The organism is Bradyrhizobium sp. (assembly GCF_035309285.1).
Classification (GTDB): Bacteria; Pseudomonadota; Alphaproteobacteria; order Rhizobiales; family Xanthobacteraceae; genus Bradyrhizobium.
In genome coordinates this window covers 1-114,063 of sequence record NZ_DATGFH010000132.1, presented here as the reverse complement: position 1 = coordinate 114,063, position 114,063 = coordinate 1, and the positions used below count along the sequence as shown (strand labels likewise).

Below are 114,063 nucleotides of genomic sequence, written 5' to 3'. Positions count from 1 at the left end.
TTTGCAAATCAGGACAAGGCCGCGAAGTTCACCACCGAGCAGGCGCCGGTGCAGAAATTCTGGTGGAAGGATTTGTACGCCAAGCGCGGCGGCACCTATCAATACCGCATCGTGCCGATGGGAGGTCAAGCGGGCTCGACCCTGACTCCGCTTGCCGGCGTCGCGCCGCTTCTGAGCAACAAGGTCACGCTGACGCCAAGCCGTCCGCCGTTTTCCGCCTATTTCAACCGCGGCATCACTGCAACGCAGGCGCTGAGCGAGGCGCTCGGCGGCCACCCCAATGTCGATGAGCTCGGCAAGCACATCACCGATCCCAACGACCCCATCCGCATCCGTCTGATGGGTCAGTTGCAGGAGGGCGTGACCTCGCTGCTTGCCCGCGCCGACAAGGACGGCGGAATCATCCACGCGGCGCTCTATGAGCTCAACGATCCGAACGGGCTCGAGAAGCAGCTTCAGGCCAATCCGCATAGCCGCAACGTGATCCTTGGCAACGAGCAGTCCAACACCACCGACGATTCGGACAAGGACAACCGCGACAATCTCAAGGCAGCCGGCGTCAACGTCATCGACCGCATCCTCGGCAAGGGCGATATCCCGCACAACAAGTTCATGGTGCTGACAGAGAACAATACGCCGACGGCGGTCTTGTCCGGCTCGACCAACTGGACCTCGACCGGGCTCTGCACCCAGACCAACAATGCGCTGATCATTGAATCGAAAGATGTCGCGCAGCGCTACATCGATTACTGGAACGCGCTGAAGGCCGACGTCGACGCCGCCCATGGCAACAAGAACGCGCTGCAGTCGAAGACGCTGCGCGACTACGACCACAGCAACAACGCAGGATCGATTTCCAGCCCCATCGATCTCGGCAATGGCGTGTCCATCGAGACCATGTTCTCGCCGAACACGCCGCACAAGCTGTCGAAGAATCCGGACACGCCCAACGACATGGGGCGCGTGTTCGCGCTGATGGCCGGCGCGAAACAGGCGATCCTGTTCCTGGCGTTCGATCCCGGCAACAATTCGATCCTCGATGAGGCGGGTAAGATGCTCGCGAAAAACCCCGACCTCTTCGTGCGCGGCGCGCTGACCAGCCCCCAGCGCGCCGTCAAATTCTCGGAAGCCCTGCATGCCGGCAGCGGATCCGATACTGCCGATGATGGCGCGCCCCACAAAGGGCCGCATGTCACCGTTGTCGGCGAGCCCGGCAAGCCGAAGAAGGCAGGTGAGCCGACGGCATCGATCGATTATCGCGCGGTGCCCGCGGGCGCCGTGACGGCGAAGGATGCTCCGGGCGCCTGGGAAGGCGAGCTCGCCAAATACGGCTTTGCCATCATCCACAACAAGATCGTGGTGATCGATCCGTTCAGCGACGACTGTGTTGTCGTCACCGGCTCGCACAATCTCGGCTTCCGCGCCTCCCACAACAACGACGAGAACATGGTGATCGTCCGCGGCCACCGCGGATTGGCGGAAGCCTATGCCTGCCATGTACTCGATCTCTACGACCACTACGCCTGGCGCTTCCTGCTGAGCAAGCATCCCGACGTGTTCGGCCAGCCGCTGGAAGCCGACGACAAGTGGCAGGAGCGCTACATCCAGGGGCCGGACGTGAAGTCGCCCGAGCTGCGCTTCTGGCTGGCCGCAGCCGGCGGCCGCGTGACGCCTGCGGCGAGACCGTCGGCGCAGGCACCGGCGAAGCCGAAGCCTTCTGCCTCAACGCCAGCCGCAGCGCCGGCCGATCCCGCGCCAGCGAAGCCGGCTGCGAGGAAGGCCAGGAAGGCCAGGAAGGCGAAGCCCGCCAAGAAAGCTCCGAAGAAGGCGGCCAAGGCCAGGAAAGCCGCGAAGAAGACGAAGAAGAGGAAAGCGGCGAAGAAGCCCAAGGCGAAAAAGGCCAAGGCGAAGAAGGCGTCCAAGAAGGCTGCCAAGAAGCGCAGGCGCTAGTTAGATCAAGCGGCCCACCCCGTGAACTCGCTTGACCTCTCCCGCTTGCGGGGGAGGTCGCATCGCATCGAAAGATGCGATGCGGGTGGGGGAAACTCTTTCCACACGACCAGTGTGACTCGTGGAGACACCCCACCCCAACCCTCCCCCGCAAGCGGGAGAGGGGGCGCAGCGTCGCCGCGGTCGCAATTCGATCCAGCCTCGTCCGGCGCCGATCTCTCCCCCAAAAAACAAAAACCCCGCCATTTGCGGCGGGGTCCAGTTTCGGGAGGAGCGAGCCTCAGCTCGCGGGTAGAACCCCAAATCCAAAGCCAAGTCTAAGCGGGGATACGCTCGTCCATGTCATGCGGCTCGCGCAGCACATAGCCGCGGCCCCAGACAGTCTCGATGAAATTGCGGCCTTCGGAGGCGTTGGCGAGCTTCTTGCGCAGCTTGCAGATGAAGACGTCGATGATCTTCAATTCCGGCTCGTCCATGCCGCCATAGAGGTGGTTCAGGAACATTTCCTTGGTCAGCGTGGTGCCCTTGCGCAAGCTGAGCAGTTCCAGCATCTGGTATTCCTTGCCGGTCAGATGCACGCGCTGGCCGCCGACTTCCACCGTCTTGGTGTCGAGGTTGACCACGAGGTCGCCGGTCTGGATCACCGACTGGGCGTGGCCCTTCGAACGGCGCACGATCGCATGGATGCGGGCCACCAGTTCGTCCTTGTGGAAGGGTTTGGTCATGTAGTCGTCGGCGCCGACGCCGAGACCCTTGACCTTGTCCTCGATGCCGGCAAGGCCGGAGAGGATCAGGATGGGAGTCTTGATCTTGGAAACCCGGAGCTGCTTGAGCACGTCGTAGCCGGACATGTCGGGCAGGTTCAGGTCGAGAAGGATAATGTCGTAGTCGTAGAGTTTGCCGAGATCTACGCCTTCCTCGCCGAGGTCGGTCGTATAGACGTTGAAACTCTCGGACTTGAGCATCAATTCGATCGACTGCGCGACGGCGCTGTCATCTTCAATCAGCAAAACGCGCATGCCAGTTCCCCATGGATCGCCGCTCCGGGCGTCAGGTCGGCCGCGAACTTGCGGCACTCAAAACGCCTTTGAACAACTGATTCGGATCCTGACGAGACATGGTTAACAAATTCTGATTCTGTTCCGCAAGGTCTCACGGTGCAATTTTTGACGAATCGCCCTAAGATACTGCGCCAAACCAGCTTTTTGTACCACTAACCCTTCAAGTTCCACATTAAGAGGCGGAGCTAACCGACTCTCACGACTCGCTGTTCGTTCTGAGCAGACGAGCGTCCTCAGTCACAAAGACAGTGACGCAATGATTAATGATGCGGGTAAATACGAAGTTAAACCGGGAACGGAAATGCGTCGAAACTTAAGGTTTTCGCAATGAAGGGCTCGGCGTGAGGGGCTTTCCGTCATGAAGGCGCTGGCCGACCAGATCGGCGATATCGACGGCGTCAATATCTATGGCCGCGTGGTCGGCGTTCGCGGTCTGATGGTCGAGATCGCCGGCCCCATTCATGCGATGAGTGTCGGCGCCCGCATCGTGATCGACACCGGCGAGAACCGTTTCATCCCCTGCGAGGTGATCGGCTTCTCCGGCAACAATGCGGTGGTGATGCCGTTCGCGGGCCTCGAAGGCGTGCGACGCGGCTGCCGCGCCGTGATTGCGAATGCCGCAAGCCAGGTCAGGCCGTCGCAATCCTGGCTCGGGCGCGTGCTCAATGCCATGGGGGAGCCGATCGACGGCAAGGGACCGCTCGCGCAGGGCGGCTCGCCGATGCCATTCCGCAACACCCCGCCGCCGGCGCATTCGCGCAGGCGCGTCGGCTCTCCGCTCGATCTCGGCGTCCGCGCGCTCAACACCTTTCTGACCTGTTGCCGCGGTCAGCGCCTGGGCATCTTCGCCGGTTCCGGCGTCGGCAAATCCGTGCTGCTGTCGATGCTGGCGCGCGATGTGGATGCCGCCGTCACCGTGATCGGACTTGTCGGCGAACGCGGCCGCGAGGTGCAGGAATTCCTGCAGGACGATCTCGGCGAGGAGGGCCTGGCGCGCTCCGTCGTGGTGGTCGCAACCTCCGACGAGCCCGCGCTGATGCGCCGGCAGGCGGCCTATCTCACGCTCGCCATCGCTGAATATTTCCGGGACGAGGACCAGGACGTGCTCTGCCTGATGGATTCGGTGACGCGCTTTGCTATGGCCCAGCGCGAGATCGGGCTATCGGCCGGCGAGCCGCCGACGGCCAAGGGCTATACGCCAACCGTGTTCACGGAACTGCCGAAACTGTTGGAGCGCGCCGGTCCCGGCATTGGACAGGGCACCATCACCGGTGTCTTCACGGTGCTGGTCGACGGCGACGATCATAACGAGCCGATCGCGGACGCAGTGCGCGGCATCCTCGACGGCCACATCGTGATGGAACGCGGAATTGCCGAACGCGGGCGCTATCCCGCCATCAACGTCCTGAAATCGGTCTCGCGCACCATGCCGAAATCGGCCGATCCGGCGTTCTGGCCCGTCATCCAGCGGGCGAAACGGGTGATGGCGACCTATGCCGACATGGAGGAACTGATCCGGCTCGGCGCCTATCGCACCGGTTCCAGTGCGGAGGTCGATGAGGCGATCAAGCTGCATGAGCCGCTGGAAGCCTTCCTGCGCCAGGCCAAGGACGAGGTGTCGAATTTGGCCGAGGGATATCGGCAGCTTGAGCAAATCGTGGGGCGCTTGGAAACGGAACGCTAACTTTGTCACGCCATGATCCCAAAACCATTGAGAGACGCCGGCGGGGCCCCGACGGGGAGCCGGCCTTGTCCCGCGTTTAGTACGGGACTTCTGGGGAGTATGAGTCGATGAAGTCACGCGAAACGCTAATCCGCCTGAAGAAGTTTCAGGTCGACGAGAAGCGCCGAAGGGTTACCCAGATCGAGGGCATGATTGCCGACTTCCAGCGCATGTCGATCGACCTCGAACGCGAAATTCAGGCCGAGCAGGAGCGCGCCGGCATCAACGACCCCTCGCACTTCGCCTATCCGACCTATGCCAAGGCGGCGATCCAGCGCCGGGAGAACCTGACCCGCTCCGCCGACGAGCTGCGCATTCAGCTCGAGGATGCCAAGGCACTGTTGTCGGAAGCCTTCGAGGAACTGAAGAAGGTCGAGCTCCTGGACGAGCGCGACCAGGCCCGCGAGCGCGCCGAGGAGAACGCCCGCGAGCAGGCCGATCTCGACAGCATCGGGTTGATGCGCGCCCGGCTCGGCGTCATCGCCTGAAGCCGATCACCGAATCTCAGCACCGCGACGAGCCCGGGCCGAAAGGCCCGGGCTTTTGCTTTGGGAGCCTCACCTCTCGCGCCGGGAAGAGGTGAACAAATCGGCTACCGGTCAGCCGCGGCGCACGCGACGATCGTCTCCCCAAAACTCCGCAAATGGTACAAGGCGGCAAGGCGGAACTTGGTGGACCTCTGGTGCGCAAGATATGCTACTGACGTGTCTGACTGCTCCCGGTGCGAGCAAGCGATAAGGGGATCGCGGTTTTTGGGGAGGCCGAATGCTGACGCCGGCTGAGCTGGTCTGGCTGATTGCTGCGGTGGCGAAGGGCGATGAGGCCGCGTTCGAGCGCCTCTACGGCGCCACGCGCGCGAAACTCTACGGCGTGGTCCTGCGTATCTTGCGCAGACAGGATCTCGCGGAGGAGGTCATTCAGGATACCTACGTCAGGATCTGGAACAGCGCCGGGCAGTTCAATCCGGCGCTCGCCTCGCCGATCACGTGGATGGCGTCGATCGCGCGCAACCGCGCCATCGACCTCGTGCGCAAGCGCACCGAGCTCTCGCTCGAGGACGAGCCGGCGGCGATGGAAGTCGCAGCCGATAGCCCGGATCCGCTGGCTCGCCGGGAAATGTCGGAAGAATTGAAGCGGTTGCTGGAATGCGTCGGCCGGCTGGAGCCGGACCGCCAGAAGCTCGTGCTGCTGGCCTACTACAACGGCTGGAGCAGGGAGCAGCTCGCGGCGAAGTTCGCGGCGCCGGTGAATACGGTGAAGACGTGGCTCCGCCGCAGCATGATGGACATTCGTGAATGCCTCGGGCTTTAGAGGTCTGGACTTTGGAATAGATGGAATACAGCGAGGACCATATAGCGCTTGCGGCCGAATACGCGCTCGGAACGCTCGATGCCGACGAGCGCGCGCAGGTCGAGACCATGATGAGTGTCGACCAGGATTTCACGGCGATCGTGCGGTCCTGGGAGTTCAGGCTTGGCGTGCTGAACCAGATGGTCGGCTCGGTCGAGCCGCCAGGCGAGCTGTGGGACAAGATCCGGACGGCCGTCGGGCTGACCGGGCAACAGCAGGCGCCGCTCGAGTTGGGCGAGCCGCCGCCGATCACGCCGGAGGCGCAGATCGGCGAGGCGGTCGCGTCCCTGCAACCGCCGCCAGCGCCACCTTCGCCCGTGGCGGCGCAAGAGTTTCCCCTCGACAATGCCAACGTGGTGCGGCTCTCAAGCCGCGCCAGGGCCTATCGCAACCTTGCGGTCGCCATGACGGCGATCGCAGCGGCTTTGCTTGCGATCATCGGCGTGCAGGTCTATTCGCCGGGACTGTTGCCGGGGCTTGGCGGAAAGCCTGTCACGCAGGTCGCCGAAGTGAAGCCCACCCCGACCGTGACTCCGGCGCCGGCGTCCACGATTCAGCCGTCGGCCCAATATGTCGCGCTGCTGCAGGGCGCGGCCGGCGGCCCGGCCTTCATCCTCACCGTCGACGGCGCGACCAAGAATTTTACCGTACGCAAGGTCGGCGCCCCGCCGATCGACGCGAGCAAGAGCTACGAGCTCTGGCTGATCTCGGACAAGCTGCAGAACCGGCCGCGGTCGCTGGGCGTGATCGGCGACACCGATTTCACCGCGCGAACCATGCTTGCGGGCTATGACACCGACGTCATCAACACCGCAACCTATGCGGTGACGGTGGAGCAGAGCGGCGGCTCGCCCGACGGTGCGCCGCATTCGCCTCCGGCGTTCATCGGCAAGCTGATCGAGACGGTGCCGGCGACACCGGCATCGCCTTCGCCCACACCGTCGCAGAGCAAGTAGACATCGCAGATCGTACTCACACCGCACAAAAAGAAAACGCCCGTGGGGAGCGGGCGTTTTCCTAGTAGTCGACTTGGGGGTAGTTGGGGTCTTCTACATATCCACATGGCGACTTTGGGGGGCTGGTAAAGAGCCACGTGAATTCCGGTAATTCCTCTTAGCGCACCTCCATGGTGCCTGCGTTCGTGATCGTCATCGGCGTGCCGGCTTTGATCACGCGCGCTGTCTGTGTGTAATTGTGCGAAGTGGTTCTGGCGGAGATGCCGAAGCCCGCCACAGCGATGCCAGCGACGAGCGCCACGACCACGATCTTCAGATGGGTCGTGCGATCCGCGCTGTAGATCGAGTGGTTCATGGAAGCCTCCTGCCGCCTTCCTGCACTTCCAATTAGTCAGTTCCGTCCGCCGGCGGGTTCAACCGCCGCATGCCTAACAACCTAGAGATTCGGCTTCTGGTTTCGAAGGGGCGATCACAAGTCGGTGAAAAGACTTGAAAGTCCGCGATCAATGGAACTCGCTTTTACTGAAATAGTCAACTAATTACAATAAGTTAACGGGTAAAATCCTGCTGCGGCGCGGAAAGTCGCTCAGATGAATGAAAATTAAGAAATTAGTTGCCTGTGGCGGAAAAGCACAAGCGAAACAAGGCGGCCGCAGGGCGTCGATTTGGTTGGCGCAGGGCGTTTTTCGGAAAACCGGTGCCCAGTTTCCACGCGGTGCTGCGGGTCTGGCGCCGCGGCTACACGCTCCCAACCGTCTTCAACCGCGCCCGCGGATGAATTTCAGCCTGCGACAGAACCGTCGTCTGCTGCCGGAACCGCTCCACCAGCGAGCGAACGAAGGGACGGATTGCCGCCGACGTCACCAGCACCGGCGCCTCGCCTTCGCGCGCGGCGCGCTCGAAGGCGTCGCGCACGGCGCTCATGAACTCCGACAGCTTTGACGGCTGCATCGCAAGGCTTCGGTCCTCGCCCGTTCCCACGATCGATTCGGCGAAGGCCTGCTCCCATTTCGCCGACAATGCGATCAGCGGCAGGTAGCCGTTGTGTGTGGTGTTTTGCGCGCAGATCTGTCGGGCCAGCCGGGCGCGGACGTGCTCGACCATGGTCGCCGGATTGCGCGAGAACGCGAGCGCATCCGCGATGCCTTCCAGGATGGTCGAGAGGTCGCGGATCGAGATGCGCTCGGCGAGCAGAAGCTGCAGCACGCGCTGGATGCCGGAGATGGTGACCTGCGACGGCACGATGTCCTTGACGAGCTCGCTCTGCTCCTTCGGCAGCTCCTTGAGGAGCTTCTGGACCTCGCCATAGGAGAGCAGGTCGCTCATGTTGCTCTTCAGGAGCTCGGTGAGGTGGGTCGACAGCACGGTGGCGGCATCGACCACGGTGTAGCCCTTCAACGACGCTTCTTCCTTGAGCGACGCATCGACCCAGGTTGCCGGCAGGCCGAAGGTCGGCTCGGTGGTGTGGATGCCGGGCACGGAAACCTGGCCGCCGCCGGGATCCATCACCATGAACTGGTTCGGCCAGATCTTGCCCTGGCCGGCGTCGACCTCCTTGATCTTGATGATGTAGGTGTTGGCCTCGAGCTGGACGTTGTCGAGGATGCGGACCGCCGGCATTACAAAGCCCATCTCGATCGCGAGCGACTTGCGCAGCGCCTTGATCTGCTCGGTCAGCCGGTCCTGGCCGTCGGGGCCGTTGACCAGCGGCAACAGCGCATAGCCCAGCTCGATCTTGAGATCGTCGATCTTGAGCGCGGCGGCGATCGGCTCCTCGGCGGCCTGCGCGCCTGGCGCGGTAGCCGGCGCGGCTGCCGCTTTCGCGTCCTCCATCGCCTTGGCATGCTTGTATTTGCGTGCCTGCCAGGCCATCGCGGCGGCGCCACCGCCGAGCGCGAGGAACGGGATCATCGGAATCCCAGGCAGCAGCGACAGCACGCACATCACGGCCGAAGCCATGCCGAGCGCCTGCGGATAGCCGGAGAATTGCCTGATCAGCGCCTTGTCGGCCGCACCCGAGACGCCGGCCTTGGAGACCAGCAGACCCGCGGCGGTCGAGACGATCAGCGCCGGGATCTGCGTCACCAGACCGTCGCCGACGGTGAGGATGGTGTAGGTCTGCGCGGCCTCGCTGAAGGACAGACTCTGCTGGGCGACGCCGATGATGATGCCGCCGATCACGTTGATGAAGACGACGAGCAGGCCGGCGATCGCATCGCCCCGCACGAATTTCGAGGCGCCGTCCATGGCGCCGAAGAAGCCGCTCTCGTCCTCCAGCGCCTTGCGCCGTTCGCGCGCGACCTTCTCGTCGATCAACCCGGCATTGAGGTCGGCGTCGATCGCCATCTGCTTGCCGGGCATGGCGTCCAGATGGAAGCGCGCCGCGACTTCGGCGATGCGGCCCGAACCCTTGGTGATGACGACGAAGTTCACCGTGACCAGGATCGCGAACACGATGATGCCGATCACGAAATTGCCGCCCATCACGAAATTGCCGAACGCCTGGATGACGTGGCCGGCGGCGTCCGTACCCTCGTGGCCATGCGAGAGGATCAACCGCGTCGAGGCGAGGTTGAGCGACAGGCGCAGCATGGTCGAGATCAGAAGCGTGGTCGGAAACGACGAGAATTCCAGTGGCGTCTGGATGAACAGGGCGGTCATCAGGATCAGGATCGACATCGTGATCGAGATCGCCAGGAACAGGTCGAGCACGAATGACGGCAGCGGGAGGATCAGCACCACCAGGATGATGAGAATGCCGAAGGCGAGCGCGAGGTCGCCGCGCTTGATGATGGCCCCGATTTCGCTGAGCTTTGGAAATCCGCCGCTGGAAGCGGCCGCACCCTGACCCGCCGTCACGTCGACCATATCGCCCGCATCCCCCCGCGCATGCCGTTCGCGGGCCCCAAGCAACTTCGCGGCGGCCGAAGGACCACCGGTTCTAAAGTGAGGCACCGCGCTGGCGTCCACGGAGATCTCCCCCGTCTTACGCGTCGACGACACTCAACTTCACCCGGCAATTTTTGCCCGGTGTATGGTTAGCAAAGGGTTAATCGGTGCTGATTTTAACCGGCGGGCCGCTGCCAGCCGGCGTTCAACGCTGGCGCTTGACGCGGTCGCAGGTTAGGAGACAGGGCCATGACACAAGCATCCCGAGCCAATGTCTTGACAGGGTTGCCGGAAGCCGTGCGCCACTGCAAACGTCAGCCGGCACGCGCCGTTGCACTTGAGAGGGAATGGCCGGCTTGGGTCGGGCGTTGAGAGCAATGACGGACCTCACTCAAGTCATCGGCTTCGTGGCAGGATTTGGGACAACCTTCGCCGCACTGCCCGATCTCATTGCAATGCTGAAACGGCGCTCAAGCGTCGGCATGAACCCCGGAATGGCAGCCATCACGGGCAATTTTCAGATTCTCTGGGTGATCTATGGTGCATTGATCGGATCGATGAACGTTGTCATGTGGAATGTGATTGCGGTCGTGACCAATTGTCTTACCGTCGGGGCATACATGTACTTTCGTCGCCAGGAAGCGCGAATGTGATCACGCGCAACGACGGCATTTCGCGCTGTCGGACGCCGGGATGATTGAACGCAAGACGTCCCGGCGCGACCAAGAACGAGTGGGTCGCCCCGATCAATCGAAAAGAGGCTCCATGCCCAAGAGACGGATCGCTAGACGTGTCGCTGCTGCCGCTTGCCCGATCATCCGCAACGCGCTTGTCGCGGCATGGATGTTTGTCCCGGCGGTTGCCGCGACCGCGAAGCCTCCGGGCGAGGAGGCCTGGATGATCCGAATGATGGCCTGTGAAGGCGACGGGGTCGCGATGGAGATCTACCTTCCGCAATCGGTCGTGTTTGCAAATCGCGCAGACCAGGAAGCCTCAGGAATGCGTCCGGGCCAGACTGTCGTCGGCTATTATGCGCTTGACCTGACCGATGCGAACAAGGGCAAGCCGCTGGAGCCGGTGCGCGTCATGCTGAGCGCGGACAAGAAGAGCATCACTGTCGACCAGTACACGCGAGGCTTGCCGCCGACGCGCATTCCCGTCAAAGGCGGCACGGTCGACTTCGACCAACGTTTCGGTACGGGGGCCAAGTGCGGCCCGTTCCAGGCCCAGGACCCGGACTACGGAAGCAAGCAATGACGCTCGGCCGCGCGCGGCTTCGTTGGGTCGGGCGCTTTTGCCATAGCGTCCGCTGCATGCCTAATCTCGCGGCAACGCGGGTTGACCTTTAGGCAGCGGGCGGCGAGGTTGGATTTGTGCACGCCCCTGCCGGACCATCCCGCGACACCGCCGCTTTCACCGCCGACTCCGGTCAGGCCTGGGCGCGGCTTGCGCTGGCCGTCCTGATCGCCTCGATCGGCGCGGTCGGCATGTGGTCGGTCGTGGTCGTGATGCCGACCGTGCAGGCGGAGTTTTCGGCAACGCGGGGCGCGGTGGCGCTGGCCTCCACCATGATCTACATGGGCTTTGGCTCCGGCAGCATCGTCACCGGCAGGATCACCGATCGTTTCGGCATCGTGCCGGCGATGGCGCTGAGCATCGTCTTTCTTGGCATCGCCTTCGTACTTGCCGGTCTTGCCGCCACGCTGTGGCAGTTCAACGCCGCGTATTTCCTGATCGGACTCGGCACCTCGGCGACCTTTGCGCCCTTGATGGCGGAGGTTTCGCACTGGTTCGAGCGCTATCGCGGGCTCGCGGTGACCACCGTCGCGAGCGGCAACTATATCGCGGGCACGATCTGGCCGCCGCTCGTCAATTGGGGCGTGCAATCGATCGGCTGGCGCCACACCCATATTGCGATCGGCATATTCTGCGCAGTGAGCATGAGCATGCTGCTCCTCGTGCTGCGCGCGATCATCGGGAGCGGCGGGGCGCGCGACCATGCCAACGCGCCGCCGCCGCAGGTCGATCTCAACCTCTCCACCAACACGCTGACCGTGTTGCTCTCGATCGCCAGCATCTCCTGCTGTGTCGCGATGGCGATGCCGCAGGTGCATATCGTCGCCTATTGCGGCGACCTTGGCTATGGCGTGGCGCACGGCGCAGAGATGCTGTCGATCATGATGGGCTTTGGCATCATCAGCCGCATCGTTTCGGGCTTCCTGGCGGACCGGATCGGCGGCTTGCGCACGCTCCTGATCGGCTCGGTCGCGCAGGGCTTTGCGCTTCTGTTCTATCTGTTCTTCGACAGCCTGACTTCGCTCTATCTGATCTCCGCCATGTTCGGCCTGTTCCAGGGCGGCATCGTGCCGAGCTACGCCATCATCGTGCGCGAGGCGATGCCGGCGCGCGAGGCCGCGACCCGCGTCGGCACCGTGATCTTCGCCTCCGTCATCGGCATGTCTTTTGGCGGCTGGGTGTCCGGCGTGATCTTCGACGCCACCGGCTCCTATGCCGCCGCCTTCGCCAACGGGCTCGCCTGGAACGTGCTCAACATGACGATCGTCGTTGGCCTTTTGGTCCGCGCCCGTGGACGCGGCCGGCTGGCGATGGCGTAAGGCCGAGCTTCTCCAGGAACGGTGGACCCATACGCCCGCGACGCCCGTTCCGGAGCGAAGCAGCCATAGGCCTGTCACCGTTTACTCGACCAAGTCCCGGACCGGACGCTGACCACCTGGCACCGCGATGCTGCGCGGAGCGGGCTTCGCCTTGCCCGGTCGCCGGCACGAATGCAGCCGCAGTCGTTCCGCTAACGGAACATCTCTGGTCCAGGCGCGTTGGAACGCGGTCGTGCTTCGGGGGCAAGGCGGCTGTTGCTGCAAGGCGAGTCACGCCTTGAGCGCTGGTCTATCGAACAGGCTTGAACAATGAGAGTTTGGGGAGCGGTTCGGGTCGGTTTGGCCGCTGCATTCGTCGCTGCGGTCTGGCTCGATGCGCAGGTCGGAGGATCCGTCGCGCAAACGCGACGATCCGCTCCTCCAAGTGAATCCGTCGGCGTGCCTCTGCGGAAGGAAACGGCCCCCGAGAAGGATGCCGGATTATCCGAGAACCGCTACACCGTCGGGCTCGTGACCGGCGCACCGCACAGCACCGAGTTCGCCATCGCTCAAGACCTTGCGACCGCGGTGGCGAGCGGCCAGGAGACCGGCCCTCACGGCGAGGTCGCATTGCGCGTGATGCCGATGGTGGGAAATGGCGGCATCCGCAACATCACGGATGTGCTCACTTTGGCAGGCGCCGACATGGCGATCGCGCCTGTGGTTCTGGTCGACCGGCTCCGGGACGCAAGGACGCTCGGCGACATCCGTGACAAGCTTGTCTACATCGCGCCGCTTTATATCGAAGAGTTCCATCTCCTAGCGCGTCCCGAGATCAGGAGCCTGACGGACCTTGCGGGACAAAGCGTCAATCTCGGCGAAGAAGGCAGCGCCGGCGCCGTCCTTGGCCGTGAGGTGCTCAACAGCCTGGGCGTGAAGATCAGCGAAGTGAATCTCGGGTTGGACGCTGCGCTCGATGGCATGCGAAAGGGGCAAATCGCCGCGACTCTCATGGTTTCGGGAAAGCCGGTCAGCTTCCTGGTGCGCGGCCTGCAAGCTGACGGCATGCACCTCTTGCCCATTCCCTATTCCCAGGCGCTGCAGCACGACTACCTCCCGTCGACCCTGCACCATGAGGATTACCCAAACATCATCCGATCAGGCGAAAGCATCGATACGATCGCGATAAAATCCGCTCTGTTCGCCTACAACTGGCCGGTTCGCAGCCAGCGGTTTCGGCTCATGGACTTTTTTGTCCAGACACTGTTCTCGCGCATCGCTGAATTTCGCGGCGAGACCCATCACCCAAAATGGCGAGAGGTGAACCTCGCAGGGCAGCTTCCAGGCTGGCAGCGATTTGGACCGGCAGAGCGCTACCTCCAGCGGCACCCGGGCGACGAGGCGGCACTTCGGGAAGCGTTCGACCGGTTCCTCGAAAGCAAGTCAATCGGCAATGTGCCGAACCGCGACCAACTGTTCCAGGAATTTCTGCGATGGCGACAACGCCAGCAGGGCAAGTGAGCAAAATGGGGAGATCATGATGCGCAGTGCACTCCTGCCCGCGGCACTCGTTGCGTTGCTTGGGTTGATCGTCGATGCGAGGCCGCTTTCCGCTCAGTTTGCGCAACCCCAATGGGCTGCCCCGCAACCTCCATGGGCTGCCCCCATGCCACCCGCACAAGCAGCACCCGCGCAAACGACGGTACCATCAGTCGAAAGGGCCAGGACAGCCAGGACAGCCGCGAGGACCGCAGAGAGGACAGCCATTCGCCGTGCTCGCCCGGCGCACAAGAAGCGGCAGGCGGTTCGTTTGCCGCCAAATCTGCGGAAGCTTGCCGAAAGGGACGGATACAAGCGGCTCAGCGACCTCGTGAACTTCCCCAAGTTCTTTCCCGGCCTGGGTATCCTCTTTGTCAAACCCGACACTTTGCCGTTGGGGCCTTTCCTGTGCTTCGATCGCAATGATCGCCTGATCGCGACTCTCTATATGGTCTCGATCAAGGACATTGAAGACCACAAGTCGTTCGAAGCGCCGGCGCCGGCGTTCGCCGCAAAGGTTGACCACATCACCCACTACTTCAACGCCGGGCACCCCGGCATGGACATGCCTCACTACCATGTTGTGCTCTGGCACGTGTCAAAGCAGGAGGAATCGCGCGTCGCGCAATGACGCGTCGAACAGCATCGCGCGGTCAGGCCGCCTCATACTTCCGCTCGACATGGAATGATTTCGCGGTGATGCGCCAGGCGCCGTCGATCCGATGCCAGGAAAGATAGTCCAGATATTGCTGGGTATCGATGCGGACCCGGACCTTGACGATGGCCTGCGTCGGCGAGGCGAAGTCAACCAGCAACACCTCCTGCAGCCGCGGCGCATGCTTCGATTGCGGCGAAGGCCGCGAGGCGAGGCTGTTGCGGTAATCCGCAGCGCCGATGAGACGCAACTTGCCATCGCGAAGCCCGTGTAGTTGCGCGCTCGGCGCAAACACCTGGTCGAAGCGCGAGACGTCGTTGTCATACATCAGCGCGAAATAGCGCTCGACGGCTTCAAGAAGAGGCTCGGCGTTTGGATTTTCGTTCATGAATTTCACTCCTTTTGCGTCGTGACCATCCCACAAAGGGGTGAGGCAGGTCCTTGCGAAATGCGCTAATCTGGCTGCTTCGGACGCAATAATGTGCCTTGCCGAACCCAACGGAATTCCTCTTATGCCAAAAATGCGAGCTGGACGCGATCGACCGGCGCATCGTCACCGAGTTGCAGACCAATGCCCGGCTCAGCAATATCGAGCTTGCCGAGAAGATCGGGCTGTCGCCGTCGCCTTGCCTGCGCCGCGTGAGAAGGCTGGAGCGCGAGGGCTATATCGACGGTTATCGCGCTTCGCTCCAGCGCAGCCGCATCGGTCTCGGCTTCTCGGTGTTCGTCGGCGTCAAGATCAACGGCCATGCCAACGCGGAGGCGTTGCGGTTCGAGAGCGCTGTGATCGCGATGCCGGAAGTGGTCGCCTGTCACATGGTCTCGGGCGAGGCCGACTATTTCCTCGAAGTCGTCGTGCCCGAGCTTGAGGATTATCAGCGCTTCCTGGTCGACAAGCTGCTCAATCTCCCGATCGTGCGCGAGGTCAAGAGCAACATCGCGATCCAGACGCTGAAGGCCGGCGCGCCGCTGCCGTTGTCGCATCTCGGATGATCGGCCCGACGCTCGCGCAAAAGGATACGGCCATGAACAGGACAGCGCTTGACCATCGCGACGGGGCCGTGGACCTCAGGGGCATTCTGGTCAGCGACGATATGCGTAGCGGCCGGCGGCCAGGCCTCGTTCTGTTCCCCGATGCTCGGGGCATCAATAGTCACGCGCTGGAATGCGCAGACCGGCTGGCCGCGCTCGGTTTTGCCGTTCTGGTTGCCGATCTCTATGGCGGCGGGATCACCGCGCGCGATATCGTCCACGCGCGCGAGTTGATGGGCGCGCTGCGTTCGGATGTCACGCGCTGGCGAGCGCGCGCGGAGGCGGCGCGCCAGGCGCTGGTTCAGCAAGGCATTGTCGATCCCGCGCGGGTCGCTGCGATCGGCTATTGTTTCGGCGGCACGACGGCGCTGGAGCTTGGCCGCAGCGGCGCGCCGCTCGCGGCGCTGGTCACGTTTCACGGCGGCCTCGCAAGCCCCCGGCCCGAAGATGCGCGCAACATCAGAGCCAGGGTGCTGGTCTGTCACGGCGCGGCCGATGTGCTGGTGCCGATGACAGTGCTCGCGAGCTTCCAGGAGGAGATGAGCAAGACCAACGTTGACTGGCAGGTCCACGTCTATGGCAGCGCGGCGCACGGCTTCACCAACGCGGAGCTCGATCGCGACCCGCTGCCCGGCCACGCCTATCATCGTGGCGCCGAGCAGCGCTCTTGGGCCGCGATGCTTCGCCTGTTCGATGAGACCTTCGGCGCGATCGGGTAAGGCATGGTGAGATGGAGTTGAACTGGAGCGCATCGGAGTCTCACCTCTCCCATCGGGAGAGGTCGATTTGCGCAAGCAAATCGGGTGAGGGGTTACGGTCTATCGATGGCGCCGCGGCCCCTCACCCGGATTGCACTGGACGATGCTTCGCATCGCCAGGAGCAATCCGACCTCTCCCCGCCGGGGAGAGGTGAACTGAATTCGCGGCGACGATCTCAATCAAAGCCTCATCACACTCTAGACGGCCTCACCCGCCTTCAGCAGCGTGCAGCCGGTGATCTTGAAGCTGCCGTCGTCCTGCCGCTCCAGCGTGTAGAGCGCGTCCCAGGCTTCGCCATTGGCGTCGATGATGTGGACGCGCTGCGCGACGAAGCCTCCCTCGTTGCGCGCTTCGCCGAACTCAAAGCTCCGGTGACGATAGACCGGCGCGTAGGCGCTTTGCACCATGGCCATGAAGACGTCGGGGCGCGGAAACCGTTCGCGGATCGCCGGTGCCGCATAGGAATAGGCGGCTGCGGCATCGTCGCGCGCAAATGCCTGTTCCTGCGAGCGGATCACGCTTTGTGCGGCCGCGACGTCGTCTGCGGCAATCGCGGGTGCCGTGAAGGCTGAAATGGCAAGCAGCAGAAGCGCAATGACACGCATGGGCGGCGCCGGTCGTAAGGGCGGATCGCTGAAGCTACGAAGGTTATCCCTCCGCGGTTTCAGCGACAATCTTGGACGTGGCCGACTGCTCGAACCGTTGCCGCGCGGTTACTGTCACGCCTTCTCCGTCACAGCGTCGCCCCAGGGCTGGAAGGTCTCGGTCGCGCCGGAATTGGTGTCGCCATGGCGCAGCACCACGCTCGGGATTGCGAACTTGCCGGGCACGGTTTGCACGCGGGCCTCCTCATAGTCGAAGCGCGTGTGCAGCGCCTCGCGCACATCGGCCGGCAGGCGCACGTCGCCGATCACGATGTCGCCTTCGCTCGCATCGATGCGCGGCTGATGAATCGCGACATCGAGGTCCATGCCGAAATCCATCACAAAGGAGAGGATCTGCATTACCGAAGGCATGATGCGCCGGCCGCCGGAGGCGCCGAGCGCGAGCCACCTGCCGTCGCCGGTTTCCGCCACGACCGGCGTATAGTTGCACAGGCAGCGCTTGCCGGGCGCAAGCGAATTGGTCGTGCCTTGCATCGGATCGAACCACATGATGCCGTTGTTCATGGTGATGCCGGTCTGTGGCGTCACGAATTTCGAGCCGAAGCCCGACAGCAGCGTCTGCGTCACCGCCGCCATGTTGCCGTGGCGGTCGACCACCGAATAATGCGTGGTGCAGGCGGGTGCGAGATATTCGGCGCCAAGCGCGCGCCGTCCTTCGGCATCGCCCATGCCCTTCAGCCGCTCGCGATAGGCCGCCCGGACAGCCTCGGCATAGGCGGTGTACGCCGCGGCGTCGGGCGCTCGGCCACCCCTGAAGTTTTGCTGCAACAGCCGCAGCGCATGGGCGAGCGTCGGCCCCGCCGTCAGCTCCGGCGTCGCAAACACCGCGCCGCCGCGATAGGGAATTTTCAACGGCTCGCGGAGTTGCGCGCGGAACGCCGCGAGGTCGCTGACGGAGAGTGCGCCGCCGGCGCCCTCCACCTCGGCCGCGATGCTCCTCGCCAGATCGCCTTCGTAGAAATCGCGCGCGCCGCTCGCGGCGAGCTGCTCGATGGTCGCTTTCAGCGGGTCCTGCGGCAGCCGCACGTCGGAGCGGGTGCCCCATTGCGGGTTGGGCGGCAGACCATTGACGAGATAGGCCGCGGCGCTTGCGTCATAGCGCCTGAGATCGGCGGCGGCGGCTGAGATCATCAGCGTCGTCCACCAGTCAACCAGCAGGCCTTCGCCCGCAAGCTTCGCGGCCGGCGCCAGCAGGTCACGCCATTCGAGCTTCGCGTAGCGGCGATGCGCTTCGTCGAGGCCTGCGACCACGCCCGGCACGGCGATCGAGCCCGGGCCGTGCAAATTGCGGTCGTCTTTCACCCGCGCCCAGGGAAAAATGTCGGACGCAACGCCTTCGACGATCGGATAGTCTTCCACGCGCAGGCTCTGCGGCGCACGCATGCCGTAGTCGATCACCTCGACCGTGTTCTGGTGAGCGCGGTAGAGCACCATCGCGCCGCCGCCGCCCATGCCGTTCATCCACGGCTCCAAAACGCCGAGCGCAAAGCCGGTCGCAACCACTGCATCGATGCAATCGCCGCCGTCGGCCAGCACCGCCGCGCCGATTTCGGCCGCGCGTCGCGATTGCGCCGCCACGATGCCGCCTTTCGAGCTGACGGCGGGTTTTCGGAAGGTTTGGAAATTCGAGAAGCGATCGGAGATCATTTTCTTATGGTTACCTCGGGCGTTTCGCGGGCTTACACTCAAGCGAGCTTCGCCGAAAACATCAAGGGCTCGTGGTCGCTTGCCGGATCGCCTACGCCTTCGCCGTGCCCCACCACGGGTATTGGCTTGGCATGTCCTCAGAAACCTTTCCGGGAAAGGCCGGCGGGCGCTTTTCGAGGAAGGCCTGAACGCCCTCGCGGACGTCGGCATGCGCGCCGCGCTCGATCGATATCGGCTTGTCGATCGCGAGCAAGCCGAACGGATCGGGCGCGCCCGCAAATCGCCACAGCATCTGCCGCGTCAGTGCGACTGCAACGGCCGAGGTTTCCGCCGTCATTTCGCGCGCGATTTCCCTTGCACGGTCGAGCAGGTGTTCGGGCTCGACGACTTCGCTCACGAGGCCGCCGCGCCCGGCTTCATCGGCATCGAACACGCGCCCCGACAGGCACCAGCGCAGCGACTGCGGCAGTCCGACGAGCTTCGGCAGGAACCATGCGCTGCCCGCTTCCGGCACCAGCCCGCGGCGGGCAAAGATGAAGCCGATTTTTGCACCCTTTGCCGCGATGCGGATATCCATCGGCAGCGTCATGGTGATGCCGACGCCGACCGCCGCGCCATTGATGGCCGCGATCGACGGCTTCCGGCAGTTGAAGATCGCCTCGACAAAACGGCTGCCGCCGGCGTTTCCGCCCGCGAACACGCCGGCGCCGTGCTTGCCCGACCTATCGAAGCTGGTAGCGCCGCCGGAGACGTCGGCGCCGGCGCAGAAGGCGCGGCCGGCGCCGGTGACGATGACGGCGCGTATCGCATCGTTCTTGTCGGCGCGCTCGAAGGCCTGCGTGATCTCCGCCCCCATCTGCCCGGTGTAGGCGTTGAGCTTGTCGGGACGGTTGAGCGTGACGATGAGAAGGTCGCCGTCGACCTCGCAGGTGATCTGCTGGCTCACGGCGGCGCTCATGTCACGTTCACCTCGACGGCGCCCACGCCTGCGAGCTCGAACCGGTAGCCCGCCGGCTCGATCGGAAACACCGTCTTCATGACGCTGCCGGTCATGACGATCTGGCCCTTGCGCAAGCCGCCGCCGCGGGAGGCGAGGTGCGCGTTGAGCCAGGCGACCGAATTGAAGGGATGGCCGAGGACGTCGCGCCCAAAACCTTCGCCGATCGGCGTGCCGTCCTTGGTGGCCTTGCCGGACACGGCCTCGAGGTCCGGCCAGTTCGCTGCAAATTTCGAGAGCACGACGCCGGCATTCCAGGAATTGTCGGCGACCAGCGAGCGCACGTCGAGCGCGGAATAATCAGCGGCGCGGTCGTCGACGACTTCGACCGCCGCACACACGCCATCGATATGCGGGGCGACCGCCGCCGATGTCGCAACCGACGCCGGCATATCCGACTTGATGCGGACCGCGATCTCGAATTCGAGGCCGAGCCGGCCGTAGTCGCCACGGCGCACGCCCGCGCCCGACGCGTGCTCGCGCCTTGCCAGCACCACGCCGCCGATCGGATGATCGATGCCGCAGAAGACCTGCATGGTCTTCGAGGTGAGGCCGACCTTGTAGCCGATCGTCTCGCCCTCGCTCGCGCGCAGCAACGCGACATAGCGATCCTGGATGTCGTAGGCATCCGCGATCGATACGAGGCCAGAGCCGGCGTCGAGAGTCTTGAACGGAACGCCCGTCTTGTGCTCGTTGAACAGCGCTTCCGCGGCGCGGCGGGCCTTGGCTTCCTCCATCTTCGATCTCCTTTTTTGGGAGATCATAGCGCGGCGTCGGCAAGGGTCAAATGACGCGCCCCCCGCGCGCGTGTCAGCCGAATGCGGTGGCGATGGCGCGCCCGATCGAGGCCGTGATTTCGTTCTGCTCCCCCATCTCCAGCTTGGATCCCGTCAGGTACACCGTGACGATCAAAGGCGGCCGGTCGGCCGGCCAGACGATGGCGACGTCGTTGTTCGTGCCGTTGCGCCCAGCGCCGGTCTTGTCGCCGACGCGCCAGCTTGGCGGCAGGCCTGCACGCAGCCTCGTGTCACCGGTCTTGTTGGCGATGAGCCAGCGCGTGAGCTGATCGCGCGCGGCGGGAGCGAGCGCGTTGCCGAGCAGGAGGGTCTTCATATTCGAGGCCATTGCGTTCGGCGACGTGGTGTCGCGATCATCTCCCGCGACGGCCTCGTTCAGATCGGGCTCAATCCGGTCGAGCCGCGTGACCTTGTCGCCGAGGCTTCGCGCAAAGGCGGTTAGTCCCTTCGGTCCGCCGATTTGCTTCAGCATCAGGTTTCCCGCCGTGTTGTCGCTCAACGTGATGGCGGCTTCACAGATCTCGGCGAGCGACATGCCGTCGCCGCCGACGTGTTTCTCGGTCTCGGGCGAATAGGGGACGAGGTTGGATTTCTCGAACCGCACGCGGCGCTTGAGCCCGGCGAGATCGTCGCCCGCGCTCCTGAGCACGGCTGCGGCCGCGAGCAGCTTGAACGTGCTGCACATTGGAAAGCGCTCCTCGCCCCGGTGCTGAATGAGCGAGCCGTCTTTGGTGTCGAGCACGGCGACGCCGAGGCGGCCGCCGCTCCTGGCTTCGAATTGAGCAAGGTCCTCGACAAACCGCGACGGCGAGGGGGACGCAAACGCGCGGCGGCCCGACAGCATGGCTCCCAGCGCGATGCAGACCGTTGAGTTGAACCGACGTCGCGTGAGCATGATGGACCTCGTCTTGAACGATGCGTCTTCGTGCGCAGCGCCCGGCTGCGATTGACGAACGATTGTTGCTGATGACTGCCATAAGCACGCTCGAAGCGCTTGTGCAACCGAGTGTGCGTAAGCCATTGCGCCTGTCCCAACGCAAGGAACAACCGCTCAAAAATGCTCGAGCCAGGAAACGTCCGGAGCTTGACGCGTTAGCCCCCAAAGCAACCGACCGAGGAGTTCCTATGCGAACATCTATTTTCGCGATCATCGCCGTTGCCGGAAGCGCGATCGCTTTCCCGGCAATGGCGGAACAGCAGCCCCGACCGCAGCAGCAGGCCGCACCGAGCGAGCAAACCCCCGCCCAGATGCATCAGGATCAAGATAAGGCGCTCAAGGGTGGCGGGCAAACCAGCCAAACCGGCGCGCAGATGCAACGTGAAGCAGACAGCGGGATCAAGACCCGCAACTCCGGTGAGTCCGGATACGTGGCCTATCAAGACAAGCCGGGCGCTTCTGCCCATCCTCCGGGCCGGCCGGAAAGTGGCCAGACCACGGGTTTGAGCAAGACTTACAATAAGTCCCGCTGACGATCGTCTGTTCTGCGAAGTGGCTGCGCATGGCAAACCCGCCCGCTGCAGCGCGGCTGAGCCAAACATCGACGATCTTGGTCTCGCCTGGCTCGGGTTCAACAATGCTGCGATTTTGATCGGCCATTCCCGTAGCTGCGTCGCCCCGCCTGCTGTAGAAAAAGACGGCAGGTCAGATCGGGGCCAATATGAACCGGCGCAGGTTTATCCAGGGATTGGCCGTCGCGACGGCGCTCACGGGCTTTGCAGCGGCCCGTGCCGCCTCGGGCGACGGCAAGCGCGTGGCGCTCGTTATCGGCAACAGTGCCTACAGGAACGTGCCGGCTTTGCCCAATCCAGCGAACGACGCAACCGACATCGCCGCGGCGCTGACTCGTCTCGGCTTCACGGTTGCTCTCGTCACCAACGCCTCCTTTGACGAGATGCGGCGAGGTCTGATCGCGCTTGGGCATGACGCGGCGGGCGCCGACATGGCGGTTGTGTACTTCGCCGGACACGGAATGGAAATCAGCGGCGAGAACTGGCTGATCCCGATCGATGCGGAGTTGAAGAGGGACACCGACGCGGAGAACGAGGCAGTCAGCCTTCGGAGTGTGATGTTGCAGGTATCGAACACAACGAGCCTCGGCCTCGTGATTCTCGATGCATGCCGCAACAATCCGTTCGCCGTGAGGATGCAGCGATCGCTGGCGTCGCGCGCGGTCGTGAGCGGCGGTCTCGGCCGTATCGAGCCGGTCGGCAATGTACTGGTCGCTTATGCTGCTCGCGACGGCACGACCGCCCTCGACGGCGATGGCAAAAACAGTCCGTTCGCGACGGCGCTGCTGCACAACATCGAAGTTCCGGGCGTAGAGGTCACCTTCATGTTCCGCAACGTCCGGGACGATGTGATGGAGGCAACCGGGAACGAGCAGCAGCCCTTTGTCTACGGTTCGTTGTCGCGCAGGGCCATCTATCTTGCGGGCCCGCCGTCGTCGGCCGACCAGGCGACGACGAAGCAGGCCAATGCGACGCCCGCGGCGCTATCACCGACGGTGCCGGCGCCTCCTCCCGCGGCGATCGATCCCGCGCTGGTTGGGACCTGGGAAATCATGGTGCCAAGCGGTCGGGGGCTGTCGCGCTGGATCTGGCGCATCACGAGCGATGGCACCTACAAATTTCACGCTGAGGGACCGCACGCAGCGCCGGCGCACGAAGGCACAATCACCGCGGTCAATGGCCACTGGTCAATCCACGCAATCAGGGGGCTCGCGGGTTACAGCGACGGCGGCTCCTACGAAGTCCGCGACGCCTCGGCGGTGATTACCGGAAAGCTCGGCACCGGCTACTGGAAGCGGAGCTTGCAGTGAAAGCCCGGCCTAGCCCGCAAGTGCGGCGAGCAACTCATCCGGCCGCTCGGCCATCATCATGTGGCCGGCGCCCGACAACACGACGGTGCGCACGTGCGGCATCGCCGCGGCCAGCGCCTTGCCGGCCTTCGCCGGCGTCATCATGTCCTTCTCGCCGAGGATCAGCGTGGTCGGCACGGTTATCTTGGCGGCAGAAGCGAGCGCATCCGCATAGGAATTGCACGCGGTGAGATCGGAGAACAGGACGCCGGGCGCGCAAGTCTGCAGCACGCGCTGGGCGCCGCCATGCATCCACAGTCCCGGCGCGAGGCTGCCGCCGATCTCGGCGTCGAAGCCCAGGCCCCAGATCGAGACCATGTCGATCGCGGCGTGGTCGTTTGCTTCGGCCGCCTTCAACAGGTCGGGGCCGACCGTCATGGTTGCCGCCGTGCCGATCAGGCCGAGCGCCGACACTTTTGCCGGATGCCGCGCCGCCGTCTCCAGCGCGATCAGCGAGCCCATGGAATGGCCGATCAGATGCGCCTTCGAAGCGCCCGCTGCATCGAGCAGCGCTGCAATCCAGTCAGCCATCTCGGCAATGGTTTTGAGCGCCGGCCCGCTCGAGCGGCCGTGGCCGGGCAGGTCGGGCGCCAGCACTGTAAAACCGTGATGGGCGAACCAGCGGCTGTGCAGCGCCCAGGTCGAATGATCGAAGCCAGCGCCATGGATCAGCGCGACGGCGGGGAGCGACTTGTCGAACTCGCGGCCGCCGGTCGCCGCAAACACGTCCTTGTCGTTGACGATGAGGTTCATGGCTTACACCCTCTGCGAGGCGCGTAGCGCCGAGCCGAGATCATCGGTGATGTCGGCCGCCGCCTCGATGCCGACCGAGAGCCGCACCAGCTCCTCGCCGATCCCTGCGGTTTTCAACTGCTCAGCGTCCATCTGCTGATGCGTGGTGCTGGCTGGATGGATCACCAGCGTCTTGGCGTCGCCGACATTGGCGAGATGGCTGATCATCTTCAGGGACTCGATGAACTTGCGCCCCGCCGTGCGGCCGCCCTTGATGCCGAACGAGATGATCGAGCCCGCGCCGCGCGGCAACAGCCGCTTGGCGAGCGCATAATCCGGATGGCTGTCGAGCGCGGGATGCAGCACCCATTCGACGGCCTTGTTGGCTTTCAGGAAATCCAGCACGAATAGCGTATTCTGCATGTGACGATCCATGCGCACCGGCAGCGTCTCGATGCCCTGCAGAAGCTGGAACGCATTGGTCGGCGACAGGCAGGCGCCGAAATCGCGCAAACCTTCGGTGCGCGCGCGCATGATGAAGGCGGCAGGCCCGAACTGCTCGTCAAAGACGATGCCGTGATAGCCGGCATAGGGCTCGGTCAGTTGCGGAAATTTTTGCGAACCGCGCCAGTCGAAATGGCCGGCATCGACGATGGCGCCGCCGATCGCGATGCCATGGCCGCCGAGCCATTTGGTGACGGAATGCATGACGATGTCGGCGCCATGATCGGCCGGGCGCGAGAGATACGGCGTTGCAAAGGTGTTGTCGATCAAGAGCGGGATTTTTGCGTCATGCGCGATCGCAGCCACCGCCGGGATATCGAGCACTTCGAGGCCGGGATTGCCGATAGTCTCGGCGATCACGAGCCGCGTGTTCGGCTTGATCGAGGCGCGGAACGCGGCGAGGTCGCGCGGCTTCACGAAGGTCGTGGTGATGCCAAAGCGCGGCAGCGTGTGCGCGAGCAGGTTGATGGTGCCGCCATAGAGCGAGGATGACGCCACGATATGATCGCCGGCGTTGAGCAGCGTCGCGATCGCCAGATGCATCGCCGCCATGCCGCTCGCGGTCGCGATCGCGCCGACGCCATTCTCCAGCGCCGCAAGCCGCTCCTCCAGCACCGCCGTGGTCGGGTTGGAGATGCGGGTATAGATGTGGCCGGCGCGCTCCAGGTTGAACAGCGCGGCTGCATGATCCGAATCCTGGAACACGTAGGACGTGGTCTGATAGATCGGCACCGCGCGGGCGCCGGTTACGGGATCCGGATGCTGGCCGGCATGCAGGCTCAGCGTTTCAAACGCAGGTGGCTTGGGCGCGGGCATGATTGACTCGGTGGATAGCAGGGGCGCGGGAGGACTGTTCTGCCACAAAGGGGCAGGCGCGTCAGCCTCCTCGCACATGGAAACGGCAGTCACCGCGCGACCTTGCCCAGTTTCTGACTTGACAGGCTTTTTTCTGCGCAAATTTTGGCCAATGCAGCGGGTTGTCGATTAATTGCTTCACTCGAGACCGCGTTAGGGCGACGCTCGACCCCACGATCCTGAACGCGGGGTTTCGATCATGCAGCCGATCAAGACAATTCGCCTGGGTTTGGCGGCAGTCAGCATTGCCATCCCGTTCATGACACTTGGGATCGAACGCGCCGCCGCCGAAGAATTACTCAAGGCTCGCTTGGCGCAAAATCTCTCGCCGATCTCGGGGTTGACGATCATCGCCCAGGCCAGGGGCATCTTCGCCAAACACGGTCTCGATATCGCGGTTTCGAACTTCACGACCGGCAAGCAGTGCCTGGACACCGTGCTTGGGGGCGGGGCTGACATCGCGACCACCGCGGAGTCTCCGGTGACCGCAGCCGCCATGGCGCACCAGCCGATCGCTTTTGTGGCGGGAATGGAATACTCGGATTTGAAAACGATGACTGCGGCCCGCGCTGGAATCAAATCGGCGGCGGACCTGAAGGGTAAGCGGCTTGCCTTCACCGCTGGCACCGGCAGCGAAGTCTATACGTCGGTTCTCCTGAAGTCGGCTGGTTTGACCATCAACGACGTCACGCTCGTCAATCTTCGCCCTCAGGAAATGCTTCCCGCTATGTCCGCCGGCAGCATCGACGCGTTCAACACCTGGGAGCCGCACATCGCCAACGCGAAGAAAGCCCTGGGCGAAGCCGCCGCTCAGCTCGACACGCGCGGGCTCTACTCCGAAACCTTCAACATCGTCGTGACAAAATCCTATCTCGACGCGAATGGGGTGCTCGTCGGGAAATTTCTCGCCTCCATCATCGAAGCCGAGTCGTGGTTGAAGGCTCATCCCGACAAGGCGATCGATACTGTCGCCTCGGCGGTTGGCATGAAGACCGACGAACTGGCGCCGATCTGGTCCGACTACGTCTTTCACGTGCGGATTGACGACAAGCTCTTGAGCATCCTGAAAACCCATGCGGCGTGGCGGCTCGAGACGGGAAATCACCCCCCTGGCGCTGAGATGCCTGATTTCGGTACGGTGCTCGCGGTCGAGCCGCTCAAAGCGCTGGATGCCAGCAGGGTCACGGTCACGCTGCACTGACACATGGCCAACGTGCGGTCATCTTCCGAGGAGGGATGATGCGCAAACGAGGAGTCAAGGCAAGATGACGTTGCATTCTGAAATCATCGCGCCTTAGCTGGGGTTGCCAATGCAAAGCGAGGACGCTGCAGCGAGCGCAATTCAGGTTAGTGAGACTGATGCCTGGTCGCGCAAGCAGCGGCGCGCCAGCGGCCTTGCGCGGTTGAACGTACTGTTGGGCGCGCTCTCGCTCCCCGTTTTCATCGGGCTGTGGGAACTGGTCGCGAGGTTCGCCGCAGTCAACACCGTGCTGTTTCCGCCGCCGTCGGTCGTGTCCGTTGCCATATTCGAATGGGTGCAAAGTGGCCAATTTTTCTGGGATCTGCTCGCAAGCCTCTATCGTGTGGGTACCGGCTTTGTGATCGGCGCCGTCGCCGGTATTGCGCTCGGCATTTTGACCGGGCAGTTTCGCCTGGTCTCGAGCTTTCTATCGCCGCTGTTTCACATCCTTCGGCCGATTCCGCCGATCGCCTTCGTGCCGATCGTGATTCTCTGGTTCGGCTTGTCGGAGGCGGGAAAGCTTTTCCTCGTCGTCTGGGGCGTCTTCTTCACGGTCTGGCTCGCGACCCATATCGGCGTGCAGAAGGTCGATCGCGGTCTTGTGCGCGCGGCCTTGATGCTCGGCACCTCGCGCCGCCAGATGCTGCAGGAAATCGTGCTGCTTGGAGCGCTCCCCTACATTGTCGTCGGGCTCCGTACGGCGGTCAGCATCTCCTTCTATACGCTGGTGGCAGCCGAGCTGGCGGGGGCCTTCTCCGGGCTGTTCTACCGGATCGAGATCGCGCAACAAAACATGCAGACTGGTCAGGTTATGGGGGGACTGGTGGCGCTGGGACTCTTGTCTTTCCTTGCCGACCGCTTGTTTGCCGCCATCGTCGAGCGCGCCGTGTGGTGGCGATAGTGCAGAACCCGCTTCGTTCCAGGCCACCGCTCCGACTGGCCAGCGCAGAGCCTTCATCGGCCGCTGAGGCTGAGGCGACGATTCGCGTTCATAACCTCAGCATCGTTTTCGATACGCCGCGAGGGCAGGTGATCGCGGTCGACCGGATCTCGTTCAACGTGTCGCAGGGCGAGTTCGTCTCGATCGTCGGGCCCTCCGGTTGCGGCAAGTCGACCGTCCTCAATACTCTGGCCGGTCTGGAGACGCCCTTTGAGGGAGAGGTGCTGGTCGACGGCAGGCCCCTGACATCACCGAGGCCGGAAATCGGAATGGTCTTCCAGCAACCACATCTGTTTCCGTGGAAGTCGGTGCGGAAGAACATCGCCCATGGGCCGCGCGCCCGAGGCAAATCGGCCGCCGAGGCGCGGCAAATAGCCGACGGTCTGATCGAAATGATCGGCCTCACAAAGTTCGCCGCCGCATACCCTCACACGCTTTCCGGCGGTATGCAGCAACGCGTCGCGATCGCGAGGGCGCTTGCCAATCAGCCACGGGTGCTGCTCATGGACGAGCCGTTCGGAGCTCTGGATGCGCAGACGCGGGCCGTCATGCAGGATAATCTTCTGGAACTCCGTGGCCGGATCAACGCAACGGTCGTGTTCGTGACGCATGACATTGATGAGGCCATCCTGCTGTCCGATCGCGTCGTGATCATGAGCGCGGGCCCCGGTCGGATCCTGCGCGATCTCAGGATCGACCTGCCGCGTCCGCGATCAAATGCCATCCTGACCGAGGCGGGCTATCTCGCGCTGAAGAAGGAGTGCCTGGACCTGATCCGTGCCGAAGGCCTCAGGGCCTTCAACCAGATGGGTGAGGCTGGATAGGAAGAGCTGCTGGTCTAAAGCGCGATGATTTGAGGATGAATCGTCATCGCGCTTTAGCTCTTTGTTTGCGCATGATCTTTTCGGAAAACCGCTGCACACTTTTCCGGATCATGCGTTGGGCTCGTCGGTTACGTCATGCTGGCACGACTTTTGAATGAACTGCCTTATCCCATCAGGGAGAAAGGCAGATGGCGGTCCCAAATCCGAACCCCGCGGCGGGTGTGATGCTGGCGGAATCCGACACCCTGGTTCGGCCGCTGCCGGGCTTGCTCGATCAGCTCAGCGAATCCGACCGCGCCCGCGTTGTCGCGATCGGGCGGGCGGAAACGCCGCAAGTCGGCGAGCATGTATGGCAGCAGGGCGACCCGCAGGCCGGCATCTACCTGATCGAATCGGGGCGCATCCGCAGCTACTACGCCGCGCCCTCGGGACGGGAAGTGACGCTCGCCTACTGGTTCGCTGGAAACTTTGTCGGGGGTCCGGACCTGTTCGGATCGGGTCCGCACATGTGGTCTTCGGTGGCTGTCGAGCGCAGTGCGCTGATTTTTTTGCCCGGACCGGCGCTCCGAAGCCTGGCCCTGGCCTCGCCGACCATAGCCGTCGCCCTGCTCGACGCGCTTGCGTTCAAGGCGCGCTGCTATTCGGCGATGGCTCAGATGCTGGGCACGCGTTCGGTCACGGAGCGATTGCAGCGCCTTCTCATCTTGCTGTCCAACATCTACGGTTCGAAAGAGGGGCGCGAAATCGTGATCGGCATACCTTTCACTCATGGCGACCTCGCCAATCTGATCGGCGCCACCCGCCAATGGGTTACCGTGCAGCTCTCGCGCATGCAGGAGAGAGGCATCATACGATACGACCGCGGCCTGATCTCGATCTCCAACTTGCGCGCGCTGGATCTGGAAATCGTATAGTCGGGACGATTTCAATGCGCGGCGCTCGCCTCGCGGGACGTTGTGGCGTAAGCCTTCAGGCCGAACATGGCGCCGCGCTGATCCGGTAACAGGCGCTCCGCGAAATCCAGAAGGGCCATGTCGTGCCAGGCCGCTGCCAGCAACGTGATGCCCATTGGCATGCCATTGGCGAGCGTTCCGTTCGGGATGGCCAGCCCACAGAGGTCGAGCAGGTTGGCGAAATAGGAGTAGTAGCCGAGCTGGTTGTTCAGGACGATCGGGTTCTCCGCCATCTCTGAAAAAGTGAACGGACGCGGAGCGGTCGGGACCGCCAGGATGTCCATTGTTGCGAACTGTGATTGCACCTGCCGGCGCAGACGCAGCAGTCGATGTTGGGCGGCGAACGCATCATTGGCAGTAAAGCGCTCGGCCGACACCAGCACGTCTCGGGTGACATCCAGCAAGCCGCCCTTGTCGATATCGATCAGCTTGCTGACGGCCGAGTATCGTTCGGCGATCCATGGTCCGGAAAACAGCATTTCGCCCGCTTCCGCGAACGGGGTGAAGTCGATTTCGCAGGCTTTCCCGCCGAGCCGGGCGAGCCGCTCGCAAGCCTTCTCGTACAGATCGTCGCATTCGCCCACCCCGAAGGATTTCAGCTCAGCTCGCGACAGGCGGCCGAAACAGAATCGCTTCGGCAGCGGTGCTGCCTCCGTCGGCTGTGGCCGGCTGTAAGGATCCGTCTCATCGTATCCTTCGATGATTGCGAGGATTTGCCTGCCGTCGGCAATCGAATTGCAAAAGATCGACACGCAGTCGAGCGTGGGGCAATTCGGCACCAGGCCGCGCGATGACACCCTGCCAAGGGTCGGCTTGATGCCGATGATGCCGTTGAAGCCGGCTGGGATACGTCCCGAGCCGCCCGTATCCGTTCCAAGCGAGAATGCAACGTGCCCGGCGGCGACCGTGACCGCGGAGCCCGAGCTTGAACCTCCCGAGATATAGCGCGCGTCCGCGACGCTCGCGCAAGCACCGTAAGGGGAGCGGACGCCGGAAAGGCCGGTGGCGAACTGGTCGAGATTCACCTTGCCGAGACAGACCGCTCCTGCCGCAACCAGGCGTTCGACGCATTGTGCGGATTGCTGCGGCACATAGCCGAATTCGGGACAGGCGGCCGTGGTCGGCATTCCCTGAACGTCGATATTGTCCTTGACGCTGAATGGCACGCCGAGCAGCGGAAGGGCGATGCCACTGGCTGCATCGCGGCAAAGCGACCGAAGCTGTATCAGGACCTCTTCCTTCGGCCGCACATGGATCCAGCACTGCCGTTCGCGCTCGCTATCGATGCGCTGGTAGGCAGATTCGAGCATCGCGGAGAGTTCTGCGAATGTTGAAACGGCCGGCGTCCTTGCTGCGGCAGAAGTCTGAGTCACCGATGCGCTCCGAGGTAAAACACGGTTGAAGCGAGCTTGCGCGAAGGCGGCCGGCCTTTGAAGCAATTAAGCGCTTCCCGACCACGGCAAGATGCCGGCAGTTGCGGTTGATTTCGCCCAGGAGGAGGCGATCGGCTCGGTCGTGACCAGATGACCCGCCCGCAAATGCCACGGGGTCGCAATATCGCCCGCGCGAAAAGTCGAATTTCCCGAGATCGTTCAATCTGATTTGGCCTGTCCAGTCCCTTACGCAAAAATATTTTGCTTCCGGTTTTCAGAAAAATATGATTGTCTGCGCACATCCTGATTCCATCAGGGGCGTATCGCGATCGTCACGGACGTGGGGTGCGGGATGCGATGGACGCCTTGGCCGCGCGAGACGAACGCGGCTGGAGCGGACGGCGAAAACGTGTGGTCCTGGCACCCCGACGCTGGTGTCAAGTTCGCGGGACGAATCCGCGGATGACGGGGGCTATCAAGCCCGGTACCCCGGGGAGAGCGCGTTATAAGCCGTAAACCATTGCGCAGGGAATGCCGGACTGTTTCGGCTGCCCTGTTGTTGCTTGCGTGCGTAAGTGCACTTTCTTTGCACGCAAGGCTCGCGGGTGCGGCCTGCACCCGGCATTCCCTGCGCCCTCTGAATTTTCGAGGGCCGACGTTGATGCACCACTCGGGTGTCGAGCCGCGAGAACGCGGAGGCGCGTATGCTCGTCATTGCGAGGAGGCGGAAAGGCCACCCATCGTGAGACGGCTGTAGTCCCGGCGTCCGTCGCGCCCTGGAAATTCGCCGAAAGAGTCATAAATAGTGCAGCGCAACATCGCTCCGATTTGCTATATTGATGAGCACCTAATCAGGCGGGATCGTCCCGCCAGCCTTAATGAAAGTGTAACAGGCCCGTCGGACCGGCGGGCCGTTGCCGTTTTGGGACCACTTCGAGACCCTGACACGATGAGCCGCTCGAACCGAACCGATCATATCCGCCTCACCTCGCATCCTGAGCCTGGCGGCAAGCCTGCTTTCCCGATCCAGTGGGGCGCGCCGGACGCGCGCGCGCGCGGACCGATCATCGGCACGGTGTCGCGACCGGCCGATCGCAACGTGATCGGCAGTCATGGCGGCTCGTATGCGGTCTATCGCGCGCTTGCGGTCTCCGCAGGCGCGCTCGATCCGTTCCGCCGGCCCGATCTCACCAACACCTTTCCGGCCGCGACCATCGGCCCATTCCCGCAATGGAGCGAAGCGGGCCGCATTGTCGCCCTCGACCCCTGGGGCCATCTGGTCGCAGAGAATTTCGGCAAGGAGATTGCGGAGGGCGCCGACATCCGCCCGAGCATCGCGGTGACGCGCGCGCGGCTCGATCTGCCGGAGATCCGATCCGCCATTCTCGCCAAGCGGCTCAAGCCTGATGGCGATGTCGTGCACGAGAACGGCAGCCTCTCGGTGGTGAAGGTGGCGATCGATCCGGTCTGGTATTTGCCCGGCGTCGCCGCGCGTTTCGGCACGACCGAGACGAGCCTGCGCCGCACGCTGTTCGAGCAGACAGCGGGCATGTTCCCGGAGCTTGTGACGCGGCCGGACATGCAGGTGTTTCTGCCGCCGATCGGCGGCACCACCGTCTATCTCTTCGGCGACGTCACCAAGCTGCCGGATCATCGCACCAAGATTACCTGCCGCGTGCATGACGAGTGCAACGGCTCGGATGTGTTCGGCTCCGACATCTGCACCTGCCGACCGTATCTCATCCACGGCATCGAGGAATGCGCGGCCGGCGCGCAGGCCGGCGGGCTTGGCCTCATCGTCTACAACCGCAAGGAGGGCCGCGCGCTCGGCGAGGTGACAAAGTTCCTGGTCTACAATGCGCGCAAGCGCCAGGAGGAGGGCGACGCCGCGGCCGCCTATTTCGAGCGCACCGAATGTGTCGCCGGCGTGCAGGACGCGCGCTTCCAGCAATTGATGCCGGATGTGATCCACTGGCTCGGGCTGCGTCGCATCGACCGCTTCCTGTCGATGAGCGACATGAAGTATGACGCGCTGACGGGCCAAGGCATCGACATCGTCGAGCGCGTGCCGATCCCGGACGACCTGATCCCGGCCGACGCACATGTCGAGATCGCCGCAAAGAAGGCCGCCGGCTATTTCTCGATCGAGCCGCAGCCGACCGATGGCCTGACCGACACCGTCGGCCGTTCGCTGGAGAAGTATTGAGTTGAATCGATCTGCTACCGCGCTCTCGGCCCACCTCTCCCCTTGTGGGAGAGGTCGGATCGCATCGCAAGATGCGATCCGGGTGAGGGGTTGCGCTCTCTCGTGGGACCTGCGGCCCCTCACCCGGCGCTTCGCGCCGACCTCTCCCCAAAGGGGAGAGGTTAGTAACCGCATTTGGTTGTAGATGACGTGACGGCGATGGTGGCGGCGACGGAACGCGACGCGCTTGCGCTGCTCTCGGCGCAGGCGGTGCGCGAGCGCGCTCACATGATGCTCGACATCGGCCTGCGCGATGGGCTGACGCATTTTCGCGTCGATCTCAATCGCATGGATGCGGCCGCGGCCGCCGTGCTCGCGACCATTCACAAGAACTATCCGTCGCTGCAAATTCCCTTCCACGCACGATGGCGGCATTTTGCGATTGACGGCGAGGATCGCTGGGCTCGCATCGCCGATGGCGTGAAATGGCCCGATCCCGCCGCGCGGGCGCGCGCGGAATTCGATCTCGCCATCGTCAGCGTGCTGCTCGATGCCGGCGCAGGTGCGCCCTGGCGCTATCGTGATTCCGCGAGCGGCAAGGCGATCGGCCGCTCGGAAGGTCTCGCGATCGCGAGCCTCGATATGTTTGCGAGCGGCGCGTTCTCCGGCGACGCGCGCGATCCGTATCGGGTGGATGCGGAGAAGCTCGCCCAATTTTCGGTCGCCGCACTTGAGCGCGGCTTTCAGGCCAGCACCGAAAATCCGCTGGTCGGCCTCGAGGGCCGCGCCGATCTCTTGCGTCGGCTTGGCGCGCTCGTCGCTGGGCGCAGGCAGATTTTTGGAAGCAGCGATACGCCCCGTCCGGGCGGACTGTTCGATCATATCGCTGCGCGCGCACATAACGGCGCGATCGCTGCACCCGTCACATTGCACGAAGGGCTGCTGCAGCTCGGCGCGATCTGGCCTTCGCGGCTCACGCTCGCCGACATTCCACTCGGCGATTGCTGGAAGCATCCGGCGATCAAGACAGACGATGCAACCAGCGGCCTCGTCCCCCTGCACAAGCTGTCGCAATGGCTGAGCTATTCGCTGATCGAGCCGATGCAGCGCGGCGGCCTGACGGTGACCGACATCGACGGCCTCACCGGCCTTGCCGAGTATCGCAATGGCGGCCTGTTCGTCGATCTCGGTGTGCTCGCGCTTCGCGATGCTGCGGATGCCGAGCGCTTGCACGAAGTCGATTCCATCCTGGTGGTGGAGTGGCGCGCGCTGACAGTGGCGCTCCTGGATCGGCTCGCCGACATCATTCGCGCCCGGCTCAAGCGCGACGCGACGTCGCTGCCGCTTGCAAGCCTGCTCGAAGGCGGCACCTGGGCTGCGGGCCGCGCGGCCGCCTATGAACGCCGCGCCGACGGCTCGCCGCCGGTCAGAATTATTAGCGACGGCACTGTGTTTTAGAGCATGAGGAGGTTTACGCCATGGACGGCGTCACCATCGTCGATCATCCGCTGGTCCAGCACAAGCTGACGCTGATCCGCGACAAGTCGATCTCGACCAAATCCTTTCGCGAGCTGTTGAAGGAGATCGGGATGCTGCTGTGCTACGAGGTGACGCGCGATTTGCCGCTCGCCGAGGTCGTGATCGAGACGCCGATGGCCAAGATGCAGTCGGCCAAGATCGCCGGCAAGAAGCTCGTGTTCGTGCCGGTGCTGCGCGCCGGCGTCACCTTCGTCGACGGCATGATGGATCTGGTGCCGACTGCGCGTGTCGCGCATATCGGGCTTTACCGCGAGCCGCAGACGTTTTCGGCCGTCGAATATTTCTTCAAATCGCCGTCCGACCTCTCCGAGCGGCTCGCGATCGTGGTGGCGCCGGTGGTTGCGACCGCCAACACGGCGGTCGCCGCGATCGACCGGCTGAAGGAGCGCGGTGCAAAGGAGATTCGTCTCGTCTGCCTCATTGCCGCGCCCGAAGGGCTCGAGCGCGTGCGGGGCCTGCATGACGACGTGCCAGTCTGGACCGCGGCCGTCGATGACGGCCTCGATGCGCAAGGTTTCATCCTGCCGGGCCTCGGCGATGCCGGCGACCGCGCCTACGGCACGCGGTGATCAGAGATCGACGACGATATAGGCGTCCTCGACCTCGACCGGATATCGCTCGGCGACATAGGGCCCCATGACGAGATCGGAGCCGGCCTCGCGCTTGACCTCGACATTGCGCAGGCGGGTGCGGCGCGGATCGCACCAGGACTGGCCCGTCGCCATCTCGAATTCCCAGCCATGCCAGGGGCAGCGCAAGAATTCGCCGCGTCGCTCCAGCCGATAATCGCCGGGACCCGACGATTGGCTGAGCCCGACGATCAGGCCAGAGCAGATCGCCGCTCCCCCATGCGGGCAGCGGTTGTGAAACGCATGCAGGCGCCCATCGACGTTGAAGACGCCGATCTCTCGCCCGCCGATGGTGACGAGCTTGCGCGTTCCCGGCGGCAGCTCGGCCGCCGGACAAACCACGTGGCGGCTCATTGGAAGCGGTACAATGCCAGGGCATTGTCCCTGAAGATCTTGCGGCGCTGCTCCTCCGTCATCGGGAATTTGAACGAGAAGCTCGGATTGTCGTAATCCCAATGCGGATAATCGGAGGAATAGAGCAACCGGTCCCAGCCGATCCAATCGATGATCTCGACGATGTGCCGCGATTGCGGCGGCTCCTCGATCGGCTGCGTCGTCCACCAGATGTTCTGGCGCAGATAGTCCGAGGGCCGCCGCTTCAGGTGTGGAACCTCCTTGCGGAATTTCTCGAAATGCTGGTCCATGCGCCATGCAAGCGCGGGGGCCCAGGCAAAGCCGCCCTCAACCAGCACGACCTTCAAGTTCGGGAAGCGCTCGAACACGCCCTCGATGATCAAGCTGGCGGCAAGTGCCTCCATGCACGCCACGAACACATAGTGTTCCTGCAAATAGAAGGTCGGCCAGCCGGAGCCCGTGGAGGGATGGCCGCCATTGTAGCCGATCGGATGCAGGCCGATCGGCAGGCCCGCGCGCTCGGCGGCTTCAAAGATCGGCCAATAGCGCCGATTGCCGAGCGGATCGGTCGGCCGCGTCGACAGCATGATCTGCACATAGCGCCGGTCAGGCGCACAACGCTCGATCTCGGAGACGGCGGTTTCCGGAAATTCCTGCGGCACGACGATGCCGGCGCGCAGCCGCGGCTCCTGCCGCACCCAGTGGTCGATCTGCCAGTCATTGGTGGCGCGCGAGAGCGCCGCCGCAAAGTCGGGATTGCGCTCCTCCATTCCGCCCTTGCTCAGCGCCATCAGGAGGCCGAACTCGACATTGACCGGATCGAGGTGCTGCCTGCGCAAAAGCTCGAGATCGGATCCGGGAGGCCCGCCGCTGGAGGGACGGGAATCCGCCCGCATGCCGGCCGCCATCATGCGCGGATGCATCTGTGTGCTGGTCAGCCGCCTGCCGCACATGAACGCCGTGGGTTTGCAGATGCTCGCGCCAGCGCGGCTCGAGATAGGGCAACAATTCATCCGGCGTGCGATGGGCGGGATGGATATCGCAATCGACGACCGCAAGGGCCTGCGTGGCTTTCTGTTCGATGAAGGGAGCATTCATCGCACGGCCTCCTTTGCAGTCCGGGAAATCGCATCGGCTGGCGCCTGCGCGAGGCGAGGGTACGTCGCCAGCGCATTCTCGATAAGAATCTTCGTCAGTGCGGATTCAGGCAGCCCATCCGGCAGGACCTCGTCGCTCTCGAACTGCCAATGCGGATAGTCGGTCGAGAACAACAGCACTGCGTCCGTGCCGATGTGATCCAGCGTCTGCACCACGGCGGAGGCGTCCGGCGCGTCGAACGGGGCGATGGAAAATCTGAGGTGATCGCGGATGATGTCCGACGGCCAGCGATCGACCCAGGGCACTTCGGTCCGCGCGCCGCGCCACGTCTTGTCGGTGCGCCACATTGTCACCGGCAGCCAGCTCACGCCCGATTCCAGCATGACCATTTTCAGCGCGGGGAAGCGGCGGAACACGCCTTCGCTGACGAGGCTGATGGTCTGGTTCGCGAAAGCCTGCGCCTGTGCCACGTAGTCTTCGAACTGGTACGAGGGCCAGCCCACGATGGTCGGTGCGTAGCGATAGGTAGAGCCCGCATGCACGCCGATGACGAGCCCGTAATGCTCGGCGGCCTCGTAGACGGGAAACAATTCGCGCCGCCCGAGCAGCCGCTCACCCATCGCCGGCAGCATCACCTGCACGAAACGCCGGTCCTGCGCGAGCCGCTCGATCTCCTTGACGGCCTGCACCGGGTCCTGCGGCGTCACCAGAATCGAGCCGCGCAGCCGCGGTTCGCGATCGAGCCATTCGGTCTTGAGCCAGTCGTTGACGGCACGGCAGAGCGCCGCTGCCATATCGTCATTGAAGAGCGCAACAGAGCCGTGGAGCACGTTGGCGATGCCGAACCGAAGGCCGAAGGCATCGAGCAACTGCGCGCGCAAGCGATCGAGGTCATCCGGCCCGTCCTTCACGGGGCGCCAATCCTTGCGCGTCGAGATCGGCGCATTCGGCGGATAGCTCGTCATGGCGAACGACATGCGATCGATCGCGCGGTTGGTGATGTGGTCGCGCCAGTATTCGTCGAGGTAAGGCAGGAGCTGCGCGACCGTCGGGGCAGTTGGATGCAGGTCACAATCGATGGCGCCGGCGAACGGCATCTTCATGGGGGCACTCCGTTGCTCTCCTTGCGCCTGATCTCTTCGAGAAACCGCTGCACACTCTACCAGGATTCACGCGCTAAGCGGTTGCGGGTTGATCGAGTTCTTCGGGCAAGCGTGTCGCTCTGCGCCGCGACAGGCCCAGCACCAGGACCGAGCCCGCCACCACCAGCGGCGGCACCGCCGCCAGCAGGAACAGGCTCGAGACCGGCAGATGCCGCGCGAGTAGAACGCCTGCGATCAGCGGGCCGCTGATCGAGCCGATCTTGGCGACCGACAAGGCCCAGCCGACGGCCGTGGCGCGATTGGCGCTGGGATAGAACTGGCCGACGGCGCTGTTCAGGCCCTGATGGCCGCCGACGACAAAGAAGCCGACGCAGAGCATCGCCACCAGGAAGGTGCCACCATTGAAGCCGGCAAAGCCGAGCGAAGCGACGAGCGGAGAGGCAATCAGTGGCACAACCGCAATGGCGAGCACGCCAAGACGGTCCAGCACGCGGCCAGCCATCAGCACGCCGACCGCGCCTCCCAGGCTGAACACGGTCAGGCCCATGGCAGCCTGGGCGGGCGTTCGGCCCGAGGCCTCCGCGAGGAGGGGAGTCCAGCTACTGAGGAAGAACAACGTGATGGAGCTTGCGATATAGGCGAGCCAGAGAAACGGCGTGACGATGGCGAGCCGTGCTTCGAACAGGGCCGCGATCCTCGACAATACGCCCGTGTCGGCGCCGGCCGGCACCGGTTCATCCGACATGATGAAGCGCATGCTTGCGCGGGCATCGAGGCGAGGTTCGATCCGGTTCAGGATGCGCGCGACTTCCGCGGGCCGGCCGTTCCGGACCACCAGGAACTTGATCGATTCCGGAAGCAGGAAGTAGCACAGGACGATGGCAGCGAGCGGAAGCACGCCGCCGACCGCAAACACGATCGGCCAGCCGAACTTCGGGACCAACCCGGCAGCGATAAAGCCGCCGAAGCTCGAACCGGCGACATAGCCGACCATGATGATTGCCACCACCGTGCCACGAAAACGGCTCGGCACGTATTCGAGATTGAGCGAGTAGCAAAGCGGCGCCAGTCCCCCGATGCCGATTCCTGCGAGGAAGCGCAGCACGATCAGGGAGGTGGTATCTCGCGCCCAGATGGTCGCGAGGGTGAAACCGCCGAACAGGACCATCGACGCCATGATCGACAGGCGGCGGCCAATGCGATCCCCGAGCGATCCGAAGACAAGGCCGCCGACCATGATGCCGAAGATGCCCGCGCTGAAAACGATCCCCAACGCGGCCTTGTCGATGCCCCAGGCGCGCACGATCGAGGGGGCGGCGAAGGCCATCGCCTGCAGGTCGTAGCCGTCCAGGAACATGATCGCCGTCGACAGGATCACGACGGTCAGCACCAGGCCGTTGCGGCGCTGGTTCTCGATCACGGTGGTGACATCGATGACGTCAGACATGCGCGCTTCTCCCCTGACGCCGTCTTTGTTTTTTGGTGACGGCTTGTCGGCAAATGGCATCGTCGATGGTCTGCAGCGCACGCGAAGCGGGCAGGTCGGCGGCGTCTTTCGCGGAAAGGAAGCCTATTTCCTTCGAGAATGCGGGAGAATAGGCTATTTTGTGCGACGATCTTTTCCAGATTGGATTAAATGGCAGATAGCCTATTGAACATGAAGGCGTTTCTCGCCACGGCGCGGGCCGGCAGCTTCTCCGAGGCGAGCCGGCAGCTCGGGGTGGCGCCATCCGTCGTCACCAAGCGGGTCGGCCAGCTGGAATGGTCGCTGCGAGCCACGCTGCTGCGGCGAAGCACGCGCCGCCTGCACCTTACCGACATCGGCGAGCGCTATCTCGACGTCATCCGCCAGATCGTGCGCGAGTACGATGAGATGGCGACGGGAATCCTGCGATCGCCGAACGAGCTCGAAGGCCACTTGCGGATCAAGGCGCCGGCGTCGCCGATGGCGATCGACCTCGCGCAGGTGCTGTCGTCGTTTCAGATCCGATATCCGCGGGTGACGCTCGACGCCGTCCTCGTCGATCGCACCGTGAACCCGGTCGAGGAGGGATTTGACATCGTTCTCACCATGATGCCGTCGTCCTTTGACGGCGTGCTCGAAGAGCCCTTGCATGTCTACGAGCGCGTGCTGTGCGCTGCGCCATCCTATCTGGCGCGGCGTGGTCATCCCCGGCATGTACGCGAGCTCGGGCATCACGAATGCATCGTGTTTTCGCCGATCGGTCCGGCCTGGACCTTCGCGGGCCGGAATGGCGTGACGACGGTCGCAGTCCGACCTCATCTCGTCACGAACAACGGCGCGCTTGTGATCGACACGCTGTGCGCAGGCAACGGCATCGCGGTGGTCTCGCGCGCCGCGGCTGCCGGAAAACTCAAGTCCGGAGCACTCGTCGAGCTGCTTCCCGATTTCCATGTCCCGGATCTCTGGCTGAAAGCGCTGGTTCCGGCGACGCGGTCAAACCTCGCGCGCGTGCAAACTTTGCTCGCCAGCATCCGTGAGGCTTTTCAAGGGGCGGGTGGGTGACGATCGACCGCGCCTGCTGCGCGGTGAGCGCACCTCACACGAACGAAATCGCTTCGGCGCTCTGCAGGATCTGCCGCAGCTCGGATAGCGCCTTTTCCAGAAGCGCCTCGCTTGCCGGGTATCCGACGCAGAGCCGGATGCCGAGCGTGCCGCGATCGACCTGCTGCAGGGCTCCCGGCGGCGCGATGGTGATGCCCGCTTGGGCAGCCTGCGTCACCAGCGCGATCAGCGTGCGGCCGGGCGGTATCGGCAGCCAGCGATGGAAGGGAGGCGTTCCGGCTATCGGCGCGAGCCAACGCCCGAGCAGGCGGTCGGCGATTTCATTGCGCCGCGCCGCCGCCGCCCGCTTGGCATGCACCTGCCGCGACAGGTCGCCGCTGTGAATGAGGCGCGCCACCACTTCGGCCATGATGGGTGAGGCCATCCAGCCGGTGGCGCGCACCGCATTGATGCAGCGGTCACGGAATCGCTCGGGCACGATCATCGTCGCGATCCGTAAGCCAGGCGCGAGGCATTTGGCAAAGCTCGTCACATAGAAGCTGCGGCTCGCGATCAACGCCGAAATCGGCGTCGGAGGCGAAGCAAACAGGAAGGCGTAGACATCGTCTTCCAGGACATAGGCGTTGTGCTTCTCGACGACATCGGCGATCTGCCGCCGCCGCGCCGGCGTCATGGTGGTTCCGATCGGCGTCTGCAGGCTTGGGGTTGCGAACACGACGCGCGCACCGGTCTCGGTGAACGCGCGATCGAGCGCGTCGGGCAACAGGCCCTCGTCGTCGCCGTCAACGCCGTGCAGCCGGTATCCGTTTTGCGCCGACAGCGCGATCATGCCGGAATAGGTGAAGCGCTCGGTCAGCACCGTGTCGTTCGGCGCCGCCACCATGTTGAGCGCGATCGAAAGTGCGTGCTGGCCGCCATGGGTGATGAAGAGGTTGTCGACGTCGGCCCTGATGCCGAGTGCCGTGAGCCACGCCGCCATGATCTCGCGATGCGCGGCGAGCCCCTGATGCGGCAGATAGCCGAGCAGGGGTGTGAGTGCGCCGTCGGCGAGGATCTCCGACAACACCGAAGCGATCAACTCATCCTCGCCGGTCGACGGCGGCGCATTCAGCGCGAGATTGATGGTGTCCTGCGCGGCGCCCTTTGCGCTCGCCGGCAGCCGACGGCGCTGCACGAAGGTGCCGCGGCCGACTTCGCCCGAAATCAGCCCGCGCGCCTCCGCCTCCGCATAGGCGCGCGACACGGTACCAACACTTAAACCGAGCTGGTTCGCCATATCGCGCTGGGGCAGCAGGCGCGTGCCCGGCTTGAGGATCCCAGCTTGGACGTCGTTCTCAAGCGACTGGACGAGCGCGAGGTAACGCGGTCCGTCGGATTTGCCGAGGACGGGGATCCATTCGCTGGACATGGACGTTTGCGACATTGGAGGCAGGCCAAGCTGATGCGTGATCTTGAAATAGTACAATTTTTGAATTGATGCAATTGTGGAGAGGCACATCGAGCCAAAGCGGGCCAGAGCTCGACGTTTGAAGCCGCTCGATGATCAAATAGTGGCAAAAAATCGATGCATTCGGACGAAGGTGTCAAATTGACCTATTGTAAGTTTGACATTGGTTCGTCTTTGCCCTTTATGCTGCCAGCAGGGAGAAAACGGCGATCGAAGGTGTCTCGCGCGCAGTCGTCGCCGCGCCGAAAAGACAACAATGAAACCTGCGCCCTTCGATTATGTCAGGCCGGATTCGCTTGGCGAGGCTTGCGAGATTCTGGCGTCCGACGAGGACGCGCGCATCATCGCCGGCGGCCAGACGCTGATTCCGATGCTGGCGATGCGGCTGGCGCGCCCGGCAAAGCTCGTCGACATCCTGCGGCTGCAGGAGCTGCACGGCATCCGCGCGGACGAGGGTGCAATCGTCATCGGCGCGGTGACGCGGCAGGTCGAGGTCGAGCGCAGCGAGATCGTCCGCCGATCGCTGCCGCTGCTTGCGAAGGCGCTTCCCTGGGTCGGCCATCCCCCGACCCGCAACCGTGGCACGGTCGGTGGTTCGATTGCCAATGCCGATCCGTCCGCCGAGATACCGCTGGTGGCGGTCACACTCGGCGCCGAGATCGAGATCGCCAATCCGCCCGACCGCACGCGGATGCCGGCCGACGACTTCTTCATCGGCCCGATGCTGACTTCGGTGATGCCAGGCGATTGCGTCTGCGCGGTGCGCTTTCCGGTCTGGACGCATCCGCGGGTCGGCACCGGCTTCCACGAAGTCAGCGCTCGCCAGTCGGACTTCGCCTTTGTGGCCGCAGCGGCGCAGGTTGCGCTGGATGAATCGGGACGTTGTATCGCGGCGACACTCGGCTTGGGCGGCGTCGGCGATCGCGCGATCCGGATCGATGTCGCGCCGCTGATCGGCGACATACCGGCGCGAAAGAAGATCGCGGATGTCGTGCGTGCCGCGACCGGGAATCTCGAAGCGAACTCCGATCTGCATGCGAGCGCGGATTATCGCCGCCGCGTCGCCGCGACCCTCGGCATTCGTGCGCTGGAGGATGCGTTCACTGAGGCGGTGTCCGCAAATGGAGCCTCGCCATGAAGGTCAGGCTCACCATCAACGGACGAGAGCGCGAGGCCGATGTCGAGCCGCGCAAGACGCTGCTCGACACGCTGCGCGAAGACTTTCTCCTGGTCGGCAGCCATGCCGGATGCGAGCACGGCGTCTGTGGCGCCTGCACCGTGCTGATCGACGGGGAGCCTTCGCGATCCTGTCTGATGTTCGCGGTCCAGGCCGACGGCTATGACATCACCACCATCGAGGGGCTGGCGCCCGCTCCGGGTGAATTGAGCATCGTGCAGGATGCGTTCTGCGAGACCCATGGCCTGCAGTGCGGCTATTGCACGTCCGGAATGATCCTCGCCGCGCACGCGCTGCTCGAACGCAACGATGCGCCGACGCGCGCGGATATTTTGGAGGCGATCTCCGGGAATATCTGCCGCTGCACCGGTTACGGGCAGATCGTCGAAGCGATCGAGCACGCCGCCGATCGGCTGCGAAAGACGAACGTTCCGCGTGGAGGCCGTCCGTGAGCAACGTGCCTCCGCTGAAGTTTGTCTCATCCAATCGCAGGGTGCGCGAGGATCGCCGCTTCGTCGCCGGTCAGGGGCGTTACGTCGCCGACGTCGCGCTGGAAGGCTTGCTGCATGTCGCGCTGTTGCCCTCGCAGCATCCGGCGGCGCGCATCGTCTCGATCGATACGACTGAGGCGATGAAGATGCCCGGCGTGCACTACGTGCTGACCGGCGAGGAATTGGCCAAGGCGGTCGATCCGTTGATGAATGGCCTTGACACGCCGAGCGTGCGGCGCTTCCCGCTGGCGGTCTCCCGGGTGCGCTATGCCGGCGAATGGGTCGTGGCCGTGGTCGCCGAAAGCCGTGCGCAGGCCGAGGACGCCACCGAAAAAGTGAGGGTCGAATATGAGCCGCTTCCTTACGTGATCGATTCCGAAGCGGCGTTCGGTTCCTCGAGCCCGCCGGTGCACCCTGAGCATGGCTCTAACGTGCTGCTCGACAAGACCTTCGTCTGGGGCGAGGTCGAGAAGCACTTTGCCGAAAGCCCGCGGCATCTGTCGTTCCGCGTGGTCTGGGGCCGCAGCTCGACCGTGCCGATCGAAACTTTTGGCGTTGCCGCCAGATGGGACCCCTGGCGCGAGATCCTTGATGTTTGGGCCTCGATCCAGATGCCGAAATATTCCGACCGGACAGCGCGGTCGCTCCGCATCCCGCTCAACAATGTCCGGGTGCATCAGGATGTCGACGTCGGCGGCAGCTATGGCGTCAAGCGCGGCATCAAGCAGACCGTCATCGTGGGTCATCTGGCGCGCATTCTGGGGCGGCCGGTGCGGCTGATCGAGGATCGGCTCGACAATATGCGTGCAGGCGACGCGCATGGCCCCGACCGAATCTTCGATGTCGAGGTCGCCTTCAACGACGACGGCCTCGTCAAGTCGATGAAGATGCGCGCGCTGGACAATGTCGGCGCCTATGCCGGCCGCTCGCCGTTTCAGCTCGGCAAGCCGATCGGCGCCATCGTCGGTCCTTACAGAATCGAGAGCGTGCAGTATCGCGCGGTCGCGGTGACCTCGAACAAGGCGGCACAGGAAGCCGTGCGCGGTTTCGGACAGGCGCCGACCAACTATGCGATCGAGACGGCGATCGACAAGGTGGCCGCGACGTTGGGCCTGGACCGCATCGAGGTGCGCCGGCGCAATTTCATCCGTAGCGAAGAATTTCCCTATCTCATTCCGAGCGGCACGCGCTACGACAGCGGCGATTATCACACCGTTGTCGCCAAGGTGTTGGCACACGCCGACTACGAAGCCTTGAAGCACGAACGCGACGCGCTGCGCGCCTCCGGCTTCTGTGCCGGCATCGGCATTGCCGCTTGCCTCGAGCCCTCCGGCGGAAACTCGGCCTTTGAGCCGCTGCTTAACGAGAAGAACACCACCTCGACCTGGATGGAATCCTGCCGCATCAATGTCGACGGCCTCGGCTTCGTCACCGCGACCATTCACACGACCTCGTCGGGGCAGGGCCACGAGACGCTGGCGGCGACCGTGATCGGCGAGGTGCTCCAGATCGATCCCGACCTGATCCGCATCGTGCGCCCCGACACGCTGTCGAGCCTGCCGTCGAACTCGCCGGTCGGCAGCCGCATGGCGATCATGCTTGGCGGCGCGGCATTTCATGCGGCGCAAAAGCTGAAAGCCAAGATCATCCGCATCGCCGCGCATCAATTTGGCTGCGCCGAGAAGGACGTCACTTACGAAGGCGGCACAGTTTCGAACGCGGCGCTGAACAAGAAGCTATCATGGGCCGAGCACGTCACCATCGCTCACCGCAATTTTCATCTGCTGCCCGAGGGCATGGAGCCGGGCCTGGAAGTCACGCATGTGATGCAGGTGCCGACCGGCACCAAGCTTCCCGAAGGTGGCCGGGTGCAGATGTATCCGTGTCACTCCTTTGAGTTCCACCTCGTGCTGATCGCCTTCGACCCCGAAATCGGCAAGCCGGAGATCAGGCGCTATGTCATCGGGCACGACTGCGGCACCGTGATCAATCCGCGCATCGTCAAGGGCATGACGCTTGGGGGCATCGCTCACGGCATCGGCGCCTCGCTCATGGAAGAGTTCGTCTATGACGGCGAAGGTCAGCTCGTGACGCAGAGCTTCATGGATTATCTGTTGCCCTCGTCGCATGAAGTGCCGCATGTCGAGATCGTGCATCATTGCACGCCATCGCCGTTCACCGTGTTCGGCCAGAAGGGATCGGGAGAGAGCGGCTATCTCGGCTCGCCGGCTGCGATTTCCAGCGCCATCAATGATGCCGTCGCGCCGCTCGGCATCTCGTTCTCGAAACTTCCGATCCGAATATCGGCCATCAGCGACGCGATCGCGGCCGCAACGAACAAGGAAAACGCGCCTCGATGATTATCGATTGTCATGCCCATCTTGTGCCGCCCGCGCTGCTCGACGCGATCAGGGCGGAGCAGGCGAAGTTTCCCTCGATCAGGCTGATCGAGGAGGGCGGGAGCCTCGGCTTTGCCTTTGCCGGGAACAAGCCGACGCGGCCGGTCTCCAGGCCGCTGAGCGATATCGCAGGCCGGCTTGCCTGGCTCGACAGCAACAAGATTGATCGCCAGATCGTGGGCGGCTGGCTCGACATGTTTGGCTACGAGATCCCCGCTGAAGAAGGACTCCGCTGGTCGCGTCTCATCAACACCCATCTCGCCAAGATCGCCAAGGAGCAACCGCGGTTCATTCCGCTCGCGACCGTGCCGCTGCAGGACGGCGCGCGCGGCGCCGAGGTACTGAAGGAAGCCCACAGTCAGGGTTTCAAGGGCGCCATGATCGGCACGCAGCCCAAGGGCCGCGGTGGTGTGCTGGACGATCCGTCGCTCCTGCCGTTCTGGGAAGCAGCCAACAGCCTCGGATCGATCATCTTCATCCACCCGGTCTTTGAAAGCGGCGATGATCGGGTCCACGATTATGGCATGGCGAACGCCGTCGGACGCATCACCGATACGCTGATCGCGATGTCGCGCCTGATCTACGCCGGCCATATCGCGCGCTTTGGCAACGTCAGGATCGTTGCGGGCATCGGTGGCGCCGCGCTGCCTTACGTGATCGGACGTCTGCGCAGGAACTATTCGCTCGACAAGGACAAGCTCGGTGATCCCGATGCCGCGCTGGCGGCGATGTATTACGACACGATCGTGCAGGATTCCCGCGCGCTGCGCTACCTCGCCGATATCGTGGGTCCGGCCCGCATCATGATGGGGTCCGACATGCCGTTCCCGATCGGCGATCTGGCGCCGCTCAAGATCGTGCAGGAGACGCGCTTCACGGACGCCGAGCGCGCCGGCATCTATGGCGGCGCGGCGCAGACATTGTTCGCCTTGTGAGGTCTTGCCGTGAAGCTTGATATCGGAGGCAATGAAGCGATGCCCGCGTCCGTCGAGGCGCTGTGGGCCGCGCTGAACGACCCGAAGGTGCTGACGCGCTGTGTGCCCGGCTGCAAGAGCATGACCGGGATCGGACCGGATGCGTACAAGGTCGACATGCAGCTCAAGGTCGCGGCCGTTGGGGGCTCGTTCGAAGGCGAGATCGCGCTGTCGGACAAGGCGCCGCCGCGCAGTTGCAGCATCAAGGTGTCCGGGGCCGGCACGCTCGGCCATGGCAACGGCTCGGCGCGCTTCGAGATCGAGCCGGACGGCGAGAACGGCTCGCGGCTGATCTACAAGGGAACGGGCGAGATCGGAGGTCTTGTCGCCGGCGTCGGACAGCGCGTCCTCGGCAGCGTGTCGAAGCACCTGATCGGACGCTTTTTCGCGGCGCTGCGAAAGGAATTTGAGCAGCCGATCAGCGGCGCGGCCGGGTAACAGGGAAGGGAGCAGACGGTGAGGAAACATGTTGGAATCACACTGGGCCTGCTGATGGCAGCCGCGATGGCGTCGCCCGTTTCGGCAGAAGAGCTCTCGAAACTCTCAATCGTCATTTTCGGTCCGCCCTCGCTCGGCGCGTTCCTGCCGCCGATCATCAAGGCACAAAAGCTCGACGAGAAGAATGGACTGTCGATCTCGTTCGAAGAACGGCCGCCGGACGCATACACCGCACAATTCAACTCCGGTGAATTCGAGCTCGGCGGCAGTGCCTCGCTGCTCACCGTCGGCCTCGCCGACTTGCGCGGCGTCAAGGTCACCTATCTCTTCAACCTCTTTGATTTCTGGGGAACGGTCGTCACCTCGCGGCCCGAGATCCAGACGCTGAAGGACCTTGAAGGCAAGGACCTGGCGGCGGCCAAAGGCACCACCAATTACCGTGATGTTCGACTGGTTCGCGCGGCAGCTCGGCGCCGATCCCAAAAAATTCTCCGTCGTGAACACGGCGACACCCGGCCTTGTCGGTTATGCGCTGGCCGACCGTGCCACCGCCGTGCAGCTCTGGGAGCCGGCCTACACGACGCTGCGCGCCAAGAAGCCGGATATCAGGACCATCGATCTGAAGATTGCCGAAAGCTGGCAAAAGGCGACGGGCTCCAAAAACATCCCCTATCTCGGCGTTGCCGCCCACACCGATTGGGCCGAGAAAAACAAGGCCCTCATTCCGAAGCTTTATGCTGCCTACAAGGAAGCCGGTGCGTGGGCGACGGCGCATCCCGATGAGGCCGCCAGGCTGATCCTGCCGAAGGGAACGGACGATGACCGCAAGGCGATCGCCGATCTCATTCGCGCCAATGACCGGCTTGGCATGAACATCCGCGCTGCCGTGGAAATCAAAAAGGAAATCAAGTCGGTCTATGACGCCGGCAAGTCGATCGGTTTCCTGCCGTCCGATCCTTCCACTGCGACGATCTACGACGGGCCGATGCAATGACGATGCCGGAGGCCACGACGCCAACAGGCTGGAGCGCGGCGATCGGCCGTCGCGGACTCTCTTATGTTCTGCCCTTTGTCGTCGTGGCCGGGCTCTGGCAGATTGCCTCGACCTTCTTTCCGCCGTTTCTGTTTCCCTCGCTCATCGATGTCTTCAAGCGCTGTATCGACATTCTCACGAGCTGGAGCCAGTTCGCGGATGTGCTCGCCACCGTCGGCCGCATCCTGGCAGGGCTCGCCGGCGCCTTCCTGATCGGGGCCGCACTCGCGGTTCTGATGGTTCGCTCGCGCGCCATCAACGACTTCCTTGCGCCGATCCTGACGCTGTTCCAGGGGATTCCGGCCTTGTCCTGGGTGGTGTTCGCGATCATCTGGTTCCACGGCATCGAGCCGCGCATCTTCTTCATCATGGTGATGACGACGCTGCCCGCCTTCACCTTCCAGGTGTTGGGCGCGCTGCAGGCGATGTCGCGTGACCTCATGGAAATGGTCATGAGCTTTCGCCCCACGCGGGCCAAGCTGTTCCGCGTCATGATCATTCCCGCCATCCTTCCCGACATTCTCACCGCCTGGAAGGTCAATCTCGGCAACGCGTCGCGTGTGGTGGTCGTAGCCGAGCTGGTCGGGGCAACAGGCGGCGTGGGCTACGAATTGCTGCAGCAGCAACAGGTGTTCGATATGGCCGGCGCGCTCGCCTGGACGCTGCAGCTCGTGTTCTTCGTGCTGATCGCGCAGGCCGTGCTGACTTTCGTGGAGAGTATCGCGCTTCGATACCGCGCGGCGTCGGAGCGCACGCTGTGACCTCGACGCCTCCCATCATCAACCTCAAGAGCGTCTCGAAATCGTTCGGCAAGATCGGCGCAACATCCGCCTATGTCGCGGTCGATCGGCTCGATCTTCAGGTCGGGCAGGGGCAATTGCTGGCGCTGCTCGGCAAGACCGGCTGCGGCAAATCGACGATCTTCAACATGATCGCGGGCCTGACCGAGCCGACAGCCGGCGATGTAATGGTCTGTGGCCGCAATCCGTTCCGGGAGTTCGATTCCTTCCGTGGCAAGATGGCGATCGTGTTTCAGGGCGATCGGCTGCTGCCGTGGCGGACGGCCGTGCAGAACGTCGAGCTTGGTCTGGAGATGCTCGACGTGCCTATACTGAAGCGGCGGGAGACCGCACTGCGCTGGCTCGGCACGCTTGGCCTGCGCGGCCATGAGCATGATTATCCGCATGCGCTTTCCGGCGGCATGCGCCAGCGTGTCTCGATTGCGCGCGCTTTTGCAACCGACGCTGGCATTTTCCTGTGCGACGAACCATTCTCGGCGCTCGATGAGGTGACCGGGCGGACCCTGCGCGCCGAGTTCGTGAGGCTGGTCCGGGAAAGCGGCAAGACCGCCGTCTTCATCACCCATTCGATCAACGAGGCGCTGGAGATCGGCGACCGCATCGTCGTGTTGAAGCGTCCCGCCACGATCGCGATCGATCTGCCGCTTTCGGCCGCAACGCCGCTGGTCGAGAAGGAGGCGATCCGTCACCAAATTCAAAGCGTGCTGGCGGCCTAGCACCAATGGCCGCGAAGAGACTCAAACTTGTCGTCGCAGGGCACGGGGCCGCGGGGCTGGCAGCGGCGGTTGCGGCCGCCGAAGAGGCAAAGCGCCGCAACGCGGCGATCGACATCACCATCCTTGAGAAAGCGCGCGAAGAGGAGGCCGGCGGCAACACCCGTTTCAGCCCCTCCTATATGCGCATGGCGGCGCCCGACCGCATCGCGCCTGGTTTCGAGGCGGATATGCGCGAGGCGATCGGCGACCGGGGTGATGCGGATTATTTTCGTACCCTTGCAGAGCGTGCGGCATCAACGATGGCGTGGCTGCAAGGTCATGGCATCGCCTTCACCATTCCGACCTACTATCTGAGCGTCGGCCCGCCGCGCATCCAGCCGGTCGGCGGCGGACTTGCCATCGTCGAACGGCTCGGGCGGGCCGCGAAGATGGCCAACGTCGCGATCCACTTTGAGAGTGCCGCGACGCGGTTGATCGTGAGCGGGGGCCGGATCAGCGGAATTGAGGTTCAATCCGCGGGCTGCGCCGTTTCAACGTTTGAAGCCGACGCCGTCGTGCTCGCAACTGGTGGATTCCAGGGCGACGCTGCGATGACGGAAGCACAATTTGGACCGCGCGCCCGTACGTTCAAGCTGATTTCGCCTGGGACGCGCTTTGATACCGGCGACGGGATCCGCATGGCGAAGGAGCAGGGCGCGCGCACCTCCGGCGATTGGGACGGAATGCACATCGAGCCGGTTGATCCGCGCAGCCACCATCCCGCGCCCGTCGTGCTGGTCTACCCCTACGGCATCGTCGTCGATCAAACCGGACACCGTTTCTTCGATGAAGGCGGTGGCCTCGTGCACGAAACCTGGGAGGGTTTCGCGCGCGACATCCATTTTTCGCGCCCGAACAGCATCGCCTACGCCATCCTCGACAGTCGTCTGTGGGAGATCGTCGATTACCAGCGCGCCGTCCGCTCTGAGGTCGCGCCTTTCCAATCCGACACAGTGGAAGAGCTTGCCGCCCGGATTGACGTTCCACCCGATGCCTTGCGGCAGACGGTCGATGCCTTCAATGCTGCTGCTCGCGGCGACGTATCGCGCTTCGACGCGACGCGTCGCGATGGGCTCGCTGCGTCAGTGACACTGGTGCCACCGAAATCGAACTGGGCGAGGCCGCTCGACCAGCCGCCGTATCTCGCCTATCCCCTGATCGGCGCCATCGCGTATACGTTCGGTGGCCTCGCCACCAATGCGAAGGCCGAGGTGCTGGGCGACGGCGGGCCGATTCCGGGGCTTTACGCGGCGGGAGAAACCACCGGCCACTTCTACGGCACCGCGCCGAACGCCGTGTCGATGCTGCGCGCGCTCGTGCTCGGCAGGGTCGCGGGCCGGCAGGCAGCCGACTATCTTCTGGTGCAGAGGTTGCCTTAAGCTCACTCCGGAGGTGCTTCCATGAAAGATCGACCCGAACTGGCCGAGATGATTCTCGATCAAGTCGCAGATGCCGTCATCTTTGCGGATCGTTCGGGAACGATAACGCGTTGGAACCAGGCTTCAACCGAGCTGTTCGGCTACTCGCCGCAGGAAGCCATTGGCGCGAACCTTGATCTCATCATTCCCGAGCATCTGCGCGCTGCGCATTGGCGAGGATTCGATGCGGCGATGACCAGCGGTGCCTTGAAGCTCCAGGGCCGTCCGACGCTCACGCGTGCGCAACACAAAAGCGGACGCAAGCTCTACGTCGAGCTCACCTTTGCGCTCGTGAAAAGCGGCGCGGGAGGCGAAGTGATGGGCTCCGTTGCGATGGCGCGCGACGTCACGGAGCGCGTTGAGAAAGAGCGTGCCGCGCGCGCAAAATAGCAAACCAGGATGCTGCGAGTCGCGATCTCTGCGTTAACGGGTTAACACCCGGACTTTGCCGCCCTGCTCTATCCTTCCACCGGGCCTGAAAATGGGCTCGGCGCCACACATGAGGGAGGATGATGCATGAGCGGACATCGCATTCTGATGATCGTTGGTGATTTTGGCGAGGACTATGAGACGATGGTTCCGTTTCAGACGCTGCTCGCCGTCGGCTATACGGTTCATGCCGCCTGTCCCGGCAAGGCCGCAGGTGACACCATCGCAACATCGATCCACGATTTCGAGGGGCAACAGACCTACTCCGAAAAGCGCGGACACAATTTCGCGCTGAATGCGACGTTTGCGGAGATCGATCCTTCAAGTTACGACGCACTTGTTATCCCGGGCGGCCGCGCGCCCGAATATCTCCGCACCGATGCGCGGGTGATCGAGATCGTCAGGCATTTCTTCGCTGCTGAAAAGCCCGTAGCCGCCATCTGCCACGCCGCGCAGCTTCTTGCCGGGGCAGGCGTCTTGAAGGGACGCACCTGCTCGGCCTATCCGGCTTGTCGCGTCGAAGTCGAGCTGGCCGGCGGCATTTACGCCGACGTCCCGATCGACGGCGCCGTGACCGATCGCAATCTGGTCAGCGCGCCGGCCTGGCCGGCTCATCCGGCCTGGCTGGCGCAATTCCTTGCTGTGTTGGGGACGACGATCAGCCATTCCAGCCAGCGCCGCGCTGCATAGCGTTCCGCCCTGCGACGCGCTGCAAAGACGGTCCTTTGCGTGCAATCGCCGAGCGGAATGATAAGCTGACCGCCGGCCGAGTTGCCGAAGTCTCAGGAGGTCGTCCGATGTGCAGGCTTTTTGTCAACGCGGATCCGGAGCTCTGGGAGACTCATTTGAAATCCGTGCGCATGCGCGGCTTCTCCACCAGCGTTCGCCTGGAGAATTTGTACTGGCGAATTCTGAAGGAGATCGCAGCGCGCGATGGCATGACGCTGTCTCAGCTCCTGGACCGCCTGCACGACGAACTATTAGAGGATCAAGGAAGTGTGGAGAACTTTTCCTCGTTCCTGCGAGTGTGCTGCGGCCGGTATCTGATGCTGCAGCTCGCCGGAGATATTCCACGCGATCTTGCCACACCGATCAGGTCTCTTGACGCCGGCCATATTCTCGCCCGAGAGGCACGGCGCCTTGCTGCAGGTGATCAAGCCGCCAAGTCTCAATTGAAGGCCCTTTGATCCAAGGCGGCCATGATGCACAGCAACAATCCACTGCTTTGATGCGATCGACGAAGCTCGACAGCAGGATTTCGCAGACCAAGGTAGAATTTACCCTGCCGATCGGGTAACTAGATTTTTGCTTCGGAAGACCGTGTCATTAGGGATGTCCACTCCCGCAATGGCGAACGGTTGGTGCCGTTCGCTATCGAGAACTGGCTTTTCCCGCAGCCGGCATGGGCACGACGTGCGCGCAATGACGGCGTCGTCCCAACCAAACAAAAAACTGACTGGGGAATCACCTCCACGGCCGTGGACGGTGAGCGAAACGAATTCCAGACGGCGCCCGATCGATGCGGGCCCAGGAGGGTCAGAATGACAGCATTGGACATCACGGCCGGCCCATTGCCGGAAGCCGAACATCAGTCGCAACTGCGCCGCGCAATGATCGCGAGCACGGTGGGCACCTGCATCGAATGGTACGATTTCCTGCTCTACAGCACGGTCACCGGCCTTGTCTTCGGCAAGCTGTTCTTTCCCAAGTCCGATCCGCTGGTTGGGGTGCTGGAAGCGTTCGCCGTCTACACCGTGGGTTTCATCGCCCGGCCGATCGGCGCCGCGATCTTTGGCCACTACGGCGACCGCCTCGGCCGCAAGGGCGCGCTGATCGCCACATTGCTATTGACCGGGATTGCCACGGCGGCGGTCGGCCTTGTCCCCACCTATAGTCAGATCGGTATCTGGGGTGCTGTCATCCTGACCATCATCCGCTTCATCCAGGGCGTCGGCGTCGGCGGCGAGTGGGGCGGCTCGGTGCTGCTGTCGATGGAGTGGGCGCGGACCAACCAGCATCGCGGCTTCATCGCCTCCTGGCCGCAGTTCGGTGCTCCGGCCGGGCTGCTGTTGGCCAACATCGCGGTGCTCGTGTTCAGCCGCGTTTCCGGCGACCAGTTCCTGGTCTGGGGTTGGCGTATCCCGTTCCTGCTCTCGATCGTGATGATCGCCATCGGGCTCTACATCCGGCTCGGCATCATGGAGACGCCGACATTCCGGCGCATCGTGGCCGAAAACCGCGTCGCGCGGGTCCCGGTCATCGAGGTGATCAAGCAGCAGCCGCGGTCGATCATCCTGTCGGCGCTGGCGCGGATGGCCGAGCAGGCGCCGGCTTACATCTACCTGGCCTTCGTCTTCGCCTACGGCACCCAGGTCATCCATCAGGATCGCGACTTCCTGCTCATCTGTCTGATTTTGGCCGGCGTCCTGTCGCTCTTCACGGTTCCGTTCGCCGGATACTTGTCGGATCGGATCGGGCGCAAGCGCATGTACTTGATCGGTTCGGTCCTGACCGGACTGTTCGGCTTTGCCTATTTCGCCATGATGAACACGGCAATGCCCGTGCTGGTTTTCATCGCGATCATGCTCTCATTTGTCCCGCATGACTTGATGTATGGCCCGCAGGCGGCGTTGATTGCCGAATGCTTCACCCCGCGGCTGCGCTACAGCGGCTGCTCGATCGGCTACCAGCTCGCCTCGGTCATCGCGGGCGGCCCAGCGCCGCTGATCGCTACAGCGCTGCTCGCGGCGACCGGATCCGGCTACGCGATCGCGGGTTACATTGCATTCTGCGCCGTCGTCAGCATCATCTCGACCGCGATGATGCCCGACTACACCAACAAGGACATTTCCGAGGAGCACAACAGGCCTTGATGAAATGCCCGATGGCCGCCGGGTCGGGACGATTCGGCGGCCATTTCACCGCGGTTCGCCGGAAAATGCTTGCCGCAGTGCCGACAGCCGGTCGAGCGCCGCGTTCGGCAGCGGACCCTTTTCGACTGCGGCGAGCGCGTCATCGAATTGTTGCGGCGTCGCGATGCCGACCAGGATCGTGCCCATCGCCGGATGCGACAGCGCAAACCGCGTGGCGGCTTCGGTCAGGTTTGCGTCGAACCCCTCCTTCACCAGCGGCATGAGCCGGCGCGCGCGATCAAGATCGGCATCGTAGCTCATCGCTGAGCCGATTGGCTCGGGCGCCGGGCTCGCGATCGGGTGACGCTCGGCCGAGCCCGACAATGCGCCGCCGGCCAGCACGCGAATGCCGATCACGCCGACGCCGGCTCTCTGGGTAGAATCGAACAGCCGTCCATAATCCTGTGCCGGATAGTTTGGCGGCAAGGCCTCGGCAGCAGATGGATTGAGCATATTGTAGACGACCTGGGCGCTGTCGAAGGCACGAGAATCGATCACCTGCTGCAGCGCCGCCGTGTCGCCCACGGCTGTGATCCCGAGGAAACGGGTCTTGCCCTGCTGACGCAGCCGCTCGAAGACCGGCACGACCTCGCCCAGCACCTGTTTGACGCTCAGCGCCGATTCGCTTTCTGTCTCGGCGATCGCGTTGTGCAGGTGAAAGATGTCGACGTGGTCAAGACCGAGCCGCGAGAGACTGCCTTCGAGCGAGGTGGTGACCGCACCGGCAATGCGGCCGTAGTCGTTGGGCGGCAGCCTGACCTTGGTGCCGACGATCGCATTGGCCGGTTTCAGCTTTCGCAGAACGCGGCCCAGGTTCTTTTCCGATTCGCCGTTGCCGTATTGCACTGCGGTGTCGAAATAGTTCACGCCGGCGGCGAGCGCCTTTGCAACGGTGCGCTCCTGGTCGGCGGCGTCGCCGCGCACCATCAATCCGCCGACCGCGCCGCAGCCGAAACCCAGCACCGAGAGCTGCATTCCCGTGCGCCCAAAGACCCGCAACTCCATCGCCGTTCCTCCGAAGGTTCGCTCCCGCGTCGTTCGACTACGCCCCACTTCGGTCTGGGCGCAATGGGAGCCTTGTTATCGGAGCGTATCGTAACGGAGGATGCGATCAACGGCCACGGCCGAGGCGAAGCCATGCCGGGATGCCGTGGCTCGTCGACGCCTCAGCCGGATGGCGCCAACACCGAGGTCTAAGCAACCTGCGTGAGCTCGTCGACGACCGCAAGCGCCGATGAGAAATCTTCGTCGCGGAAATACTCACTGCGGGTAATGAGCACGGGAACACCGGCGGCAGCGGCGGACTTCAGGCCGTTGGCGGAATCCTCGATGGCGAGGCAGTCGCTCGGGGGGCGCCCGAGTCTTGCCAGCACCTCGAGATAGACATCGGGCGCCGGCTTCTTGCGCGCGACCTCGTCGCCGGCAACGACAGCCGCAAACAGGTTTCGCCACTGCTGGCCGAGGGTGCCCGACAAAAGCTTCTCCACGTTGCCGAACGTGGTGGTGGTCGCAATCGCAAGCCGCTGGCGGCGGGCGATGGCCGCGTGGATGAAGGCCTCGACGCCGGGCCGCAGCCGGCACGTGTGCTGCGCCATCAGGCGGGCATAATGCCGGGTCTTCCTCTGGTGTACCTCCGCAAGCTGCGTTTCCGAATATCGATAAGGCGGCAGTTGCGTTTTCGCGTATGCGCGCAGCCGCTCCTTGCCGCCGGCAACGCGCAGCAGTTTCCTGTAGGTGCCGCGATCCCAATACCACTCGATACCATGTTCGAGAAATGCGGCATTGAAGGCGCGGCGATGAATGCCTTCGGTCTCGGCGAGGGTGCCGTCGACGTCGAAGATCAGGGCATCGGCCTGCGCGATCCGATCCTTCAGGCGGGAGGGGCGCGAAATTCCAAGAGGCAGGATGGCGTTCATGATTGTCTCGCCGGGTTATCCGACCCTCCCGAGAAAACGCGGCTTGCCAGGACGTCGCCGGCTTCGATCGACGTCAGCTCGTCGCTGGTGAGGATGCGGTCAAGGTTCGATACCAGCCGGTTCGCCTGTCGCAGCCGGATGCGGTCGAGCGCATTGCGGATCGAGCGCGCGTTGGAGAACAAGGGTTGGGCCTTGCGCAGCGCGATGTAGCGAATGAACGCCTCGCGTGCATCAGGTGAAAGCCGGTAGTTCTGTTCGGCCAGCATCAGCTCGGCAATCGCCAGCAGCTCCGCATCGGTATAGTCGGGGAAATCGACGTGATGGGCGATGCGCGAGCGGAAGCCGGGATTGGAGCGGAAGAACCGCTCCATGCGATCGGTATAGCCCGCGAGGATCACGACCAGATCCTCGCGCTGGGACTCCATCACCTGGAGCAGGATCTCGATCGCCTCCTGTCCGTAGTCGCGCTCGTTCTCGGGACGGTAGAGGTAATAGGCCTCGTCGATGAACAGCACGCCGCCCATCGCTTTCTTCAGGATCTCCTTGGTCTTCGGGGCGGTGTGGCCGATGTACTGGCCGACGAGATCGTCCCGCGTCACGTTGATGACGTGACCGCGGCGGACGAAGCCGAGCCGATGCAGGATGCCGGCCATCCGCAGCGCCACCGTGGTCTTGCCGGTGCCGGGATTGCCGGTGAAGGACATGTGAAGCGTGGGATATGTGCTTGCAAGCGACATCTTCCGGCGGATGCGCTCGACCAGCAGCAGCGAGGCGATCTCGCGAATCCGGGTCTTGACCGGAACGAGGCCGATCAACTCGCGGTCGAGCTGCGCCAGGATCGAGGCGATGTCGACCGTCTCGAACTCGCGCCTGAGATCGACGGAGGAGGGGACCTCCTCTCGCGGGACGTCACTCGGCACGGCTTGCAGATTGGAATGAGCCATGGTCTCTCCGACCCAACGCGTCAGGATTGATAGCGCTCGCCTTCCGGGTGCTCGGTTGCGTAGGCGCGTGTGCTGTAGCGGATGTTGCGGCCGGCCGCCTCCTGCCGCTCGAGCCGGAAGCCAGGCTCCTCTTTCGGCCGGTTCACGATGAAGGAGATGCGGACCGACTCCCAGCCGTGCGAGGAGTCGAAACCGGAAAGACGGATGTAGCGATCGCCATAGACGCGCCGGCAGTCGGCGAGCTCCTTCATGATGCCCGCGGCATCGCGCAGGTCGAACATGGGTAGTCCCCACATCTCCCAATAGGTGTTGCGGGGATGCGGGTCGTCGGTGAACTCGATGTTCACCGCCCAGCCCTTGTCGAGGCAGTATTGGACCTGGCTCTTGATCTGATCGTCGGTCAGGTCGGGAAGGAACGAGAAACAGCCCTGGGTTATACGCATGGCTTTGACCTTTCACATTGCGAGGCTCGGCGTCGGCACGAAGTCCGGCGAGTCCGTCGATTCGTAGTTGAAGGTGACGTCCTTCCAGACCTCCAGCGCCTCGCGCAGCGGCGTGCAGGAGAGCGCCGCCTTGGCCAGGATCTCCGGACCCTCGTGGACGTAGTCGCGGCCCTCGTTGCGGGCGAGGATCATCGTTTCCAGCGCGACGCGGTTGGCGGTGGCGCCGGCCTGGATCCCATGCGGATGGCCGATGGTGCCGCCGCCGAACTGCAGCACCACGTCTTCGCCGAGGAGATCGAGGAGCTGATGCATCTGCCCGGCATGGATGCCGCCAGAGGCCACCGGCATCAGCTTGTTCAGGCTCGCCCAGTGCTGGTCGAAGAAGATGCCGTGCTCGAGCTTGATCGGATTGAAGTCCTCGCGGCAGACGTCGTAATAGCCGCGCGTGGTGTTAGGGTCGCCCTCGAGCTTGCCGACCACCGTGCCGGCATGGATGTGATCGACGCCGGCAAGCCGCATCCATTTGGCGATGACGCGGAAGGAAATGCCGTGGCTGCGCTGCCGCGTATAGGTGGAGTGGCCCGCGCGGTGCAGATGCAGGATCATGTCGTTCTTGCGCGCCCATTTCGCCATCGACTGGATCGCGGTGTAGCCGATCACGAGGTCGATCATGACGATGTTGGAGCCGAGCTCGCGCGCGAACTCCGCGCGCTCATACATGTCCTCCATGGTCGCGGCAGTGACGTTGAGGTAGGTGCCCTTCATTTCGCCGGTCGCAGCCTGCGCACGATTGACGGCTTCCATGCAATAGAGAAAGCGCTCACGCCAGTGCATGAAGGGCTGCGAGTTGATGTTCTCGTCGTCCTTGGTGAAATCGAGCCCGCCCTTCAAGGCTTCATAGACCACACGGCCATAGTTGCGGCCGGACAGGCCGAGCTTCGGCTTTACTGTCGCGCCAAGCAGCGGGCGGCCGAACTTGTCGAGCCGTTCGCGCTCGACCACGATGCCGGTGGCCGGGCCCTGGAACGTCTTCACATAGGCGACCGGCATGCGCATGTCTTCGAGCCGTAACGCCTTCAAGGGCTTGAAGCCGAACACGTTGCCGATGATCGAGGCCGACAGATTGGCGATCGATCCCGGCTCGAACAGGTCGAGGTCGTAGGCGATATAGGCGAAGTAGCTGCCCGGCGAAGACGGCACCGGATCGACGCGATAGCATTTGGCGCGATACTTCTCCGCCGCGGTCAGGCGGTCGGTCCACACCACGGTCCAGGTCGCGGTCGAGGATTCGCCCGCGACCGCGGCGCAGGCTTCCGTCGGATCGACGCCATCCTGAGGGGTGACGCGGAACAGCGCGATGACGTCGGTGTCCTTGGGCTCGTAATTCGGCTCGTAGTAGCCCATGCGCTTGTATTCCATCACGCCGGACTTGTAGCGTTCCTTGCCGCGGACGGTGATCGACTCATGCTTCATGTGACGCTCCTTTCGAGGTTGGCGGCCGGCGTCAGGCCGCGACAGTCATGTCGGTTTTCGGATCGAGCGCGCCCGCGCGATAGCGGCGCGCCATTTCGGCAAGCGGAATGGGTTTCAGGCGGCTCGCATTGCCGGCGGTGCCAAATTGCTCGAAACGCTCGCGGCAGAGATCGCGCAGCGCGTCCATCGCCGGTTTCAGGAATTTTCGCGGATCGAATTCGTCTTTCGCCTGCACCGCGACTTTCCGGAAGATCGCAGTCATGGCAAGCCGGCAGTCGGTGTCGATGTTGACCTTGCGCACGCCGTGTTTGATGCCGCGCGCGATCTCTTCCACCGGCACGCCCCAGGTCTGCGGCATCTCGCCGCCGAAGGCGTTGAACATGTCCTGCAGCGGCTGCGGCACCGAGGACGAGCCGTGCATCACGAGATGCGTGTCCGGCAGGCGGCGGTGGATTTCCTCGACCACGCGCATCGCCAGGATGTCGCCGTCAGGCTTGCGGCTGAACTTGTAGGCGCCGTGCGAGGTGCCCATCGCGATCGCAAGCGCGTCGACCCTGGTCGCGCAGACGAAATCGACCGCCTGATCCGGATCGGTCAGAAGCTGGTCGTGGCTGACCGCGCCTTCGGCGCCGTGGCCGTCCTCCTTCTCGCTTGCACCATGCTCGAGCGAGCCGAGCACGCCGAGCTCGCCTTCCACCGAGGCGCCGATCCAGTGCGCCATGTGGGCGACGCGCCTGGTGATGTCGACATTGTAATCGTAGTCGGCAACGGTCTTGCAGTCGGCCTTCAGCGAGCCGTCCATCATGACCGAGGTGAAGCCGTGCTGGATCGCGGTGGCGCAGGTGGCTTCGTCATTGCCGTGATCCTGGTGCAGACAAAGCGGGATATGGGGAAACGTCTCGACCAGCGCATCGATCATCCGCGAGAGCATGATGTCGCCGGCATAGGAGCGCGCGCCGCGGGATGCCTGGATGATGACGGGCGCATCGACGGCGTCGGCGGCCTGCATGATGGCAAGGCCCTGCTCCATGTTGTTGATGTTAAAGGCCGGCACGCCATAGCCGCGCTCGGCGGCGTGATCGAGCAGTTGCCTCAGAGTGATCTTTGCCATTTGTTATCTCCGGATGCGGTGGCTCTTCGGTTTGAATGTCAGGCGGCAGCCGACTGCGCCTTGACGCGCTCGATTGCGCGCTCCGCGGCCGCGACGACCGCCTCGGCCGTGATGCCGAATTGCGCATAAAGCTCGCCGGCCGGCGCGGACGCTCCGAAGCCGGTCATGCCGACGAATGCACCGTCATCGCCGAGAAAGCGCGCCCACGCGCCTTCGACCGCGGCCTCGATACCGATGCGCGGCGCGCCCCCAAGCACTTTCGCGCGATAGGCTCCGTCCTGCTTGGCAAACAGCTCGAAGCAGGGCGCTGAGACGACCGCGGCGGCGATGCCGCGCTTGCCGAGTTGCCCGGCTGCGTCCATCGCGATTGCGACCTCCGATCCCGTGGCGATCAGGGTCACGTCGCGCGCGTTTGCCGGCTCTGCCAGTACATAGGCGCCGAACGCGAGCGGGTTTTCGGCCGCGAAATCGCGATCGAGCACGGGCAGGGCCTGACGCGACAGGCAAAGGATCGAGGGCTGTCGCGTTGCGCGCAGCGCGCAGTCCCAGGCCTGCGCAGTCTCGATGGCGTCCGCGGGCCGGAACACCAGGAGATTGGGGATCGCGCGCAGCGCGGCCAGATGCTCCACCGGCTGGTGCGTCGGTCCATCTTCGCCAAGCCCGATCGAATCATGCGTCATGACATGGATGACGCGCAGGCCCATCAGCGCCGCAAGACGAATCGCCGGCCGGCTGTAATCGGAGAAGGCGAGGAACGTGCCGCCATAGGGAACGAAGCCGCCATGCAGCGCGATGCCGTTCATGGCAGCCGCCATCGCGTGCTCGCGAATGCCGTAGTGAACGTAGCTGCCGCCATAGGCGCCGGGCCGGACCGTCTGCTGGGCCCTCGTGAGGGTGAGATTGGAGTGCGTCAGATCGGCCGAGCCGCCGAGCAGGTTCGGCGCGGCCTGCGTGATCGCCTCAAGCACCTGTTGCGAGGCCTGGCGGGTCGCGATCTTCGGCCGCTCGTCGGCGAAGCGTGATTCGATCTCGCGGAGCGCAAAGCCGGCCTCGCATCCCAACTCGCTGTTGAGCGCGTCCTCGAGGCGCTCACGCTCGAAGTCGCCCAGCCTCTCGAAGCGCTCCATCCAGCCGTGCCGGGCGACGCGGCCACGCGCGCCGACGGCACGCCAGCGGGCGAGCAGATCCTCCGGCACCTCGAATGGCGCGTACGGCCAGTGCAGCGCCTCGCGCGTTTTGGCGATCTCGTCGCTGCCGAGTGGCGCGCCGTGGACTTTCTCGGTGCCCTGGCGCGTTGGCGCGCCGTAGCCGATCACGGTGCGGCAGACGATCAGCGACGGACGGTTGGTCTCGCGCTCTTCGGCAATGGTCTTCGCGATTGCCTCATGGTCGTGGCCGTCGACCCGGTGCACCGACCAGCCCGACGCCAGGAAGCGGATCAACTGATCGTCGGAGCACGACAGCGATGTCGCGCCGTCGATGGTGATCTGATTGTCGTCATAAAGGACGATCAGCCGCGAGAGCTTCAGGTGTCCGGCGAGCGAAATCGCTTCGTGGCTGATCCCCTCCATCAGGCAGCCGTCGCCGGCGATCACATAGGTGAAGTGATCGACCAGGTCGTCGCCGAAGCGCGCATTCAGCATGCGTTCGGCGAGCGCCATGCCGACCGCGGTCGCCAGTCCCTGTCCGAGGGGGCCGGTGGTGGTCTCGACGCCGGGCGTATGGCCGTATTCGGGATGGCCCGGTGTTTTCGAGCCCCACTGGCGAAAGCGCTTCAGCTCATCCAGTGTCATGGCGCTGTAGCCGGTCAGGTGCAGCAGCGCATAGAGCAGCATCGAGCCGTGCCCCGCCGACAGCACGAGGCGATCGCGATCCGGCCAGTCCGGCTCCGCGGCGTCGAATTTCAGGAAGCGGGAGAACAGCACGGTTGCGACATCGGCCATGCCCATCGGCATGCCCGGATGGCCCGACTTCGCCTTCTCGACGGCGTCGGCGGCAAGAAAGCGCACCGCGTTTGCCATCGCCACAAGGGATGGCTGCGGGCGAGAGCCGGTTGTCGTCGTGATGGGTGTGGGCATGACCGTCATAGCGAGCGCCTCTTGCGTTCGATGAGCTGCAGGATGAGCGGCGTGAGGATCAGTTGCATCGCCAGGTCGAGCTTTGATCCGGGGATTACGATCGAGTTCGCGCGCGACATGAAGCTGTGCGGGATCATCGAAAGCAGATAGGGGAAGTCGATGCCGCGCGGATTTCGGAGGCGAATCACGACCATGGATTCATCCGGGGTCGGTATCCACCGCGCGATGAACGGGTTCGATGTGTCGACCGTCGGGATGCGCTGGAAATTGATGTCGGTCTCGGTGAACTGCGGGCAGATGTAGTTCACATAGTCGGGCATACGCCGCAGAATCGTGTCGGTCACCGCCTCCGTCGAGTAGCCGCGGTCGGAACGATCGCGATGCAGCTTCTGGATCCACTCGAGGTTGATCACCGGCACGACTCCGATCTTCAGATCGGCGTATTGCGCGACATTCACCTTCTCGGTGACGACGGCGCCGTGCAGCCCCTCGTAGAACAGGAGTTCGGAATTGTCCGGCAACGGCGCCCAGCGCGTGAACGTGCCTGGTTCGGCACCATAGAGCGCCGCTTCCTCGGCGTCGTGGACGTAATGGCGCGTCATCCCCGTGCCGGTTTCGCCATACTCGCGAAAAGTCTTCGCGAGCTCCTCGAACAGGTTGGTCTCGGGGCTGAAATGACTGAAATGCTTGTTGCTGCGTTCGGCCTCCTCCGCCATCTTTTGCCGCATCTCGGCGCGGTCATAGCGGTGGAAGGCGTCGCCTTCGATGAAGGCCGCAGTCACGTTCTCGCGGCGAAAGATCTGCTCGAAGGTCTTCTTGACCGACGTCGTGCCGGCGCCGGAAGAGCCTGTGACCGAGATGATGGGATGCCGGCGGGACATTGGTGCACCTCAGAGAAACAGGCCGCGCCGCGCAAACAGCGGCGCCTTGCTGCTCTCGTACAGAGGCTGAACGCCCTGATGCAGCAGGTTGAGGTCACGCACCGCCCGCGCCGAGCCCATGATCAGCGGCGCGCGCTGGTGCGGCATTCTTGCCGACAGGTCGAGGATGCGATCGCGCCCCGTGCTCGCGGCGCCTCCCGCCCACTCCATGATCAGCGCCATCGGATGCGCTTCGTAAAGCAGCCGCAGCCGGCCTTCGTGATAGTTGCGCCGCGCATCGGCGGGATAGAGAAACACGCCGCCGCGCATCAGGATGCGATAGGCTTCGGCGACCAGCGAGCCGATCCAGCGCATGTTGAAGTCCTCGCCGTACTCACCGCTGGCACCCAGCAGGCAATGGTCGATGTAGGCGTCGACCGCCGCGTTCCAGTGGCGTCGGTTGGACATGTTGATGGCGAATTCCGCCGTGTCGGAGGGGATGCGGACGCCGCGGCGGATCAGGACGAACTCGCGCGAGCGTCGATCGAGGATGAAGATGTCGACGCTGTGCTCAAGGGCGAGCACCAGCGTCGTCTGCGGGCCGTAGATGAAGCAACCCGCCGCCTGCTGCGCGGTGCCGGGTTCGAAGAAGGTCGACAGCGCATCGCGCGAGCGGCGGCGGATGGAAAAGATCGTTCCGACGGAAATGTTGTTGGCGAGGTTGGCCGAGCCATCGAGCGGATCGATCGCGACGCACAACCCGGCGCCGGAATCGAGAATCTCGGGCAACTCCGTCTCTTCCGACACGATCGCCGCGACCGGGCCCTTGCGCAGCGCGGCGCACATCAGGCGGTTGGCTTCGACATCGATGTCGATCTGCCGGTCGCCGCCGGAGTTCGTGCCGCTGTCGCGCCCGTCGATGCCTGAAAGGGGTCCGGCCGCGATCAGTTCGGACAACTCAACTGCCGCACTGGCGAGGCAGGTGATGACCGTTGCGACAGAGCTTCCTTGCCCGAGAGACGGGGTGGCGCCGCCAAGGTACGCATCCAAGGTGAGGGAGTAATCCATTGGCTCGTTCCCTGTGGTGGCGCCTCTTGAGGGGCTTTGTCTGATCGCCCGTGCGGCCGGACAACGACTGGCGGGCGCCCATATCAACGCCGAGATTGAGCAATTAGTAAAATTTCAATATCTTGGGATCGACCAAAGTTCTGCTTATATAGGTCAGCATGACAGGCCATTTTCGACGTGATCTGACGGTCCGGCAGCTCCGCGCGCTGGCGGCGGTTCACGAAATGGGCTCGGTCACGGCCGCCGCAAAGCGGCTGAACCTCACCCAGCCCGCGGTGACCCTGCAGCTTCGCAACCTCGAAGCGCTCACCGGCTTGCCGTTGGTCCAGCGCACCGGCGAAGGCATGCGGCTGACCGATGCCGGATGCGAGGTGATGGCGCTCACCGAACGGATCGAAGCGGCGCTGGTCGATTGCGAGCAGACGCTCGACATGATCGCCGGCCGCTCCGGCGGGCGGGTCTCGATCGGTGCGGTGTCGACGGCGAAATATTTTGTGCCATTCGTCATCGCCGCGTTCTCGAAACTTCATCCCAAGATCGACGTCATCCTCACCATCGGCAATCGCGAGGATATCCGCCAGGCGCTGCGCGGCTACGATCTCGACATCGCAATCATGGGCCAGCCGCCGCCGGATGTTGCAGTCGAAAAGCGCCTGCTCGGCGAGCATCCGCACGCCGTCGTCGCCGCCGCCAATCACTGGCTCGCCAGGGATTCAGGTCTCGCCGTGGTCGATCTGACTTATGAAACCTTTATCACGCGGGAGCGCGGCTCAGGCACGCGGATGTTGATGGAGCAGTTTTTTCAGGCGAGCGATCTGCAGCCGAAGATCGGCATGGAGATGGACTCCAACGAGACCATCAAGCAGGCGGTGATTGCGGGACTCGGCGTCGCCTTCATCTCGCTGCACACGGTGGCGAGCGAGCTTGCCGACGGCCGTCTCGCCGTGCTCGATGTCGCGGGCTTGCCGGTCATGCGGCAATGGTATGCTGTGCGGAGGGTCGACAAGGAGCTGCTTCCGCCTGCGCAAGCGATGCTGGACTTTCTCGGCGAGGACGGCTTTCGCTACCTGCCTGCAGTCCAGCCTGCGCGCTCCGTAAGCCCCACCAGGGTCTCCGGCTTGTGACGTGCGTCGCCCTCACAGGATCGGTAACGACCGCTGAGCTACCCCATGGCGATCGCCACTTTTCCAAAATGCGCGCCGCTCGCCATATGGGAGAACGCCTGCTTTACCTGATCGAACGGAAACGTCCGGTCGATCACCGGCCTCATGCGATTGATCGTGATCGCGTCCGCCATCGCGCGCAGATCTTCGACTGATCCGACAGTGACGCCTTGCAGCCGCTGCTGCTGCATGACCATGAGTGGAAGGCGAAGTTCGGAGGGCGGCGGTCCGGCAAGCACGCGGATAAATGCAATCGTTCCGCCGATCCTCGTCGCCCGGATCGACTCGTTGAGCGTCCCAACCCCGCCGACTTCCACGACGAGATCGACCCCATGTCCGGTCAGCTCGCGGACCTTCTTGCCCCAGTCGGGCGTCGTCTTGTAGTTCAGTGTGAGATTCGCGCCGAGTTGCTTGAGGCGCTCGATCTTTGCATCGCTCGACGAGGTTGCGATAACGCGCGCGCCGCACATCTTGGCGAATTGCAGCGCAAACAGCGAAACCCCGCCCGTTCCCTGCGTCAGCACCGTCTGGCCCGGCTTCACGGCCCCAAGCTTGACGACCGCGCTCCAGGCCGTCAGGCCAGCGCAGGGGAGGGCAGCGGCCTCGACATCGCTGAGATGCTCCGGCGTCTTGACCAGCGCGTCTGCGGCAAAGATCCGATATTCGGCAAGCACGCCATCGACGGCGCCGCCAAGCGCTGAGCGCATCTTCGCCTCGCTCGGCTCGCCGCTGATCCAGCTTTCGAAGAAGCTTCCGATGACCCGATCACCCGGAGCGAACGCTCGCACGCCGGGTCCCACGGCTTCAACCGTTCCCGCGCCGTCCGAAACGGGCACCAGAGGAAATTTCTGACGTGAGCCGTAGCCGCCCTTGACGGTCAGCAGATCCCGGTAGTTCAGCGTCGCAGCCTGGAGCCGAATCAGCACCTCGCCGGCACGGGGTTGCGGCACGGGCCTTTCGACCAGGGCAAGTCCGTCAACGCCGCTCGGTCCCTGCAATTCATAGCACTTCAAGGCTTGCCTCCTTCAACCGGCCCTTTTCATCGGCCGTCGTGTACTGCCAGCGAAAACCTAATCCGGTTTGTCGTTGCCGCAAACCTTCCCCGGGACAATCTTCTGACGCGCCAGTTGCCTTCGGCCCGGTGGCGAAGCACGATCAGATTTTGCGAAGGTCGGCCGCCGAATGAGGCCCAATGGCAAACGAGGTAAACCATGATCGCGCGAGAGCTTGGGGTCAACACCTACGGATATATCTGGTCGACGCCGGCGGCGGCCTGCGTGCGGCGCCTGGCGGAGCTCGGCTATCGGCAATTCGAGCTGATGATCCATCCGCCGCATTTGCCGCTCGATGACTTCGATGCCGGCGCGCGCCGCGAGCTGAGAGGTGCGCTGAACGAGGCAGGCGCCAGGCGAACGGCACTGAATATGCCCAGTCTCGACTACAATCTTGCAAGTCCGCTTCCGCGCGCGCGAGCTGCTTCGGTGCAGATGTTCGCTGATGCCATCGACCTTGCAGCCGACGTGGGAGCCGAGTGGCTTGTGATGGTGCCCGGCCGCATGAGTCCGCTGTTTCCGCCTTCCGCGGCCGACAAGATGAAATGGATAAGCGAGAGCGTCGCCGCGTTGCTGCCCCGGGCCGAGGCGCGCGGCGTCGGCATCGCGGTCGAAAACATACCTTTCGCGGCGTTTCCGGATGCTATCTCGCTCGGGCGCTTCGTGCGCGGCTTCAATTCTCCGAGGCTCGCTGTCTGCTATGACGCGGCCAACGCTCATTTCATTGGAGAACCACCGGCCGAAGGCATCGCTCATCTGGGCGACCTGCTGCGTATCGTTCACCTTTCCGACACCGGCCGCGACGTGTGGCGCCACGGCCGGATCGGTACCGGCAGCGTTCCATTTGCCGAGGTCGCCCGCGCGCTCGCTGGCGTCGGCTTCGATGGGCCGTGCACCCTGGAAATTGCCGATCAGGATCCCGAAGCTGCAATCCTTCATGGTCATTCGGCCCTTGTTCCGTTCGGCTATGCGCCGCGCGGCAAGGAGTCCGCTAGCCGATGATGGCGATACGCTAGCTAGCGGCCAATGAATTTGGGCGGCCGCTTGGCGTTGAACGCCTCGACGCCCTCCTTGAAATCCTCCGACTGGCGCAGCCGGCTGTAGCAATGGCCTTCGAGCTCGATTGCGATCGACAGCGTTGAATCCTCGGTATCGTTGAGGAGCTTCTTGGCGGTGCGCTGCGCCAGCGGCGCGAAGGTGCGCAGCTCGTCAACCAGCTTGTCGGTGGCGGCCTCCAGATCCTTGTCCGCGACGCATTCGGTGACGATGCCCCATTCAAGCGCCTGGCGCGCCGGGATACGCTTGGACCGCATCACGATGTCCTTGGTCCGCGTGATGCCGATCATCTTCTGCAACCGCGCCGATCCGCCTGATCCTGGGATCTGACCGAGCTTCTGCTCAGGCAGCGCGAATTGCGCGGTATCCGAGGCGATCCGGAAGTCGCAGGCGAGCGACAGCTCGAAGCCGACGCCGAAGCAGTAGCCGCGGTTGGCGACCACCACCGGCTTGGCGCAGCGCGCGGGCGAGGCGATGTTCCAGGCGAGCTTGGAGACCGTCTCCGGCGTCGCCTCCATGAAGCCGCCGATATTGCCGCCGGAGGAGAAGTGCTCGCCGACCGCGCGCACCACGATGATGCGGATGCGGTCGTCCTGGTCCAGCGTCTCGAATACCAGGCGCAACTGGTCGCGCTGCAGCATCGATACGATGTTGAAGGGCGGCCGGTTGAGAATGATGTCGGCGCGCTCGCGCGGCTCGTCGATCTCGACCTGGAATCCGTCGAGCTTCGAGAGACGGTGATCGGCAAATGCGTATGAAGGCATGTCTTGCTTCCTGAGCTGTGAAATGATGGTCACGCCGCGTTCGACGGCGGTATGCCTTCGGCCTGGTATTCACCGGCGACAAGCAGGCGCCGCAGCAGCTTGCCGACCGGCGACTTCGGGATGGCGTCGACGAAGATGAAGCGGCGCGGCCGCTTGAAGGCGGCGAGGCCGGAGTCGCGGCAATGCTTGTCGAGGTCCTGTTCGGAGACCGGATGCGAGCGCTTGACGAAGGCGGTGACGACCTTGCCCCAGCGTTCGTCGGGCAAGCCGACGACGGCGACCTCGAGCACCGCAGGATGAAGCGACAGGCAGCTCTCGATCTCGACGGGCGAGACGTTCTCGCCGCCGGTGATGATCATGTCGTCGACCCGGCCGGTGACGAAGAGATCGCCGTCCTGATCGACACATCCGGTGTCGCCGGTGAAATACCATCCGTCGCGCAGCGCCCGCGCATCGGCGTCGGGCCGGCGCCAATAGCCTTCAAAGGACTCATCGCCGGCGAGCAGCGCGACGACTTCCCCTTCCTCGCCAACATCAGCCACCTTGTCGACCGACACCGCATTGAGCTTCACCACCTTCACCTGCTGGTTGATCCCGGCCTTGCCGGCAGAGCCCGGTTTTGCCGCAGCGTCCTGCTCGATGGTGAAGGTGTAGATCTCCGAGCTGCCATAGTGGTTGACGAAGAGGTCAGGCCGGAATGTCTGTGCCAGTTTCTGCAGCAAACCGTCGGTCATCGGTGCGCCTGCAAAGCCGAGCTTCGCGACGCTGGAGATGTCGGCTTGCGCGAAGGCGTCGCAATGCACGAGATCATGGTAGAGCGTCGGTACCAGATAGAGGTTCGTGACGCGTTCAGACGCGATCAGCGACAGCGCCGCTTGCGGATCGAATCGCCGCATGCAGACGAAGGTACCGCCGATCAATGACATCGCGATCAGGGAGCGGACGCCCATGGTGTGATAGAGCGGCATCACCCCGAGCGTGCATTCGCCGCGGCGATAGAGGTTCTGTGCGACATGAGCGAGGCCCGCGGCCCGCTCGGCGCGATGACGCCGCGGCACGCCTTTGGGTCGCGACGTCGTTCCCGACGTATAAAGCATGATCGACCAGGCTTCCGCATCGGCCCGCGGCGGCACGTCATCGGCACGTTCGTTGCAGAGCGCGTCGAGCGAGAATTCGCCCGCGGCCGGCTTGGAGCCGGCACGCATGACGATGAGGCCTGAAGCGCGCTTTGAGGCTGCGACCGCGTTTTCGGAAACGTCCTGGTAGATCAGGGCGCGGCTCTCCGAATTCTCGATGCAAAAATCGAGCTCGTCGGCGTTCACTCGCCAGTTGACCGGCGTGATGATGAGGCCGGCGAGCTGGCAGGCCCAATGCACCGTTGCGGCCTGCCAGGTGTTTTGCAGCGCGGTGAGCAGATGCTCGCCGGGTCTCAGGCCCATTCGGTCGAACGCCCTCACCAGCGACGAGATCTTGCCGAGCCACTCGGCATAGCGAAGGCGGATGTCGCCATCGACCAGCGCCAGCGCATCCGGATCGCGCGCCACGCTGGCAAGGAAGCTGGTCCCGAGATCAAGCATCGATCGGCTCATGGCTGATGTCTCCTCTCAGCTCCGTCGCGGCTTCGAGCGCTGCCTTGACGATCGGCGCGTAGCCCGTGCAACGGCAGAGATGTCCGGTCAGCACGTCGCGGATTTCGGCCTCATCCGCATCGGCGCGCCGTGCGAACAGCGCATCGAGCGATATCAGGATGCCCGCGGTGCAGAACCCGCATTGCAAGGCGTGGTGCTTCCGGAAGGCTGATTGCAGCACGCCCAGGCGGCCCTGCTTGTCGGCAAGGCTTTCCACGGTTCTGACCTCGCATCCCTCGACCTGAAGGGCGAGGGTGAGGCACGCGCGCGCGGGCTGGCCGTCAATATTGACGGTGCAGGCGCCGCAAACGCCGTGCTCGCAGCCGACATGCGTTCCGGTCGCGCCGATCTCGTGGCGGATGAAATCGGTCAGGAGCATTCGCGGTTCGCAAAGGCGGTCGACCGCCTCGCCGTTGAGCGTGAAGCGGATGCGGTGGCGTTGTTCGGCGGCGAGACGCGTCATTGCGTCACCTCCGCAATCAGCTCGCGCCCGATCATCCGGACCAGGTCGCGCCGGTAGCGCGCTGTGGCATGCAAATCGTCGCGGGCATCGAGGTCCCAGGCGAAGGCATTGAGCGCATCGTCGAGCGCGCTGCCTTCGAGGGTCTCGAACTCACGCGCAACCGGCCTATCGGCGACGCCACCAACGGCCAAGCGCACGCCGCGATCCGTTGTCACCGCAGCGCAGGCCACGATGGCAAAATCGCCGTGCCGGCGCGCGACCTCGCGGAAGCCGCAACGTCGCCCATTGCTCACACGGAATTCCACCGCCTCGATCAGCTCGTCGTCGTTGCGGTCGGTCGCCATCACGCCGAGGAAGAAATCGCATGCCGCAACGCGCCGCCGTTTGCTCGCGCTGCGCAGCACGATTTCGCCGCCCAAGGCCAGCAGCGCCAGCGGTATCTCGGCGCTGGGATCGGCATGCGCGATCGAACCGCAGATGGTGCCGCGGCTTCGGGTCTGCACATGACCGCTCCAGGGCAGCGTAAGCGACAAAAGTGGCAGCTCGCGATCGAGCGACGGCCATTGCAGAAGCTCGGCCTGACGGACGGCGGCGCCGACCGCGATCCTGTCCTGCCGCGGCTCGATCCTGCGCAGCTCTTTCAGCCGCATGATGTCGACGAGAATACGGGGTCTTGCGAGGCGCAAGTTCAGCATTGGCATCAGCGACTGGCCGCCGGCGATGATACGCGCGTCGCCACCTGCGTTGCGCAGCACGTCGAGCGTCTCATCGAGGCTTTCCGCGCGCACATAGTCGAAGGCAGCCGGTTTCATCGCCGGCCTCCCAAGAGTCCGCGCAGCTTCGACAGCAGGGCGGCAATGGGGCCATGGCCTGCGCGCGTCTCGCCACCGGCCCGCCGCGCCAGCGCCGCAAAGAATTGTCCGATGATGACGCGGGTGGCGCCGTCGAGCAGGCGGCCGCCGATGCTCGCGACCTTGCCGCCGATCTCCGCCTCGTAGCGGTAATGCACCGACGTTCCACCATTCTCGGGAGCAAGGGTGATCCGGCCTTTGCCCGCACCAAATCCCAACGCGCCTTCGGCGCTGCCTGCGAGAGTGAGACCATTCGGTCTGTCGAGATCAGACAGCGTGATCCTTGCGCGATAGCGGCCCTTGACCGGACCGACGCCGATCGTCACGTCGGCCGTGAAATCCGTGTCCGAAATCTTTGCCACACGGTGACAGCTCGGGATCACTGCGGCGAGTGTCGCCGGATCGAGCAGCATCGCCCATACCTGCTCCGGCGCAGCCGCGACCTTGGCAATGCCTTCGCCGGATAGTTTCCGCGTGCCCGGTTCGCGTACCTTTGGCGTGCCGGAGGGAGCCGCGGTCTCCGCGCCCCGCAGAATTTCAGCGAGGCGCGCCGGCAGCACCGGCAACTTGACATCGGCAATGCCGAGCGCGTCGGCCACCGCATTGGCGATGCAGACCGGCGTCGACATGCAATTGCCTTCGCCGACGCCCTTTGATCCCAGCGGCGTGAAAGGCGAGGGCGTCTGCATGTGCAGGATCAATGGTTCCGGCACCTCGGCCACGGTCGGCAGTAGATAGTCGGCGAAGGTGCCGCTGAGGAACGAGCCGTCGCTCGCATAGGCGTATTCCTCGTACAGCGCGGCACCCAGCGCCTGCGCGAAGCCGCCGCGGACCTGGCCATCGACCATCGCCGGATGCAGGATGGTGCCGCAGTCGTGCATGGTGACGTAGCGGTCGATACGCGGTTGCAGCGTGGCGCGGTCGATCTCGATGCCGCAAAAATCGAAGATGAAGCCGTAGCAGAGCGAAGAGTTGACCTGGTCGTGATCGTCCGGGGCCGTCAGCTCCGGCGGAGTCCAGAACGCGGTTTCGCGAATGGTGTGTCCGATGTCGTCCGGAAGCGCGCCCGGCGACCAGTGGCTCAGCGCGGCGATGCGCGAGAACGGCGCCTTGTTGTCGGGGTTGCGCTTCGAGAATACGAAGCCGCCGGCAAAGGCGATGTCGTCGCTCTCCGTATTCAGGCCGGCCGCCGCGATGCGCGCAATTCTTTCGGCGAGGCGCTCGGCGGCGAGTTTTGCGGTGCCGGCGACCGCCGGCGCAAAGCGGCTGGAATAATTACCTGACGCGATCGACCAGGCGTCCTTGACGGTGTCGATCTCGACATTGACCCGGATATTGTCCGGCGCGAGCCCAAGCGCGTCGGCGACGACCTGAGCCAGCACGGTGCGATGGCCCTGGCCCTGCGGCACGGAGGCGACATGCACGGACACGCTGCCGAGGGGATCGATCGCGACCGTCGCGGTCGCCTGCGCGCCATTCTTGGGGCCTGCCTTGCGCCGCTCTGCCGCCGTCAGCACGGTCGTGATGTAGCCCATATTCGAGACGCTCGGCTCGACCACGGCGGTATAGCCGATGCCGTAAATCCGCCCTTCCGCGCGCGCCTTGTCGCGGCGCGCTTTCAATTCGGCCAATCCGCCTTCGCTGATGGCGCGTGCAAGCGCTTCCTGATAGTCGCCGGAGTCGAGCAGCGCCCCGGTCGCAGTGCGATAGGGAAAGGCGTCGGTGGGGACGAGGTTGCGGGAGATGATTTCGACGGGATCGCGCTTCAGCTCGACGGCGATGCGCTGCATCAGCCGCTCGAGCGCGAAATAGACCTGCGGCCCGCCGAATCCTCGATTGAGTCCGGTCGGCGTCTTGTTGGTCACCACGACGCGGTTGCGCACGGCGACATGACGGATGTCGTAAGCGCCGGTGAGGTTGCCGTGCATGCGATAGAGCGTGGCAGGCTCCGGGGCGCGCAGATGCGCGCCGCAATCTTCCACCTGGTCCCAATCGAGCGCGAGAACCTTGCCGTCATCGCTGACGGCGGCGCGCAATGTGGTCGCGCGATTGGTCGCCGACACCGACGCAGTCAGGTGCTCGAGCCGGTCCTCGATCCATTTGACCGGCCGTGCCGTGGCGCGCGCGGCAGCCGCGATCAGCACGATATAGGGAAACACGCCCTGCTTGACGCCAAAGCTGCCGCCGGAATCCGGAGGCGTCCGCAACCGCAGCCGATTGCCGGGAACCTTCAGTGCACGCGACAGCACCGCATGGATCGAGAACGGCCCCTGGAAGTTGGCGAGCACGTCATAGGCCTGCTCAGCAGGATCATATTCGGCGACGACGCCGTAGGTTTCGATCGGGGTGCAGGAATTGCGAGGGTAGCGGATCGTGATCGCAACGGTGCGCTTGGCGTCCGCGAAGATCTGATCCGGGTCGCCATATTTGAAGGAGCGATCGCTCGCGGTGTTGTTGGGAAAGCCGTCATGCAGCAGCGGCGCGCCGGCGTCCATCGCGCGGACGGGATCGATGACCGCGGGCAGCGCCTCGTACTGCGCGTCGATCAGGTCGATGGCGTCTTCGGCGAGATAGCGGCTCTCCGCGACGACGACGGCCACGGGCTCGCCGGCATAGCGCGCGCGACCGACCGCGATCGGCCAGCACTCGACCGGCGCCTTGACGCCGACGACGAGGCTTGCGGTCAGCGCCTTGATATCCTCGCCGGTCAGGATGGCGACAACACCCCGCGCTTGCCGCGCCGCCGCGATGTCGATCGAAACAATTTTGGCATGAGCGTGCGGCGAGCGAAGGATCGCGGCATGCAGCGTTCCCGGCCGTACCCCGAGATCGTCGATGAAGCGCCCGCGGCCTGCCAGCAGCGCCGGATCCTCGACGCGCGGGATCGACTGCCCGACCCAGGGTTTGGCGGCTGAAGTGCCGGCTGCGGCGTTCAGATCCATCCCGACGATCTCTCCCACCACGCCTTCTTGGCGTTTACGGAGAAACGTAGTCAGCCGCGGAATGTGCCCGCCATGCCGGCAGGTCTCAAAACTTACCAACGCGTCTCATTTTGCGCTGCGCCGCAGCGTCGGCTAATGCGCGGTGGCGAGGCGGGATACGTTGCGGAATTCGCGTGGGTTGACTCCGGAATGGTTGCGGAAGAAGCGGGTGAAATGCGCAGGCTCCGCAAAGCCCAATTCCGAGCTGATGTCGCTCAGCGATTGCGGGCGGTTCAGCACGAGTTCCACCGCGCGCTCCATCCGCAGCACGTTCATGTAGACTTTTGGCGGCACGCCGATCGAGGATTCGAACAGGCGGAAGAAGTGCGCACGCGACAAGCCGGCTTGCTTCGCCCAGCCACTAACATCGTCGCCCTCGCCGATCTCGCGTCGCATCGCTGCGATCACGCGGCGGATGCGCCAATCGCCGGACGCCGCGCGCAATTCCCGGATCGAGGCCGGAAAGCTCTTCCACGGCGTGAAGCGCTCGATCACCGCGATCATCAGGTCGGACAGCGTTTCCTCATGCGCGGTCCGGCAATCCGGCCGGGCCATCATGTCGGCGGCGAGATTCATCGCGAGGCTGCGGATCCGCGCCGATATTTCGCTGGCGGGCCTCGAGAAGAAGCCCGGTCCACCGCTTGCCACCCAACCGGGGCGGAAGATCTGCAGCCATTCGGGCTCGATATAGAGCGCGAGGATCACCGTGCGCGGCCGCTCCGGCACATGGACGTAGCTATGCGGCTGCCAGCCATTGACCAGCACCGCGCTCGTATCGGTCAAAGGATAGATCGCATCATCGACCACGAATTGCGTATCGCCGCCCTCGACCTTGAGCAGCACATGGCAATGCGGATGGGCGTGACGAACCAGCGAATAGTCCATGTCGAGGAGCGCGACCCGTCCAAACGCTCCATGCGCGATGCGCAATGCCTTCGACATGTGCTCCTCCGTCAGGAACGTGCAGCGGACCTGTGACCACGGCCTCGTCGCGTCGAGGCCTATGTTAGCGCCAATTCCGTTGTCCGACGATGGGTCAAGTTTGGTTCCTTGCGCCAGCGACCGCCGCACAGCGGCCACTCTGGTCGGGAGATAGTCACAGTCTGTCCTTCGCCTGCGACCGCTCGATCATGTCTAGCGCGGCAAGCGCCGCAGCCTTGACGTGATCGACGCAGCAGCGTTCGGCAAGATCCTCGTCCCCGCTCTGGATTGCGCGCCAGATCGCGGTGACTTCGCGCAGGCTCTTGGTGATCCGCTTGGGCTGCGACATCGAGGTGATCCGCAACAGCGTGATCCGGTCATGCAGGGGCTTGAGCATCCGTTCAATGAAGCTGTTGCGGCAGCCGCCGATCAGCGCGGCATAGAAGCCGGTCTTGGCTTCGAGGCATCCGACCAGGTCCTGTTTCGCGGCCGCCGCCTTCAGCCGGGTCAGCGCATCGCCGATCCGGCGCACCACCTGGGGATCGTGCAGTCGGGCGCATTCGCGGCCGGCAAAGCCCTCGAGTACCGCGCGGGCAGCATAGAGCTGCCGTGCCTCATCCAAGCTGATCGTGCTGACCATGGGGCCGCGGTGGGGAACAGTGTTGACGAGCCCGTCCGCTTCCAGAAGCCGCAGCGCCTCGCGGATCGAAGGGCGGCTCACGCCCATCATCTCGCAGAGCTCGCGCTCGACGAGGCGCCGGCCCGGCTTCAAGGTGCCGGACATGATGGCCTCGCGCAGCTTCTGCGCGACCATCGCGCGGACAGTCGGGACGTCCTCGATGCGAAGCGTGGACTGCAGTTCGGTGCGTCGGTCCATTTGCGAAGTGCCTTCGTCCTGGGTTCAACAGCGATTTATCCGCCGAATCAGCATTTCCGCAATTGAGTTGTCCCCGGCTTTGTCATGCGATCGACCATCCTCCATCGATCGGAAGGGCGGCGCCGGTGATATCCCGCGCGGCCTCACTGCACAGGTAGACGGCCATGGCGCCGACGCCTTCGGTTGCGACGAAGCGCCCGCTCGGCTGGCGCGCCGCGAGATAATCGCGCGTGGCCTCGTCGACCGCGCGCCCCTCGCGTGCAGCGCCGGCTGCGATCTTCGATTTGATCGCAGATGTCGGCAGCACGCCCGGACATAGCGCATTGCAGGTGATGTTCGTTGCCGCCGTTTCGATCGCGATCGCACGGGTCATGCCGACGATCGCGGCTTTCGTGGTGACGTAGTCGATCCGCTCCGCAACCGCCCGCGTCGAATAGATCGAACCCAGATTGATGATGCGGCCAAAGCCGCGCTGCTTCATGGCCGGCAGCGCGAGGCGCACGAGATGGAACGGCGCGGACAGGTTGACGGCGAGCGCCTCATCCCAACGGTCCGGCGAGAAATCCTCAACGGACGCAAAATGCCGGACCACGGCATTGTTGACGAGGATGTCGATGCCGTCGAGACGCGCCAGCAGATCGCTCATCATGCTTTCGATCGCTGCTCGGCGCGACAGGTCAGCGGCAACGCTGATTGCTTCCGCGCCAAAGCGGGACTTGAGGCTTTCGGCGACCTCGCGCGGTGCGGCGAGATCATGCACGACGAGGTTCGCACCGGCGGCTGCAAGGCTTTCGGCAATCGCAAGCCCGAGCCCGGCCGCCGAGCCGGTGACGAGAGCCCATTTGCCCGACAGCGCCGACATCGACCCCCTCGTTTTTTCCAGCCGCGTCAGCCGCGCATCTCAACGCCGGCCCATTCCTCGAGGACTTTTGCGATCGAGGTGAAGTCGGATGATGCGCCAAATTTCGCGTTGGTGATGGCGAGCATCTGTCTGACCGCCGCGCCGCAGACCATCGGCACGCCCATGGCTTCGGCTTCATCGATGCAAAGCCGGACGTCCTTGTAGGAGAGGCCGGTGGTGAAGCCGAAGTCGAAGGTGCCGGGGAGCACGGCGCGCGGAAACTTGTCCTCGGAGGCGGTATTGCGGCCGCTCGAGGCATTGATGATGTCGATCAGCACTTTTGCGTCGACGCCGCCCTTGACGCCCATCGCGACGGCTTCGGAGGTGATCACGAGTGCGGTCGCCGCCATCAGATTGTTGGCGAGCTTTGCAGTCTGCGCCGTGCCGGGCTTGTCGCCGGTATAGAACAGCTTGCCGAAATTCTTCAGGATCGGCGCGACGGTCGCGTAGGTCTCCTTTGGGCAGGAGACCATGACCGCGAGCGTGCCGTTCACCGCGCCCTTGATGCCGCCGCTGACGGGTGCATCGACCAGCGTCAGGTTTCTTAGCTTGAACTCCTGTGCGATCAATTTGGCCGTGCCGGGGCCCGAAGTCGAAAGATCGATCACGATACGGGCGCGATTGCCCGAGGAAATTCCGTTGGGCCCAAGCGCCACGGCCTTGACGATGTCTGGCGTCGGCTGGCTCGTCAGCACGATGTCGGAGGCGGAAGCGACCTCGGCCGGCGAGCTCGCAAGGCGCGCGCCGCGCGCAATCAGCGGTTTGGTCGCTTCGCTCTGCGTGTCATGGATGGAGAGCGCATAGCCGGCGTCCAGAAGCCGCCCGGCCATCGGTCCGCCCATGCGGCCCGTGCCAATGAAGCCGATCGTATGCACCGCCATTGTCTTCGCTCCATGCCGCGTTTGATGTGGTCCGTACCGGGGCGTTCCCCGGAGGCCGTTTGCGCTGACTGTCCGGATTGTCAGTCAATCTGTCAAGCAGACATTTCCATCGACAGTCGTGTGCGCGGCGGCGTAGATTTCCAGGGGAACGCCAAAAAGGAGACATCGACGATGAGCCAGAGCCCGCTGTTCGAAAAAGGCCTCAAGGTTCGCAAGGAAGTGCTGGGGGAGGATTACGTCAACAAATCCATTGCCGGCGCGGACGAGTTCACGCGGACCATGGCGGAGTGGTCGACGGAGTTCTGCTGGGGCGCGTTATGGACGCGGCCGGGCCTCGACCGCCGAACCCGAAGCATCGTCAATCTCGCGATGCTCGGCGCGCTCAATCGTCCTCACGAGCTGAAGCTGCACGTCAAGGGCGCGCTGAAAAATGGTCTCACCAAGGACGAGATCAAGGAGATCCTGCTTCAGGTCGCCGTCTATTGCGGTATCCCCTCCGGCATCGACGCGTTCCGCAACGCGCGCGAAGCATTCAAGGAAGTTGAAGGCTCCTGATCACCGCGGCGACGCCGGCGTAGTCAACGGAGGTCTTGCGGTCAGATCATCTGGCCGCAGAGATCGCGCGCGCCTATCCTGAACAGTCTGTCGAGCGCCGCCTCGACGGGCGCCGTAAAGGCAGGATTGGTTGGCAGGTCGGAGCCGAAGATTTCCTTGATCGACAGGAGTGCGGGAGCGAGCCGCGAGGCGATCGGACCGGCCGCTTCAGTGAGTGCCTTCAGGCGCGATGCGAGCGGGTCACGAACGTCGATGGGCTTTTGCTTTTCGTCGATGCCCGTGACGTAGCGCATCCAGGCGGCGACGCCGAGCGCCAGCCGATCGATCGGCAGGCCTTGGGCCAGGCGATCGCGGATGGTGCCGAGCAGCCGCTGCGGCAGCTTTTGCGAGCCGTCCATCGCGATCTGCCAGGTGCGGTGGCGCAGCGACGGGTTGCGGAAGCGCTCGAGCAACGAGGCGCGATAGGCGGCGAGGTCGAAGCCGCCGAGCGATGGCAGGGTCGGCGTGACTTCCAGCCGCATCAGCTCTTCGACCAGGCGGGCCAGCGCAGGCTCGTTCATCGCGTCCGCGACCGTCTCGGCCCCCATCAGATAGCCGAGATAGGCAAGCGTCGAATGCGATCCGTTCAAGAGTCGCAGCTTCATCAGTTCATAGGGCGCAACATCGCGCACGAATTGCGCGCCGCTGCGATCCCATTCCGGGCGGCCCAGGTTGAAATCGTCCTCGATCACCCACTGGCTGAAGCGTTCGGTCATGATCGGCCAGGCATCTTCGAGACCGAGGGCATATTTGGCCACGGCGCGATCGGCGTCGGTGGTCGCGGGCACGATGCGGTCGACCATGGTCGAGGGAAAGCGGACCTCGCCGGCGATCCATCGGCTCAGATCGGGATCATGGAGTTCGGCGAAGCGGAGCACGAGGCTGCGTAGCGTATGGCCGTTGGACGGAAGATTGTCGCAGGCGAGCACGGTGAAGGGCGCGAGGCCGGCGTTGCGCCGCCGCTTCAGGCCGCCGACGATGGTGCCAAGCGTGGTGCGTGGCCGGTCGATATGCCTGACGTCATGGCGGATGTCGGGATCGTCTTCGCGCAAGGCGCCGGTTGCGGGATCGTGGCTATAGCCTTTCTCCGTCACGGTGGTGGAGACGATGCGCACTGCCGGATCGGCGAGGCGTTCACCGAGCAAAGCCGGATCCTCGGGGGCGACGATCAGCCCGGTCAGCGCGCCGATCACACGGCATCCTGTGCCACGATCATCGGTCGCGGAGACACTGTAGAGACCGTCCTGCGGAGCGAGCGCATCGCGGGTGTCGGGCGAACGCAGCGAGACGCCCAGAATCCCCCAGCTCGGGTCGTCGGCCAACAGCGCGTCGGTGTAGACGGCCTGATGCGCGCGCTGAAAGGCGCCGATGCCGAGATGCACGATCCCGGTTGTCATCCTTGTCCGGTCGTAGGCCGGCCGCTCGATCAGCGCCGGCAGCCGGCTGAGCGCGGCGTTGCAGAGGCGGTTCATCTTCTCGCGCGGGCTCGCCTCAAAACGTGAGCTGCACCTTGCAGCATTCGGTCTGATTGTGTTCGAACGTGTCGAAGGCAGTGGCGTAGTCGGCAATGCCGTAGCGGTGAGTGACCAGCCGCTCGGGGTGGAGGCGGCCGGTCGCGAACCAGTCGATCACCTTGGCGAATTTTCCGCAATTCAGCCGCGATGAATGGATCGCCAGCTCCTTGCTGGTGATCCTCTGCTGCACGATCGTGGAAGGATCGCCAGAGAAGCCCATGATGCCGATGCGCGCGGCAGGGGAAGCGATCTCGATGGCTTCGCCGAGAATGCTCGGATGGCAGGCGGCATCGATCAGCAGCGTGGGGCGGATTGCCAGTGAGGCAAGCTCGGTCGGCAGATCGATGCGGGCAGTGTTGATCGCGCGATCGGCGCCGTTGGCGCGCGCAGCTTCCAGCCGCGCGTCGATCCGATCGGTGACGATCAGCTCGCGCACGCCATAAATGTATTTCAGGACCTGGATCACCGTGAGCCCGATCGGCCCCGCGCCATAGACCAGCGCGGTGTCGGTGGCATAGGCGCCGGTGTGGTCGGTGATGTTGGTGGCGACCGAGAACGGCTCGACCAGCGGCGCCTGCACATCGTCGATGCCGTCGGGCAGCGCATGAACGCTGCCGATCGGGACGCAGGCAAATTCCGAGAAGCCGCCGTCGCGATGAACGCCCAGCACCTGCAGATTGGCGCAGACATTGGGCCGGCCCACCGAACAGGGATAGCAGTTGCCACAGCCGATCACGGGATCGATCACGACGCGCGTGCCGGGACGGATGGCGACGCCGTCGCCTGCGGCATCGATGCGGCCGAAGAATTCGTGGCCGATCACCCGCGGATAGCGCGCGAACGGATTGCTGCCGTGCAGGATGTGGATATCAGAGCCGCAGATGCCGGCGCGCTCGACGCGGACGCGGACTTCACCGGGGGCCGGCTCAGGGAGGGGACGCTTTTCGATCGAGAGGCTGCCGGGCCGCTCGACCACCAGGCTCCTCATGGCTTCCTCCTGTTTTCTCTAACGTTTTGGCGCGGCCGCCCGCTCGGCACTGGCCGTTCGGCGCTCTAGAGCTCGCGATTTTTAGCACTGCTAAAACTTGGATACAAGTTTTCTGTTGATGCTTGATCTAGTATCCATTATAACCAGCATTCGAAAGATAAGAATCCAAGACCCCGGTAAGGGGCAGTCCATGTTTTTTCAGGGAGGTCCATCATGCACTTGTCTCGCCGCTCCTTTGTTGGAGCAACGCTCGCCACCGCCGCCATAGCCCTGCCGGGTCTGAGCGCCAAAGCCGACACCGCCAAATACCGGCTCCGCTATGGCACCGCTTTTCCCGCAAGCCATCCGGGCGTGGTGCGCATCATCGAAGCCGCGGCAGCCATCAAGAAGCAGACGAACGGCGCGGTCGATCTGCAGGTCTATCCGAACAGCCAGCTCGGTAGCGAGCCCGACATGTTCTCGCAGACGCGCACCGGCGCGCTCGATTTCATGTCGACGTCGGGAGTGAACCAGACCGTGGTGCCGGTCGGCGGCATCAACGCAGTCGCCTTCGCCTTCGAAAGCTACGACCAGGTGTGGGCGGCCATGGACGGCGGTCTCGGCGATTTCGTGCGCGGCGAGTTCGCCAAGGTCGGCCTTCACGTGCTGCCGAAATGCCTCGACAACGGCTATCGCAACATCACCTCGAGCGCGAAGCCGATCCATTCGCCTGACGATCTCAAGGGCTTCAAAATCCGCGTCCCCGGCAATCCCTTGTGGGTGAGCCTGTTCAAGACGCTCGGCGCGGCGCCGACGCCGATCGATTTCGGCGAGCTCTATGCCGCGCTGCAGACCCACGTGGTCGACGGCGAGGAAAATCCGCTGGCGCTGATCCAGAGCGCAAAGCTCTATGAGGTGCAGAAATATGTCGCGCTGTCCGGCCACATTTGGGATGGACATTACATCTTCGCCAACGCCACGCGCTGGAATGGGCTGCCCCAGAATGTGCGTGACGCGATCACGGCCGCGCTTTCGGACGCGGCGATGAAGGAGCGGCAGGACATCCGGCAGTTCAACGACAAGGCGCAGACCGAAATGCAGGCGACCGGCGTCGTCTTCAACAAGGTCGATACCAAGCCGTTCCGCGACGCGCTGCGGACGGCCGGCTTTTATAACGACTGGAAAGCCAAGTTCGGCGCAGAGGCCTGGGGTCTGATGGAGAAGGCGACGGGACAGCTTTAAGAACGCGCCGGCCGTTTCGCCAAGCGCGCCACAAAGACGGGAGCGGGGAGAGTGAACGCCATGGACATCACGGCCCAAACGTCGATCCCCTCGCGCCAGATCTTTGCTAGATTTGACAGAGCGCTCGGCCGCCTCGTCGAGGCCGCGGCGGCGGCCATTTTGGTGGCCGAGACGGTGCTGCTCGGCGCGGCCACCACCGCGCGCTATGTGTTCGACGCGCCGCTGACCTGGTCGGACGAGCTGGCAACCTTGCTGTTCATCTGGCTTTCGATGCTGGGGGCGGTGGTTGCGCTCCGCCGCGGCGAGCACATGCGCCTGACGGCTTTCATCCGCAACCTTTCGCCGGCCTGGCGGGCCCGCGTCGATGCGCTGGCCTTGACGCTGGTTTGCACGCTGCTGGCCGCGCTGGTGATGCCGACCTGGGAGCATGTGCAAAGCCATCTGATCAGCCCGACGCCGGTGCTCGACATCAGCGAGGCCTATCGAGAGGCCGCGATCCTGGTCGGCATTCTTCTGATGCTGCTCACCGCGATCGATCGCCTCCTACAATATGCAACGACGATGCAGATGGCCGGCTCGCTTGCCGTGATCGCCGTGGTCGGCGCCGCGCTGCAGCTTGCTGCGCCCTGGCTTGAGGATCTCGGCAACACTAATCTCCTGATCTTCTTCCTTGGGCTGGTCGCGTTCGCGATGGTGATCGGAACCCCGATCGCCTTCGCGTTTCTGCTTGCGACCGTCGCCTATCTCGAATTCGCCACGCAGATTCCGATGCTGATCGTGCCCGGCCGCGTCAGCGAAGGCATGTCGCATATCGTCCTCCTCGCCGTGCCGATGTTCGTGCTGCTCGGCGCACTGATCGAGCTAGCGGGACTGGCGCGGGCGATGATCGCCTTCCTGGTATCGCTGATCGGCCACCTGCGTGGCGGCCTGCAATATGTGCTGTTGGGCGCGATGTATCTGGTCTCGGGCATCTCGGGCGCGAAAGCCGCCGACATGGCCGCGGTCGCGCCGGCGCTGTTTCCGGAAATGAAGCAGCGCGGCAGCTCGGAAGGCGACCTGGTCTCACTGTTATCGGCCTCCGCGGTGATGTCGGAGACGATTCCGCCGTCGATCGTGCTGATCACCGTCGGATCGGTGACGGGGGTCTCGATCGCGGCGCTCTTCACCGGCGGGTTGCTGCCCGCGATCGTCGGCGCGCTGGCGCTCGTGGTCGTCATTTTCATCCAGACCCGCAAGGAAGATCTGCACGACGTCAAGCGCGTCGATGCCAGGGCCAAGCTGAAGCTGTTCGCGGTCGCGCTGCCCGGGCTCGGCCTGCCGATCCTCATCCGCTCGGCCGTCGTAGAGGGCGTCGCGACGGCAACGGAGGTCGCGACCATCGGCGTCGTCTACACCATCCTCGCCGGCATGTTCTTCTATCGCTGCTTCGACTGGCGCCGCGTCTATCCGATCTTGGTCGACACGGTCGCGCTGTCGGGCGCGATCCTGCTCGTCGTTGGCGCTGCGACCGCGATGGCCTGGGCGCTGACGCAATCCGGCTTCTCCCAGCAATTGGTGAACATGATGAGCGCGGTGCCGGCCGGACGCTGGGGATTCCTGGTGATCTCGGCGCTGGCCTTTGTCGTGCTCGGCAGCGTGCTGGAGGGTGTGCCGGCCATCGTGCTGTTCGGTCCGCTGCTGTTTCCGATCGCGCGCCTGATGGGCGTCAACGAGATTCACTATGCCATCATCGCGGTGTTCTCGATGGGGCTCGGCCTGTTCACGCCGCCGTTTGGCGTAGGCTTTTATCTCGCCTGCGCGATCGGGCGGGTGGCGCCGGACGAAGCGATCCGGCATGTCTGGCCGCATCTGGCCGCGCTGGTGGTCGCGCTGCTCTTGATTATCTTCATTCCCTGGATATCGACCGGTTTTCTGTGATTTGCGGCGTTGCGGTGTTTGTGAGGTGTCGACGGTTGCGCGGCGACAGGGCATGGATGGAAGACCAACTGCACTTGGTTCGAGCGACATGAAGGATGAGACCTCGGAGCTGATGGAGACGAGTGGCAGCGCGGCCGAGAAGCTCGGTACGCGGCTCGCCGACCAGGTCTATCAGCGCCTGCTCGACGAGATCGTCAGCGGCGCGTTGCCGCCGGGCACGCCGATGGCCGAGCTTGACCTTTGCAGCAGCCTCGGCGTCAGTCGCACGCCGGTGCGCGAGGCGCTGATCAAGCTCGCCGACGCCGATCTCGTCCGGATTTATCCGCAGAGCGGCACCGTGGTCGCGCCCATCTCGCGGGAAGCCTTTCGGCACGCCCAGTTCATCCGCGAGCATCTCGAATGCGCGCTCGTCACCGAGGCGGTTCGATTCATCGACGCGACCTCGCTGCGCGAGCTCGGCGAGATCATCGAGCGGCAGGAGAAGGCCGCGACGCCGGCCGGCTTCTATGCCCTGGATGAACACTTCCATCACGCCATCGCCCGAACCAGCCGCCTCGAGGGCGTCTGGCAGGTAATCCGGCAGACCAAGATTCATTTCGACCGCGTGCGCCACCTGACCCTGCAGGAGGATGCCGGCCACATTCCGCTCCTGATCGAGCAGCATCGCGAGATCCTGAGCGGATTGGCCGATTGCAACGAAGAGCGGGCCGTTGCGGCGATGCGCCGCCACTTGCGCGAGGTGTTCCGCCGCGCCGAAGGGATTTTCGTGCGGCAGGAGGAATTGGCGATGCAGGTCACGGCGAAGCGCCGGTCTCGTCGCAAGTGAACTGGAAAGATATCTCATGGAACAGAAAATCTAATGGAACAGACCTGGCGTTGGTTCGGCCCCGATGATCGCATTCAATTGCCGCAAATCCGGCAGGCGGGCGCCTCGGGGATTGTCACGGCGTTGCATCACATCCCCTATGGCGTGGTCTGGAGCGTGGAGGAGATCAGCCGACGGCGCGATATGATTTCCGCCGACGCAGAGCTGGCCTTGCGCTGGAGCGTGGTGGAGAGCCTGCCGGTGGCCGAGCCGATCAAGCTCGGCGAGGGCAATCTTCAGCCGCTGTTCGAGAATTACCGACAGTCGCTGCGCAATCTTGCAGCCTGCGGCGTCACCACGGTCTGCTACAATTTCATGGCGGTGCTCGACTGGACGCGGACTGAGCTCGGCTATCGCCTGCCCGGCGGCGGCACGGCGTTGCGCTTCGACGCCGACGCCTACGCGGCGTTCGACTGCTACATTCTCGAGCGGCCCGGTGCCGAAGACGATCACGCCGGCGACGTGCTCGATCGCGCGCGGGCCTGGGTCAAGCGCGCGTCGGAAGCCGACAAGAGCCGCCTGCTCGCCACCATCATGGCCGGATTGCCGGGCGTGTTCGATCGCTATGATGTTCCGGGCCTGCGCAAGGTGCTGGATCGCTTTCGCGGCATCGGGCGCGAGGAGCTGCGCGCCAATTACGCGAGATTCCTGCGCGAGGTGGTGCCGACCGCCGAGGAGGTCGGCGTCAACCTGTGTGTTCACCCCGATGATCCGCCGCGCGACCTGTTCGGGTTGCCTCGTATCGTCTCCTCGGCGGACGACCTTCAATTTATCGTCGAGGCTTGTCCCTCGAAAGCCAACGGCATCACCTTCTGCACCGGCGCGCTCGGCGCGGGAGCTGCCAACGACGTGCCGGCGATGGCCGCGCGCTTTGCGCCATACATCCATTTCGCGCATCTACGCAACGTGAAGAAGTCGCCGGACGGCAGCTTCATGGAAGCGGATCATCTCGCTGGCGACGTCGACATGGTCGCGGTGGTGACCGCGCTGTTGAAGGAACAAGCCCGTCGAAAACATACCGGCGTGTCCTCCTGGAGGATTCCGTTCCGCCCGGATCACGGCCACGAATTGCTCGACGACATCGGCCGCGGCACCCACCCCGGCTATCCCCTGATTGGCCGCTTGCGAGGAATGGCCGAAATCCGCGGCGTGATGACGGCGATTGCGGCAGTCAACAAATTGCCGGTTTGAGGGGGCGCTTCCAGACAGCGCCCGGAATCGAATTGGTGTTGTGAATTCGGTGATGTGGTTGTCCCCTTTCTTCCTGCCGTTGCAGAATGGCGAGAAGCCGACGACACGAGCGGTGGCACAACTGCGCTGCGGTCAGCGGATGAAAAGGCCAACAGCGCAAGGCTCAACATTCTCGCCGGTACGATCCATGTCATCTCGCCAAGCTGCTTCCGTCAAGTCCGTGAAAGATGTCGCATTCCGTTTGAAACATCCCGAAGAGATTGACGACTTTCTCGCGTTTCGGCTCTACAACCTCTCGAAGCTGGCAGCGCGAGGCGCAGGGATCATGTTTCGCCGCGCGCTCGGCATCACCCGTCGCGACTGGCGTATCCTCGCCTATGTCGGTCAACACCCGGACAGGAGCCTGACCGAGCTCGGCGAGATCGCAGATCTTGATCAGGTCGTCTTGAGCCGAGGTGTCGCCAAGCTGGTCGAACGCAGCCTGATCATGAAAGCCAGACTGTCTTCAAACAAGCGACTGCTTGTCTTAAGGCTCACCGTCGCCGGTCAGGCTGTCTACGAGCAGGCGCGAGAGAACGGAAAAAAATACAATGCGAAGTTTGCTTCCTGCCTGACCGATCAGGAAGCCGAGTTGCTCGAGACGCTGCTTGGGAAACTGGAGCGCAGGGCAGGCGATCTTACCAACGATGAGATCGCCAAGGGCGGCAACGCGGAGGAGGAAGTCCCCTAGACCCGCGGTCACCGTTTTCCTTCCCCGACAGCGCTGCAACGTCGCGCTACGGCGCGCAGAGGGAAGGCGGCGCTGCTTCAGCGCGGCTCGGCCTCCAGTGCCTTGACGGGCTCACCGTTGGGACCAAACGCCGACACTGCGTCGCCGACCACGAACGACATCAGGTCGTGACCGACGATGAGCGGGCCGCGGTAGGTCGTGCGCGTTCGCTGCACGAGCGCGTCCTCGGGCACGTCCTGCACCGGCTTGAGCGTCGCGAACACGATGTGCGAGTAGACGGTGAGCTTCGGCTTCGCCAGCGAAAAGATGCGGCCCGCATCCTCCGGTGAGGAGTGATGCGCTTCGATATCGCGATAGGAGGGATAGCTCTTCGAGAGCTCGGGCGCGATCACCGCCACCTCGTGCACGAGGAGATCGGCGCCTCTTGCCGCGTTCGCCACCCGCCCATCGTACTTGGTATCGCCCGAAAGCACGACCTTTCTGCCATCGTACGCGATGACATAGCCGAAGGCCGGCTTGATCTTCTCCCCGTGATTGACCTCGATCGCAGTGACCTTCACACCGTTCTTGTCGTAGACGAGGCCCGGTTCGATATCGTGGGCGTCGAAAGCAACGCCCACCGGCGGCAGGTGCTCGTCAGCCTCGCGAATCCGAATGTCCTCGGAAAAGGCCTTCGTCAGATTCTGCGTCATGGCGACGGTGCCCGCCGGGCCGTAGATGACCATCGGCGATTTTCGCGAGGCCCAGGGCGTGGCGATCCAGCCGGTCAGCCACATGTCCGGCAGGCCGACGACGTGATCTGAGTGCAGATGAGTGATGAAATGCGCCGTGATGGCGCCGAGCGGGATGTGCTTCTGGAACAGCCGGATCGTGGAACCGCGCCCGAAATCAAACAGCAGCTTTTCCGGACCCGCTTCGACCAATGTCGAGGCGCTGAAGCTACCCACCCGCGGCGTCGGCGTGCCGGTGCCAAGCAGGGTCACCTTCAAATCGTTCGCGCTGGCCGCAACGACAGATTGCAGAAACGCAAGCGTCAGCACCGTGAGCCATCTCCACATTTCAAACCTCCCGCACGGCGCCTGCTAGCAATCGAGGCCAAGCCGTCGATCTCAACCCTTAGAGGCGGAGCCGACGATTGACCTAGTCAATTGTGTTTGCGGTCGCACAATGGGGCAGACGCTGGTTCTGACGACCCATCTGCTGAAGTGAGGCAGGTCGCGGATGGCGATATTTTGCCGGGGGGGCTGCCGAGATGATCGGTGGACGATATCCCGCATCAATCAGTTCTTCGCGGCGGGAGCGACCCGCCCGATGCCAAATTGATCGCCGACACGGCTGACCTTGCCGTCGGCAAAATCGACCTCGATCATGTCCTCCGACGAGCCAATCAGTCCCACGGACTTGTGGGTATGGGCGTCGAATATTTCGGTGGCGTCATCGCTATCCTTGTTGGGCGCGACATAGGCGTAGTCGCCTTTGATGTCGAAGGTCACCCAATGCGCCCCGTGGCGACTCTTCATGCTGAGCCGCTCACTCAAGACCGGGACCATCGGATCGCGCATGCTCCACACATAGATGTGCGGATCGTCCGCACTGCTGCTCTGCCAAACCTCGCGCTCGTCGGGTGTCCATCCGATCCCGTGCAGCAGTTCGGGTTCGCCGGGTGGATGCTCCGCAAGGCTGGCGGTGACGATGCGGCCGCTCTTGAGCTCGGCAACCTGCATCCCCCACAGGCCGGTCACGTTGTTCACCACGTAGCGACTCATACCGTCGACCGCGTAGGGTCCGAGAATGCCGGCGTAAGGGCCGACGCGGGAGACCGTGTAGCTCTGCGGATCGATCAAATAGAGGTATCTTCCGCTCCCGTCATCGGCCTTGGTCTCCTGAAAGAGCGGCCCGGACAGCGGGAACTGGGTATCGTGCAATCGACTGGAGAAATGCACCTTGCGGATGACATCGCCCGTGCCGGCATCGACAACGTTGAGCACGTCGGCCGCGCGGCCTTCCCAGGTCGGAACGTACAAAGGCTGACCGCCCGGATGAATCGCCAGCCGATCGACATCGGGATCGATGGCGCGATTCCAAAGTACCGCGTCATCGCGGAGATCAAGGCAATAGATCATCCCGATTCCCGAACGGGTCCGGTAGGCCACATAGAGTCGACCGGTCGCCGCGCTGGCGACGACCCCCTTCACGTCGTCCACGTCGCGAACGGTCTCGATGGTCTTCACCAGTCGATGCCCGGCGTTGATGTCGTAGACCGATATGGAACCCCGTATGGCCGCCGCCTGATTGACGGCGTAGAGGAAATGCCCGCTGCGCGGTTCGGGTGTGGCAGATGCTGGGCTCTCCGTTGACGTGCTGCTCGTTGATGCAGCAGGAGGCGTAGCTGCGGCGCTCCAGACCGCAATCGTCAAGGTCGCCGCTACAATGGTGCAGGCAAAGCGAATACCGTGCCGTTCAGCTCTCATCGGCCCGCCTCGAAGCGCGAATGCAATCGTAAGCACTTTGCGTTCTGGGAGGCAAGGATTGGCGCGGCGCCGCCGAAGCTCCACGCATATTTAAGCCAGCCCATATTTAGTCGCGCATCTCCTTCGCCAAGGGAGCGGTCATTCAGCGCCAATCAACTCTAGCGGCCTGAGAGTGGATGCGCTGCATCCAGCGTTTGAAGCTCCTCGGGTGTCAGTGTCAGCGACAGTGCGACGGCGTTTTCCTTGACATGTGCCACGGACCCGGATTCGGGAATTGCAATGACGTTGCCGCTGCGGATGGTCCAGGCCAGTGCGACAGCGGCTGCGGAGCAAGCGTGTGCGGCGGCAATACGTCCAAGGTCGGGATCACGCAGCAGATTGGCGCCGAGGCCGCCAAGCGGCGAATAGGCCATCACCGGCATGCTGTGCCGCTCGCACCACGGCAGCAGGTCGCGTTCAATGCCGCGGCCGCCGAGATTGTAATAGACCTGATTGGTCACGCAGCGATCGCCCTGTGGAACATGGAACAGAGCTTCCATTTGTGTGACTGTGAAGTTGGACACACCCCAGGCCCGAATCTTGCCGGCCGCGCGTAGACCTTCGAGCCCCGTTACGACCTCGGAGAACTCGGCGTTCGGCGTTGGCGAGTGCAGCAAATAGAGATCGAGATGATCAGTCCCGAGCCGGGTCAGGCTCGCCTCACAAGCACGCGCCATGGCATCTCCAATGACCTCATTGGCTTCCACCTTGGACACCACGAAGGCGTGGTCACGCTGATCGGCAATCGCGCGCTTGATCAATTCTTCGGAACGGCCTTCACCGTAATTCCCCGATGTGTCAATCAGCCTCATCCCGAGCGAAAGGCCGGTGCGTAACGCTTCTTCTTCGTCGGCTGCCGGATGTCTTCCCTGGCCGATATGCCAAGAGCCCTGACCGATCGCCGGGACAACGGTGCCGTCGCGAAACTTGACGGTCCGCGCTGTGCCCGTTGCGGCGACGGCAGTCGCTGCATCGCAAGCCAACAGTCCTGACAAAGTCACCAAGGAACCAAGCGCGACGCAACGTTCATTGAATTCACGCCGGCTCAGCAATCTTGTATCGCTACGCTTCACGACACCATCCTCCGACTGCGTGCTCGATCTGAAGATCGATCGGCTGAGTTCCACACGGCTAACTCCCGCGAAGATTGGAGCCCCCGGCTGCTGAGTCAAGATATGCGGAACGGATGCTGGGAGCCCGTAGCTGGCTTCGGTCGTGGATCTGCGATGTCGGCGCTGAGAGGCGGGGCGGACCCAAGGGCTGGCGGGAAGCGATGCAGGCTTTTGACCCCTATACAGATGAACGGGCTTCAGCCAGCTTTTTTGTGCAACGGTCGTTGCCGCATCATGGAACCCGCGATACCCTCCGTCGAAGGTCGCGGGGTGAAGTGTCTCGAGCCCCGAGCGGTCTCGAAATAGCTACTGCCGCATGCGCTGACCCACGCGGTAGCGAGGCTCGCGCGCCGGCAGGCTGAAGCGCCCCGAGTTCACTGACCTTGTTGACGATGTGGGGGCGGAGTTGCAGATGGCTTGACCGTCCGGCCCTGTGAACCAGGTGACAGAACGCGCCGCTGGCATCTGCGATAATGATTGCTCCCTGCAACACTGAGCCAACGGGGATCGACGATGACCGGACCTGGTGAGACCGAACGCGACCACTCCCGCAATCGACGCTGGCTTCTCCGCCACGGAGCGCTGGCGCTCTCATTCATTCTCGGCCTCCGACCAGCGCGTTCAGCGGAACGGGTTGGCTCGGTCGAAGACGTCACGGGCGAGGCATTCGCCGAGCTCGAGTCGGTGCGCCGCACGCTTGATCGGGCCGCGCCAGTTTTCCTCAGCGAGGAAGTCGAGACCGGCGTCACCTCCCGACTGGCAATGCGGCTTGGCCGCGATACGACGGTGAGGCTTGGCGAACAAGCGCGGCTGAAGATTGACCGGTTTCTCGTCAATGCCGGCGGAGAGATGACGCTGCTCTCGGGACCGTTGCTGTTCGACGGAAAGCCGCGCCGCGCGGGCGTGCAAATCCGCAGCCCCTTCGCGCTGATAGCGGTGCGCGGCACACGATTCTTCGCGGGGCCGAGCAACGATCGCTTCGGTGTATTCGTTGCGCGCGGCTCGGTGGCGGTGACCTCAGCGGGTCAGCAAGTGATCCTGCGCCAGGGAGAAGGTACGGACATTGCCTCGCCCGGCGCGCCGCCGACGCCGGTCAAACGATGGGCGCCTGAACGCGTCCGCGCCGCGCTCGCAAGCGTCAGTTGAATGTCTTGAGGCCGCTGGCTTCCATGTTGGAAAAAAACATGCCGGCAAACCAGGGGAGCCATTTCACTGTCGTCGCTAACAACTCTGTTCGGCGTCATCGCGCGGCAGCATCCCGATGGGTAGGATGCGTCGAGCATTGCAGCAGCGCCTGCCGGTCGCGGCCGGTCTGGCGGCGCTGACTGTTTGTCTCGCCGCAGCTCTTTTGCTTCCCACGGCCACGAGCGAGGTCCTGCGCGACAGCGCCTTCGACATCGAACTCGCCGGCGGCCAATGGCTCCGCAGGCCCGCCCCATCGGACCTGAAGGTGATCGTTGTCGACATCGATCGCCGGTCCATTGATGCACTGGGCGAGTGGCCGTGGCCGCGGGAGACGTTGGCGCGGCTGGTCGAGGCGGTGGCAAGCGGGCGGCCCGCTGCGATTGCGATCGACATGCTGCTCGCGGAGCCCGACGACCGCTCGCCGGCGGCCCTCGCGCGTCGGCTTGGATCGGTGACCGGTCGCGCCGAGATCAGTACCCTGGCAAGAGCCCTGTCGGACGGCGACGAGCGGCTGGCGCGAGCGATCAGTGGTGTCCCCGTCGCGCTCGGCTTTGTGCTCGATCCCGATCGCAACGGCACACTGACCGGCGCCGCGATCGTGAGCCGCGGGCCACTGCCGTTCGACAATCTGTGGCAGGCCGCAGGCGCGATCGGGCCGACGGATGCGCTCGCCGCCGCGGCGCGCGGGCTTGGCGCGCTCTCACTCCCTGGCAGCGCCGATGGCGCCATCCGTCAGGTCCCGGTCTTGGTTGCCGCTGGTCGTGTCCTGATGCCCGGTCTGGCTGCCGAGGCGCTACGCCTCGCAGAAGGCGCTTCGAGCTATCTTATCGAAGGCGAGCCCCCGACGCTGGTGATCGGCAGCCGGCGGCTTGCGCTGTCGCGCGATGGGCTGCTGCGGCTCGTGCCAGTGGCGCCACGGCGTCGCGTCGCCCGCACGCTTTCCGCGGTCGATGTCCTTGAAGGACGGAGCGGCGTCGGCCGGCTGGCGGGCGCACTGGTGTTGCTCGGCGGTTCCGCGCCCGAGCTCGGCGGCCTGCGCAAGACGCCTGCAGACCCGCTGACGCCGTCGGTGCAAATCCAGGCCGATGCCGTCGAGCAGATGGCCTCCGGCCGCGTGCCACGCACGCTGGCTGTCGGGCCGATCGTGGAGGCGCTCGCGATCCTGGTGATCGGGGCGCTTGCCATCGTGCTTGGTGCGGCCTTGTCGCCGGCCACCGGCAGCGCAATCCTGACCGCCGCGATCGCGCTTCTCTGGATCGGCGCAATCGCCGCGTCGGCGCTGGCGGATCGCCTCGTCGATCCGCTGACCCCCTCGATTGCGGCCGTGCTGGTATTCACCATGACGGCAGGCACGGCCTATTCGTTGACGCGCCGGCGGGAAGCGTTCGTGCGCCACCGGCTTGAACAGCATCTTGCGCCGGCGGTCGTCCGTCGCATCGTCGAACAACCGGACCTGGTCAAGCTCAATGGCGAACGGCGAGAGGTCACCTCGCTGTTCACCGACATCGAGGGCTTCACCGGTACCATGCATCGCGCCGGCCCCGAGGAGCTGGTGGCGACGCTCGACCAATATTTCGAGGGGGTTGCCGGCATCGTGATCAAGCACGGCGGCATGGTCGACAAGATCGTCGGAGACGGCTTGCATGCGCTGTTCAATGTACCGCTCGACCTTGAGAATCATCCACAACGCGCGCTCGAATGCGCGATCGCCATTCAGGCGTGGAGCGAGAGCTTTCGCAGCGGCGCCCCTGCGGCCGCAATCCGGCTCGGCCGTACGCGCATCGGGATCGAGACCGGGCCCGCCGTCGTCGGCGACGTCGGCATTCGATCCAAGCTCGACTACACGGCTCACGGCGATGCCGTGAACATGGCGTCGCGGCTCGAGGGTTGCAACAAGGAGCTCGGTTCGGCGATCTGCGTCGGGCCCGCTGCAGCTGCGCGATGCGACGCGCCGTTGCTGCGCCCGCTTGGGCGGCTGGCCGTCCGCGGGCGCGAGGAGCCGATCGCGGTCTTTGAGCCCTGGCCGGATGACGCGCCGCCTGCCTGGCGGGAAGCCTATCTGAAGGCCTATGCCATGCTCGATGATGATGCGGCAAGCGCCGCCATGCAGTTGCAGAAGCTGATGGCCGAGCGCCCTGCGGACCTGGCGATGCGCCGGCTCGCCGAGCGACTGCCCTCGATACGCAAGTCCAGCCTGTCGTCGGCGTCGCCCGCGCCGACGAGGTGATCGAATAAGCTGCGGAATGTCCGTTGACCCTTCGCGTCATTCCTGCAGCGGTCGATAACACCCTGCCGCGACATGGGCCGCTGCATTTTTTGATGGTGGGAATACTGTCGCTCAACCGTGTGGGGCGGCGCTCATAACTTCAATTGCATTGTCCAATTAAGTGGCCAACAGTGCATTTGATGGGATCTCTAATGATCTTTGCACCTTCGCCGTTGTCATTCTTGGATATGATATGATCACGCCAATCTTGGATGATCTCAACAGGTCTTTTTAAAGGATCGCGTACAAGCTTCGCTATCTCGCCCGTATCATCAGGAGGTATGATCAAATCACGAAGGGCAGGGAGAACACCAAAGGTCGCTAGATCAAGCGGTTTGTCTCTCAAAAAGTCTACCAGTTTACAAATATCGAAGCCATTGATCTCAATCGTGTTCTTGCCACAGGTTACAGTACTGGGCTCATCCTTCTTCTGTGAGTGAGGCTTTTTGCTATTTTTTTTTGAGGCAGAAACAACATGGATGAACATCATGGTCCCCGTCATAGGGTCAACGGGTTTACAATTTTGACCATTAATACAGACTTGCCCTTTGCTGGCATCGAGGACGTATGACTGAGATATTAGGGAAAGCGCTTGTTGGTCCGCGATCGCGTATGGGCTGAGCACCTTCAATGCGTTCAAATATTCATCAGATGCCTGCGCATAGTCCTTGGCCGTGCCATTTCTCGCCAAAATTGCAGTCTTTTGCTTGTCAGCCCAGTCTCGTATGGCAGCTGCTTTCGTTATGATGATTACATGCTTTTTTATTTTATCCTGAAAGCTCAAATTGGCCGGGACATTCATTTCGTTGGCCGTCAATGCAGGCGGTGGTGCATTTGACGCGGGTTGCGCGCTGACCTGTTCAAATCGGCTTGCGAGCGAAACCAAAGCGAGAGCAACAAATATGTTGTTGAATTTCATTGCCGCCTCCGTGACGCCGCTTAATCAAAATCTCTGAAAGGGTAGTAGCTTAGCAGGAAACACGTTTAAAGGGAATGGCGAGCACTGCTTCCCGGGCGGGTGTTGCTGAGTCATTTGAGATGACCTCCAGAGCGGCTCATCAAGATACCGTCGACGGCGACATGCCTTAAATCCATGGTAGCGGACGCTTCGATACGTGGGCAAAGAAAGGCCTAGTGTCGGGGGCGATTTCCCGGCACGCAGCGCCGGGATCGCAGGGCAATGGATTGGTGACTTGGCCGAGCGTCGAGGCTGCAAATTCGTGCAGCCGCATCGAGCGATCCACTCGCAGCCCGGAAGGCTTCACGCGCCAAGCGAGACTCGACGTGATTGCTTTTGTCTGGCGGCGTACGCTGCATGGAGACTGCGCTCCAACGTTGCGAGACTCATCCTTTCCTGAGGGCGAGAACCAGCTCACGTTTTGTGCCGCTCTTTTTTCGCGCGGCTTCAGCCCTCGCAGGGTCGGCGGGGATCGCCGTCGACCGTTCGCATGCGTTTTGCCTGAGTGTAGATATCCGGTCGCTCTCAGGCCAAAGCGGAGTCAAATGGCAGGCTGACCGGCCGTCTCACTCGCTAATGACCGAGGGTGGTCCAACAGCCACAACGCCAGCATCACAGTGCGCGCCGTCTCTCGGCGTCCTTACCGGGCACGGTCGCCTTATTCGGTTTTGGGCGCCTGACCGCGACGAATAAACCTGAGCGCGCCAGCCTGCACGATCAGCGTGCTCGCGACCGCCGCCAGGAAAGCGGGAAGGACGCCGAGCTTGACCAAAAGCAGGCCAACCACGAAGAAGAACAGGGCGAAGCCGTAAAGCGCCAGCACCATACCACGCAATACCTGCGTCGCCGTCGCCGCTCCCCCCATACGATGGGCGAAGACAGCAAGAATGGCGCCGAAAATCGGAAAGCTTGCGAGTATTCCGGCGACCTTGGCGCCGACAAAGGCTGCGGCTGCGGTGATGCTGACGACAAGCGTCGTTACCACCACCATGCGGGCCGGCAAATCCCACCAGGGTGCAACGATTGGGCTTCGCATCGGGTGGCGGTGGGGAATGAATTTCGCTGCCACCGCGAGCGCCGCCAGCGCCAGTGCGAAAAAGCCCCAATGCGGCAGCGGCATCGTCTGGATCAGAAACCCCGCACCGGCATAGGCCGCAGATCCGCCGATCAGCGCGACGATCCAGCCTTGGTGAGCCAGCAGCGCATAGCCGAGGCTGAAGCAGGCCTGCGCGGCCGTGCCGACAAGCGAACCGTTGGTGGCGAGTGCGGCAAAGTCAGCGCCATACTGGATGGCGAGAAAGGCCGCGACAGGTCCAGACGTCAGTGGCAGGCCGACCAGCCATCCTCCTATGGCGTCACCCCACCGCCGCCCTGCCAGGCTCGCGAGCAGGATAAGGAAGGGCGGCAGAAGCAGCTTGAAGACAATCAGACTCATCCGCGTTCTCTGACACTGCGGAGCAATCAATGCACCACGGCCGCGGGAATGGGCGTTGTCACAAAACCGGCACTCAGGTGCCGGCGCCTTTCATTTCGAATGCCACCTGCTGACAAAACCAATCGACGTCGCGCCCTGCGGCGCTCTTGAGCGTAGACCAAATTGTCAGGGGCGAAGCTATCTCGGCCTCGTTACCAGGCCCACACCGGAAGGGTCACCTCTTGATTCCCAAAGCGTATCACCGGCACGACGGGCGGGCCGTATGGATCGATCCGGTCGTCCTGAGGGCGATAACGATAGCGTGGAACGATATAAGAATCCCAGTAAGGCCTAACCACGGGTATCCTGACGATAAGTCTCTCCTGTGGTTCACGAACGACTCTGGCCGTCCGCGCCTGGGCTGCGACACCAAACATCCAGAGGTTACACAGCACCAGGGCCGTCCCGAGAACGAACGCTACGGTCTTTGTCCTCATGCATCGGCCTCCTTGCTACAAAGCCAAATTAACGAGCACAGGGGACTTGTTCAAGTCCAGCAGCGCTGGGCTTAAGGGTGACGGTCAGGACCCAGTATCGAGTTCCACAAGTCCCGCTCTCACCGTATTCGCGGAAGCAGCCCCGCACCCCAACCCTCTCCCCGCGAAGAGCGGGGAGAGGGAGGAGGTCAGTCGCCCCAACCGAGTCTCATCGTGCCTTGATGCGTGCGGCTCATTGCATCGTCGCGAGTTGCACTGCGAGCGCGCAGGCGCGGTCGTACTCATCGAGATTGATCCACTCGTCGATGGTGTGCGCTTCGTTCTGCCCGGCGCCGAAGGTCACTGTGGGAATACCGTGGCGGACCATCCAGTTCGCGTCGAGGCCGCCGTTGGCGGCGCGGATGATCGGCGTTGCGCCGATGCCGGACACCGCCGCCATCGCGCGCTTCACCACAGGCAGGCTCTCCTTCATGCGGAACGGATAGTAGTCGGTCTCGGCCTTGAACTTGACGCGGCCCGACTTGCCGGCGCTGTTCTTGACGCGCTTGGCGGCTTTCTCGAACGCCGCCTTGTAGGCCTTGGTGATCTCCTTGAAGAACTTGCTGTCGTGGCTGCGGCACTCCCCGCGCACATGCACATAGTCGGTGACGACGTTGGTGGCATCTCCGGCGGGCCGGCCCTCGCCGCCGGTGACCGGGCCGACATTGCTGGTGCCCTGCCGCTTGCCCTTCACCACCTTGCCGAACCAGCCATGAGCCTTCACGTCGGCGAGCGCGAGCGCAAGGATCATGGTCGAAGAGATGCCGCGCTCCGGCGCGACGCCGGCATGCGAGGCGCGGCCGAAAATCTCGACCTGCCAGCGATCCGCGCCGACGGCGCCGATGGTGACATTGGAGGCGGAGCTGCCGTCGTAGTTGAAGGCCATGACCGGCGAGCCAAGCTCCTGGGTCTTGACGTGGCGCGCACCCCACAGCCCGCTTTCTTCCCGCACGCAGAACAGCAGCGTGATCGGGGGATGATCGAGCTTCTGCTTGGCAAGCTCGGCCGCCAGCGTGACGAGCACGCCGCAGCCGGCGCGGTTGTCGCCGCCAAGCGCGGTCTTCGCGTCGTTGACGATCTTCCGCCCCGCAAGCTTCGGCTTCGCTCCGGCGCACAGCGGCACGGTATCCATGTGCGTCATGAACAGGATCCGCGGCTGATTGTGCATCACGCCGCTGCCGGGCAGGTCGACGATGAGGTTGCCAGTTTCCGTCGGCAACGGAATGCGCGTGTTGGCGTCGTCGAGGCGGATGGCATCCGCCGGCACGCCGCTTTCCTCAAGCGCCGCCTTGAGCTCGCGCCCGATCGCGGCCTCCCTTCCGGTCACGCCCTCGATGGCGAGGAAGCGCATGAGGCGGCTGGTGGCGGTTTGGGTGTCGACGGGCATGGCGGATCCTTATGTGAGCGGGGGCCCGCCAGCATCCCTTGCGGCGCCTTGCTTTGCAAGGTCCGGCCGCCTCACAACCCGGCGTCACACCGCCAGCAGCTCGTCCAGCGCGCTGCGGTCGGACCGGAGCGCGGCAGCCGAGCTGGAAAAACGCACCGAGCCCTTCTCCAGCACGTAGACGCGGTCGGCAAGCGCGAGCGAGAACTCGATGCCTTGCTCAGCGAGCAGGATGGTCAGGCCATGCGCTTTCAGCTCGCCGACCTTGGCGAGCAGGGCCTCGACCACGAGCGGCGCGAGCCCCTCCGACGGCTCGTCCAGGAGCAGCAAGTCGGGATTACCCATCAGCGTGCGGGCGATGGTCAGCATCTGCTGCTCGCCGCCTGAGAGAAAGCCGCCCTGGCGGTCGCGCAGCTTGCCGAGCACGGGGAACATGTCGATCACCGCCTCGATCGTCCAGCGTCCGGGCCGCGCCGCGGCGCGTCTGGCCACGTCGAGGTTCTCCCACACTGACAGCTCCGCAAAGATGCGGCGGTCTTCCGGCACGAATCCTATGCCGGCGCGGGCGATGCGGTGCGGCGGCCAGCCGGTGATGTCGTGCGACTTGAAGTGGACCTGGCCGGAGGTTGGCGGCGTCAGCCCCATGACCGAACGCATCGTGGTGGTCTTGCCGACACCGTTGCGGCCAAGCAGGCAGACGCATTCGCCCTCGTTGACCTCGATCGAGATGCCGAACAGCACGCGGCTCAGCCCATAGGCGGCATGCACATCCTTGAGCTCGAGCAGTGCAGTCATGATCGCGGTCCCATCGGCGCATCGCCAAGATAGACGCGGCGGACTTGCGCATCGGCGCGCACCGCCGCCGGGTCGCCGTGCGCGATGACGCGCCCCTGGTGCAACACCGCGATACTTTGCGCGATCGAGAACACCACGGCCATGTCGTGCTCGGTGAACAGCAGCGTCAGGTGGCGCTCGTGCGCGATGCGTTCGATCAGCGCGATCGTCTCATGCGTCTCGCTTGCCGACATCCCCGCGGTCGGTTCGTCGAGCAGCAGGATCTTGGGATCGCTTGCGAGCGCGATGCCGAGCTCGAGCTGCTTCTGGTTGCCGTAGGACAGTGTCCCCGCCGTCGCCCGCGCCTGCGCGGCGAGGCCGATCGAGGCGAGCAGCGACTCGGCTTCACTGTGATAGAGCGCCTTCGCGCGGGTCCAGAAGTTCGGTCCCTGGCCGCGATGGGCGAGCAGGGCCGCGCGCACGTTCTCCAGCACCGTCAGCTTCGGAAAGATATTGGTAAGCTGGAACGAGCGGCCGATCCCCATGCCGCAGATCTTGTGCGGCGCGACGCCGGTGACGTCGCGTCCGTTGACGAGCACGGTGCCGGCGGTCGGCTGCAGGTGGCCGGTGATCAGGTTGAACAGCGTCGATTTGCCGGCGCCGTTCGGTCCGATCACCGCGGCAATCTCGCCCTCGGACACGGCGAGATCGACGTCGGATACGGCGCGGAAGCCGGCGAAGGATTTTGAGAGGCCGCGCACTTCAAGCATCAGCACGCCCTCCCGCCTTGCGACGAAGCCACGCGAAGCCCGTGGTCAGGCCGCCGACAATTCCGCCGGGGAACACGAACAGCAGGATCAGAAGGATGATCCCGAGCACCAACGGCCAGTACTCGGTGTAGGACGTGATCTCCTGGTTGAGCAGCACCAGCGTTGCGGCGCCGACCACCGGTCCCCAGAAATGATCGATGCCGCCGAGAATGGTCATGATCATCACCTCGGCCGATTTCGGCCAGTAGACGTAGTCGGCAAAGACGCCGCGATTGAAGATGCCGAACAGGGCGCCCGCGATGCCGGCAAAGCCGCCCGCGATCACGAAGGCGGCGAGCTCGTAGCTGCGGACGTTGAGGCCGATCGAGGCCGAGCGATTCGGGTTCTCGCGGATGGTCGTCAGCATGAGGCCGAAGGGCGAAGCGATGATCCGCTTGATCGCCACCAGCGACAGCATGACCACAATGAGCGTCAGCACGTAGAACTGGCCGCCGATGCGCAGGTCGCTGAGGAACGGCACCTGCGACATCCAGTCGAGATTCGGGTAGGGGACGTCGGGAAGTCCCTGATCGCCGCCGGTGACGTCATTCCATTTGAAGCAGATCGCCCAGACGATCTGCGAGAAGGCGAGCGTCAGCATGGCGAAATAGATCTTGGTGAGGCGCACGCAGAAAAAGCCGAACACCAGCGCGCCGAGGGCGCTGCCGGCCGCGGCGGCGGGCAGCGCGATCGAGAACGGCATCCCATAGGTCTTCATCAGGATGCCGCAGACATAGGAGCCGATGCCGAAATAGGCGACGTGGCCGAACGAGACGAGGCCGGTGGTGCCGAGCAGCAGGTTGAGGCTCATGGCAAAGAGGGCGCTGATCGCGATCTGGGTCGCCAGAAAGGTATCGTAGCGCGTGCCCAGCCACGGGACGGTCAACGCCGCGACAAAGACGACAAGCACCCACGGAATGCGTCGGAGGAGAGCGGTGGCGGACTTTTTCATCATCGCAGCGGCCGCCCGAACAGGCCCCAGGGGCGAACGATCAGGATCACAGCCATCAACGCGAAGACCGAGAACAGCGAGAAGCCCGGCAGGATCAGGATGCCGAACGAGAGCACCTGGCCGTAGATCACCGAGCCCCAGAACGTGCCCCAGAACGAGCCGAGCCCGCCGATCACCACGACGATAAACGCCTCGACGATGATCTCGACGTCCATCCCCGGCACGATGCTCTGGATCGGCGTGACCAGGGCGCCGGAGAGGCCCGCCAGGAACGAGCTGACGACGAACATGCCGGTATAGAGCGCGCCGACATTGGCGCCGAGCGCCCCTAACATCTCGCGATCGAGCGCCGCCGCGCGCACCATCCGTCCAGCGGGACTGCGTGTGAGCACGAACCAGCCGGCAACGGCGATCACGACGCCGGTCAACATGATGAACAGATTGTACGCCGGCAGCGTCGCGCCGAGAACCTCGAAACCGCCGTTGAGGATCGGCGGGCGCGACACCGAGAGCTGCTGCGTTCCCCAGGCCAGCTTGGCGGCATCACCCAGGATCAGGACCAGCGCGTAGGTGAGGAGCAATTGGTAGAGTTCCTCGCGCCCATAAATATGGCGCAGCAACAGCCGCTCGATCAACCCGCCGAGCACCGCGACGCCGAGCGCCGCGGCAAACGCCGCGAGCCAGAAGCTACCCAGCGCCGGCGCGAGCCACTGCACAGCCTGCCAGGCGAGATACGCACCGATCATATAGAACGAGCCGTGCGCGAAGTTGAGCACGCGCATCACGCCGAACACGAGCGACAGTCCCGACGCAATCAGGAACAGAAACATCGCGGTGGTGAGACCGCCAAGAAACTGCCCGAACAGGAGCGATACGTCGAACATGAATCAACCCTTCGCACAATCGCGCCGCAGCGCGGAGACGTCGAGCGCACGAGGCGCCGCGCGCGCCGCTTGCTCCCGTTGTCTCCGCTGCTGCGTGCCGTCAGTTCGTGTACGGCCCCTGAGAAAGATATTTGGGGTCCTTCAGGACGGCGAAGGGGTAATGGTCGTCCTTGACCATCTGACCCCAGAACTCTCCCATTTCGGTCTCATGGGTCTTCGCGTTGAAGGTGAGCTTGCCGATCGGCGTATCGAAGCTCATGCCGAGCATCGCCTTTGCGACCTTGTCCGAATTGGTGCTGCCGGCCTTCTTCACGCCCTCAGCCAGCGCGTAGATGGACGCGTAGCCCATCACGGCCCAACCGGAGGCGTATTTCTCCTTGGTGTAAGCCTTGAGATGCTCGATGAACGCCTTGTGCGCGGCGGGTTCGTTTGCTCCCCAGATGACGGGATCATAGGCGTCGGACCAGATCCCCAAGGGATAGTCGTTGCCCAGCGCCTGGGCTTCATCCGTCGTCCCGACCTCGCCGCCGTCGGCCAGACGGTTGTTGATCATCTTGAAGTAGCCGAGCGGGCCGGCCTGCTTGGCGAGGGTGACGAAATCGCCGCCGAAGACGTCGCAGAACACCGCATCGGGCTTCTTGGCCATCTGAGCCGTGATGAACGGTGTGAAGTCGCTCTGGCCGAGTTTCGGCCATTGCTGGTCGACGATCTCGATATCGGGACGCGCCTTCTTGATGTAGTCGACGAAGGCGGCGACCGCATCGCGGCCGTAGGCATAATCGGGCGCAATTGTCGCGACCTTCTTCACGTCCTTCATGCCAGCAATGATCGCAGCACCCGTGCGGCCATCAATGTCGGTGTTGGAGGCGAGGCGGAAAATGTAGGGATGCAGGTTGGCCGGCGAGGTGAGCTGGATGGTCTTCGACGTCGGAGCCACGAAGACGATCTTGTTTTCCTTGGCGATGGTCGACACTGCCGGCGCTTCCGCCGACGTCAGTGTCCCCGAGAGGAAGTCGACACTGTCCTTGATGATCAGCTCGCGCGCGAGCCGCACCGCCTCATCGGCGCTGGCCTTGCTGTCGCGCGTCAACAGTTCCAGCTTGCGACCGAGGACGCCGCCGCTTGCATTGATTTCGTTGACCGCCATTTCGGCGCCCTTGACGATCGGCACGCCATAAACCGAAGCGGGGCCGGACAGGGGCATCGGAAAACCGATCTTGATCGTGCTGGCGGCCGAGGCCGCAGCCGGGACAAGGCTTGCAACAAGAATTCCCAGCAGAAGGCGCTGCAGTCTCATAGGCATCCTCCCTTGTACTTTTTTGGCGATATGTCGTTCGCATCAACCTCTTTTGTACTGCGGCCCGGCGCAAGCAAGTTGCCCAGTCCACACGGGTATTACTCCCGCCCGGCGTGCTTCGTGAGCCCGAGGGCCGGGTTGAGTGCGTATCTGGATCATGATCCCAAGGTCAGGGCGGGTCAATCCGACGGCAATACGCCTTTTGTTCGAGGCTCTTGGACAGACCAAGCTCGGTCCGCGTCGCTGCGAGCAATCATCGTGGAGGTCAGGCTCGGCCGCCGCAAGGCACGAATTTGCCTATCAAACGCGCATATCGGCAGATGGCATCGATGTGCGTTCGATCCCGAGAATGTGGTGCGGTGCCGCAACCGGCGCGAGAGGCGATGACGCGAGACGCATTCTCAAGACGCACTTCTCAAAGAAACGTTTCGGGCGGCACGCCGAGCATGATCTGCCCGACCGCCTCGAAATGCGCGCCGCGTGCCTGGATCTGCTGAGAGAGCGTATGCATGTCGCGGAAGCGCCGCTCGAACGGGCTGCCCGGGAAGATCGCGTCAACGCCGGCGGCCTTGTAGGCGAAGTCTGCCACCTCGGCCGCGCCCTGGATCGCGTTGGTGCAGGCGAGCCGCACGCGGGCCCGGTCGTCTATGTCGATCGGCGCCACGTCGTCGGCCCGCGCGTAGATCGTATCGAGAGTCTCGATCAGGTAGGCGCGTGCCGAGCCCAGCCGCGCCTCAGCGCGCGCGACGTCGGCCTGCACGACCGCATTGTCGGCAAGCCGGGCGAGACCCCGCGGCGCCTTGCGGGACGCCAGCACAATGAACTCGGACAGCATCGCGCGCGCGATGCCGAACGCGACACCGGCGACCCCGGCCGCATAGAGGCCCGCCATCGTAAAGGCATAAAGCAGGCCGCGCTCGCGACGCAGTGTCGGGTCCTCGCGCGTGGTGCTGAATGCCTCGGACACGAACAGGTCGTTCACGCTATAGGAGTCCGACGCGGTGCCGCGCAGCCCGATCGTCCGCCAGGTGTCGATCAGGGTCGCCTCGCTCACCGGAAACAGGAGCGTGCGGACGGTAGGCTTACCCAGGCGGTTGAGCCTGAGCGAACCGTCCGCTTCGAGCACATGGCAGTGCGCGCCCATCCAGCTTGCCTGCCGGCAGCCAGAGGCAAAATCCCACTTGCCGGTCACGCGATAGCCGCCCTCGACCGCGCTCGCGCGCGAAGCGTTTGGAGGTCCCCAGGCCACGAGGCTGCGCGGATCGGCAAAGATGGCGTGATTGGCTCCGGGCTCCAGGAAGGCCGCGATCAGGGCTGAGCTGTTGGCGACAAATGTATTCCATCCGATCGAGGCATCGTACCGGGCGAGCTCCTCGAGCGCTGCTACATAGATCGCGGGCTCCGTCTCGTCGCCGCCCACCGAGCGCGGCAGCAGCATCCGGAATAGCCGCGAGTCATGGAGTCGCCCCAGGAGCGCCACCGGGATGCGGCGCGTGCGCTCGATCTCGTCGGCACTCGCTGCAATCTCCGTTCCAAGCTCGCGGGCGCGGGCGAGGGGGTCCGGTCGCGTCTGGATGTTCATGCGCCACCTCGGGGCTGGCACGGCCATTGCGGCCGAAGGCGCGAGCGCTGTCAACCGCCTCATCGGCAGAACTCGTAAACGCTACGCGCGGGCCTGTCTTCGCGTTTGCCTCCAGAGCCTGAGGCGGTCGAGATAGAGATAGACGACCGGCGTGGTATAGAGTGTCAGGATCTGGCTCAGGATCAGCCCGCCGAAGATGGCGATGCCAAGCGGCTGGCGGAACTCGCTGCCTTCACCCATGCCGATCATCAGCGGCACCGCGCCGAACAGGGCGGCCATGGTCGTCATCATGATCGGCCGGAAGCGCATCAGGCAGGCCTCGTAGATGGCTTCTCGCGAGGACAGGCCGCGCTGACGTTCGGCGTCGAGCGCGAAGTCGATCATCATGATCGCGTTTTTCTTGACGATGCCGATCAAGAGGATCACCCCGATCATCGCGATGATGTCGAATTCCGAATGAAACAGCATCAAGGCCAGCACCGCGCCAACGCCGGCCGAGGGCAGGGTGGACAGGATCGTGAGCGGATGGATGTAGCTCTCGTAGAGCACGCCGAGCGAGATGTAGATGGTCGCCAGCGCTGCGAGAATGAGAAACGGCTCGCTCGCGAGCGATTGCTGAAAGATCTTGGCGGCGCCCGCGAACTCGCCGTGGATGGTCGGCGGCATGTCGATCCGCCGCATGGCCGTTTCGATGGCGGTGGTCGCCGTGCTCAGCGAGACGCCTGGCGGGAGATTGAATGACACGGTGCTGGCGACCAGAAGGCCCTGGTGGTTGACGACCAGCGGCGTCTCGCCTTGCGCGAAGCGGGCCACGCTGGACAGCGGAATCATCGTCTCGCGGCCGGTGCTGACGGCCATTCCGGTCGACGCGGCGCCCTTGCCGGTCGCGCCGATCGAGTTGGTCGCGAGATTTCGCACCACGTTTGCCGCGACCGAACTGATCGAGGTCTTCAGCGAGGACGAGACCACTGTGCCGGCCACCGCGTTGGTCGCTTGCGAACCGCTCGCGGATCCGCCTGAAGTGCTGACATAGACTTCCTTCAATGTTTCCGGATTCTGCCAGTAGGCGGGCGCAACCTCCATGATGACGTGATACTGGTTGCGAGCGACGTAGATGGTCGAGACCTGCCGCTGCCCGAACGCATCGTACAGCGTATTGTCGATCTGGCTGACCGTGATTCCGAGGCGCGCGGCGGTATCGCGATCAATGACGAGGCCGGCCTGCAGGCCCTTGTTCTGCTGATCGCTGCTGACGTCGGTAAGGGCCGGGTCGCCCTGAAGCGCAGCGACGAGCTTCGGCGTCCATTCGTTCAGCTCCTCGAAGGTCGACCCTTGCAGCGTGTATTGATACGCTGCATTGGCCGAGCGTCCGCCGGTGCCGAGATCTCCGATCGACTGCAGGAACAAGGTGGCGCCGGCCACGGCCGAAAGCCCGCCGCGCAGGCGGGCGATGATCTGATCGGCCGATTGTTTGCGCTCGCTGAGCGGCTTCAGCGATGCGAACACGGTGCCGGAATTGGTCGAGGCTCCTGCCGGGCCCGGTCCGCCGCCGGTGAAACCGACCGCCGTGTCGACCGCGGGATCGCTCTTCACGATATTGACGAACTGCGTGAGCTTCCGCCGCATGAGTTGAAACGAGATGCTTTGATCGGCCTTGATCGAGCCGATCAACAGCCCGGTGTCCTGCTGCGGCACGAAACCTTTGGGCACGACCCGGTAGAGATGGACGTTGAGCCCGAGGGTTGCAGCGAGGATCAGCATCACCAGGAGGGGATGACGCAGCGCGATGGCGAGCGTCCACCGATAGCCGCTCAGCATCGCTTCGAAGACGCGTTCGCAGGCGCGATAGATCCAGCCGTGCGGCTGGCCGCGATCTCTGCGCAACAGCACCGCGCACATCATCGGGGTCGTGGTCAGCGAGACCACGAGCGAGATCACGATGGCGATCGTGATCGTCATGGCGAACTCGCGGAACAGGCGGCCGACCAGGCCGCCCATCAGCAGGATCGGGACAAAGACTGCGACCAGAGACACGCTCATCGACAGAACGGTGAAGCCGACCTCGCGCGCACCGAGCAGCGTCGCATCCAGCCGCGATAGTCCTGCATCCATGTGGCGGGTGATGTTTTCCAGCACCACGATGGCGTCATCCACCACGAATCCGGTCGCGACCGTGAGCGCCATCAGCGAGAAGATGTCGAGGCTGTAGCCGAGCAGATACATGACGGCGAAGGTCGCAACCAGCGACACCGACACCGCTGCCACCGGCACCAACATCGCACGCGCGTTGCGCAGGAACGCGAACACCACGAGGATCACCAGGATGACGGCGATGACCAGCGTGATTTCGACGTCGCGCAGCGATACCCGGATCGTTTTCGAGCGATCGATCACCAGAGTGACGTCGAGGGCGGGCGAGACCGATGCCCGCAGGTGCGGCATCAGCGCCTTCACCCGATCCACCATCTGGATGATGTTGGCGCCCGGCTGCCGATAGACGATCATCATGACCGCCGGCTTGCCGTTGGCGAGGCCGAGGTTGCGCACGTTCTCAACGGAATCGACGATGTCGCCGACGTCGCTGAGGCGCACGGGCGCGCCGTTGCGGTAGGCGACGATCACCGATTTGTAGTCCTCCGCCTTCCTGGCCTGATCGTTGGAGTAGATCTGGTAGCGCTGGTTCGCGACGTCGATGCCGCCCTTCGGGCTGTGGGCGTTGGCGCTGGCGAGGGCGGCGCGCACATCCTCCAGGCCGATGCCGTATTTGTAGAGTGCCGGAGGGATCAGCTCGACGCGCACGGCGGGCAGCGATCCGCCGCTCACGGAGACTTCGCCGACGCCCTCGACCTGCGACAGCTTTTGCGCAAGCACGGTGGAGGCCGCGTCATAGAGCTCGGCAGGCGTCAGCGTATCCGACGTCAGCGTGTAGATCAGGATCGGCGCCGAGGCGGGATTGAACTTGCGGTAGGTGGGATTGCTCCGCAGGCTGGTCGGCAGGTCGGCGCGCGCGGCATTGATCGCCGCCTGCACGTCACGCGCAGCGCCGTTGATATCGCGATCGATACCGAACTGCAGCGTGATGCGAGCGGAACCGAGCGAGCTCGCCGAGGTCATTTCGGTGACGTCGGCGATCTGGCCAAGATGGCGTTCGAGGGGCCCGGCGACTGTGGCGGCCACGTCCGCGGGACTGGCGCCGGGCAGGGTCGCCTGCACCGAAATGGTCGGGATGTCGACGTCGGGCAGCGGCGAGACCGGCAGCTTGAAGAATGCAATGGCGCCGGCCACCACAAGGCCGAGCGATAGCAGCGTGGTGGCGACCGGACGCCGGATAAAAGGGGTGGACAGGCTCATGACATACGCGGTCGAAGTCGTTTTTCGGGCCAGCTTCTATCGAGCAAAGCCTCGATGCAAAAGCCTCACGATGTCACATGGTATCGCCACATGCCTGCCGCGATGTCTTGATCCGAAAAGAGGCGCCAGGACGCCGGATCAGACACCAAATCGGCGCAATCCGGATCAGGTGCGGTCCCGGAAACATTCGGAGGCGCCGTCGGCATTCGCCTTGTGCGCATCACAGGTTGCGTGCCATCCTAGTCCGGCACAGCACGGGGAACCCAATTCCCGGCGATCAGGCTGCCAGGGTCGGAAAACCACAACGCTCAGGGAGAAGAGACATGAAGTCGACGCTTCGTCTTGCGGGGCTTGCTTGCGCAAGCCTGCTATTGTCCGCCGTCACCGCTTGGGCAGGTCCCAAGATCGTCTCGGGGCCCGGCGCCAATCCCACCTGCTTCAAGCCGTGGTCCGCCCAGACCAAGTTCTTCCAGTGGCCCAAGAAGCCCGGCCCCTACAAGATCGCGCTGGTCAACGGCTTCGTCGGCAATACCTGGCGCATCCAGATGGTGAAGACGGCCAAGGCCTTTGCCGAACAGCCCGGCATCAAGGAGAACATCAAGGAGTTCAAGGTCGTCTCGACCGGCACCGACGTCGCGGCGCAACTCGGCGCCATGGAGGACTTCATCAACCAGGGTTTTGACGCCATCGTCACCATCGCAGTGGCGCCCGACGGCTTCGACCGCATCATCCGGCTTGCCGACAAGAATAACGTCGTGGTGGTGCCCTTCGACAACATCCTCGACACCGACAAGGTGATGATGGTCAACGAGGACCAGAAGGAGATGGGCCGCATGTCGGCCAAATGGCTGATCGACCAAATGGGCAAGAAGGCCGGCGACATCCTCGAGGTGCGCGGCCTGCCGGGCAACTCCGTCGACCGCGACCGCCATCTCGGCTTCCGTGAAGTCATGGAAGGCGCCGGCAACAAGTTCAACATCACCGAGGTGGTAGGCAATTGGGATACCGGCACCTCGCAGAAGGTGACCGCCGATGCGCTCGCCGTGCACGGACATTTCGACGGCGTGTTCACGCAAGGTGGCTCGGACGGCACGGTGCAGGCGATGATAGCCGCCAAGCATCCGTTCGTGCCGATGTCGGGCGAGGGCGAGAACGAGTACCGCAAGCAGATCGCCGATCACTGGAAGGAAGGCCTCAAGGGCATGTCCTACGGGCAGTCGCCGGCGCTTGTCGCCATCGCCACCAAGGCGGCGATCTCGGCGTTGCAGGGCAACGTCATGCCGCAGCTGATCTCGATCCCGATTCCGGTCGCAACCTACAAGGATCTCAAGCCCGGCACGAACTACTGGCCGGATCTCAACGCGAACTTCTTCGCCCCGAACCAGTTCCTCCCCTGCGGCGTGAACTTCACGGCGCCCGAGATCATGGCGCAGAGCGAGAAGAACACGCAGTGACCGCTGCGGCTATGTCCTGGTCACGGCCTGGCGTCCGCCGGGCCGTGACTGCCTGAGCCCGCGCCGAAAAGGGGATGCCGTCCTGACGCAACAAGCCTTTCTTACATTGTCCGGCATCTCCAAGCGCTATGCTGGCGTGCGCGCGCTCGAGGGCGTCGATTTTGCCTGCGAACGCGGCAACATCCACGCCGTGCTGGGCGAGAACGGCGCCGGCAAGTCGACGCTGATCAAGATCATCGCCGGCGTGGTCCAGCCCGATACCGGCGGCATGCGCCTTGGTGGAAGCGATGTCCGTTTCGCGACGCCATCCGCCGCCAACGCGGCCGGCGTTGTCTGTGTTTTCCAGGAGCTGTCGCTGCTGCCCGACCTTTCGGTCGCGGACAATATCTCGATCGCTTCCCCGCCGCGGCGCTTCGGCCTCATCGATGCCAGGGCACAGCGGCGTCGCGCCGAGGCCTTGCTCGCCGGGATTGGCTGCGAGGACGTCAACCCGTTGATGCGCGTTCGCGATCTGCCGCTGTCGCGGCGCCAGATGGTCGAGATTGCCAAGGCGCTCGGCCAACGGCCGCAGCTCCTGATCCTCGACGAGGCGACCTCGGCCTTGACCAGCGCCGACGTCGAGAAGATCTACGCGGTGCTGGCGAGACTCAAGGCCGAAGGCGTCGCCATCCTCTACATCTCGCACCGCATGCATGAGGTCGAGGCGCTCGCCGACCGCGCCTCGGTGTTCCGCAACGGACGTCATGTCGAAACCTTCGACAAGGGCGTGCGCTCGACCGCCGATATCGTTCAGCTCATGATCGGGCGCGACATCGCGGCCCAGTATCCGCCAAAGCCGGCGCCAAGATCGGCGAAGCCGGTGCTGACACTTGAGAACCTGTCCTGGGAGAAGCGTCTCGAGCGCATCTCGCTTCGCGTCGGCGCCGGCGAGATCGTCGGCCTCGGCGGCCTCGACGGACAGGGCCAGAAATCGCTGTTGCTGGCCCTGTTCGGCGTGCTGCGTGGCGTCACCGGGCGCGTCACGGTCGAGGATCGCGAGGTGCGCCCCGGCTCTCCGGCGGCCGCGAAGTCGGCGGGCATCGCGCTGGTGCCAGAGGATCGCAAGACCGAAGGCTTGATGCTGCCGATGTCGATATCAGACAATCTGGCGATCGCTTCGCTGGACGCCATCTCGACCGGGCCTTTCGTCGATCGCGCCAAGGAGCGCGCCGCCGTCGAACGCGGGATCGCGCGGCTGCAGATCAAGATCGGCGCACCTGGCGATGCGGTGTCGACCCTGTCGGGCGGCAACCAGCAGAAGGTGGTGCTCGCCAAATGGCTGATGACCGGGCCGCGCATCATCCTGCTCAACGATCCGACGCGCGGCATCGACGTCGGCACCAAGCAGGAGCTCTACCGGCTGATGCGCGAGCTCGCCGACCAGGGCGCCGCCATTCTGTTCTACTCGACCGATTACGACGAGCTGATCGGCTGCTGCGACCGCGTGGCGATCATGTATGACGGGCGCATCGTGCGCGAGCTCGAGGGCGCCGAGCTCACCGAGACCAACATCATCGCGAGCGCCCTCAATATCGATGCCGCGACTGCGCCTCATGCCGCATCCGGATCCGCCCATGCTTGACGATCTCGCCATCAGGGTCCGCCAGAACATCGGCCTCGCCACGGCCGTCGTGCTGTTCTGCGCCCTCTATCTCGTCTACAACCTGGCGCATCCGCGAGGATTTTCTTCGGCGGTGCTGGTGCAGAACAGCGACGAGATCTTCGCGCTCGCCATGCTGGCCATGGCCCAGACCGTGCCGGTCTTGATGTCGGGGCTCGATCTCTCGGTCGGAGCCGTGATGACCATGGTGGGCTGCTTCGCAAGCTATCTGTTGACCGGCACGGCCGGCGGCACGCCGATCCATCTCGAGATTTTCGGCCTGCATCTTAACCTCGGCACCTTTCCGGGCGGCATCGAAGGCATCCTGCTCGGCATGGCTGTGTGCGTCGCGATCGGCACGCTCGCCGGCTTCATCAATGGCTGCATCGTCGTCTATGGCCGCATCCAGCCGATCATCGCAACGCTGGCGACGGGTGCGGTCTATGTCGGAATCGCGCTGTTCCTGCGCCCGACGCCGGGCGGCAAGATCGACGACGATCTCAACTGGGCGATGACCAATTCGCTCGGGGATTTCGCCTCGACCGTCCACATCTTCAATGATGGCGCGGCGCCATGGTTTGCGCCGTTGGCCTGGATCCCGGTCCCGTTCGCGCTTCTTGTTCTGATCGCGCTGTTGGTCTGGGTGCCATTCCGCCGCTCGGTTCTGGGCCGCTCCGTCTATGCGGTCGGCTCCGCCGAAGGCGCGGCCTATATGTCGGGGCTTCCGATCGAGCGCGCCAAGATCGCGGCGTTCGCGCTTGGCGGGTTCTTCGCCGGCTGCGGCGGATTGTTCCTTGCCATCCAGACCTCGTCGGGCAATGCGGATATTCCGCAGGCCGGCGCCTATACCCTCAACTCCATCGCGTCCGTCGTCATCGGCGGCACCTCGCTGCTCGGTGGCAGCGGCAGTGCCATCGGCTCGATCTTCGGTGCCATGATCCTGCGCGTCATCTCCTTTCTCTTCCGCATCTTCGACATTGCCCCGCTGCTGCAACCGCTGTTCGAAGGCCTGATCCTGCTTGCGGCGGTCAGCATCGGGGCGTTGGGTGTCTTGCGCGTCAAGAACACGCTGGAGCTGTTCCGATGACGACGGCGTCTCTCCGCCTTTCGCGCGATGACCGCCCGATCCTGATTGCGGCCCTGTTCGTCCTCGTCATCCTGGTGGCGGGCACCGTCTATACCGTCTCCCGCTTCGGCAGCGCGCCGCTGTTGTCGCCGAATTATCTCTTGCAGCAACTGCAGGTCGGCTCCTTCCTCGGCATCGTGTCCGCCGGAATGATGATCGTCATCCTGATCGCCCAGATCGACCTGTCGGTGCCCTGGACGCTGGCGGCCGCCGCCATGATGGCGACGTCGGTCGGCGGCCCGCTTGCCATTCCGGTCGGGCTCGGCGTCGGCCTCCTGGTCGGCCTCGTCAACGGCATCGGGGTGGCCTATCTGCGCGTCCCCTCGATGATCTTCACGCTGGGCATGAACGCGGTGATGGGCGGCCTGATGGTCGCGCATACCGGCGGCTATGCGCCGCAAACCGCAGCGACCGCGCTGATGCAGACGCTCGCCTCCGGACGCACGCTCGGCATTCCCAATGCCCTGTTCGTCTGGGCCGCGGTGAGCGCGCTGGTGGCCGTCATCCTGCGCCGCACGCCGCTCGGCCGCTATATCTATGCCATCGGCAACAAGGAGGCGGCGGCCTATCTCGCCGGCGTGGATACCCGCCGCGTCACCGTCATCTGCTTCGTGCTTTGCGCCCTTGCGGCTTCGCTCGCGGGCGTGCTGCTGGCCGGGTATTCGACCAAGGCCTATCAGGGCATGGGCGATGCGTATCTGTTGCCTTCGATCGCCGCGGTCGTGATCGGGGGCACGAACATCCTGGGAGGACGCGGCCGTTACCTCGGCACGCTGATCGGCGTGGTGCTGATCGTGCTTCTCAACAGCGTGCTGTCGATCATGGACATGCCCGAGGCCGGCCGGCAGGTAATCTACGGCCTCGTCATCATCCTGATGCTGCTCGTCTATGGGCGCGGCGAGCGCGTCACGAGCTAGACTAGGATGAGTTCTAGTTGAATCGGCCTGCCGGAATTCGGTTCACCTCTCCCCGTCGGGGAGAGGTGAACCTCCGATGCCGCGCCAGTTCAAACCTAAATTCATTCAAGCTCTAGGACGGCGTGCCGTCCGGCTCGATCCAGCTACGTCTCCTTTCGGCCGGGCATGGACAACTCCTGCAGAAGAGCCAGTGCTTCGTCGGCCCCGCTAGACTAGAGGGCACAAACAAGTGATCGTGTAAAAGGCCGAAACCGCATTCACGCTGATTCCAGCTTCAGCCAGCCGAGCAGCAATCGCCGCCAGAAAGCCAACCGCGTCCAGCGAGGAATGAACCGTCAAGGTGATCAGGCGCGATTCAAACTGGTAGGGCCAGTGGGGAGTTGCGGCAGGTCGTCCGTGAGAAATCCTCACGGCTGTTATCGATGTCGGTTGTCTGAGGCGGTGCCGACCCGATTTGCTCCAATGAGGTATTCGGCCTGTCACCGGTTTCGGACATTTTTTCAACGTCCAGCCGACCTGGACAGCGCCGGCCGGCTGCGTGCATCAATGGGCGTGCGTCGCTCAGGGACGAACGCAGATGATCGTCTTCCCCTTGCGTCGCTCGGTCGGATTCAAGGCGGCGACGGCATCGTCGAGGGTCGAGACGTTGCCGATGTTCGTCCGCAGTCGTCCGTCCCGTACCCGCTGGACGAGCTCACTCAATTGGGCGCGATCGGGTACGACGACGAAGTCGATAGTCAGGCCGCCAGAGAGCCGCGCCTCGGTCGGGCCGGTGACGGTCACCAGCGTTCCCCCGGCGCGAATCCGGCCCGCAGACCGACCTGGCCATAGCCAAAATATCGGTTAAATTTTCTTGCATCT

General features: G+C 63.9%; 101 protein-coding genes and 3 pseudogenes (1 of these 104 only partly in view). 50 read left to right on the top strand and 54 right to left on the bottom strand.

Going from position 1 to position 114,063, the window contains the following annotated elements; translation table 11 throughout:
* Positions 1-1,950, top strand: partial view of a phospholipase D-like domain-containing protein gene (locus tag VKR55_RS24895; RefSeq protein ID WP_324407512.1) — the 3' portion only. It extends 147 nt beyond the left edge of the window; 1,950 of the gene's 2,097 nt are visible here — the last part of the coding sequence; its start codon lies off the left edge, out of view; it ends in the stop codon at positions 1,948-1,950.
* 317 nt (positions 1,951-2,267) lie between these two features.
* Here VKR55_RS24895 and ctrA read toward each other — a convergent pair whose 3' ends face one another.
* Entirely contained in the window at positions 2,268-2,969 is a 702-nt protein-coding gene (gene ctrA, locus VKR55_RS24890; protein WP_024520420.1) for a response regulator transcription factor CtrA, read from the bottom strand.
* Positions 2,970-3,369: 400 nt separating this feature from the next.
* On the opposite strand from ctrA, the gene fliI reads away from it, so the two are divergent.
* From fliI to VKR55_RS24870, 4 genes are all read left to right on the top strand, one after another.
* Positions 3,370-4,695 (top strand): flagellar protein export ATPase FliI, encoded by a 1,326-nt coding sequence (fliI, locus tag VKR55_RS24885; RefSeq protein WP_324407509.1) that lies wholly within the window; start codon positions 3,370-3,372, stop codon positions 4,693-4,695.
* A gap of 107 nt (positions 4,696-4,802) precedes the next feature.
* Positions 4,803-5,222 (top strand): flagellar export protein FliJ, encoded by a 420-nt coding sequence (gene fliJ / locus VKR55_RS24880; RefSeq protein ID WP_324407507.1) that lies wholly within the window; start codon positions 4,803-4,805, stop codon positions 5,220-5,222.
* Positions 5,223-5,499: 277 nt separating this feature from the next.
* Positions 5,500-6,045 carry a sigma-70 family RNA polymerase sigma factor gene (locus tag VKR55_RS24875; protein WP_324407505.1) on the top strand — a complete coding sequence of 182 codons (546 nt, stop codon included), beginning with the start codon at positions 5,500-5,502 and terminating at the stop codon, positions 6,043-6,045.
* 20 nt (positions 6,046-6,065) lie between these two features.
* Positions 6,066-7,040 carry an anti-sigma factor gene (locus VKR55_RS24870; protein ID WP_324407503.1) on the top strand — a complete coding sequence of 325 codons (975 nt, stop codon included), beginning with the start codon at positions 6,066-6,068 and terminating at the stop codon, positions 7,038-7,040.
* A 157-nt stretch (positions 7,041-7,197) separates the two neighbouring features.
* On the opposite strand, the gene VKR55_RS24865 is transcribed toward VKR55_RS24870, so the two are convergent.
* Positions 7,198-7,395 carry a hypothetical protein gene (locus VKR55_RS24865; protein WP_324407501.1) on the bottom strand — a complete coding sequence of 66 codons (198 nt, stop codon included), beginning with the start codon at positions 7,393-7,395 and terminating at the stop codon, positions 7,198-7,200.
* A gap of 383 nt (positions 7,396-7,778) precedes the next feature.
* Complete coding sequence (gene flhA, locus VKR55_RS24860; RefSeq protein WP_324407499.1) at positions 7,779-9,908, bottom strand: flagellar biosynthesis protein FlhA; 2,130 nt, start codon at positions 9,906-9,908, stop codon at positions 7,779-7,781.
* Between the two features lie 398 nt (positions 9,909-10,306).
* On the opposite strand from flhA, the gene VKR55_RS24855 reads away from it, so the two are divergent.
* The 5 genes from VKR55_RS24855 (at position 10,307) to VKR55_RS24835 (ending at position 14,693) form a co-directional block, all read left to right on the top strand.
* Positions 10,307-10,582, top strand: coding sequence for a SemiSWEET family sugar transporter (locus VKR55_RS24855; RefSeq protein WP_324407497.1), 276 nt, complete (start codon positions 10,307-10,309; stop codon positions 10,580-10,582).
* Between the two features lie 40 nt (positions 10,583-10,622).
* Positions 10,623-11,186, top strand: coding sequence for a hypothetical protein (locus VKR55_RS24850; RefSeq protein WP_324407495.1), 564 nt, complete (start codon positions 10,623-10,625; stop codon positions 11,184-11,186).
* Positions 11,187-11,302: 116 nt separating this feature from the next.
* Positions 11,303-12,544, top strand: a complete 1,242-nt coding sequence (locus VKR55_RS24845) for an MFS transporter (RefSeq protein ID WP_324407493.1) — start codon at positions 11,303-11,305, stop codon at positions 12,542-12,544.
* A 438-nt stretch (positions 12,545-12,982) separates the two neighbouring features.
* Positions 12,983-14,044: a TAXI family TRAP transporter solute-binding subunit gene (locus tag VKR55_RS24840; protein WP_324407491.1), complete on the top strand. Its 1,062-nt coding sequence runs from the start codon at positions 12,983-12,985 to the stop codon at positions 14,042-14,044.
* Between the two features lie 19 nt (positions 14,045-14,063).
* The gene (locus tag VKR55_RS24835; RefSeq protein WP_324407489.1) at positions 14,064-14,693 is read left to right on the top strand and encodes a hypothetical protein; all 630 of its coding nucleotides are present in this window, start codon (positions 14,064-14,066) and stop codon (positions 14,691-14,693) included.
* A 22-nt stretch (positions 14,694-14,715) separates the two neighbouring features.
* Here VKR55_RS24835 and VKR55_RS24830 read toward each other — a convergent pair whose 3' ends face one another.
* On the bottom strand, positions 14,716-15,105 hold the full coding sequence (locus VKR55_RS24830; RefSeq protein WP_324407488.1) for a nuclear transport factor 2 family protein: 390 nt from the start codon (positions 15,103-15,105) through the stop codon (positions 14,716-14,718).
* A gap of 98 nt (positions 15,106-15,203) precedes the next feature.
* Between VKR55_RS24830 and VKR55_RS24825 the strand changes: the two genes are divergently transcribed.
* Together VKR55_RS24825 and VKR55_RS24820 are read left to right on the top strand one after the other, a co-directional pair.
* Complete coding sequence (locus VKR55_RS24825; RefSeq protein ID WP_324407487.1) at positions 15,204-15,710, top strand: Lrp/AsnC family transcriptional regulator; 507 nt, start codon at positions 15,204-15,206, stop codon at positions 15,708-15,710.
* A gap of 32 nt (positions 15,711-15,742) precedes the next feature.
* Positions 15,743-16,468 carry a dienelactone hydrolase family protein gene (locus tag VKR55_RS24820; protein ID WP_324407485.1) on the top strand — a complete coding sequence of 242 codons (726 nt, stop codon included), beginning with the start codon at positions 15,743-15,745 and terminating at the stop codon, positions 16,466-16,468.
* Positions 16,469-16,705: 237 nt separating this feature from the next.
* On the opposite strand, the gene VKR55_RS24815 is transcribed toward VKR55_RS24820, so the two are convergent.
* From VKR55_RS24815 to bla, 5 genes are all read right to left on the bottom strand, one after another.
* Positions 16,706-17,113: a DUF4864 domain-containing protein gene (locus VKR55_RS24815; protein ID WP_324407484.1), complete on the bottom strand. Its 408-nt coding sequence runs from the start codon at positions 17,111-17,113 to the stop codon at positions 16,706-16,708.
* A gap of 114 nt (positions 17,114-17,227) precedes the next feature.
* Positions 17,228-18,820 carry a gamma-glutamyltransferase gene (locus VKR55_RS24810; RefSeq protein WP_414642443.1) on the bottom strand — a complete coding sequence of 531 codons (1,593 nt, stop codon included), beginning with the start codon at positions 18,818-18,820 and terminating at the stop codon, positions 17,228-17,230.
* A 91-nt stretch (positions 18,821-18,911) separates the two neighbouring features.
* The gene (locus VKR55_RS24805; RefSeq protein ID WP_324407483.1) at positions 18,912-19,778 is read right to left on the bottom strand and encodes an enoyl-CoA hydratase-related protein; all 867 of its coding nucleotides are present in this window, start codon (positions 19,776-19,778) and stop codon (positions 18,912-18,914) included.
* A complete protein-coding gene (locus VKR55_RS24800; protein ID WP_324407482.1) occupies positions 19,775-20,554 on the bottom strand; it encodes a 2-keto-4-pentenoate hydratase in 780 nt (259 codons plus the stop codon). The genes VKR55_RS24805 and VKR55_RS24800 overlap by 4 nt, the downstream gene beginning before the upstream one ends.
* Before the next feature lie 73 nt (positions 20,555-20,627).
* Positions 20,628-21,509: a class A beta-lactamase gene (bla, locus tag VKR55_RS24795; RefSeq protein ID WP_324407480.1), complete on the bottom strand. Its 882-nt coding sequence runs from the start codon at positions 21,507-21,509 to the stop codon at positions 20,628-20,630.
* A gap of 71 nt (positions 21,510-21,580) precedes the next feature.
* Between bla and VKR55_RS24790 the strand changes: the two genes are divergently transcribed.
* The gene (locus VKR55_RS24790) at positions 21,581-22,084 is read left to right on the top strand and encodes a hypothetical protein (protein ID WP_324407479.1); all 504 of its coding nucleotides are present in this window, start codon (positions 21,581-21,583) and stop codon (positions 22,082-22,084) included.
* Positions 22,085-22,272: 188 nt separating this feature from the next.
* Positions 22,273-23,433 (top strand): caspase family protein, encoded by a 1,161-nt coding sequence (locus tag VKR55_RS24785; RefSeq protein ID WP_324407478.1) that lies wholly within the window; start codon positions 22,273-22,275, stop codon positions 23,431-23,433.
* A 9-nt stretch (positions 23,434-23,442) separates the two neighbouring features.
* Here VKR55_RS24785 and VKR55_RS24780 read toward each other — a convergent pair whose 3' ends face one another.
* Both VKR55_RS24780 and VKR55_RS24775 read right to left on the bottom strand, forming a co-directional pair.
* Entirely contained in the window at positions 23,443-24,225 is a 783-nt protein-coding gene (locus VKR55_RS24780; protein ID WP_324407477.1) for an alpha/beta fold hydrolase, read from the bottom strand.
* A 3-nt stretch (positions 24,226-24,228) separates the two neighbouring features.
* Entirely contained in the window at positions 24,229-25,524 is a 1,296-nt protein-coding gene (locus VKR55_RS24775; RefSeq protein ID WP_324407476.1) for an O-acetylhomoserine aminocarboxypropyltransferase, read from the bottom strand.
* Positions 25,525-25,762: 238 nt separating this feature from the next.
* Between VKR55_RS24775 and VKR55_RS24770 the strand changes: the two genes are divergently transcribed.
* The 4 genes from VKR55_RS24770 to VKR55_RS24755 all read left to right on the top strand — a co-directional run bounded on the left by VKR55_RS24770 (position 25,763) and on the right by VKR55_RS24755 (position 29,481).
* The gene (locus VKR55_RS24770; RefSeq protein ID WP_324407475.1) at positions 25,763-26,764 is read left to right on the top strand and encodes an NrtA/SsuA/CpmA family ABC transporter substrate-binding protein; all 1,002 of its coding nucleotides are present in this window, start codon (positions 25,763-25,765) and stop codon (positions 26,762-26,764) included.
* A gap of 109 nt (positions 26,765-26,873) precedes the next feature.
* Entirely contained in the window at positions 26,874-27,704 is an 831-nt protein-coding gene (locus tag VKR55_RS24765) for an ABC transporter permease (protein WP_324407474.1), read from the top strand.
* A complete protein-coding gene (locus VKR55_RS24760; RefSeq protein ID WP_414642441.1) occupies positions 27,704-28,567 on the top strand; it encodes an ABC transporter ATP-binding protein in 864 nt (287 codons plus the stop codon). Before VKR55_RS24765 ends, VKR55_RS24760 begins: the two co-directional genes overlap by 1 nt.
* A 188-nt stretch (positions 28,568-28,755) precedes the next feature.
* Positions 28,756-29,481 carry a Crp/Fnr family transcriptional regulator gene (locus VKR55_RS24755; RefSeq protein WP_324407471.1) on the top strand — a complete coding sequence of 242 codons (726 nt, stop codon included), beginning with the start codon at positions 28,756-28,758 and terminating at the stop codon, positions 29,479-29,481.
* Between the two features lie 11 nt (positions 29,482-29,492).
* Here VKR55_RS24755 and atzF read toward each other — a convergent pair whose 3' ends face one another.
* Positions 29,493-30,893 (bottom strand): allophanate hydrolase, encoded by a 1,401-nt coding sequence (atzF, locus tag VKR55_RS24750; protein WP_324407470.1) that lies wholly within the window; start codon positions 30,891-30,893, stop codon positions 29,493-29,495.
* Between the two features lie 949 nt (positions 30,894-31,842).
* Between atzF and VKR55_RS24745 the strand changes: the two genes are divergently transcribed.
* The 3 genes from VKR55_RS24745 to upp all read left to right on the top strand — a co-directional run bounded on the left by VKR55_RS24745 (position 31,843) and on the right by upp (position 35,186).
* Positions 31,843-33,099, top strand: a complete 1,257-nt coding sequence (locus VKR55_RS24745; RefSeq protein WP_324407469.1) for a GTP cyclohydrolase II — start codon at positions 31,843-31,845, stop codon at positions 33,097-33,099.
* Between the two features lie 198 nt (positions 33,100-33,297).
* Entirely contained in the window at positions 33,298-34,536 is a 1,239-nt protein-coding gene (locus VKR55_RS24740) for a URC4/urg3 family protein (protein ID WP_324407537.1), read from the top strand.
* Between the two features lie 20 nt (positions 34,537-34,556).
* Positions 34,557-35,186: a uracil phosphoribosyltransferase gene (upp, locus tag VKR55_RS24735; protein ID WP_324407468.1), complete on the top strand. Its 630-nt coding sequence runs from the start codon at positions 34,557-34,559 to the stop codon at positions 35,184-35,186.
* On the opposite strand, the gene VKR55_RS24730 is transcribed toward upp, so the two are convergent.
* From VKR55_RS24730 to VKR55_RS24715, 4 genes and pseudogenes are all read right to left on the bottom strand, one after another.
* Positions 35,187-35,600, bottom strand: coding sequence for a Rieske (2Fe-2S) protein (locus tag VKR55_RS24730; protein WP_324407467.1), 414 nt, complete (start codon positions 35,598-35,600; stop codon positions 35,187-35,189).
* Positions 35,597-36,698, bottom strand: a pseudogene (locus VKR55_RS24725) (amidohydrolase family protein). Before VKR55_RS24725 ends, VKR55_RS24730 begins: the two are co-directional and overlap by 4 nt.
* A complete protein-coding gene (locus VKR55_RS24720; RefSeq protein WP_324407465.1) occupies positions 36,695-37,801 on the bottom strand; it encodes an amidohydrolase family protein in 1,107 nt (368 codons plus the stop codon). Before VKR55_RS24720 ends, VKR55_RS24725 begins: the two are co-directional and overlap by 4 nt.
* A 73-nt stretch (positions 37,802-37,874) precedes the next feature.
* Positions 37,875-39,248, bottom strand: coding sequence for an MFS transporter (locus tag VKR55_RS24715; RefSeq protein ID WP_324407463.1), 1,374 nt, complete (start codon positions 39,246-39,248; stop codon positions 37,875-37,877).
* Between VKR55_RS24715 and VKR55_RS24710 the strand changes: the two genes are divergently transcribed.
* Together VKR55_RS24710 and VKR55_RS24705 are read left to right on the top strand one after the other, a co-directional pair.
* Entirely contained in the window at positions 39,235-39,456 is a 222-nt protein-coding gene (locus VKR55_RS24710) for a hypothetical protein (RefSeq protein WP_324407461.1), read from the top strand. The genes VKR55_RS24715 and VKR55_RS24710 overlap by 14 nt on opposite strands.
* Positions 39,438-40,328, top strand: a complete 891-nt coding sequence (locus VKR55_RS24705) for a LysR family transcriptional regulator (protein WP_324407460.1) — start codon at positions 39,438-39,440, stop codon at positions 40,326-40,328. Before VKR55_RS24710 ends, VKR55_RS24705 begins: the two co-directional genes overlap by 19 nt.
* A 34-nt stretch (positions 40,329-40,362) precedes the next feature.
* Here the strand turns inward: VKR55_RS24705 and VKR55_RS24700 are convergent, their stop codons facing one another.
* Positions 40,363-41,736: an aminotransferase-like domain-containing protein gene (locus VKR55_RS24700; RefSeq protein WP_324407458.1), complete on the bottom strand. Its 1,374-nt coding sequence runs from the start codon at positions 41,734-41,736 to the stop codon at positions 40,363-40,365.
* Between the two features lie 295 nt (positions 41,737-42,031).
* On the opposite strand from VKR55_RS24700, the gene VKR55_RS24695 reads away from it, so the two are divergent.
* The 5 genes from VKR55_RS24695 to VKR55_RS24675 are packed head-to-tail and all read left to right on the top strand — an operon-like array spanning position 42,032 to position 47,254.
* Positions 42,032-42,913, top strand: a complete 882-nt coding sequence (locus tag VKR55_RS24695; protein ID WP_324407457.1) for an FAD binding domain-containing protein — start codon at positions 42,032-42,034, stop codon at positions 42,911-42,913.
* The gene (locus VKR55_RS24690; protein WP_324407455.1) at positions 42,910-43,404 is read left to right on the top strand and encodes a (2Fe-2S)-binding protein; all 495 of its coding nucleotides are present in this window, start codon (positions 42,910-42,912) and stop codon (positions 43,402-43,404) included. Before VKR55_RS24695 ends, VKR55_RS24690 begins: the two co-directional genes overlap by 4 nt.
* Positions 43,401-45,803, top strand: a complete 2,403-nt coding sequence (locus VKR55_RS24685) for a xanthine dehydrogenase family protein molybdopterin-binding subunit (protein WP_324407453.1) — start codon at positions 43,401-43,403, stop codon at positions 45,801-45,803. The genes VKR55_RS24690 and VKR55_RS24685 overlap by 4 nt, the downstream gene beginning before the upstream one ends.
* Complete coding sequence (locus VKR55_RS24680) at positions 45,800-46,777, top strand: amidohydrolase family protein (RefSeq protein ID WP_324407451.1); 978 nt, start codon at positions 45,800-45,802, stop codon at positions 46,775-46,777. Before VKR55_RS24685 ends, VKR55_RS24680 begins: the two co-directional genes overlap by 4 nt.
* A 9-nt stretch (positions 46,778-46,786) precedes the next feature.
* Entirely contained in the window at positions 46,787-47,254 is a 468-nt protein-coding gene (locus tag VKR55_RS24675; protein WP_324407450.1) for an SRPBCC family protein, read from the top strand.
* A 105-nt stretch (positions 47,255-47,359) separates the two neighbouring features.
* Here the strand turns inward: VKR55_RS24675 and VKR55_RS24670 are convergent, their stop codons facing one another.
* Positions 47,360-47,758, bottom strand: coding sequence for a hypothetical protein (locus VKR55_RS24670; RefSeq protein WP_324407449.1), 399 nt, complete (start codon positions 47,756-47,758; stop codon positions 47,360-47,362).
* On the opposite strand from VKR55_RS24670, the gene VKR55_RS24665 reads away from it, so the two are divergent.
* The 8 genes from VKR55_RS24665 to VKR55_RS24630 all read left to right on the top strand — a co-directional run bounded on the left by VKR55_RS24665 (position 47,751) and on the right by VKR55_RS24630 (position 54,562).
* Positions 47,751-48,248 (top strand): substrate-binding domain-containing protein, encoded by a 498-nt coding sequence (locus VKR55_RS24665; protein ID WP_324407447.1) that lies wholly within the window; start codon positions 47,751-47,753, stop codon positions 48,246-48,248. The two genes, VKR55_RS24670 and VKR55_RS24665, sit on opposite strands and share 8 nt — an antisense overlap.
* Positions 48,245-49,048, top strand: coding sequence for an ABC transporter permease (locus VKR55_RS24660; protein ID WP_324407446.1), 804 nt, complete (start codon positions 48,245-48,247; stop codon positions 49,046-49,048). The genes VKR55_RS24665 and VKR55_RS24660 overlap by 4 nt, the downstream gene beginning before the upstream one ends.
* Entirely contained in the window at positions 49,045-49,803 is a 759-nt protein-coding gene (locus VKR55_RS24655; protein ID WP_324407445.1) for an ABC transporter ATP-binding protein, read from the top strand. The genes VKR55_RS24660 and VKR55_RS24655 overlap by 4 nt, the downstream gene beginning before the upstream one ends.
* A 5-nt stretch (positions 49,804-49,808) precedes the next feature.
* The gene (locus VKR55_RS24650; protein ID WP_324407442.1) at positions 49,809-51,221 is read left to right on the top strand and encodes an FAD-binding protein; all 1,413 of its coding nucleotides are present in this window, start codon (positions 49,809-49,811) and stop codon (positions 51,219-51,221) included.
* Positions 51,222-51,242: 21 nt separating this feature from the next.
* Complete coding sequence (locus VKR55_RS24645; RefSeq protein WP_324407441.1) at positions 51,243-51,650, top strand: PAS domain-containing protein; 408 nt, start codon at positions 51,243-51,245, stop codon at positions 51,648-51,650.
* Positions 51,651-51,776: 126 nt separating this feature from the next.
* Positions 51,777-52,379: a DJ-1/PfpI family protein gene (locus VKR55_RS24640; RefSeq protein WP_324407439.1), complete on the top strand. Its 603-nt coding sequence runs from the start codon at positions 51,777-51,779 to the stop codon at positions 52,377-52,379.
* A 107-nt stretch (positions 52,380-52,486) separates the two neighbouring features.
* A complete protein-coding gene (locus tag VKR55_RS24635; protein WP_324407438.1) occupies positions 52,487-52,876 on the top strand; it encodes a ribbon-helix-helix domain-containing protein in 390 nt (129 codons plus the stop codon).
* 354 nt (positions 52,877-53,230) lie between these two features.
* Positions 53,231-54,562 (top strand): MFS transporter, encoded by a 1,332-nt coding sequence (locus tag VKR55_RS24630; RefSeq protein ID WP_324407436.1) that lies wholly within the window; start codon positions 53,231-53,233, stop codon positions 54,560-54,562.
* 45 nt (positions 54,563-54,607) lie between these two features.
* On the opposite strand, the gene VKR55_RS24625 is transcribed toward VKR55_RS24630, so the two are convergent.
* From VKR55_RS24625 to VKR55_RS24585, 9 genes are all read right to left on the bottom strand, one after another.
* Positions 54,608-55,606: an aldo/keto reductase gene (locus VKR55_RS24625; protein WP_324407434.1), complete on the bottom strand. Its 999-nt coding sequence runs from the start codon at positions 55,604-55,606 to the stop codon at positions 54,608-54,610.
* Positions 55,607-55,794: 188 nt separating this feature from the next.
* Entirely contained in the window at positions 55,795-56,517 is a 723-nt protein-coding gene (locus tag VKR55_RS24620) for an HAD-IA family hydrolase (RefSeq protein WP_324407432.1), read from the bottom strand.
* Entirely contained in the window at positions 56,514-57,461 is a 948-nt protein-coding gene (gene cbbX, locus VKR55_RS24615; RefSeq protein ID WP_324407431.1) for a CbbX protein, read from the bottom strand. Before cbbX ends, VKR55_RS24620 begins: the two co-directional genes overlap by 4 nt.
* A gap of 20 nt (positions 57,462-57,481) precedes the next feature.
* Entirely contained in the window at positions 57,482-57,904 is a 423-nt protein-coding gene (locus tag VKR55_RS24610; protein ID WP_324407430.1) for a ribulose bisphosphate carboxylase small subunit, read from the bottom strand.
* Between the two features lie 12 nt (positions 57,905-57,916).
* On the bottom strand, positions 57,917-59,377 hold the full coding sequence (locus VKR55_RS24605; RefSeq protein ID WP_324407428.1) for a form I ribulose bisphosphate carboxylase large subunit: 1,461 nt from the start codon (positions 59,375-59,377) through the stop codon (positions 57,917-57,919).
* Between the two features lie 31 nt (positions 59,378-59,408).
* Entirely contained in the window at positions 59,409-60,488 is a 1,080-nt protein-coding gene (gene fba / locus VKR55_RS24600) for a class II fructose-bisphosphate aldolase (protein ID WP_324407426.1), read from the bottom strand.
* 38 nt (positions 60,489-60,526) lie between these two features.
* Positions 60,527-62,566 carry a transketolase gene (tkt, locus tag VKR55_RS24595; protein WP_324407534.1) on the bottom strand — a complete coding sequence of 680 codons (2,040 nt, stop codon included), beginning with the start codon at positions 62,564-62,566 and terminating at the stop codon, positions 60,527-60,529.
* Between the two features lie 5 nt (positions 62,567-62,571).
* On the bottom strand, positions 62,572-63,447 hold the full coding sequence (locus VKR55_RS24590) for a phosphoribulokinase (protein ID WP_324407424.1): 876 nt from the start codon (positions 63,445-63,447) through the stop codon (positions 62,572-62,574).
* 9 nt (positions 63,448-63,456) lie between these two features.
* On the bottom strand, positions 63,457-64,494 hold the full coding sequence (locus VKR55_RS24585) for a class 1 fructose-bisphosphatase (RefSeq protein WP_324407422.1): 1,038 nt from the start codon (positions 64,492-64,494) through the stop codon (positions 63,457-63,459).
* 158 nt (positions 64,495-64,652) lie between these two features.
* Here VKR55_RS24585 and VKR55_RS24580 point away from each other — a divergent pair, with 158 nt between their 5' ends.
* Positions 64,653-65,618, top strand: coding sequence for a LysR family transcriptional regulator (locus VKR55_RS24580; protein ID WP_324407421.1), 966 nt, complete (start codon positions 64,653-64,655; stop codon positions 65,616-65,618).
* 38 nt (positions 65,619-65,656) lie between these two features.
* On the opposite strand, the gene VKR55_RS24575 is transcribed toward VKR55_RS24580, so the two are convergent.
* Positions 65,657-66,670 carry a zinc-dependent alcohol dehydrogenase family protein gene (locus tag VKR55_RS24575; RefSeq protein ID WP_324407420.1) on the bottom strand — a complete coding sequence of 338 codons (1,014 nt, stop codon included), beginning with the start codon at positions 66,668-66,670 and terminating at the stop codon, positions 65,657-65,659.
* Positions 66,671-66,868: 198 nt separating this feature from the next.
* Here VKR55_RS24575 and VKR55_RS24570 point away from each other — a divergent pair, with 198 nt between their 5' ends.
* Positions 66,869-67,711: a sugar phosphate isomerase/epimerase family protein gene (locus VKR55_RS24570; protein ID WP_324407419.1), complete on the top strand. Its 843-nt coding sequence runs from the start codon at positions 66,869-66,871 to the stop codon at positions 67,709-67,711.
* A gap of 14 nt (positions 67,712-67,725) precedes the next feature.
* Here the strand turns inward: VKR55_RS24570 and VKR55_RS24565 are convergent, their stop codons facing one another.
* From VKR55_RS24565 to VKR55_RS24525, 9 genes are all read right to left on the bottom strand, one after another.
* Positions 67,726-68,529 carry an enoyl-CoA hydratase/isomerase family protein gene (locus VKR55_RS24565; RefSeq protein WP_324407417.1) on the bottom strand — a complete coding sequence of 268 codons (804 nt, stop codon included), beginning with the start codon at positions 68,527-68,529 and terminating at the stop codon, positions 67,726-67,728.
* A gap of 29 nt (positions 68,530-68,558) precedes the next feature.
* Positions 68,559-70,106 carry an AMP-binding protein gene (locus tag VKR55_RS24560; RefSeq protein ID WP_324407532.1) on the bottom strand — a complete coding sequence of 516 codons (1,548 nt, stop codon included), beginning with the start codon at positions 70,104-70,106 and terminating at the stop codon, positions 68,559-68,561.
* Positions 70,099-70,620: a (2Fe-2S)-binding protein gene (locus tag VKR55_RS24555; protein WP_324407416.1), complete on the bottom strand. Its 522-nt coding sequence runs from the start codon at positions 70,618-70,620 to the stop codon at positions 70,099-70,101. The genes VKR55_RS24560 and VKR55_RS24555 overlap by 8 nt, the downstream gene beginning before the upstream one ends.
* Positions 70,617-71,432 carry an FAD binding domain-containing protein gene (locus tag VKR55_RS24550; RefSeq protein WP_324407415.1) on the bottom strand — a complete coding sequence of 272 codons (816 nt, stop codon included), beginning with the start codon at positions 71,430-71,432 and terminating at the stop codon, positions 70,617-70,619. The genes VKR55_RS24555 and VKR55_RS24550 overlap by 4 nt, the downstream gene beginning before the upstream one ends.
* Positions 71,429-74,413: a xanthine dehydrogenase family protein molybdopterin-binding subunit gene (locus VKR55_RS24545; protein WP_324407414.1), complete on the bottom strand. Its 2,985-nt coding sequence runs from the start codon at positions 74,411-74,413 to the stop codon at positions 71,429-71,431. The genes VKR55_RS24550 and VKR55_RS24545 overlap by 4 nt, the downstream gene beginning before the upstream one ends.
* A 132-nt stretch (positions 74,414-74,545) precedes the next feature.
* On the bottom strand, positions 74,546-75,394 hold the full coding sequence (locus tag VKR55_RS24540) for an AraC family transcriptional regulator (RefSeq protein WP_324407412.1): 849 nt from the start codon (positions 75,392-75,394) through the stop codon (positions 74,546-74,548).
* 154 nt (positions 75,395-75,548) lie between these two features.
* Positions 75,549-76,250, bottom strand: coding sequence for a GntR family transcriptional regulator (locus tag VKR55_RS24535; RefSeq protein ID WP_324407411.1), 702 nt, complete (start codon positions 76,248-76,250; stop codon positions 75,549-75,551).
* A gap of 82 nt (positions 76,251-76,332) precedes the next feature.
* Positions 76,333-77,112: an SDR family oxidoreductase gene (locus VKR55_RS24530; protein ID WP_324407409.1), complete on the bottom strand. Its 780-nt coding sequence runs from the start codon at positions 77,110-77,112 to the stop codon at positions 76,333-76,335.
* Positions 77,113-77,138: 26 nt separating this feature from the next.
* Positions 77,139-78,032, bottom strand: a complete 894-nt coding sequence (locus VKR55_RS24525; RefSeq protein ID WP_324407407.1) for an NAD(P)-dependent oxidoreductase — start codon at positions 78,030-78,032, stop codon at positions 77,139-77,141.
* 171 nt (positions 78,033-78,203) lie between these two features.
* Between VKR55_RS24525 and VKR55_RS24520 the strand changes: the two genes are divergently transcribed.
* Positions 78,204-78,587: a carboxymuconolactone decarboxylase family protein gene (locus VKR55_RS24520; protein WP_324407405.1), complete on the top strand. Its 384-nt coding sequence runs from the start codon at positions 78,204-78,206 to the stop codon at positions 78,585-78,587.
* A gap of 41 nt (positions 78,588-78,628) precedes the next feature.
* Here the strand turns inward: VKR55_RS24520 and VKR55_RS24515 are convergent, their stop codons facing one another.
* A complete protein-coding gene (locus VKR55_RS24515) occupies positions 78,629-80,098 on the bottom strand; it encodes a mannitol dehydrogenase family protein (RefSeq protein WP_324407403.1) in 1,470 nt (489 codons plus the stop codon).
* Positions 80,099-80,117: 19 nt separating this feature from the next.
* Positions 80,118-81,128, bottom strand: coding sequence for a Zn-dependent oxidoreductase (locus tag VKR55_RS24510; RefSeq protein WP_324407402.1), 1,011 nt, complete (start codon positions 81,126-81,128; stop codon positions 80,118-80,120).
* A 213-nt stretch (positions 81,129-81,341) separates the two neighbouring features.
* On the opposite strand from VKR55_RS24510, the gene VKR55_RS24505 reads away from it, so the two are divergent.
* The 5 genes from VKR55_RS24505 (at position 81,342) to VKR55_RS24485 (ending at position 87,052) form a co-directional block, all read left to right on the top strand.
* Positions 81,342-82,349, top strand: coding sequence for a TRAP transporter substrate-binding protein (locus VKR55_RS24505; protein ID WP_324407401.1), 1,008 nt, complete (start codon positions 81,342-81,344; stop codon positions 82,347-82,349).
* A 60-nt stretch (positions 82,350-82,409) separates the two neighbouring features.
* Positions 82,410-84,266, top strand: a complete 1,857-nt coding sequence (locus tag VKR55_RS24500) for a TRAP transporter large permease (RefSeq protein WP_324407400.1) — start codon at positions 82,410-82,412, stop codon at positions 84,264-84,266.
* Between the two features lie 88 nt (positions 84,267-84,354).
* A complete protein-coding gene (locus VKR55_RS24495) occupies positions 84,355-85,092 on the top strand; it encodes a GntR family transcriptional regulator (protein WP_324407399.1) in 738 nt (245 codons plus the stop codon).
* Positions 85,093-85,125: 33 nt separating this feature from the next.
* On the top strand, positions 85,126-86,322 hold the full coding sequence (uxuA, locus tag VKR55_RS24490) for a mannonate dehydratase (RefSeq protein WP_324407397.1): 1,197 nt from the start codon (positions 85,126-85,128) through the stop codon (positions 86,320-86,322).
* Positions 86,323-86,380: 58 nt separating this feature from the next.
* Positions 86,381-87,052 carry a MarR family winged helix-turn-helix transcriptional regulator gene (locus tag VKR55_RS24485; protein ID WP_324407395.1) on the top strand — a complete coding sequence of 224 codons (672 nt, stop codon included), beginning with the start codon at positions 86,381-86,383 and terminating at the stop codon, positions 87,050-87,052.
* A gap of 77 nt (positions 87,053-87,129) precedes the next feature.
* Here VKR55_RS24485 and VKR55_RS24480 read toward each other — a convergent pair whose 3' ends face one another.
* The 3 genes from VKR55_RS24480 to VKR55_RS24470 form a co-directional block, all read right to left on the bottom strand.
* A complete protein-coding gene (locus VKR55_RS24480; RefSeq protein ID WP_324407394.1) occupies positions 87,130-88,110 on the bottom strand; it encodes an MBL fold metallo-hydrolase in 981 nt (326 codons plus the stop codon).
* Between the two features lie 222 nt (positions 88,111-88,332).
* Positions 88,333-89,469 (bottom strand): YncE family protein, encoded by a 1,137-nt coding sequence (locus VKR55_RS24475; protein WP_324407392.1) that lies wholly within the window; start codon positions 89,467-89,469, stop codon positions 88,333-88,335.
* A 212-nt stretch (positions 89,470-89,681) separates the two neighbouring features.
* On the bottom strand, positions 89,682-90,635 hold the full coding sequence (locus tag VKR55_RS24470) for an aldo/keto reductase (RefSeq protein WP_324407391.1): 954 nt from the start codon (positions 90,633-90,635) through the stop codon (positions 89,682-89,684).
* Between the two features lie 552 nt (positions 90,636-91,187).
* Here VKR55_RS24470 and VKR55_RS24465 point away from each other — a divergent pair.
* Both VKR55_RS24465 and VKR55_RS24460 read left to right on the top strand, forming a co-directional pair.
* Complete coding sequence (locus VKR55_RS24465; RefSeq protein WP_324407389.1) at positions 91,188-91,820, top strand: FecR family protein; 633 nt, start codon at positions 91,188-91,190, stop codon at positions 91,818-91,820.
* A gap of 124 nt (positions 91,821-91,944) precedes the next feature.
* Complete coding sequence (locus VKR55_RS24460) at positions 91,945-94,086, top strand: CHASE2 domain-containing protein (protein WP_324407388.1); 2,142 nt, start codon at positions 91,945-91,947, stop codon at positions 94,084-94,086.
* A 139-nt stretch (positions 94,087-94,225) separates the two neighbouring features.
* On the opposite strand, the gene VKR55_RS24455 is transcribed toward VKR55_RS24460, so the two are convergent.
* From VKR55_RS24455 to VKR55_RS24410, 10 genes are all read right to left on the bottom strand, one after another.
* Positions 94,226-95,044 (bottom strand): hypothetical protein, encoded by an 819-nt coding sequence (locus VKR55_RS24455; protein WP_324407386.1) that lies wholly within the window; start codon positions 95,042-95,044, stop codon positions 94,226-94,228.
* 697 nt (positions 95,045-95,741) lie between these two features.
* Complete coding sequence (locus VKR55_RS24450; protein WP_324407384.1) at positions 95,742-96,518, bottom strand: hypothetical protein; 777 nt, start codon at positions 96,516-96,518, stop codon at positions 95,742-95,744.
* A 708-nt stretch (positions 96,519-97,226) separates the two neighbouring features.
* Positions 97,227-98,420 carry a M20/M25/M40 family metallo-hydrolase gene (locus VKR55_RS24445; RefSeq protein ID WP_324407382.1) on the bottom strand — a complete coding sequence of 398 codons (1,194 nt, stop codon included), beginning with the start codon at positions 98,418-98,420 and terminating at the stop codon, positions 97,227-97,229.
* 84 nt (positions 98,421-98,504) lie between these two features.
* Positions 98,505-99,212 carry an ABC transporter ATP-binding protein gene (locus tag VKR55_RS24440; protein WP_324407381.1) on the bottom strand — a complete coding sequence of 236 codons (708 nt, stop codon included), beginning with the start codon at positions 99,210-99,212 and terminating at the stop codon, positions 98,505-98,507.
* Positions 99,209-99,961 (bottom strand): ABC transporter ATP-binding protein, encoded by a 753-nt coding sequence (locus tag VKR55_RS24435; protein ID WP_324407380.1) that lies wholly within the window; start codon positions 99,959-99,961, stop codon positions 99,209-99,211. The genes VKR55_RS24440 and VKR55_RS24435 overlap by 4 nt, the downstream gene beginning before the upstream one ends.
* Positions 99,954-100,952 (bottom strand): branched-chain amino acid ABC transporter permease, encoded by a 999-nt coding sequence (locus tag VKR55_RS24430; protein ID WP_324407378.1) that lies wholly within the window; start codon positions 100,950-100,952, stop codon positions 99,954-99,956. Before VKR55_RS24430 ends, VKR55_RS24435 begins: the two co-directional genes overlap by 8 nt.
* Positions 100,952-101,836: a branched-chain amino acid ABC transporter permease gene (locus VKR55_RS24425; protein ID WP_324407376.1), complete on the bottom strand. Its 885-nt coding sequence runs from the start codon at positions 101,834-101,836 to the stop codon at positions 100,952-100,954. Before VKR55_RS24425 ends, VKR55_RS24430 begins: the two co-directional genes overlap by 1 nt.
* A 100-nt stretch (positions 101,837-101,936) precedes the next feature.
* On the bottom strand, positions 101,937-103,133 hold the full coding sequence (locus VKR55_RS24420) for an ABC transporter substrate-binding protein (RefSeq protein ID WP_324407375.1): 1,197 nt from the start codon (positions 103,131-103,133) through the stop codon (positions 101,937-101,939).
* A 415-nt stretch (positions 103,134-103,548) separates the two neighbouring features.
* A complete protein-coding gene (locus VKR55_RS24415; protein WP_324407374.1) occupies positions 103,549-104,715 on the bottom strand; it encodes an acyl-CoA dehydrogenase family protein in 1,167 nt (388 codons plus the stop codon).
* Positions 104,716-104,796: 81 nt separating this feature from the next.
* A complete protein-coding gene (locus tag VKR55_RS24410) occupies positions 104,797-108,066 on the bottom strand; it encodes an efflux RND transporter permease subunit (RefSeq protein WP_324407373.1) in 3,270 nt (1,089 codons plus the stop codon).
* 323 nt (positions 108,067-108,389) lie between these two features.
* On the opposite strand from VKR55_RS24410, the gene VKR55_RS24405 reads away from it, so the two are divergent.
* From VKR55_RS24405 to VKR55_RS24390, 4 genes are all read left to right on the top strand, one after another.
* Complete coding sequence (locus tag VKR55_RS24405) at positions 108,390-109,520, top strand: sugar ABC transporter substrate-binding protein (protein WP_324407371.1); 1,131 nt, start codon at positions 108,390-108,392, stop codon at positions 109,518-109,520.
* Positions 109,521-109,626: 106 nt separating this feature from the next.
* Complete coding sequence (locus tag VKR55_RS24400) at positions 109,627-111,141, top strand: sugar ABC transporter ATP-binding protein (protein WP_324407369.1); 1,515 nt, start codon at positions 109,627-109,629, stop codon at positions 111,139-111,141.
* Entirely contained in the window at positions 111,134-112,246 is a 1,113-nt protein-coding gene (locus tag VKR55_RS24395) for an ABC transporter permease (protein WP_324407368.1), read from the top strand. Before VKR55_RS24400 ends, VKR55_RS24395 begins: the two co-directional genes overlap by 8 nt.
* Entirely contained in the window at positions 112,243-113,202 is a 960-nt protein-coding gene (locus tag VKR55_RS24390; RefSeq protein ID WP_324407366.1) for an ABC transporter permease, read from the top strand. The genes VKR55_RS24395 and VKR55_RS24390 overlap by 4 nt, the downstream gene beginning before the upstream one ends.
* A 143-nt stretch (positions 113,203-113,345) precedes the next feature.
* Here VKR55_RS24390 and VKR55_RS24385 read toward each other — a convergent pair.
* A pseudogene (locus VKR55_RS24385) lies at positions 113,346-113,568 on the bottom strand (ACT domain-containing protein); the annotation flags it as partial.
* 195 nt (positions 113,569-113,763) lie between these two features.
* Positions 113,764-114,021 (bottom strand): annotated as a pseudogene (locus VKR55_RS24380) (NADP-dependent oxidoreductase); the annotation flags it as partial.
* Between the last annotated feature and the right edge of the window lie 42 nt (positions 114,022-114,063).

Coding starts and splice junctions, on each gene's coding strand:
- ctrA (WP_024520420.1), bottom strand. CDS start 2,969: ATGCGCGTTTTGCTGATTGAAGATGACAGCGCCGTCGCGCAGTCGATC.
- fliI (WP_324407509.1), top strand. CDS start 3,370: ATGAAGGCGCTGGCCGACCAGATCGGCGATATCGACGGCGTCAATATC.
- fliJ (WP_324407507.1), top strand. CDS start 4,803: ATGAAGTCACGCGAAACGCTAATCCGCCTGAAGAAGTTTCAGGTCGAC.
- VKR55_RS24875 (WP_324407505.1), top strand. CDS start 5,500: ATGCTGACGCCGGCTGAGCTGGTCTGGCTGATTGCTGCGGTGGCGAAG.
- VKR55_RS24870 (WP_324407503.1), top strand. CDS start 6,066: ATGGAATACAGCGAGGACCATATAGCGCTTGCGGCCGAATACGCGCTC.
- VKR55_RS24865 (WP_324407501.1), bottom strand. CDS start 7,395: ATGAACCACTCGATCTACAGCGCGGATCGCACGACCCATCTGAAGATC.
- flhA (WP_324407499.1), bottom strand. CDS start 9,908: ATGGTCGACGTGACGGCGGGTCAGGGTGCGGCCGCTTCCAGCGGCGGA.
- VKR55_RS24855 (WP_324407497.1), top strand. CDS start 10,307: ATGACGGACCTCACTCAAGTCATCGGCTTCGTGGCAGGATTTGGGACA.
- VKR55_RS24850 (WP_324407495.1), top strand. CDS start 10,623: ATGATTGAACGCAAGACGTCCCGGCGCGACCAAGAACGAGTGGGTCGC.
- VKR55_RS24835 (WP_324407489.1), top strand. CDS start 14,064: ATGCGCAGTGCACTCCTGCCCGCGGCACTCGTTGCGTTGCTTGGGTTG.
- VKR55_RS24830 (WP_324407488.1), bottom strand. CDS start 15,105: ATGAACGAAAATCCAAACGCCGAGCCTCTTCTTGAAGCCGTCGAGCGC.
- VKR55_RS24820 (WP_324407485.1), top strand. CDS start 15,743: ATGAACAGGACAGCGCTTGACCATCGCGACGGGGCCGTGGACCTCAGG.
- VKR55_RS24815 (WP_324407484.1), bottom strand. CDS start 17,113: ATGCGTGTCATTGCGCTTCTGCTGCTTGCCATTTCAGCCTTCACGGCA.
- VKR55_RS24810 (WP_414642443.1), bottom strand. CDS start 18,820: ATGATCTCCGATCGCTTCTCGAATTTCCAAACCTTCCGAAAACCCGCC.
- VKR55_RS24805 (WP_324407483.1), bottom strand. CDS start 19,778: ATGAGCGCCGCCGTGAGCCAGCAGATCACCTGCGAGGTCGACGGCGAC.
- VKR55_RS24800 (WP_324407482.1), bottom strand. CDS start 20,554: ATGGAGGAAGCCAAGGCCCGCCGCGCCGCGGAAGCGCTGTTCAACGAG.
- bla (WP_324407480.1), bottom strand. CDS start 21,509: ATGCTCACGCGACGTCGGTTCAACTCAACGGTCTGCATCGCGCTGGGA.
- VKR55_RS24790 (WP_324407479.1), top strand. CDS start 21,581: ATGACTGCCATAAGCACGCTCGAAGCGCTTGTGCAACCGAGTGTGCGT.
- VKR55_RS24785 (WP_324407478.1), top strand. CDS start 22,273: ATGAACCGGCGCAGGTTTATCCAGGGATTGGCCGTCGCGACGGCGCTC.
- VKR55_RS24780 (WP_324407477.1), bottom strand. CDS start 24,225: ATGAACCTCATCGTCAACGACAAGGACGTGTTTGCGGCGACCGGCGGC.
- VKR55_RS24775 (WP_324407476.1), bottom strand. CDS start 25,524: ATGCCCGCGCCCAAGCCACCTGCGTTTGAAACGCTGAGCCTGCATGCC.
- VKR55_RS24770 (WP_324407475.1), top strand. CDS start 25,763: ATGCAGCCGATCAAGACAATTCGCCTGGGTTTGGCGGCAGTCAGCATT.
- VKR55_RS24765 (WP_324407474.1), top strand. CDS start 26,874: ATGCAAAGCGAGGACGCTGCAGCGAGCGCAATTCAGGTTAGTGAGACT.
- VKR55_RS24755 (WP_324407471.1), top strand. CDS start 28,756: ATGGCGGTCCCAAATCCGAACCCCGCGGCGGGTGTGATGCTGGCGGAA.
- VKR55_RS24745 (WP_324407469.1), top strand. CDS start 31,843: ATGAGCCGCTCGAACCGAACCGATCATATCCGCCTCACCTCGCATCCT.
- VKR55_RS24740 (WP_324407537.1), top strand. CDS start 33,298: ATGGTGGCGGCGACGGAACGCGACGCGCTTGCGCTGCTCTCGGCGCAG.
- upp (WP_324407468.1), top strand. CDS start 34,557: ATGGACGGCGTCACCATCGTCGATCATCCGCTGGTCCAGCACAAGCTG.
- VKR55_RS24730 (WP_324407467.1), bottom strand. CDS start 35,600: ATGAGCCGCCACGTGGTTTGTCCGGCGGCCGAGCTGCCGCCGGGAACG.
- VKR55_RS24720 (WP_324407465.1), bottom strand. CDS start 37,801: ATGAAGATGCCGTTCGCCGGCGCCATCGATTGTGACCTGCATCCAACT.
- VKR55_RS24710 (WP_324407461.1), top strand. CDS start 39,235: ATGACGTCAGACATGCGCGCTTCTCCCCTGACGCCGTCTTTGTTTTTT.
- VKR55_RS24715 (WP_324407463.1), bottom strand. CDS start 39,248: ATGTCTGACGTCATCGATGTCACCACCGTGATCGAGAACCAGCGCCGC.
- VKR55_RS24705 (WP_324407460.1), top strand. CDS start 39,438: ATGGCAGATAGCCTATTGAACATGAAGGCGTTTCTCGCCACGGCGCGG.
- VKR55_RS24700 (WP_324407458.1), bottom strand. CDS start 41,736: ATGTCCAGCGAATGGATCCCCGTCCTCGGCAAATCCGACGGACCGCGT.
- VKR55_RS24695 (WP_324407457.1), top strand. CDS start 42,032: ATGAAACCTGCGCCCTTCGATTATGTCAGGCCGGATTCGCTTGGCGAG.
- VKR55_RS24690 (WP_324407455.1), top strand. CDS start 42,910: ATGAAGGTCAGGCTCACCATCAACGGACGAGAGCGCGAGGCCGATGTC.
- VKR55_RS24680 (WP_324407451.1), top strand. CDS start 45,800: ATGATTATCGATTGTCATGCCCATCTTGTGCCGCCCGCGCTGCTCGAC.
- VKR55_RS24660 (WP_324407446.1), top strand. CDS start 48,245: ATGACGATGCCGGAGGCCACGACGCCAACAGGCTGGAGCGCGGCGATC.
- VKR55_RS24650 (WP_324407442.1), top strand. CDS start 49,809: ATGGCCGCGAAGAGACTCAAACTTGTCGTCGCAGGGCACGGGGCCGCG.
- VKR55_RS24645 (WP_324407441.1), top strand. CDS start 51,243: ATGAAAGATCGACCCGAACTGGCCGAGATGATTCTCGATCAAGTCGCA.
- VKR55_RS24640 (WP_324407439.1), top strand. CDS start 51,777: ATGAGCGGACATCGCATTCTGATGATCGTTGGTGATTTTGGCGAGGAC.
- VKR55_RS24635 (WP_324407438.1), top strand. CDS start 52,487: ATGTGCAGGCTTTTTGTCAACGCGGATCCGGAGCTCTGGGAGACTCAT.
- VKR55_RS24630 (WP_324407436.1), top strand. CDS start 53,231: ATGACAGCATTGGACATCACGGCCGGCCCATTGCCGGAAGCCGAACAT.
- VKR55_RS24625 (WP_324407434.1), bottom strand. CDS start 55,606: ATGGAGTTGCGGGTCTTTGGGCGCACGGGAATGCAGCTCTCGGTGCTG.
- VKR55_RS24620 (WP_324407432.1), bottom strand. CDS start 56,517: ATGAACGCCATCCTGCCTCTTGGAATTTCGCGCCCCTCCCGCCTGAAG.
- cbbX (WP_324407431.1), bottom strand. CDS start 57,461: ATGGCTCATTCCAATCTGCAAGCCGTGCCGAGTGACGTCCCGCGAGAG.
- VKR55_RS24610 (WP_324407430.1), bottom strand. CDS start 57,904: ATGCGTATAACCCAGGGCTGTTTCTCGTTCCTTCCCGACCTGACCGAC.
- VKR55_RS24605 (WP_324407428.1), bottom strand. CDS start 59,377: ATGAAGCATGAGTCGATCACCGTCCGCGGCAAGGAACGCTACAAGTCC.
- fba (WP_324407426.1), bottom strand. CDS start 60,488: ATGGCAAAGATCACTCTGAGGCAACTGCTCGATCACGCCGCCGAGCGC.
- tkt (WP_324407534.1), bottom strand. CDS start 62,566: ATGCCCACACCCATCACGACGACAACCGGCTCTCGCCCGCAGCCATCC.
- VKR55_RS24590 (WP_324407424.1), bottom strand. CDS start 63,447: ATGTCCCGCCGGCATCCCATCATCTCGGTCACAGGCTCTTCCGGCGCC.
- VKR55_RS24585 (WP_324407422.1), bottom strand. CDS start 64,494: ATGGATTACTCCCTCACCTTGGATGCGTACCTTGGCGGCGCCACCCCG.
- VKR55_RS24580 (WP_324407421.1), top strand. CDS start 64,653: ATGACAGGCCATTTTCGACGTGATCTGACGGTCCGGCAGCTCCGCGCG.
- VKR55_RS24570 (WP_324407419.1), top strand. CDS start 66,869: ATGATCGCGCGAGAGCTTGGGGTCAACACCTACGGATATATCTGGTCG.
- VKR55_RS24565 (WP_324407417.1), bottom strand. CDS start 68,529: ATGCCTTCATACGCATTTGCCGATCACCGTCTCTCGAAGCTCGACGGA.
- VKR55_RS24560 (WP_324407532.1), bottom strand. CDS start 70,106: ATGCTTGATCTCGGGACCAGCTTCCTTGCCAGCGTGGCGCGCGATCCG.
- VKR55_RS24555 (WP_324407416.1), bottom strand. CDS start 70,620: ATGACGCGTCTCGCCGCCGAACAACGCCACCGCATCCGCTTCACGCTC.
- VKR55_RS24550 (WP_324407415.1), bottom strand. CDS start 71,432: ATGAAACCGGCTGCCTTCGACTATGTGCGCGCGGAAAGCCTCGATGAG.
- VKR55_RS24545 (WP_324407414.1), bottom strand. CDS start 74,413: ATGGATCTGAACGCCGCAGCCGGCACTTCAGCCGCCAAACCCTGGGTC.
- VKR55_RS24540 (WP_324407412.1), bottom strand. CDS start 75,394: ATGTCGAAGGCATTGCGCATCGCGCATGGAGCGTTTGGACGGGTCGCG.
- VKR55_RS24535 (WP_324407411.1), bottom strand. CDS start 76,250: ATGGACCGACGCACCGAACTGCAGTCCACGCTTCGCATCGAGGACGTC.
- VKR55_RS24530 (WP_324407409.1), bottom strand. CDS start 77,112: ATGTCGGCGCTGTCGGGCAAATGGGCTCTCGTCACCGGCTCGGCGGCC.
- VKR55_RS24525 (WP_324407407.1), bottom strand. CDS start 78,032: ATGGCGGTGCATACGATCGGCTTCATTGGCACGGGCCGCATGGGCGGA.
- VKR55_RS24520 (WP_324407405.1), top strand. CDS start 78,204: ATGAGCCAGAGCCCGCTGTTCGAAAAAGGCCTCAAGGTTCGCAAGGAA.
- VKR55_RS24515 (WP_324407403.1), bottom strand. CDS start 80,098: ATGAACCGCCTCTGCAACGCCGCGCTCAGCCGGCTGCCGGCGCTGATC.
- VKR55_RS24510 (WP_324407402.1), bottom strand. CDS start 81,128: ATGAGGAGCCTGGTGGTCGAGCGGCCCGGCAGCCTCTCGATCGAAAAG.
- VKR55_RS24505 (WP_324407401.1), top strand. CDS start 81,342: ATGCACTTGTCTCGCCGCTCCTTTGTTGGAGCAACGCTCGCCACCGCC.
- VKR55_RS24500 (WP_324407400.1), top strand. CDS start 82,410: ATGGACATCACGGCCCAAACGTCGATCCCCTCGCGCCAGATCTTTGCT.
- VKR55_RS24495 (WP_324407399.1), top strand. CDS start 84,355: ATGAAGGATGAGACCTCGGAGCTGATGGAGACGAGTGGCAGCGCGGCC.
- uxuA (WP_324407397.1), top strand. CDS start 85,126: ATGGAACAGACCTGGCGTTGGTTCGGCCCCGATGATCGCATTCAATTG.
- VKR55_RS24480 (WP_324407394.1), bottom strand. CDS start 88,110: ATGTGGAGATGGCTCACGGTGCTGACGCTTGCGTTTCTGCAATCTGTC.
- VKR55_RS24465 (WP_324407389.1), top strand. CDS start 91,188: ATGACCGGACCTGGTGAGACCGAACGCGACCACTCCCGCAATCGACGC.
- VKR55_RS24460 (WP_324407388.1), top strand. CDS start 91,945: ATGCGTCGAGCATTGCAGCAGCGCCTGCCGGTCGCGGCCGGTCTGGCG.
- VKR55_RS24455 (WP_324407386.1), bottom strand. CDS start 95,044: ATGAAATTCAACAACATATTTGTTGCTCTCGCTTTGGTTTCGCTCGCA.
- VKR55_RS24450 (WP_324407384.1), bottom strand. CDS start 96,518: ATGAGTCTGATTGTCTTCAAGCTGCTTCTGCCGCCCTTCCTTATCCTG.
- VKR55_RS24445 (WP_324407382.1), bottom strand. CDS start 98,420: ATGCCCGTCGACACCCAAACCGCCACCAGCCGCCTCATGCGCTTCCTC.
- VKR55_RS24440 (WP_324407381.1), bottom strand. CDS start 99,212: ATGACTGCACTGCTCGAGCTCAAGGATGTGCATGCCGCCTATGGGCTG.
- VKR55_RS24435 (WP_324407380.1), bottom strand. CDS start 99,961: ATGCTTGAAGTGCGCGGCCTCTCAAAATCCTTCGCCGGCTTCCGCGCC.
- VKR55_RS24430 (WP_324407378.1), bottom strand. CDS start 100,952: ATGAAAAAGTCCGCCACCGCTCTCCTCCGACGCATTCCGTGGGTGCTT.
- VKR55_RS24425 (WP_324407376.1), bottom strand. CDS start 101,836: ATGTTCGACGTATCGCTCCTGTTCGGGCAGTTTCTTGGCGGTCTCACC.
- VKR55_RS24420 (WP_324407375.1), bottom strand. CDS start 103,133: ATGAGACTGCAGCGCCTTCTGCTGGGAATTCTTGTTGCAAGCCTTGTC.
- VKR55_RS24415 (WP_324407374.1), bottom strand. CDS start 104,715: ATGAACATCCAGACGCGACCGGACCCCCTCGCCCGCGCCCGCGAGCTT.
- VKR55_RS24410 (WP_324407373.1), bottom strand. CDS start 108,066: ATGAGCCTGTCCACCCCTTTTATCCGGCGTCCGGTCGCCACCACGCTG.
- VKR55_RS24405 (WP_324407371.1), top strand. CDS start 108,390: ATGAAGTCGACGCTTCGTCTTGCGGGGCTTGCTTGCGCAAGCCTGCTA.
- VKR55_RS24395 (WP_324407368.1), top strand. CDS start 111,134: ATGCTTGACGATCTCGCCATCAGGGTCCGCCAGAACATCGGCCTCGCC.
- VKR55_RS24390 (WP_324407366.1), top strand. CDS start 112,243: ATGACGACGGCGTCTCTCCGCCTTTCGCGCGATGACCGCCCGATCCTG.